The 106,229-nt window shown below is 61.4% G+C and carries 91 protein-coding genes and 1 pseudogene (1 of these 92 running past the window's edge); 52 read left to right on the forward strand and 40 right to left on the reverse strand.

Annotated features, from left to right (window positions below; all coding sequences use genetic code 11):
• From HMPREF3158_RS07400 to HMPREF3158_RS13185, 3 genes are all read right to left on the reverse strand, one after another.
• Positions 1-1,661 carry the 5' portion of an ABC transporter ATP-binding protein gene (locus tag HMPREF3158_RS07400; protein WP_070455366.1) on the reverse strand. 307 nt of this gene lie to the left of the window's left edge, so only the first 1,661 of its 1,968 coding nucleotides appear in the window; the start codon lies at positions 1,659-1,661; its stop codon lies beyond the left edge, outside the window.
• Positions 1,661-3,352: an ABC transporter ATP-binding protein gene (locus HMPREF3158_RS07405; protein WP_246816195.1), complete on the reverse strand. Its 1,692-nt coding sequence runs from the start codon at positions 3,350-3,352 to the stop codon at positions 1,661-1,663. The genes HMPREF3158_RS07400 and HMPREF3158_RS07405 overlap by 1 nt, the downstream gene beginning before the upstream one ends.
• Before the next feature lie 147 nt (positions 3,353-3,499).
• Positions 3,500-3,679, reverse strand: coding sequence for a hypothetical protein (locus HMPREF3158_RS13185; protein ID WP_061924958.1), 180 nt, complete (start codon positions 3,677-3,679; stop codon positions 3,500-3,502).
• 172 nt (positions 3,680-3,851) lie between these two features.
• Between HMPREF3158_RS13185 and HMPREF3158_RS07415 the strand changes: the two genes are divergently transcribed.
• The 4 genes from HMPREF3158_RS07415 to HMPREF3158_RS07430 are packed head-to-tail and all read left to right on the forward strand — an operon-like array spanning position 3,852 to position 7,461.
• A complete protein-coding gene (locus HMPREF3158_RS07415) occupies positions 3,852-4,637 on the forward strand; it encodes a phosphoadenylyl-sulfate reductase (protein ID WP_061924955.1) in 786 nt (261 codons plus the stop codon).
• Positions 4,634-5,542 carry a sulfate adenylyltransferase subunit CysD gene (cysD, locus tag HMPREF3158_RS07420; protein WP_061924952.1) on the forward strand — a complete coding sequence of 303 codons (909 nt, stop codon included), beginning with the start codon at positions 4,634-4,636 and terminating at the stop codon, positions 5,540-5,542. Before HMPREF3158_RS07415 ends, cysD begins: the two co-directional genes overlap by 4 nt.
• Positions 5,542-6,831 (forward strand): sulfate adenylyltransferase subunit 1, encoded by a 1,290-nt coding sequence (locus tag HMPREF3158_RS07425; protein ID WP_070455369.1) that lies wholly within the window; start codon positions 5,542-5,544, stop codon positions 6,829-6,831. The genes cysD and HMPREF3158_RS07425 overlap by 1 nt, the downstream gene beginning before the upstream one ends.
• A gap of 33 nt (positions 6,832-6,864) precedes the next feature.
• A complete protein-coding gene (locus tag HMPREF3158_RS07430) occupies positions 6,865-7,461 on the forward strand; it encodes a nucleosidase (RefSeq protein ID WP_070455371.1) in 597 nt (198 codons plus the stop codon).
• Positions 7,462-7,642: 181 nt separating this feature from the next.
• Here HMPREF3158_RS07430 and HMPREF3158_RS07435 read toward each other — a convergent pair whose 3' ends face one another.
• Complete coding sequence (locus HMPREF3158_RS07435; RefSeq protein ID WP_246816196.1) at positions 7,643-9,076, reverse strand: AI-2E family transporter; 1,434 nt, start codon at positions 9,074-9,076, stop codon at positions 7,643-7,645.
• 107 nt (positions 9,077-9,183) lie between these two features.
• A complete protein-coding gene (locus HMPREF3158_RS07440) occupies positions 9,184-12,666 on the reverse strand; it encodes a proline dehydrogenase family protein (RefSeq protein ID WP_070497922.1) in 3,483 nt (1,160 codons plus the stop codon).
• Between the two features lie 745 nt (positions 12,667-13,411).
• On the opposite strand from HMPREF3158_RS07440, the gene dnaK reads away from it, so the two are divergent.
• The 4 genes from dnaK to HMPREF3158_RS07465 all read left to right on the forward strand — a co-directional run bounded on the left by dnaK (position 13,412) and on the right by HMPREF3158_RS07465 (position 17,819).
• Complete coding sequence (dnaK, locus tag HMPREF3158_RS07450; protein WP_062036964.1) at positions 13,412-15,256, forward strand: molecular chaperone DnaK; 1,845 nt, start codon at positions 13,412-13,414, stop codon at positions 15,254-15,256.
• Entirely contained in the window at positions 15,256-16,002 is a 747-nt protein-coding gene (grpE, locus tag HMPREF3158_RS07455) for a nucleotide exchange factor GrpE (protein ID WP_062036966.1), read from the forward strand. Before dnaK ends, grpE begins: the two co-directional genes overlap by 1 nt.
• 143 nt (positions 16,003-16,145) lie before the next feature.
• Positions 16,146-17,375, forward strand: coding sequence for a molecular chaperone DnaJ (gene dnaJ, locus HMPREF3158_RS07460; RefSeq protein ID WP_061924930.1), 1,230 nt, complete (start codon positions 16,146-16,148; stop codon positions 17,373-17,375).
• 15 nt (positions 17,376-17,390) lie between these two features.
• Entirely contained in the window at positions 17,391-17,819 is a 429-nt protein-coding gene (locus HMPREF3158_RS07465) for a heat shock protein transcriptional repressor HspR (protein WP_062036969.1), read from the forward strand.
• Here HMPREF3158_RS07465 and HMPREF3158_RS07470 read toward each other — a convergent pair.
• Positions 17,816-18,943 (reverse strand): alpha/beta hydrolase, encoded by a 1,128-nt coding sequence (locus HMPREF3158_RS07470; RefSeq protein WP_062036972.1) that lies wholly within the window; start codon positions 18,941-18,943, stop codon positions 17,816-17,818. The two genes, HMPREF3158_RS07465 and HMPREF3158_RS07470, sit on opposite strands and share 4 nt — an antisense overlap.
• Before the next feature lie 35 nt (positions 18,944-18,978).
• Complete coding sequence (locus tag HMPREF3158_RS07475) at positions 18,979-19,239, reverse strand: hypothetical protein (RefSeq protein WP_062036975.1); 261 nt, start codon at positions 19,237-19,239, stop codon at positions 18,979-18,981.
• Positions 19,240-19,341: 102 nt separating this feature from the next.
• On the opposite strand from HMPREF3158_RS07475, the gene HMPREF3158_RS07480 reads away from it, so the two are divergent.
• Positions 19,342-20,151, forward strand: coding sequence for a carbon-nitrogen hydrolase family protein (locus tag HMPREF3158_RS07480; RefSeq protein WP_062036978.1), 810 nt, complete (start codon positions 19,342-19,344; stop codon positions 20,149-20,151).
• Here HMPREF3158_RS07480 and HMPREF3158_RS07485 read toward each other — a convergent pair.
• Entirely contained in the window at positions 20,148-21,395 is a 1,248-nt protein-coding gene (locus HMPREF3158_RS07485; RefSeq protein WP_062036982.1) for an FAD-binding oxidoreductase, read from the reverse strand. The genes HMPREF3158_RS07480 and HMPREF3158_RS07485 overlap by 4 nt on opposite strands.
• Positions 21,396-21,479: 84 nt before the next feature.
• Between HMPREF3158_RS07485 and HMPREF3158_RS07490 the strand changes: the two genes are divergently transcribed.
• The 9 genes from HMPREF3158_RS07490 to HMPREF3158_RS07530 all read left to right on the forward strand — a co-directional run bounded on the left by HMPREF3158_RS07490 (position 21,480) and on the right by HMPREF3158_RS07530 (position 32,691).
• A complete protein-coding gene (locus HMPREF3158_RS07490) occupies positions 21,480-22,304 on the forward strand; it encodes an aminoglycoside adenylyltransferase domain-containing protein (protein WP_061925143.1) in 825 nt (274 codons plus the stop codon).
• Between the two features lie 303 nt (positions 22,305-22,607).
• Positions 22,608-25,169, forward strand: a complete 2,562-nt coding sequence (gene clpB, locus HMPREF3158_RS07495; RefSeq protein ID WP_070497924.1) for an ATP-dependent chaperone ClpB — start codon at positions 22,608-22,610, stop codon at positions 25,167-25,169.
• A 47-nt stretch (positions 25,170-25,216) separates the two neighbouring features.
• Positions 25,217-26,065, forward strand: a complete 849-nt coding sequence (locus tag HMPREF3158_RS07500) for a sulfurtransferase (RefSeq protein ID WP_070497926.1) — start codon at positions 25,217-25,219, stop codon at positions 26,063-26,065.
• Positions 26,066-26,163: 98 nt separating this feature from the next.
• Positions 26,164-27,348: a type III secretion system chaperone family protein gene (locus HMPREF3158_RS07505; protein WP_070497927.1), complete on the forward strand. Its 1,185-nt coding sequence runs from the start codon at positions 26,164-26,166 to the stop codon at positions 27,346-27,348.
• A gap of 67 nt (positions 27,349-27,415) precedes the next feature.
• Positions 27,416-27,961: an orotate phosphoribosyltransferase gene (pyrE, locus tag HMPREF3158_RS07510; RefSeq protein WP_062036999.1), complete on the forward strand. Its 546-nt coding sequence runs from the start codon at positions 27,416-27,418 to the stop codon at positions 27,959-27,961.
• Complete coding sequence (locus tag HMPREF3158_RS07515) at positions 27,948-28,631, forward strand: TrmH family RNA methyltransferase (RefSeq protein ID WP_070497929.1); 684 nt, start codon at positions 27,948-27,950, stop codon at positions 28,629-28,631. Before pyrE ends, HMPREF3158_RS07515 begins: the two co-directional genes overlap by 14 nt.
• A 62-nt stretch (positions 28,632-28,693) precedes the next feature.
• The gene (locus tag HMPREF3158_RS07520; RefSeq protein WP_070497931.1) at positions 28,694-29,890 is read left to right on the forward strand and encodes a glycoside hydrolase family 76 protein; all 1,197 of its coding nucleotides are present in this window, start codon (positions 28,694-28,696) and stop codon (positions 29,888-29,890) included.
• A gap of 173 nt (positions 29,891-30,063) precedes the next feature.
• The gene (gene fbaA / locus HMPREF3158_RS07525; protein ID WP_061924895.1) at positions 30,064-31,098 is read left to right on the forward strand and encodes a class II fructose-bisphosphate aldolase; all 1,035 of its coding nucleotides are present in this window, start codon (positions 30,064-30,066) and stop codon (positions 31,096-31,098) included.
• Between the two features lie 384 nt (positions 31,099-31,482).
• Positions 31,483-32,691, forward strand: a complete 1,209-nt coding sequence (locus HMPREF3158_RS07530) for an FUSC family protein (protein WP_070497932.1) — start codon at positions 31,483-31,485, stop codon at positions 32,689-32,691.
• A gap of 24 nt (positions 32,692-32,715) precedes the next feature.
• Here the strand turns inward: HMPREF3158_RS07530 and HMPREF3158_RS07535 are convergent, their stop codons facing one another.
• On the reverse strand, positions 32,716-33,612 hold the full coding sequence (locus tag HMPREF3158_RS07535; RefSeq protein ID WP_070432289.1) for a hypothetical protein: 897 nt from the start codon (positions 33,610-33,612) through the stop codon (positions 32,716-32,718).
• A 220-nt stretch (positions 33,613-33,832) separates the two neighbouring features.
• Between HMPREF3158_RS07535 and gltS the strand changes: the two genes are divergently transcribed.
• The 3 genes from gltS to purT all read left to right on the forward strand — a co-directional run bounded on the left by gltS (position 33,833) and on the right by purT (position 38,069).
• Entirely contained in the window at positions 33,833-35,053 is a 1,221-nt protein-coding gene (gltS, locus tag HMPREF3158_RS07540) for a sodium/glutamate symporter (protein WP_210385623.1), read from the forward strand.
• Positions 35,054-35,170: 117 nt separating this feature from the next.
• On the forward strand, positions 35,171-36,463 hold the full coding sequence (locus HMPREF3158_RS07545; RefSeq protein ID WP_070497933.1) for an adenylosuccinate synthase: 1,293 nt from the start codon (positions 35,171-35,173) through the stop codon (positions 36,461-36,463).
• A gap of 256 nt (positions 36,464-36,719) precedes the next feature.
• Positions 36,720-38,069 carry a formate-dependent phosphoribosylglycinamide formyltransferase gene (gene purT, locus HMPREF3158_RS07550; RefSeq protein ID WP_070497935.1) on the forward strand — a complete coding sequence of 450 codons (1,350 nt, stop codon included), beginning with the start codon at positions 36,720-36,722 and terminating at the stop codon, positions 38,067-38,069.
• On the opposite strand, the gene HMPREF3158_RS07555 is transcribed toward purT, so the two are convergent.
• From HMPREF3158_RS07555 to HMPREF3158_RS07565, 3 genes are all read right to left on the reverse strand, one after another.
• A complete protein-coding gene (locus HMPREF3158_RS07555; RefSeq protein WP_061924843.1) occupies positions 38,066-38,536 on the reverse strand; it encodes a GNAT family N-acetyltransferase in 471 nt (156 codons plus the stop codon). The genes purT and HMPREF3158_RS07555 overlap by 4 nt on opposite strands.
• A gap of 22 nt (positions 38,537-38,558) precedes the next feature.
• On the reverse strand, positions 38,559-39,416 hold the full coding sequence (locus HMPREF3158_RS07560; protein ID WP_061924839.1) for a PRD domain-containing protein: 858 nt from the start codon (positions 39,414-39,416) through the stop codon (positions 38,559-38,561).
• A 68-nt stretch (positions 39,417-39,484) separates the two neighbouring features.
• Positions 39,485-41,491 carry a glucose PTS transporter subunit IIA gene (locus tag HMPREF3158_RS07565; RefSeq protein ID WP_070497937.1) on the reverse strand — a complete coding sequence of 669 codons (2,007 nt, stop codon included), beginning with the start codon at positions 41,489-41,491 and terminating at the stop codon, positions 39,485-39,487.
• Positions 41,492-41,903: 412 nt separating this feature from the next.
• Here HMPREF3158_RS07565 and pta point away from each other — a divergent pair, with 412 nt between their 5' ends.
• The 3 genes from pta to HMPREF3158_RS07580 all read left to right on the forward strand — a co-directional run bounded on the left by pta (position 41,904) and on the right by HMPREF3158_RS07580 (position 45,464).
• On the forward strand, positions 41,904-43,262 hold the full coding sequence (pta, locus tag HMPREF3158_RS07570; protein WP_061924832.1) for a phosphate acetyltransferase: 1,359 nt from the start codon (positions 41,904-41,906) through the stop codon (positions 43,260-43,262).
• Entirely contained in the window at positions 43,263-44,483 is a 1,221-nt protein-coding gene (locus HMPREF3158_RS07575; protein ID WP_061924828.1) for an acetate kinase, read from the forward strand.
• Positions 44,484-44,705: 222 nt separating this feature from the next.
• Positions 44,706-45,464, forward strand: coding sequence for a hypothetical protein (locus HMPREF3158_RS07580; RefSeq protein ID WP_070455292.1), 759 nt, complete (start codon positions 44,706-44,708; stop codon positions 45,462-45,464).
• A gap of 318 nt (positions 45,465-45,782) precedes the next feature.
• Here HMPREF3158_RS07580 and HMPREF3158_RS07585 read toward each other — a convergent pair whose 3' ends face one another.
• The 3 genes from HMPREF3158_RS07585 to HMPREF3158_RS07595 form a co-directional block, all read right to left on the reverse strand.
• Entirely contained in the window at positions 45,783-48,155 is a 2,373-nt protein-coding gene (locus HMPREF3158_RS07585) for a serine/threonine protein kinase (RefSeq protein ID WP_371326202.1), read from the reverse strand.
• A 114-nt stretch (positions 48,156-48,269) separates the two neighbouring features.
• Positions 48,270-49,277 (reverse strand): glutamate ABC transporter substrate-binding protein, encoded by a 1,008-nt coding sequence (locus tag HMPREF3158_RS07590; RefSeq protein ID WP_070497942.1) that lies wholly within the window; start codon positions 49,275-49,277, stop codon positions 48,270-48,272.
• Positions 49,277-50,737 carry a hypothetical protein gene (locus HMPREF3158_RS07595; protein ID WP_210386635.1) on the reverse strand — a complete coding sequence of 487 codons (1,461 nt, stop codon included), beginning with the start codon at positions 50,735-50,737 and terminating at the stop codon, positions 49,277-49,279. The genes HMPREF3158_RS07590 and HMPREF3158_RS07595 overlap by 1 nt, the downstream gene beginning before the upstream one ends.
• Positions 50,738-50,834: 97 nt before the next feature.
• Between HMPREF3158_RS07595 and HMPREF3158_RS07600 the strand changes: the two genes are divergently transcribed.
• The 3 genes from HMPREF3158_RS07600 to HMPREF3158_RS07610 are packed head-to-tail and all read left to right on the forward strand — an operon-like array spanning position 50,835 to position 53,116.
• Entirely contained in the window at positions 50,835-51,344 is a 510-nt protein-coding gene (locus HMPREF3158_RS07600; RefSeq protein WP_062044452.1) for an NUDIX domain-containing protein, read from the forward strand.
• A 30-nt stretch (positions 51,345-51,374) separates the two neighbouring features.
• On the forward strand, positions 51,375-52,334 hold the full coding sequence (locus tag HMPREF3158_RS07605; RefSeq protein WP_061924817.1) for an ABC transporter ATP-binding protein: 960 nt from the start codon (positions 51,375-51,377) through the stop codon (positions 52,332-52,334).
• A 5-nt stretch (positions 52,335-52,339) separates the two neighbouring features.
• On the forward strand, positions 52,340-53,116 hold the full coding sequence (locus HMPREF3158_RS07610) for an ABC transporter permease (RefSeq protein WP_235597018.1): 777 nt from the start codon (positions 52,340-52,342) through the stop codon (positions 53,114-53,116).
• 282 nt (positions 53,117-53,398) lie between these two features.
• Here HMPREF3158_RS07610 and cls read toward each other — a convergent pair whose 3' ends face one another.
• From cls to HMPREF3158_RS07630, 4 genes are read right to left on the reverse strand one after another with little or no spacing between them, the layout of a single operon-like run.
• Complete coding sequence (cls, locus tag HMPREF3158_RS07615; RefSeq protein WP_070432324.1) at positions 53,399-54,868, reverse strand: cardiolipin synthase; 1,470 nt, start codon at positions 54,866-54,868, stop codon at positions 53,399-53,401.
• Positions 54,869-54,884: 16 nt separating this feature from the next.
• Complete coding sequence (locus tag HMPREF3158_RS07620; RefSeq protein ID WP_070455288.1) at positions 54,885-55,694, reverse strand: exodeoxyribonuclease III; 810 nt, start codon at positions 55,692-55,694, stop codon at positions 54,885-54,887.
• Positions 55,695-55,697: 3 nt separating this feature from the next.
• Positions 55,698-56,507 (reverse strand): GNAT family N-acetyltransferase, cg3035/Rv0428c family, encoded by an 810-nt coding sequence (locus HMPREF3158_RS07625; protein WP_070497944.1) that lies wholly within the window; start codon positions 56,505-56,507, stop codon positions 55,698-55,700.
• A gap of 42 nt (positions 56,508-56,549) precedes the next feature.
• The gene (locus tag HMPREF3158_RS07630) at positions 56,550-57,176 is read right to left on the reverse strand and encodes a peptide deformylase (protein WP_070497946.1); all 627 of its coding nucleotides are present in this window, start codon (positions 57,174-57,176) and stop codon (positions 56,550-56,552) included.
• A gap of 16 nt (positions 57,177-57,192) precedes the next feature.
• Here HMPREF3158_RS07630 and HMPREF3158_RS07635 point away from each other — a divergent pair, with 16 nt between their 5' ends.
• The 3 genes from HMPREF3158_RS07635 to HMPREF3158_RS07645 all read left to right on the forward strand — a co-directional run bounded on the left by HMPREF3158_RS07635 (position 57,193) and on the right by HMPREF3158_RS07645 (position 59,494).
• Positions 57,193-57,456: a DUF3263 domain-containing protein gene (locus HMPREF3158_RS07635; protein ID WP_062039327.1), complete on the forward strand. Its 264-nt coding sequence runs from the start codon at positions 57,193-57,195 to the stop codon at positions 57,454-57,456.
• 17 nt (positions 57,457-57,473) lie between these two features.
• Positions 57,474-58,250 carry a LytR C-terminal domain-containing protein gene (locus HMPREF3158_RS07640; protein WP_070455284.1) on the forward strand — a complete coding sequence of 259 codons (777 nt, stop codon included), beginning with the start codon at positions 57,474-57,476 and terminating at the stop codon, positions 58,248-58,250.
• A 107-nt stretch (positions 58,251-58,357) separates the two neighbouring features.
• Positions 58,358-59,494: a glutamate--cysteine ligase gene (locus HMPREF3158_RS07645; protein ID WP_061924795.1), complete on the forward strand. Its 1,137-nt coding sequence runs from the start codon at positions 58,358-58,360 to the stop codon at positions 59,492-59,494.
• Positions 59,495-59,511: 17 nt separating this feature from the next.
• Here HMPREF3158_RS07645 and HMPREF3158_RS07650 read toward each other — a convergent pair whose 3' ends face one another.
• The 8 genes from HMPREF3158_RS07650 to HMPREF3158_RS07685 form a co-directional block, all read right to left on the reverse strand.
• Entirely contained in the window at positions 59,512-60,798 is a 1,287-nt protein-coding gene (locus tag HMPREF3158_RS07650) for a glycosyltransferase 87 family protein (protein WP_083291056.1), read from the reverse strand.
• Between the two features lie 19 nt (positions 60,799-60,817).
• The gene (locus HMPREF3158_RS07655) at positions 60,818-61,198 is read right to left on the reverse strand and encodes a monovalent cation/H(+) antiporter subunit G (RefSeq protein ID WP_070497948.1); all 381 of its coding nucleotides are present in this window, start codon (positions 61,196-61,198) and stop codon (positions 60,818-60,820) included.
• Positions 61,198-61,470, reverse strand: coding sequence for a monovalent cation/H+ antiporter complex subunit F (locus HMPREF3158_RS07660; RefSeq protein WP_061924789.1), 273 nt, complete (start codon positions 61,468-61,470; stop codon positions 61,198-61,200). The genes HMPREF3158_RS07655 and HMPREF3158_RS07660 overlap by 1 nt, the downstream gene beginning before the upstream one ends.
• On the reverse strand, positions 61,470-61,988 hold the full coding sequence (locus HMPREF3158_RS07665; protein ID WP_070455280.1) for a Na+/H+ antiporter subunit E: 519 nt from the start codon (positions 61,986-61,988) through the stop codon (positions 61,470-61,472). The genes HMPREF3158_RS07660 and HMPREF3158_RS07665 overlap by 1 nt, the downstream gene beginning before the upstream one ends.
• Complete coding sequence (locus tag HMPREF3158_RS07670) at positions 61,988-63,760, reverse strand: Na+/H+ antiporter subunit D (RefSeq protein WP_070497950.1); 1,773 nt, start codon at positions 63,758-63,760, stop codon at positions 61,988-61,990. Before HMPREF3158_RS07670 ends, HMPREF3158_RS07665 begins: the two co-directional genes overlap by 1 nt.
• Entirely contained in the window at positions 63,753-64,253 is a 501-nt protein-coding gene (locus HMPREF3158_RS07675) for a Na(+)/H(+) antiporter subunit C (RefSeq protein ID WP_070432320.1), read from the reverse strand. The genes HMPREF3158_RS07670 and HMPREF3158_RS07675 overlap by 8 nt, the downstream gene beginning before the upstream one ends.
• Before the next feature lie 2 nt (positions 64,254-64,255).
• Complete coding sequence (locus HMPREF3158_RS07680) at positions 64,256-67,201, reverse strand: Na+/H+ antiporter subunit A (protein ID WP_070497952.1); 2,946 nt, start codon at positions 67,199-67,201, stop codon at positions 64,256-64,258.
• A gap of 377 nt (positions 67,202-67,578) precedes the next feature.
• Entirely contained in the window at positions 67,579-68,961 is a 1,383-nt protein-coding gene (locus HMPREF3158_RS07685) for a dipeptidase (RefSeq protein ID WP_062039330.1), read from the reverse strand.
• A gap of 184 nt (positions 68,962-69,145) precedes the next feature.
• Here HMPREF3158_RS07685 and HMPREF3158_RS07690 point away from each other — a divergent pair, with 184 nt between their 5' ends.
• From HMPREF3158_RS07690 to ppk2, 5 genes are all read left to right on the forward strand, one after another.
• On the forward strand, positions 69,146-71,167 hold the full coding sequence (locus HMPREF3158_RS07690) for an OPT family oligopeptide transporter (RefSeq protein ID WP_082787660.1): 2,022 nt from the start codon (positions 69,146-69,148) through the stop codon (positions 71,165-71,167).
• Positions 71,168-71,459: 292 nt separating this feature from the next.
• Entirely contained in the window at positions 71,460-73,106 is a 1,647-nt protein-coding gene (groL, locus tag HMPREF3158_RS07695; protein WP_061924773.1) for a chaperonin GroEL, read from the forward strand.
• Between the two features lie 669 nt (positions 73,107-73,775).
• Positions 73,776-73,964 (forward strand): hypothetical protein, encoded by a 189-nt coding sequence (locus HMPREF3158_RS07700; protein ID WP_061924768.1) that lies wholly within the window; start codon positions 73,776-73,778, stop codon positions 73,962-73,964.
• 72 nt (positions 73,965-74,036) lie between these two features.
• Positions 74,037-74,168: a hypothetical protein gene (locus HMPREF3158_RS13270; protein ID WP_256366445.1), complete on the forward strand. Its 132-nt coding sequence runs from the start codon at positions 74,037-74,039 to the stop codon at positions 74,166-74,168.
• Between the two features lie 151 nt (positions 74,169-74,319).
• Positions 74,320-75,219 carry a polyphosphate kinase 2 gene (gene ppk2, locus HMPREF3158_RS07705; RefSeq protein WP_062037083.1) on the forward strand — a complete coding sequence of 300 codons (900 nt, stop codon included), beginning with the start codon at positions 74,320-74,322 and terminating at the stop codon, positions 75,217-75,219.
• A gap of 217 nt (positions 75,220-75,436) precedes the next feature.
• Here ppk2 and HMPREF3158_RS07710 read toward each other — a convergent pair whose 3' ends face one another.
• From HMPREF3158_RS07710 to HMPREF3158_RS07740, 7 genes are all read right to left on the reverse strand, one after another.
• Complete coding sequence (locus HMPREF3158_RS07710) at positions 75,437-79,387, reverse strand: Pls/PosA family non-ribosomal peptide synthetase (RefSeq protein ID WP_070497953.1); 3,951 nt, start codon at positions 79,385-79,387, stop codon at positions 75,437-75,439.
• Positions 79,388-79,846, reverse strand: coding sequence for a MarR family winged helix-turn-helix transcriptional regulator (locus HMPREF3158_RS07715; RefSeq protein ID WP_062037089.1), 459 nt, complete (start codon positions 79,844-79,846; stop codon positions 79,388-79,390). It abuts the gene before it with no gap.
• A 61-nt stretch (positions 79,847-79,907) separates the two neighbouring features.
• Positions 79,908-80,237, reverse strand: coding sequence for a type II toxin-antitoxin system HicB family antitoxin (locus HMPREF3158_RS07720; protein ID WP_062037092.1), 330 nt, complete (start codon positions 80,235-80,237; stop codon positions 79,908-79,910).
• A gap of 135 nt (positions 80,238-80,372) precedes the next feature.
• The gene (locus HMPREF3158_RS07725; RefSeq protein WP_070497955.1) at positions 80,373-80,675 is read right to left on the reverse strand and encodes a rhodanese-like domain-containing protein; all 303 of its coding nucleotides are present in this window, start codon (positions 80,673-80,675) and stop codon (positions 80,373-80,375) included.
• A 36-nt stretch (positions 80,676-80,711) separates the two neighbouring features.
• The gene (locus tag HMPREF3158_RS07730) at positions 80,712-82,718 is read right to left on the reverse strand and encodes a hypothetical protein (protein ID WP_070497957.1); all 2,007 of its coding nucleotides are present in this window, start codon (positions 82,716-82,718) and stop codon (positions 80,712-80,714) included.
• A gap of 132 nt (positions 82,719-82,850) precedes the next feature.
• Positions 82,851-83,507 carry a LuxR C-terminal-related transcriptional regulator gene (locus HMPREF3158_RS07735; protein ID WP_062037101.1) on the reverse strand — a complete coding sequence of 219 codons (657 nt, stop codon included), beginning with the start codon at positions 83,505-83,507 and terminating at the stop codon, positions 82,851-82,853.
• Positions 83,504-84,202 carry a sensor histidine kinase gene (locus tag HMPREF3158_RS07740; protein WP_070497959.1) on the reverse strand — a complete coding sequence of 233 codons (699 nt, stop codon included), beginning with the start codon at positions 84,200-84,202 and terminating at the stop codon, positions 83,504-83,506. The genes HMPREF3158_RS07735 and HMPREF3158_RS07740 overlap by 4 nt, the downstream gene beginning before the upstream one ends.
• A gap of 110 nt (positions 84,203-84,312) precedes the next feature.
• On the opposite strand from HMPREF3158_RS07740, the gene HMPREF3158_RS07745 reads away from it, so the two are divergent.
• From HMPREF3158_RS07745 to HMPREF3158_RS07755, 3 genes are read left to right on the forward strand one after another with little or no spacing between them, the layout of a single operon-like run.
• Positions 84,313-84,999, forward strand: a complete 687-nt coding sequence (locus HMPREF3158_RS07745; protein WP_062037107.1) for an ABC transporter ATP-binding protein — start codon at positions 84,313-84,315, stop codon at positions 84,997-84,999.
• Positions 84,996-86,396 (forward strand): FtsX-like permease family protein, encoded by a 1,401-nt coding sequence (locus HMPREF3158_RS07750; RefSeq protein WP_062037110.1) that lies wholly within the window; start codon positions 84,996-84,998, stop codon positions 86,394-86,396. The genes HMPREF3158_RS07745 and HMPREF3158_RS07750 overlap by 4 nt, the downstream gene beginning before the upstream one ends.
• A gap of 49 nt (positions 86,397-86,445) precedes the next feature.
• Positions 86,446-87,324 carry a S41 family peptidase gene (locus HMPREF3158_RS07755; protein WP_246816197.1) on the forward strand — a complete coding sequence of 293 codons (879 nt, stop codon included), beginning with the start codon at positions 86,446-86,448 and terminating at the stop codon, positions 87,322-87,324.
• A gap of 15 nt (positions 87,325-87,339) precedes the next feature.
• On the opposite strand, the gene HMPREF3158_RS07760 is transcribed toward HMPREF3158_RS07755, so the two are convergent.
• Both HMPREF3158_RS07760 and HMPREF3158_RS07765 read right to left on the reverse strand, forming a co-directional pair.
• The gene (locus HMPREF3158_RS07760) at positions 87,340-88,173 is read right to left on the reverse strand and encodes an endonuclease domain-containing protein (protein ID WP_070455266.1); all 834 of its coding nucleotides are present in this window, start codon (positions 88,171-88,173) and stop codon (positions 87,340-87,342) included.
• A 194-nt stretch (positions 88,174-88,367) separates the two neighbouring features.
• The gene (locus tag HMPREF3158_RS07765) at positions 88,368-88,841 is read right to left on the reverse strand and encodes an inorganic diphosphatase (RefSeq protein ID WP_062037114.1); all 474 of its coding nucleotides are present in this window, start codon (positions 88,839-88,841) and stop codon (positions 88,368-88,370) included.
• 116 nt (positions 88,842-88,957) lie between these two features.
• Between HMPREF3158_RS07765 and dacB the strand changes: the two genes are divergently transcribed.
• From dacB to HMPREF3158_RS07830, 13 genes are read left to right on the forward strand one after another with little or no spacing between them, the layout of a single operon-like run.
• The gene (dacB, locus tag HMPREF3158_RS07770; RefSeq protein WP_070497965.1) at positions 88,958-90,232 is read left to right on the forward strand and encodes a D-alanyl-D-alanine carboxypeptidase/D-alanyl-D-alanine endopeptidase; all 1,275 of its coding nucleotides are present in this window, start codon (positions 88,958-88,960) and stop codon (positions 90,230-90,232) included.
• Positions 90,222-91,229: a tRNA lysidine(34) synthetase TilS gene (gene tilS / locus HMPREF3158_RS07775; RefSeq protein WP_062037121.1), complete on the forward strand. Its 1,008-nt coding sequence runs from the start codon at positions 90,222-90,224 to the stop codon at positions 91,227-91,229. The genes dacB and tilS overlap by 11 nt, the downstream gene beginning before the upstream one ends.
• Before the next feature lie 12 nt (positions 91,230-91,241).
• Entirely contained in the window at positions 91,242-91,829 is a 588-nt protein-coding gene (hpt, locus tag HMPREF3158_RS07780; RefSeq protein WP_061924728.1) for a hypoxanthine phosphoribosyltransferase, read from the forward strand.
• 26 nt (positions 91,830-91,855) lie between these two features.
• Entirely contained in the window at positions 91,856-94,198 is a 2,343-nt protein-coding gene (gene ftsH, locus HMPREF3158_RS07785) for an ATP-dependent zinc metalloprotease FtsH (RefSeq protein ID WP_070497967.1), read from the forward strand.
• Positions 94,188-94,778, forward strand: coding sequence for a GTP cyclohydrolase I FolE (gene folE / locus HMPREF3158_RS07790; RefSeq protein WP_070497969.1), 591 nt, complete (start codon positions 94,188-94,190; stop codon positions 94,776-94,778). The genes ftsH and folE overlap by 11 nt, the downstream gene beginning before the upstream one ends.
• A 2-nt stretch (positions 94,779-94,780) precedes the next feature.
• Positions 94,781-95,692 (forward strand): dihydropteroate synthase, encoded by a 912-nt coding sequence (gene folP, locus HMPREF3158_RS07795; RefSeq protein ID WP_070497971.1) that lies wholly within the window; start codon positions 94,781-94,783, stop codon positions 95,690-95,692.
• Positions 95,692-96,066 carry a dihydroneopterin aldolase gene (folB, locus tag HMPREF3158_RS07800; RefSeq protein ID WP_061924717.1) on the forward strand — a complete coding sequence of 125 codons (375 nt, stop codon included), beginning with the start codon at positions 95,692-95,694 and terminating at the stop codon, positions 96,064-96,066. Before folP ends, folB begins: the two co-directional genes overlap by 1 nt.
• 2 nt (positions 96,067-96,068) lie before the next feature.
• A complete protein-coding gene (gene folK / locus HMPREF3158_RS07805; RefSeq protein WP_070497972.1) occupies positions 96,069-96,536 on the forward strand; it encodes a 2-amino-4-hydroxy-6-hydroxymethyldihydropteridine diphosphokinase in 468 nt (155 codons plus the stop codon).
• Complete coding sequence (locus HMPREF3158_RS07810; protein WP_061924713.1) at positions 96,533-96,997, forward strand: DUF3180 domain-containing protein; 465 nt, start codon at positions 96,533-96,535, stop codon at positions 96,995-96,997. The genes folK and HMPREF3158_RS07810 overlap by 4 nt, the downstream gene beginning before the upstream one ends.
• Positions 96,998-97,034: 37 nt before the next feature.
• Entirely contained in the window at positions 97,035-98,066 is a 1,032-nt protein-coding gene (locus HMPREF3158_RS07815) for a DUF6779 domain-containing protein (protein WP_062037137.1), read from the forward strand.
• A complete protein-coding gene (locus HMPREF3158_RS07820) occupies positions 98,067-98,738 on the forward strand; it encodes a 6PGD fold domain-containing protein (RefSeq protein WP_210386636.1) in 672 nt (223 codons plus the stop codon).
• Positions 98,735-99,502 (forward strand): pantoate--beta-alanine ligase, encoded by a 768-nt coding sequence (locus HMPREF3158_RS07825; RefSeq protein WP_070497974.1) that lies wholly within the window; start codon positions 98,735-98,737, stop codon positions 99,500-99,502. The genes HMPREF3158_RS07820 and HMPREF3158_RS07825 overlap by 4 nt, the downstream gene beginning before the upstream one ends.
• Positions 99,503-99,512: 10 nt before the next feature.
• On the forward strand, positions 99,513-100,427 hold the full coding sequence (locus tag HMPREF3158_RS07830; RefSeq protein ID WP_070497976.1) for a 2-dehydropantoate 2-reductase: 915 nt from the start codon (positions 99,513-99,515) through the stop codon (positions 100,425-100,427).
• A 351-nt stretch (positions 100,428-100,778) separates the two neighbouring features.
• Here HMPREF3158_RS07830 and HMPREF3158_RS07835 read toward each other — a convergent pair whose 3' ends face one another.
• Positions 100,779-102,869 carry a PhoX family protein gene (locus tag HMPREF3158_RS07835; protein WP_070497977.1) on the reverse strand — a complete coding sequence of 697 codons (2,091 nt, stop codon included), beginning with the start codon at positions 102,867-102,869 and terminating at the stop codon, positions 100,779-100,781.
• A gap of 165 nt (positions 102,870-103,034) precedes the next feature.
• On the opposite strand from HMPREF3158_RS07835, the gene lysS reads away from it, so the two are divergent.
• On the forward strand, positions 103,035-104,612 hold the full coding sequence (gene lysS / locus HMPREF3158_RS07840) for a lysine--tRNA ligase (protein WP_062043275.1): 1,578 nt from the start codon (positions 103,035-103,037) through the stop codon (positions 104,610-104,612).
• 6 nt (positions 104,613-104,618) lie between these two features.
• Here the strand turns inward: lysS and HMPREF3158_RS07845 are convergent, their stop codons facing one another.
• The 3 genes and pseudogenes from HMPREF3158_RS07845 to HMPREF3158_RS13040 all read right to left on the reverse strand — a co-directional run.
• On the reverse strand, positions 104,619-105,632 hold the full coding sequence (locus HMPREF3158_RS07845) for a serine/threonine-protein kinase (RefSeq protein WP_070497979.1): 1,014 nt from the start codon (positions 105,630-105,632) through the stop codon (positions 104,619-104,621).
• Positions 105,593-105,892, reverse strand: coding sequence for a hypothetical protein (locus HMPREF3158_RS12785; protein ID WP_168161757.1), 300 nt, complete (start codon positions 105,890-105,892; stop codon positions 105,593-105,595). The genes HMPREF3158_RS07845 and HMPREF3158_RS12785 overlap by 40 nt, the downstream gene beginning before the upstream one ends.
• Positions 105,882-106,229, reverse strand: a pseudogene (locus HMPREF3158_RS13040) (hypothetical protein); the annotation flags it as partial. The pseudogene HMPREF3158_RS13040 and the gene HMPREF3158_RS12785, both read right to left, overlap by 11 nt.

Below are 106,229 nucleotides of genomic sequence, written 5' to 3' on the forward strand. Positions count from 1 at the left end.
GCAGAGATAGCGCCGGCGTCTTGGTCGATGAGTGTGTCGTAGCCATCGGGCAAAGCGCGCACGAAGCGGTCCACGTAGGTGGCCTTTGCTGCTTCGATGACCTCCTCGTCGGTGGCATCTAGGCGGCCGTAGCGGATGTTTTCCATGATGGTGCCCTCAAAGAGCACAGCGTCCTGGAGCACCATGCCCACCTGCGAGCGCAGTTCGGTGCGCGACATTTCGGCGGTGTCATTGCCATCGATAGTGATGGTGCCGGAATTCAGCTCGTAGAAGCGCATGATGAGGTTGACCAGCGTGGTCTTGCCCGCGCCGGTAGGCCCGACGATGGCGGCGGTCTGGCCCGGCTCAACGCGCAGGTTGAGATCCTCGATGAGCGGCTTGTCTTCCGAGTAGGAGAAGTCCACGCCGCGGAACTCCACCAAGCCCCGCGCGCGGCCTTCGAAGTGCGAGGTCGCGGTGTCCGGGCGCTGTTCCTCAGCGTCGAGGAATTCGAAGACGCGCTCGGCGGAAGCAACACCGGATTGGATTTGCTGCATCATGCCGCCCAGCTGGCCCAGCGGCTGGTTGAACTCGCGGGAGTACTGAATGAAGGCTTGTGCGCCACCCAAGGTGAGCTGGCCGTGGGCCACGCGCAGCGCGCCCATCACGGCGATGACCACGTAGGACAGATAAGAGATGAACTGCATGACCGGCATCATCATGCCGGAGAGGAACTGCGCTTGCGATGCAGATTTATAAAGCTCCTCATTGCGCTCATCGAATTCTTCGGTCATGGCGTCCATGCGGCCATAGACCAAGGCGAGGTCGTGCCCGGAGAAGGCCTCTTCCACCTGGCCGTTGAGTTGGCCGGTGGCACGCCACTGGGTGGCGAATTGCTTCTGCGAGCGCGCGCCGATGACACCAATGACGATGCCGGTCAGCGGCAGCGAAAGCAGGGCCACCAGTGCGAGCTGCCAAGACACGGAGAACATCATGACGGTAATGCCCACCACCATGAGCAGGTCGTAGAAGACCTGCGAGACCGCTTGCTGGAGCGCGGTCTGGATATTGTCGGCGTCGTTTGTCGTGCGCGAGAGCAGGTCGCCGCGGGAGTTGGTGTCGAAGTAGTTCAGCGGCAGCGCGTTGACCTTGGCCTGGATGCGTTGGCGCAGGTCATAGACCGCGCGCATCACCAATGAGTTGAGAATATGACCCTGCCACCACTGGAAGAGCGCGGAGACCAAGTACATCGCGATGACGATGGTGATGATGCGGCCCAATTGCGTGAAGTCGATGCCCAGGCCTGGGCGCAGGTCCATGGCGGAAGCCATGTCCGCGAAGGTGTCCTTGCCTTCCGCCCGCAGGCCCTCGATGACCTGCTCCTCGCTGGTGCCCGCCGGCAGCTGCTTGGAAAGCACGCCGGCGAAGATGACGTCGGTTGCCTTGCCCATCACCTTCGGTGCGTAGACCGCGAGGAATACGCAGACGATGTTCATCAATGCGATGATGATAAGCCGCGATTTGAAGGGCATGAGCAGCCCGAACAAGCGCTTCGCGGAAGGCCAGAATGCCTTAGCCTTGCGTGGGGCGTTGCCGGACCAATCGTCCCCGGCGGTCTTGGCTTCGAGTTCGTGGAGCTCTTCTTCGGTCATGCCGTGCGCATCTTGTGCAGTGCTTGCCATTACTGCTCACCTTCTACTGGTGTGGCTTGAGAATCGACGATTTCCTTATAAGTTTCAGAGCCTTCGACCAGCTCGGCGTGGGTGCCACGGGCAACGATGCGGCCGGCTTCCATGACCAGGATTTGGTCGGCGTCCATGATGGAGGACACGCGCTGGGCGACGACCATCATCGTGGCGTCGGCAAGCAGCGGGCTCTCGTGCAGGGCCTGACGTACGTTCGCGTCGGTGACCACGTCGAGGGCAGAGAAGGAGTCGTCGAAGAGCAGCACCTTCGGTCGCGCAACGAGCATGCGCGCGATGGATAGGCGCTGGCGCTGGCCGCCGGAGACGTTCGTTCCGCCTTGGGAAATGGGCATGTCCAGGCCCTTTTCGTCCCTTTCCACGAAGTTTGCTTGGGCGATGCGCAGCGCTTCCCACAGCTCCTCGTCGGTGGCTTCAGGGCGGCCGAGGCGCAGGTTAGAAGCCACGCTTCCGCTAAACAGGTAGGGCTTTTGCGGCACGAGGGACACGCGCTTGACGATGTCCTGGCGGTTCATGCGGGAGACATCCGCGCCGTCGAGAAGCACCTGGCCCTCGGTGGGCAGATACAAACGCGGAATCAGGTGCAGCAAGGTCGACTTGCCGGAGCCGGTGGAGCCGATGATGGCGGTGGTCTGGCCGGGCCGGGCAGTGAAGGAGATGTCGTGGAGGACCGGGGCGTCGGCGCCGGCGTAGGTGAATGTGACGTCACGGAACTCGACGACGCCGTCGTTGCGCTCCGGCGTCACGTTCTTCGCAGGCTCGGCGATGGAAGGCTCGTGCTCCAGTACCTCGGTGATGCGCTTAGCGCAGATAACGGCGCGGGGCAGCATCATGGCCATGAACGTGCCCATCATGACGGCGGCGAGGATTTGCAGCAGGTATTGCAAGAACGCGGTCAGCGCGCCGACTTCCACAAGGCCCTCATCCACGCGGTGGCCACCGAACCACAGCACGGCGCCGGTAGCGACGTTGAGGATGACAGTGATGATGGGGAACATCAGGACGAAAATCTGGCCGATCTTCAAGGAAAGCTGCGTGAGATCGTGGTTGGCCTTGGTGAAGCGCTCGGTCTCGTGGGCCTCGCGGACGAAGGCGCGCACGACACGAATGCCCACGATTTGTTCGCGGAGGGTGCCGTTTAGGGAATCGAGTTTGTCCTGCATGCTGTGGAAAAGCGGCATGAGCTTGGCGATGAGCGCGGAAATCACGCCGAGGAGAACCGCCACGGCGACCCAGACCAACCAGGACAATCCGGCATCCTCGCGCACCGCCATGACGATGCCGCCGATGGACATGATGGGTGCGGCCACCATGAAGTCCAACATCATCAGGTAAACCATCTGCACCTGCTGGACGTCGTTCGTGCCGCGCGTGATGAGGGTGGGCGTGCCGTAGTGGCCCATGTCCTCGGCGGAGAAACGAGCGACGCGGCGAAAGACCTCGCTGCGCAGGTCGCGGCCGACGCCCATGGCGGTGCGGGCTCCAAACCACACGGCGGCGACGGCGGTAATGACTTGGGCGAAAGCTACGGCGAGCATGATGCCGCCGGTGTGCCAGATGTAGTCGATGTCCACCTTGACCACGCCGTTGTCGATGATGTCAGCGTTGAGCGAGGGCAGATACAAGGTGGCGGCGGTGGATAGTGCTTGGAGCACAATGACTGCAAGCACGAAGCCACCATAGGGTTTTGATCGAGAGACCAGAATGCGAACTAGCTCTACTAGACCGACCTTTACTTAAGAATTGAAATTAACTCGGTCGAGTCTAATGCGAATGTGAAGAATGTGACTAGCCGCGTGCAGGTGGTATCGGCTGAATCACGTTTGAGCGTTAAAGGCAGACTGGCGCAAGTTGCGCGCGGCGGGTGACGGTGGCCCAGTCTTCGGGCTGCTCGGTGGGCTGGCGCAGACGAGGTCCACACACATGCCGGCGCCGATGAGCCTTTCAGCTGTGGATAGCGCCGCCGGGCCATCGCCGACGATTGCGACACGCTGCATGGAAACCTCCTTGGTTTATTGTTTATAGACCGTTTTGTCTAATAATCTAGTCTGACCTGTTCAGTTATGGCAATTTTTATTCTTGCATTGCCCCAAGCTCATCGGACTATTCGCGTGTTCAGCGCGCAATGTCTCCTGCACGAATGCGCCGCCTTGCCTAAAGTGAGTCGGCATGACCCAATCGTTAAACCTGCTGGACGGCGACAAGCCCTACCGCGACCCCAGCATTAGCCCGGAAGGCACGCGCGATACCGCGCCGCTCAACCAAGATATTGCCGCGAAAAACGAGCGCCTTGTCGATGAATGGGCGGACAAGCTCTATGCAGAATCCGCCGAAAACATCATGGCGTGGGCTGCAGAGCACGCGCCGGGCCGGCTGGCAGTGACGATGTCGATGGAAAACACGGTTCTGGCGGAGCTCGCGCACCGCGCACAGCTGGACGCAGACCTGCTCTTCATCGACACTGGCTGGCACTTCCCGGAGACGTTGGCTGTGGCCAACGAGGTTGAGGAGCGCTATGCGGACCTCCCCCTAGTCCGCGTGAAACCGCTGCTGAGCCCGGAGGAACAGGACGAAATCTATGGTCCGAGGTTATATGCACGTGATACCAGCGCATATAACCGTATGCGCAAAGTGGAACCGCTGAACATGGCGATGGACCCATACGTTGGTTGGGTGACCGGTCTGCGCCGCGCGGATTCTGAACACCGCGCCACGGCCCCAGCGCTGAGCCTGGACCAGCACGGAAGGTTAAAGATTTCGCCGATGATTACCTGGGATTTGGCAGATACGGATTGCTATATCGCGGACAATGATCTGATTATCCATCCCTTGACGCTGAAAGGCTATCGCTCTATCGGCTGTGCGCCTTTGACCTTCCCGGTGGGTAAGGGCGAGGACGCTCGTTCCGGCAGGATTTTTGGAGACGGCAAGACAGAATGCGGGTTGCACGAATGACACAGAAGAACACACTTTCGCCCCACTTAAAGGACTTGGAAAATGAGTCCATCCACATCCTGCGCGAGGTAGCGGGCCAGTTCGATAAGGTCGGCCTGCTTTTCTCCGGCGGCAAGGATTCCGTGGTGGTCTTCGAATTGGCGCGCCGTGCCTTTGCACCAGCGGTGGTGCCTTTCGAGCTTGTGCACGTTGATACCGGGCATAACTTCCCGGAGGTCATCGAATTCCGTGACCGCTTGGTTGCTGAGACCGGTGCGCGCCTGCACGTGGCTAAGGTGCAAGATTGGATTGACCGCGGCGAGCTGCAGGAACGCCCTGATGGTACACGCAATCCGCTGCAGTCGGTGCCGCTGGTTGAAACCATCGCGCAGCGCCAGTACGACGCCGTGCTGGGCGGCGCCCGCCGCGACGAGGAGCGGGCGCGTGCGAAGGAACGCATCTTCTCCATCCGCGATTCCTTTGGCGGCTGGGATCCGCGCCGCCAGCGCCCAGAGCTGTGGGATCTCTACAACGGCGGCAAGATGGCCGGTGAGAACGTGCGCGTTTTCCCAATCTCCAACTGGACCGAGTCTGATATCTGGGAGTACATCGGCGCGCGCGAGCTGCAGCTTCCTTCCATCTATTACTCCCACGAACGCGAGCTGTTCAATCGCAATGGCATGTGGCTGTGCCCGGGCGAGTGGGGTGGCCCGCGCGAGGGCGAGGAGCTTAAAAAGAAGACCGTGCGCTATCGCACCGTGGGCGATATGTCCTGCACTGGCGCCGTTGAATCCACGGCCTCGACCCCGGAGGAAATCCTGGCGGAGATTTCCGTTTCCACCCTGTCCGAGCGCGGCGCGACCCGCGCGGATGACAAACTTTCTGAATCCGCCATGGAAGACCGCAAGAAGGAAGGCTACTTCTGATGACTAATTCTTCACTCGTCGAACGCCTCACCACCCGCGAGACGCTGCGCCTGTGCACTGCAGGTTCTGTGGACGACGGTAAGTCCACCTTCGTTGGCCGCCTTCTTTATGACACCAAGTCTGTGCTGGCGGACCAGGTAGAATCCATGGAACGCTCCTCGGCGGACCGCGGTTTCGACGGCATGGATTTGAGCTTGCTTGTCGACGGCCTGCGTGCCGAGCGCGAGCAGGGCATCACGATCGATGTGGCCTACCGCTACTTTGCGACGGACAAGCGCACCTTCATCTTGGCGGATACCCCGGGCCATGTGCAGTACACGCGCAACACGGTCACCGGCATGTCCACCTCCCAGGCGGTGGTGCTGCTTATCGATGCCCGACACGGCGTCGTCGAGCAGACGCGTCGCCACCTGAACGTGGCTGCGCTGCTGGGCGTGCGCCACGTGATTTTTGCAGTCAACAAGATTGACCTGGTGGATTATGATGAAGCGACGTTCCGCGCGATTGAGGCGGAGTTTGGTGAGATTGCACGTCGCCTGGGAATTACAGATTCCACGGTCATCCCGATTTCCGCGCTGAAGGGCGATAACGTCGTGGAGAAATCCGCGTCGATGCAGTGGTACACCGGCCCGACGGTGCTGGAAACCCTTGAGACCATCCCGGTGGCCGGTGGCCGCGCGGAGGAGCTGGATTTCCGTTTCCCCATTCAGCACGTGATTCGCGAGCATGCCTCGGACTACCGCGGCTACGCGGGACGCATCAAGGCGGGCACGGTTGCGGTCGGTGACGAGGTGACCGCGCCGCATGGTCGGACGACAACGGTCACACACATCGACACCACCGACGGCGAACTTGGCCCCGACGAGCGCGCGACTGCTGGTGATTCGGTGGTGCTGCGTTTGGCCGATGAAATTGACCTAACTCGTGGTGACCTGCTGGCGGGCAGCGCCCGCCCGGCCGATGTCCGTGAGTTTGCTGCGACTGCGGTGGTGCTCACAGAAAAGGACATCACGCCGGGGCAGATGCTCAAGCTGCGCTATGGAACCTCGCTGGTCAAGGCCCGCGTGGCATCGGTAGACCGCATCCTGGACTTGGATGGTGTGGCTGACGATGAGGCGCCGGAGAAGGCGAGCCTCAACGATATCGCGTACATCACCGTGCAAACGCAGGCTGAGCTGCCTGTTGAGGACTACGCGGCGCGCGGCGCGGTGGGTAACTTCTTGCTCATCGACCAGGCCAATGGCAACACTCTGGCCGCGGGCTTCGTGGGCAAGCGCCTGCGCGGCTAAGGCTTCACCGGTGTAACGGTAGAATTCTTTAATGTGATTGATTACAGCGCCCGCATTCTGTTTGTTGCTGCCGTCGATAAAGAAGCAGCCGCTCTTCCGGAAGGCACGCCTTTACTCGTTACGGGAATTGGTACTCTGCCTGCGGCAATTTCGCTTACTGAGTACCTCACCGTCGCGCGTGAGGAGGGTACTTTGCCGGAGCGCGTGGTCAACATCGGCACAGTGGGCGCGCTGCGCGATGGGCTGGATGGGGTCTATGAGGTTGACCGCGTGGTCAAACACGACTTCCAGCTCAAAGTGTTAAGCGATATCTCCCGTTACCTGCTGCCTGCGGTAATTGAGCTTCCCACGAGCGGCAAGTTCCCGGTTCAGGGCCTGGCCACTGGTGACACGTTTGTTTCCGACACCGCTACTCGTGACCGCTTGGCTGTCGACTCTGGACTTTGTGACATGGAGGGCTACGCCATCGCCGCAGTGTGTCAGCGTTTTGGCGTACCAGTCACCCTGTTGAAGCAAGTATCTGACCCAGCCAACGAGTCCTCCGTTGGCGCCTGGGATGATGCGCTTCCCCGAGCTGCACATGAGTTAGCTGATGCTGTGCGGGAATTGGGCTTTCTACCGCGCTCCTAGCTCGGCGGAATTGGGGCCGGTGCAATTTGGTCCGGCCTTAGATGGTCCGGCCTTAGATGGTCCGGCCCCAAATGGTGAGGAACAAATGGTGAGGTCACGCAACATGCGCCCCAGCAGGTAACTGTAGCCGCAGGAGTTGTGGGGCGACCTCACCATTTGGAGAGCGGGGCCGCGAAGAGGACTAAGCGGAAGCCTTCGGCGCAATCATGTTGTAGAGCTCGCGGACCTTGGCGCGTGGGGAATCCGGGTCGAGTTTCTCCACGGATCGGGCGGCGTCGAGCTCTGGGCTGCTGCCGGAAGCATCGATGTGGGCTTCGGAGTCTTCCTTCTGCTTCTGCAGGCGGGCCTTGCGCTTCGGCTTCGGGGCACCGGTGACAATCTCCGCCTCGTTCGGGTCAACTTCACCAGCGCGAATGGCGGTAACCAGCGCCTGGTAACGGAAGGTGACGCCAATGGTCGCCGCCACCGGCACCGCGAGGAATGCGCCGATAATGCCAGCCAGCGCAGAGCCCACCGTGACAGACAGAAGGATGACCGCAGCGTGCAGGCCCATAGCCTTGGACTGCAGGATCGGCTGTAGGACATTGCCCTCAATCTGCTGGACTGCAACGACCACGAGCAGGGCAAGCAGTGCGGTTGTCAGGCCGTGGGAAACCAGGGCCACGATAACGGCGAGGGCACCGGCGGTAATCGCACCGACCAGCGGAATGAAGCTCGCGAAGAAAGTCACGACACCGATGACGAATGCCAGCGGTACCTGCAGGACCATGAGGCCGAGGCCGATGAGAACGGCATCGACAAGCGCGACGGTGGCCTGGGCCTGGATGTAGCCCGAGAGAGTCTTCCAAATGCGGTTGCACAGCTCAGTCAAGTGCCAACCGGCTGGGAATCCGGTGTACTTGCGCATCCACGGTAGGAACTTCTCGCCTTCCTTAATAAAGAAGAAGGTCAAGAAGAGCATGATGACGATGGTCACCACGATGGAGCTGACCGTGGAGAAGCCGCTCATGACGCCGGTGGCGATGTGGGAGGCCTGGCCCTTAACCGCGTTGGTTACATCATCGATGAGTTGCTGAACCTTGGTCTCATCAATATCGACAGGGAGCTTCTCGCCGAGCTTGATGAGCTCATCGATGCCGCCTTGGGCCTGGTGGATTAAGTCCTGGCTCTGGTTTTTCACGGTCGGCGCCATTGCGGCGAAGATGCCGGTGACGATGGCGAAGAAGCCCAGCAGAGTCGTGGCAGCGGCCAGCGCGCCGGGGAAGCGCAGCTTCGTGCGCATCCATGCGGTCACAGGGTAGAGGACCGTGGCGACCAAGATGGCCAGGATGACTGGCAGGAGGCCGGTCCATAGGAACTTCAGCAGGTAACCAGCAATGGCCGCAGCCGCGATGATGAGGATAAATCGACCAGAGGCCTTTGCCAGCGTGCGGAAATCTTTTGCTAAGACCTCCGTCTTCAGATCCTCACGAATCGGCTTCGGCGCATCGGAGCCCACGCTCTCGGCGTCATTGCTGACGAGTGGCTGCGGTAGCCGGTGCTCGGCATTCTCGGCGCCCTGTGGGACTGCCACGGAGTCTTTGGCAGATGAGGCAGATGTATCTTTGGAATTCACCTGACCTATCTTGCCATATGAATACATCTGCCCGTCTCCTAAAAGTGCAGGAGACGGGCGATTGCTACGCAGCCACGGTTGGCTGCTGGTAGCGGCTGGGCGCCGGGTTAGCGCTCGATGCCGGCGACGGAGCGGATGATGCCGAAGCGGTGCATGGTCACCGATACGGCCTGTTCCAGCAGGTAAGGCAGCAGCTCACGACGGCCGTCGGCCAGAACTGGCTGGTCAAGAATGACGGAGTTGGACTCCACGGCTGCCTCGCGAGCGGTGTCCGCGACGGCGCCGAGCGTGCGTACACGGGCAGACTCGGCGCGGGAGAGCTCGGATGCGAAGGCGGCATCGGAAAGCTGGCGCACCTCGATGCCCAGCACCGCGAGCTGCTCTGCGACGGCCGGGGTAGCGGAGAACTCCACCTTGGTTCCGGTGACTGCGGCGGCGAGTGCCTGGCGGATGACGTCGCGCAGTGCGAAGCCTTCGCCGATGCGCACGCGCAGCTTGTCTAGCAGCGGCACGTAGCGGAAGATGTTCGCCTCCGAAATCAGGCCGGTGCGGTCATGGTCGCGGCCGAATTCTTCCATCCAGGCCAGCTGGTCGAGCTCGGCGGCGCGCCAGAGCCATTCGACGTCGGCGTCGGAAAGCGCGGCGCGGCTTGCCAGGTTACGCAGCTCGTTGGCCACCGCCGTTGGGACGTCGACCTCGCGTGGGCGCAGCTCGCCGTCTGCCCAGGAGCCCATCTGCGGCACGTAGTTCGGGCCGCCTGCCTTGGCGCCTGGGCCCATGACGGACTTCTTCCAGCCTCCGAAGGACTGACGCTGGACAATGGCGCCGGTGATGCCGCGGTTGACGTAGGCGTTGCCGACCTCGACGTTGTCGATCCAGTACTGGATCTCATCGTCGTCGAGGGAGTGGATGCCGCCGGTCAGACCGTAGCCGGTGGAGTTCTGCCACTCGATGGCTTGCTCGAGGGTTTCGGCGTGCATGATGCCGAGCACTGGGCCGAAGCACTCGTTGAGGTGGAACCAGGAGCCCGGCTTCACACCATCGCGGATGCCTGGGGACCACAGGGTGCCTTCCTCATTGAGCTTTTCCGGCTTGAGCAGCCAGCTCTCGCCTGGCTCCAGCTGGGTAAGGCCGCGCAGCAGCTTCTCGCTTGGTGCCTCGGCCAGGCCGTTCATGGTGGTGGTGATGTCATAGCCTGGGCCTACCTTGAGGGTGCGCACGGCGTCGAGAAGCTGGTCGCGCAGGCGCTCGGAAGTGCCGGCGGCGCCGACGAAGATGACCAGGGAGGAAGCAGAGCACTTCTGACCAGAGTGGCCGAATGCGGAGAGATAAAGATCCGCAATAGCCAGGTCAGGGTCCGCAGCCGGGGTGATGATGAGCGCGTTTTTGCCGGAGGTCTCCGCCATCAGGTTCATCTCTGGACGCCAGGAGCGGAAGAGCTTGCCGGTATCGGATGCGCCGGTCAGGATGACAGCATCGACATCCGCGTGGGAGATGAGAGCCTTGCCTGCTTCGCCCTCATCGGTGAGCACGAGCTGGACGAGGTCGCGGTCGAGGCCGTGCTCCTCCAACGCGGCGTGTACGCACTCGACTGCCACCTTGGCACAGTGGACAACCTGTGGCGCCGGCTTGATGATGACGGCGGAACCCGCAGCTAGGGCGGAGAGCATGCCGCCTACCGGAATAGCGATAGGGAAGTTCCACGGTGGGGTGACCACGGTGACGCGGTTCGGGGTGAACTTAGAGCGTGCCTCATCGAGCAGGCGAGCAGAGTGTGCGTAGTAGACGGCGAAGTCGATGGCCTCAGAGATTTCTGGGTCGGTCTGCGTGATGGTCTTGTTGGCCTCGTAGGCTGCGACGTTGATGAGACGGGAGCGGGTAGCCGCCAGCTTGTCTGCCACGGTCTCGAGGACGGCAGCGCGCTCTGCGCCGGGCTTGGCGCCCCACGCGTCGGCAAGCGAAGAGGCGGTGGCAACTGCCGCGTTCACGGCCTCCGGATCGGTGACCTCGTCGATGCCGTGGTGGCCTGGGTCCTGGCTCAGCAGCTTATGCGCCCACTCGCGGTTGGCTTCCAGGGCTGGGTCGGTGTCCGGCTCGTTGGTGAAGCGGCCACCGCGTGGGGCCTGGCGGCCTTCACCCGCAGCCTCTTCTTCGATGCGGTTCTGGGTGCGCTCTGGGCCGGCGAAGGTCTCCCAGCGGTTTTCTACTGCCGCGCGGAAGTGAGCTTCCTGCTGCTCAATCGGGGTGCCGGCACGCTTGTTGCCACGGGAATCGCGCTCCGGTTCATCCGGCGCGAACAGCGCGTAGAGGAAGTTCTGGCTGGCGGAGTTCTCCTCCAAGCGGCGGACTAGGTAAGACACGGCAACGTCGAAGTCCTCCGCGTGGACGACCGGGGTGTAGAGGATCTGGCGGCCCTCGTAGACCTCGCGGACTGCAGCCTGTTGTGCCGGGGACATGCCCTGCAGCATCTCGGAGTCGAGCATGTGCAGCACGCCGCGGGCGTTGCCGAGCTCGTAGCCCAAAGCGGCGGTGAACAGGTTGTGGGTAGCAACGCCGATACGCACGGAGTCGGCGAACTCCGGGCGCACGATGTAATCCAGCAGGCGGTAGTAGTTCGCATCCACGTCTGCCTTGTCGGTGTAGGTAGCAACCGGCCAGCCATGGACCTCACCCTGGACGTGCTCCATGGACAGGTTCGCGCCCTTCACGATGCGGACCTTGACCTTGGCGCCGCCGGTTGCCACGCGCTCCTTGGCAAACTCCGCTACTTCCTGCAGGGCCTCGAAGGTATCTGGCAGGTAAGCCTGCAAGACGATGCCAGCTTCTAGGTTCTTGAATTCCGGCTCGGAGAGCAGCTCCTTGAACAGGCGGATGGTCAGGTGAAGGTCGTGGTACTCCTCCATATCCAGGTTGATGAATACGTTAGGAGAGCGCTTGACGGCCTCTTCATACAGTGGGCGCAAGCGCTCCTTCAGGCGCTCGACGGAACCATCGATGTCCCATGGGTTGAGCTGGGCCACCATGGAAGAAGCCTTGACGGAAACGTAGGTGACCTTTGGGTTCTTGATCAGGTCGAGCGTGCGCTTTGCACGGGAGCGGGCCTCGTCCTCGCCCAGAACTGCCTCGCCCAGCAGGTTGAGGTTGAGGTGCTCACCGGATTCGGCTGCCTTATCCAGCATCTTGTCCAAGGACTCGGACTCAGCGTCCAAAACGAGGTGGCCTACCATCTGGCGCATGCGCAGGCGTGCCAGCGGCATGACCAGGTTCGGCAAAATGGGGCCAAAGAAACCACCCATGCCAACCAGGGTGCCGTTGATAAGGCCTAGGAAGGCTGGGTCGAATCGCTGGGTGATCTTCTTCAGTGCGTTGGCTGCGACCTTATCGTCTTCCGGGCGCATGACTCGGTCGACGAAGTCCATGGTGAATGCGACGCCTTCAGAGTCGCGGAGCAGCTGGGCCAGCTGCTCGGTTCCCTTATCCTGTTCGCCTTCGCTGGCACGCAGCCAGGAATGGGCGCGGGTAACGGCCGCGTCGACGCAGGCCTCGACGTCGCCGGATTCAGGAAGGCGGGTGTGTGCAGAAGTTGTCATAAGCAGTGTGTACCTCAGGTGAATACCTGGCGCTTCCACGCGCTTTTAAATAGATGGGTGCCTTTTAAAGACAGGTATGCAAAAGCTATCTGCGCGCGGAAAGCGTCCAGAGCCGGTTTGATTACTTAATTTCAAGAAGTTGAAAGTGCGGTCTCTAGCGCAGCGTCTGCGCGCAATGCACCGGTGGGCGGTCACCCTGGCGACGGGTACGAGAATGATTCGAATTCATCGCAACCGTCCTTTCCAAATGTTTCCGCACCAATTGCCCTTCCGCTCCGCCAGCGCCTGCCAGCGCCTTTAAAATCCCCGCCGGTAACTGCGAAAATTTGCGCATTCGGGCAGGCGAGAACTTAAGAGGAAAGGGAGTGTGAAGGAGTCAGCTTAGTGAGCTGGATTAAATAAAGTGCGAACCTGTGATCGGTATCGCTAATCGAAAATTAGCGGTCGAAAGGCAGGTTGGTCAAGAGGAGGGGAGTAAGGGGGTAGAGAAATCTTTTCCACCTATAGTCCAAATAGATTTTGGGCCGTTCAACTGGGGGAATATAGAAAATTTCAAAAAAGTTGAGCGAAGTGGGAACAACTTTGGGTTAAGCGCGGTTGAAGAGGTTGAGTGGATCGCGCTCAGGTTCTTGTAGCAAACACCGAAACTTCTGTTAGAGTGGCGCAAGAGCCAACGAGAAGTTGAGCCACCTGAAATCAACTTAAAGCTAAAAACAGTCTTCTAAGACAAGCAAGGAGAAAATTCATGGGACGCGCAGTAGGCATTGACCTCGGTACCACCAACTCGGTTGTTTCCGTTCTGGAAGGTGGCGAGGCTACCGTCATCGCTAACTCTGAGGGTGCACGTACCACCCCATCCGTCGTTGCTTTTGCAAAGAACGGCGAAATCCTGGTCGGCCAGTCCGCCAAGAACCAGGCTGTCACCAACGTTGACCGCACTATCCGCTCCGTCAAGCGCCACATTGGTACTGACTGGACCATCGACATCGATGACAAGAAGTACACCCCGCAGGAGATCTCCGCTCGTACCTTGATGAAGCTCAAGCGCGACGCAGAGGCATACCTCGGCGAGGATGTCACCGACGCAGTTATTACTGTCCCGGCATACTTCGAGGACTCCCAGCGTCAGGCCACCAAGGAAGCCGGTCAGATTGCAGGCCTGAACGTCCTGCGTATCGTCAACGAGCCAACTGCGGCTGCATTGGCATACGGCCTGGAAAAGGGCGAGCAGGAGCAGACCATCCTGGTCTTCGACCTGGGCGGCGGCACCTTCGACGTTTCCCTGTTGGAAATCGGCGACGGCGTCGTTGAGGTTATGGCAACCGCTGGTGACAACCAGCTCGGTGGCGATGACTGGGATCAGCGCATCGTTGACTGGCTCGTTGAGAAGTTCAAGTCCGCTAACGGCATCGACCTGACCAAGGACAAGATGGCCCTGCAGCGTCTGCGCGAGGCCGCTGAGAAGGCAAAGATTGAGCTGTCTTCCTCCCAGTCCGCAAACATCAACCTGCCGTACATCACCGTTGACTCCGAGAAGAACCCGCTCTTCCTGGATGAGACCCTGTCCCGTACCGAGTTCCAGAAGATCACCCAGGATCTGCTGGACCGCACCAAGGCTCCGTTCAACCAGGTCATCAAGGATGCAGGCCTGTCCCTGTCCGAGGTTGACCACGTCGTTCTCGTCGGCGGTTCCACCCGTATGCCGGCTGTTTCCGAGCTGGTCAAGGAACTGACCGGCCGCGAGCCAAACAAGGGCGTTAACCCGGACGAGGTCGTTGCAGTGGGCGCTGCTCTGCAGGCAGGCGTTCTGCGCGGCGAGGTCAAGGACGTGCTGCTTCTCGACGTCACCCCACTGTCCCTCGGCATCGAGACCAAGGGCGGCGTGATGACCAAGCTCATCGAGCGCAACACCACTATTCCGACCAAGAAGTCCGAGACCTTCACCACCGCGGAAGACAACCAGCCTTCCGTTCAGATCCAGGTCTTCCAGGGTGAGCGCGAGATGGCTTCCGCTAACAAGCTGCTCGGCTCCTTCGAGCTCGGTGGCATCGCTCCGGCACCGCGTGGCGTCCCACAGATCGAGGTCACCTTCGACATCGACGCCAACGGCATCGTCTCCGTTTCCGCTAAGGACAAGGGCACCGGCAAGGAAAACACCATCAAGATTCAGGATGGTTCCGGCCTGTCCCAGGAAGAGATCGACCGCATGGTCAAGGACGCTGAGGCACACGCCGAAGAGGATAAGAAGCGCCGCGAGGAGCAGGAGCTGCGTAACCAGGCAGAGTCCACCTCCTACCAGACCCGCAAGTTCCTGGATGAGAACTCCGACAAGGTTTCCGAGGACGTTAAGACCCAGGTCACCGAGGCTGCCGACGCCGTCGATGAGGCTCTGAAGGGCGATGACATCGAGGCCATCAAGTCCGCAGTTGAGAAGCTGGGCACCGTCTCCCAGGAGATGGGCAAGCAGATCTACGAGGCACAGGCCGCTGAGGCCGGTGCTGAGGGCGCCGCAGCTGGTGCCGAGTCCGACCCAAACGTTGTTGACGCAGAGGTAGTCGACGAAGACGAGACCAAGGATGGCGACAAGTAATGACTCAGAACAGCGGAATGCCGCAAAACCCAGGCGACCCGGACAACACTGATCCAGAGGTAACCTCGGCGGACCGCGCTGAGGCAGCTGCCGCGGAAGCACAAGAGGCTCAGGCTGCACAGGACGCGCAGGCTGACTCCGCCGAAGAGGCAGAACTTGATCCAACTTTGGATGCGGATATGGAAGCCGCGCTTGCCGACGTCTCCGCAGAAGACGCAGCCGACCAGGCTGAGGCAGCAGCCGACGCTGCCGCTGACCAGGGCAACTCCCTAGAGGCGCAGCTGGCTGAGCGCACCGAGGATCTGCAGCGTCTGAATGCGGAGTACACCAACTACCGCCGCCGCACCGAGCGCGAGCGCCAGGCTGTCATCGAGGCTTCCAAGGCCAAAGTCCTGGCAGAATTCCTGCCTATCCTTGATGACCTAGAGCTCGCACGTCAGCACGGCGACCTCGAGGAGGGCCCACTGAAGGCTATCTCCGACAAGCTCTCCGGCGTGCTGGAGAAGAACCAGCTGCAGCCATTCGGCGAAGAAGGCGACGCCTTCGACCCGGAAATCCATGAGGCTGTGCAGGATCTCTCTAGTGGTGGCGAGCAGGCAGTCGGTACCGTTCTACGCCGTGGCTACAAGGTAGGCGAGAAGCTGGTGCGCACCGCGATGGTAATCATCGCGGATGCACCGGACGCCTCCACGGAGGCCGGCGAGGGCAGTGCTGAATCTGCCGGTTCGGAATCTGCTTCCGAATAGTGCGAGGTGGCGTCAGGGCTTAAACAAACAAATGCCTTGGCGCCATTTCACTGTTTAGTGAACTTAGAACAAATCTTATTTAGTTATATTTTGTCCCCAATAGCCGCCAAAGCTGGCGGTTTCAAGGAAGGAGGGGATGCCCAGTGAGCGCCAAACCCGAATGGGCAGACAAGGATTATTATGCGGATCTGGGGGTCTCCTCGTCCGCTACGCCAGAAGAAATCAAGCGCAGCTACCGCAAGCTAGCGCGCGAAAACCACCCCGATACCAACCCGGATAACCCCGCGGCAGCCGATAAGTTTAAGCGCGCTGCCGAAGCCTATGATGTGCTTTCCGACGCCACGATGCGTAAGGAATACGACCAGTTCAAGGCCATGCTGCGCAACGGCGGTGGGTTTGGACGGATGGGAGGCGCCGGGTTCCCCGGCGGGTTTCGATCTTCGCACATGGGCCAAGGATCTGCGGAAGAATTCGACCTCTCCGACCTCTTCGGAGGAAGAACGCCTGGAGGAGCGGCTCAAGGCGGCGGTTTTGGGGATATCTTCGGTAGCGTTTTCAACCGCGGCGGTAGTGCTGGCCACACAGCTCGGCCGTCGCGGGGGGCCGACGTCGAAACGGAAATAACCCTCGAATTCCGGGAGGCTGCCACCGGCACCACTATCCCGCTGCAGCTAACTGGCGACGCCCCCTGCACCACGTGCCATGGCTCCGGTTCCAAGTCAGGTAAGACGAGCTCCTGCAAGAACTGTAAAGGCACTGGCTTTACCTCTGAGAACCGCGGAACCTTCGGCTTCTCCGCGCCGTGCACTGAGTGTGGCGGCACCGGTCAGAAGATTGAGGATCCATGCGCGGACTGCAATGGTTCCGGCACCGTGCACCGCACGCGCTCTATCACCGTGCGTATTCCGGCAGGCGTCATCGACGGCCAGAAAGTGCGCTTGGCCGGTCAGGGCGAGGCAGGCCCCAATGGCACGCCAGCGGGCGATCTCTTCGTCGCGGTGAAGGTAAAGCCGGACAAGATTTTCACCCGTGAGGGCGACGATTTGCATGTTACGGTGCCGGTTTCCTTCGCGGAATTGGCGTTGGGTGACACCATTACTGTGCCAACCCTGGATTCGCCGGTTCGCGTGAAAGTGCCGGCGGGCACCCCCGATGGCCGTACGCTGCGCGTGCGCAATCGCGGCATCGAGAAGCGCGGCGGCAAGGCCGGCGACCTTCTGGTTACCGTCCAGGTCACCGTCCCGACCCACCTTGATGGCGCCGCCACGAGTGCGCTGCGCACCTACGCGCAGGCGGAGCGCGACTCCGGTTTCGACCCGCGCGCGGGCTGGGAAGGCAACGTCGCCCATGGAAGCGCCGCAGGTAGCGCATAAAAGGAAGGTGCAACGATGAGCAAGGAAAATCAGGCAGGGGCCAACGCGGTCTATGTCATCTCCGTTGCCGCTGAGCTGTCCGGAATGCACGCGCAGACCCTGCGCACCTACGATCGCATCGGCTTGGTCTCGCCCGCCCGTACTCAGGGCGGCGGGCGCCGCTACTCCGACCGTGACATCGAGTTGCTGCGCAAGATCCAGACTTTGTCGCACGACGAGGGCGTTAACCTCGCTGGAATCAAGTCCATCATTGAGCTGACCGAGGAGCGCGACCAGCTAGAGGCCGAGCGCGATGCATTGCTCGCTGAGGTTCAGCAGCTGCGCGAACGGGTTGGTGAACGCCAGCCGCGCGGCGAGCTCGTGCACGTGCCGCGCTCGACGTCAGTGGTCATGTGGACCCCACGCCGCAGCCGCCGGCGCGTCGAAGCCGGCCACGAAGGCTAGCTTTTAGCCTCCACAATCTTTCCGAGACCCCGCAGAAATGCGGGGTCTTTGAAGTATGAGATGTGGTCTCCTGGCAGGCGGTTTGCGCCTGGTAGTGGGGAAGCCCCAAAGTTGGGAGTGCTCGGATCCGGGCCGTGAATGCCACCGCGCGGGCCGGTAACCACGCCGATGGGATCGTGCGCATTCGTTGCGGCCCAGCTGCGTGCCTGAATGTCATCGGCGCTTTCGGCGGTGGTGCCAGGGCTGCCCACGAAGACCACGTCTTCGGCCACGCCGGGCGCCTTCGCGGCTTTTCCTGCCACGACGGAACCATAGGAATAACCCACCACTATCCGCTGTGAGCGGGAAAAGCGTTTGCCTAATGAGCGTTGAAAGCGGCGTAGGTCCTGCGCGCCACGTGCCGCCGGGGAATCGTGGCCTGCCTGTGCGAGGCTGTCTGGTGCGCGGTAGCCAATCCAGGCCACCGCGGGACCGCCCGTTGCACGCGCTACTGCCCGCGCGCGATCGATACTGCTTTGCCAGCCGGACGGATCCGAAGAATGCACCCCGGAGACCACCGTGGAAACGCTCGCCGCGGAAGTGCCCAGCTGGCCGGGATCGACCAGTGCTGCAACGCGACCGGGCCCGGCTTCAAGCAGCTGCACGTCCGGATTGCTCTCCGCTAGCGCGACGGCCTCTGGCGGGGCGGTGCTCATAAGCATCTGGTGGATGGCCTCGATGGGTAGCTCCTCGTAATCCTCCAGATAGCCGCCGCCGGTGGGCAGCTCTGGCGTGCACAGCGCATCTATTTCTCGGGCGCATGCCCAATCCAGGCCGTCGCCCAAAGCATCGAGCGCATTCAGCATCGCGCCTATCTGGCTGCTCCACGGTTCTATCTCATCCATCCGTGCTAGCAGGCGGGTGGCCTCGGCGCGCAATTGTTCGACCCGAGCCAGGATGGGCGCATAGGCGCGAAGAGTCTCTGCCGCAGCCTCCATGCTCTGAGCGGGTAGTTCGAGTTGTTCCGTGGTGTTTGTCAGCTGGGCGCGCGCGGCGTCGGCAAAAGCGCCAATTATTTCTAGGTCATGCCAACTATTGTGTAGTCCTTGTTTGAAAACGTGCAGGTTAGCAGCGCCAGACTGCATTTCTTGAGAGGCTAAATAAAGGCTTAGCGCGCGTCTCACGGCAGCCCTCCGTCCAGCTTGTTGGCTAGGGAGGCATCGATTTTTCTGCTGTGCCTGATGAACTCATCGAGGTCTTGGAGCATGGCGTCGTGTTGCTTAGCGTTAGCGGCAAGCTGACCGTCCCAGTGTTTTGCCACGCGCGCTAGGGCGCTGGCCGTGCGCGGATACTCGGGCGGCGGCGGGGTAGTGAAGCGGTGCCTTTGGCCCATGTGGGAGCGGATGGTGTTGCGTGCGTTGTCAGCGATGTAGAAATCCATACCTCAAGCTTTGTGGGCCAAGTTCAGTAATTTCTAGACCCAATTTCTGATTAGGGCGAAATCTGTGGATAACTCATCGCGACTCGGCTAGTTTGGGGTGTCATGTTGGTAGCAGCAGTGCAAATTTTGACCGGCGGTAACCTCGAGGAGAACCTTGAGCTGGCCGTGGAGAAGATCCGTGAGGCCGCTGAGAATGGTGCGCAACTGATCGTGTTGCCTGAGGCCACGTCCCAGGCCTTCGGGGCTGGCCGCTTAGACGAGCAGGCCCAGGGCCTTGATGGTTCCTTCGTCACCACCATCCGTGCGGTAGCGCAGCAGCTGGGGGTCACCGTCGTGCTTGGCATGTTCAGCCCAGCGGACACCGTTGAGCGTGATGGCAAGACCATCAACCGCGTGAGCAACACCGCGCTCATCGCGGGCCCGGACGTTCTTGGCGGTTACGACAAAATCCACACTTATGACGCCTTCAATTACAAGGAATCCGATACCGTGCGCGCGGGTGAGGCGCTCGTGGCTTTCGACGTCGCGGGCATTACCGTTGGCGTGGCCACCTGTTATGACATCCGCTTCCCAGAGCAGTTCAAGGAGCTGGCTCGCCAGGGCGCGCAGGTAATCGTCGTTCCTACTAGCTGGGCTGACGGTCCCGGCAAGCTGGAGCAGTGGCGTCTGCTCACCGCGGCGCGTGCTCTAGACTCCACCTCTTATATCGTGGCTGCGGGCCAAGCCCGTCCAGGCGGCGCGGAGATGGCTGGCCAAGACTCTGGTCCCACCGGCATTGGCCATTCAGTAGTTGTAGCCCCCGATGGCACCCGCGTAGTCGAGGCCGGCTACGAGCCGGAGATCATCTACGCCGAGATCGACTCCGACCTCGTTGCCCTGACCCGCAAAGCGCTGCCGGTCCTCGAGGCTTAAGTTTGCGTCCACTCCGACTTCTTCCAGGCCGCCCACGCATCCCAGTCCTCCCAGCCGTCTAGGTCTGCGGCGGATGCGGCCCACTCGTGGCCGCGCTGCCAGGATTGGGCGTGGATATTGCCAGCTGGGATGCCGGCTGCTAGGAGGGATTCGCGTGCCACCTCGACTCGGTCGGCGGGGCCTACCAAGATGAAGCGCTTGTCCTTGGCTCCGTCCTTCTCGTGGTCCTTCTCGTGGCGTAGCACCACGGCGATTGGGTCTTGGGACTCGCCGGCGGTTTCGGATGCGAAGCCCTCTGCCTGCGGCTGCGCGCCGAGCAGCCAGGGATCCTGCTCGCTGCGGGAAATGCTATGAAACGAAAGCTCAGGCAAGAGGGCCTGGAGATTAGCCTGGAAGTGGGTGTCGTAGTGTTCGCCAGGGGAAGAAGCCACGCTGTAGACGCTGAGGTTCTTCGGCACTTCGCCGGCAGCCAAGCAATCTAGGAGAGCGGCGCGGGCGCCCGCCCATCCCGTGCCGAAGCTTATGAGCGCGGTGGCCTTGCCGTCGTGCAAGTTCGGAAAGTTTCCGGCAGGGTTACCCAGGGTCCACCAATCGCCGGGCTTTGCCTTGGCCAGCATAGAGGAGGCGTCGCCAGCCAGCGCAATGTGGAAGAGCAGCTGGCCCGTAGTGTCCGCCGGATGCGCCGGGGTCAGCATGCGCCAGGTGCCGGGCAGCAGCTGCGAGGTGATGGGAAAATGCTGGCCCGCCTCGTATTCGATGGGCGCACCGGATTCCAGCCGCACCACCGCAGTATTGCGGTTGGGGTGTTCTACGGCGACTACCTGCGCGCTGTGGGCCGGGGCGATGCCGGCGATGTCGGCAGCATGCGCCGCCTGTGCCATCGTGGTGCACACAGTGTGGACGGCGCGCTTTGCCACCACTAGCTGGTGCTGAGTCAGTCCCAACGCGATAAACCCCTCGTTCAGGGAGGCCTCGAACTTGGGATAAATCTCTGTGGGGAAGCCGTGGCGGCGGTGCTCCTTGCCTAGCTCGCGGACGCGCTCGATGGTCTCTTCTGGGAGGAAGCCGGCATCGTCAGCCGCATCCAATATCCACGCCACTGCAGGCGCCAGTGCCGGGTGGGTATCACGCATGGATAGAGCGAAGATTTGGCGCGACTCCGCGACGGTGGCAAAGAAGTGCTGATGCACCGCATCGCGGTAATCGTCAGCGTGCCTGCGGATGTGTTCGCCCAATTCCTTCATGCTGGCCCATCCTACTTGCCCGCGGCCGCGGGCGATCTGGTTTAGGGAAGCCGCTTCGAGGTGGCTTCTCCGTATGATGAGCGCATGGAGGTCGCACTACCGCACGAAGTTCGTCGAGCGGGCCGTTCGTATCTGGACGCCGCCGATCGGCTGCTGCCTGGAGCGATCACGGGTGTCGTGGTGGGCGGTTCTGTTGCGCTGGGTGCGTATCGCCCGAAGGCCAGCGACATCGACCTGATCGCCACGCTTGATGACGCCTGGCGGGAGCGCTCCGACCTGATCCCACGCCTGCGCGCTCTGCACCTCTCCCAGCTCCCGCGGCTGCTCGGGCGAGCTGTTCGAGGAATGGGCATCAGCGCGTGCTGCAACACCTCGTTCGTGTGGGACTCGGAGATCACGCGCCCTGTGACACAGATCGAGCCGATCGCTTCCCACGTGGGCGAGATCTTCAACCCCAGGGGCGCGTTCGATGTGAATCCCGTGATCTGGCACGAGCTCGAGCACGGCGGCATCGCGCTACGGGGAGGGGACGTCTCGACCTGGGGCCTAGACCCGCAGCCCGACGAGCTCCGGCCATGGACCCTGAACAACCTGCTGGGGTACTGGAAGCCGCTGATGCTGCGCACCGAGAGAGGGCGTGGAGCCCTCGGAGCCGGGAGGGTTCAATGGCGGCTCCTCGGACCTGCGCGGATGCACGCGACGCTCACGACGGGTGAGGTCATCAGCAAGCAGGAGGCCGGAGCGCGTGCTCTCGGATTGTTCCCTCATCACGCACCGATCCTCGGCGTAGCACTTGCTCATCTCAGCGGAGAGAATGCTCCAAGCGCTCCACCGAAAAGCGAATGGCGACGGCTGACTGCCGTCTGCATGCGCGAGATCATCTCCAGGTCGGAGCAGCTTCCGCGCTGAACTTGACGCCACCTTCGGCCTGCTTTTGGCGCTAACTCGCGACGGGTTGGTGGAGCTGGGGATTGAGCCGGAAGGCCAGGTGGCCTACGTCTGGAACTTTGCACGATTGTGCGGTTTCCCTTTTCTATGCGGTGCCTAAGTGCTCAGCGAAGCGATTAAACGGCAAGGAAAACTTGAGTCTGCTACGCTCAGGCAGGGAAGAAAAGAAAATTTGAAGTTGAGTGGAACAAACTCAACTTTGGATGCGTTGTTGTAAATATCAGGCAATAAACCTTCTAATAAACAACTTCCAAGGAGGAAGCAATGAGTGCTTTCAACCCCACCACCAAGACCCAAGAGGCCTTACAGCAGGCGCTGCAGACCGCCTCTTCCAACGGCAATCCGGACATTCGCCCGGCGCACCTACTAGCGGCCATCCTTAGCCAAGAAGACGGCATCGCCGCACCGGTCCTCAAGGCCACCGGCGTCGATCCGGAAACCGTCCTCAAGGAGGCGCGCGCTCTTGTGGATTCCTATCCCAAGGCTGAGGGCTCTGGGATGGCGAACCCGAACTTTAACCGCGACGGTCTCAACGTCTTGACCCGCGCGCAGGAGCTGGCGGGCGAATTGGGCGATGAGTACGTCTCCACCGAGGTTCTTCTCGCTGCTATCGCCGGCTCTAAGACTGACGCCGCCGAGCTGCTTACCGGCCGCGGCGCTACCTTTGATGCGCTGAAGGGCGCTTTCCCTTCGGTGCGCGGGGCCGCGAAGGTCACCTCTGAGAATCCAGAGGAGCAGTTCCAGGCGCTGGAGAAGTACGCCACCGACCTAACCGCCCGCGCGCGGGAGGGCAAGATCGACCCGGTTATCGGCCGCGACCAGGAAATCCGCCGCGTCGTGCAGGTGCTGTCCCGCCGCACGAAGAACAACCCAGTCCTTATCGGTGAGCCGGGCGTGGGCAAGACCGCCATCGTGGAGGGTCTGGCCCGCCGCATCGTGGCAGGCGATGTCCCGGAGTCCCTCAAGGGCAAGACCCTGCTGAGCCTGGATCTGGGCTCCATGGTCGCCGGCGCGAAGTACCGCGGCGAGTTCGAGGAGCGCTTGAAGGCAGTGCTGGATGAGATCAAGGCCTCGGAAGGCCAGATCATCACCTTCATCGACGAGCTACATACCATCGTCGGCGCGGGCGCCACGGGCGAGGGTTCCATGGACGCCGGCAACATGATTAAGCCGATGCTGGCCCGCGGTGAGCTGCGCCTGGTGGGCGCTACCACCTTGGACGAGTACCGCAAGTACATCGAGAAGGACGCCGCTTTGGAGCGCCGCTTCCAGCAGGTCTATGCGGCTGAGCCCTCTGTTGAAGACACTGTTGGCATCCTGCGTGGCCTGAAGGAGCGCTACGAGGTCCACCACGGTGTGCGCATCATGGACTCCGCGCTGGTTTCTGCAGCTGAGCTGTCTAATCGCTACATCACTAACCGCTTCTTGCCGGACAAGGCAATCGACTTGGTTGACGAGGCCGGTTCTCGCCTGCGCATGGAGATTGACTCCTCCCCGCAGGAGATTGACGAGCTGGAGCGCGTCGTGCGCCGCATGGAGATCGAGGAGCTGGCGCTGAAGAAGGAAAAGGACGCCGCCAGCCAGGACCGTCTGAGCAAGCTGCAGCAGGAGCTTGCCGACGAACGCGAAAAGCTCGGGGAGCTCAAGGCTCGTTGGGCCAACGAGAAGAAGGCTATCGATGAAGTCCAGCACGCCAAGGAGGAGTTGGAGGATCTGAAGCGCCAGGCCGAGATTGCCGAGCGCGACGGTGACTACGAGTTGACCTCCGAGCTGCGTTATGGTCGCATTCCCGAGTTGGAGAAGCAGCTTGCCGACGCCGAGGTGCGCGCCAACGCGCAGTCCAACACCATGCTGGTAGAGGAGGTCACCCCAGACACCATCGCTGAGGTGGTTTCCGCGTGGACCGGCATTCCGGCCGGCAAGATGCTGCAGGGTGAGACCCAGAAGCTGCTCAACATGGAGGCCGAGCTAGGCCGCCGCGTGGTGGGTCAGAAAGAAGCGGTCAAGGCCGTCTCCGATGCCGTGCGTCGCGCCCGTGCGGGCGTTGCGGACCCGGATCGTCCGACCGGCTCCTTCCTCTTCCTTGGGCCTACGGGCGTGGGTAAGACGGAGCTGGCCAAGGCTCTGGCGGACTTCCTCTTCGACGATGAGTCCGCGATGGTGCGCATCGACATGTCTGAGTACGGGGAGAAGCACTCCGTGGCTCGCCTCGTCGGTGCCCCTCCGGGATACGTTGGCTACGATGCCGGCGGCCAGCTCACGGAGGCCGTGCGTCGCCGCCCGTACACGCTCGTGCTTTTCGACGAAGTGGAAAAGGCGCACCAGGACGTCTTCGACGTTCTGCTGCAGGTCCTCGATGAGGGCCGCCTGACCGACGGCCAGGGCCGCACCGTGGACTTCCGCAATACGGTCATCATCTTGACCTCGAACCTCGGTGCTGGTGGCACCAAGGAGGAGGTCATGGAGGCCGTCAAGCGCAACTTCAAGCCGGAGTTCATTAACCGTCTCGATGACGTCGTGATGTTCGAGTCCCTGTCCTCTGAGCTGCTGGCCGGCATCGTCGACATCCAGCTCGATGCTCTGGCATCGAGGTTGCAAGGGCGCCGCCTGAACCTGCAGGTTTCCGACGCCGCGAAGCTCTGGCTCGCCGAGCGCGGCTATGACCCTGCTTACGGCGCCCGCCCGCTCCGCCGCTTGGTGCAGCAGGCTATCGGCGACCAACTCGCCCGCCAGCTGCTGGCAGGCGAGGTCATGGACGGCGACACCGTCCAAGTCGACGTCGCTGACGGCGGCGAGCACCTGGAACTCAATAGCAAGCGCAGCTAGCTTGCGTAAGAAGCGCCGAAGTGCTCATGGCCCTAGAATCTAGAGCCATGAGCAATTTGGTTTCTCCAAGCGAACTCCAGCAATCCATTTACCGCGGCGAGCGCGTCGCACTTCTTGCATCTTTGTGGGCACCAGGTGAGGGTGAGGCATACAACCAGTTCGCCTCCCTGCACATTCCTACCGCGCAGTTCGCCGACGCTGCGCACTCCTTCGTCGGCCTTCCTGGCTCCAAGGTGGGCCGTAACCCGCTTGTTAACCCGGAGCGCTTGAAGGAGAGCTGCGAGGCATGGGGACTGCGTCCCGATTGGGAGATCGTGGTCTACGACGAAGGCCGTGGCCTCTTCGCTGCACGCGCTTGGTGGACCCTGCGCTGGGCGGGCTTTAAGAACGTACGCATGCTCGATGGTGGCTTGGCTAATTGGCGCCGCCAGGGCTTTGCCACCCTTACGGGCCCAGGCAACCTTGGTCTTGCCACCGAGGTCGAAATCACGCCGGGCTCTATGCCGACTGCCACTATTGAGGACGTTAAGGCCCACGATGGCCTGTTCATCGATACTCGTACGGCAAACCGCTTCGCGGGCCGTCGTGAGCACCTCGATTTGAAGGCCGGCCACATCCCGGGCGCAGTGAACCTGCCGGAGCGCCAGTTCCACAACGAAGACAAGACCATCAAGTCCGACGAGGAAATCCTAGAGATCCTCGACAATGCTGGCATCACCAAGGAAAACGTCAAGGACGCCATCGTCTACTCCGGTTCCGGCAACCACTCCGCGCTGACCATCGGCATCCTTGAGGGCCTTGGATTCACCGGCCTGCGCCACTTCGTCGGTGGCTGGTCCCAGTGGTCCGCAGACCCATCCAATCCAGTCGAGCGCGGCGACCGCACGACTGTATAAATAACCTGCGTAAATTAACCAGCGCGCCAGCCTACTCACCCCAAGACTTCCTCCTAAAGCCTACTCACCCCAAGACTTCCTACTAAAGTCTTGGGGTGATGCCTATTCTGATCCTTGCCCTAGTCCTCGCCGCGGCCGGCGTCGCGCTTCTCCTCCTCGACAAGCGCCAGCGCACCAACCAGCTTGACGGCACTACCCCTGTCGAGAGCCTCGAATCGCCAGAGCGCCCCACCGCTGACGAGTCACAGGAAGCCGAAACGTTTGAACAGCACGAGGAAGGACTTGCGTCTGCAGAGAACGCAGTGGAGCAAGAGCCTGCCTCAGTAGAGAAGGACCAGGTGGCCACTGAAGCAGCCATAGCCGAGCAGCAGCAGGAGGCGCCGGAGCGCAAGAACGAGCACCTGCTGCGTGCGCGTGACTTGGTGCCCGGGTCGCTGCGCCGTGAGCGCAAGGCATGGGGCGAGCATCACCAGTTCGAGTACACCAAGCAGGATGACTACCTGGCTGATGAATGGATGCGTGGCGCAGCGGCCCTGGGGGCGGCACCGAAGGATATCGTGGCAGGGTTCGTGCATGGTCACGAGATGCTGCTGATGGACTTGGGCGGCATCAACGTCATGGCAATGCGCACCGGTGCGGCATCAGACATCGTGGTGGATTTCCGCCGCATCGGCCTCGCAGAAGAACACTTTTCGGAAGACCTGATCAAGGTCGACGACGTTGAAGGATTCGAGATGTTCGCAACCGACGCGGGCGTCGGCAAGCGGCTCATCGATGAGCGCCTGGAAGTGGCCCTCGAGCAGATGCCCGAGGAGGTCACCGCGGCGTGGATGGAATCCGAATGGGTGCTTGCTCAAACCACCAAGCACGCGCGCGGCGTGCAGTGGGATGCCATGCTGGCCCCGCTTGCAAAACTTGCCGATTGCGCCCGTGTTCTGCCGCCGCGTTCGGCCGCGATGCAGGTGCTGCGCGTGGCTGAGCTGGACCCGAGCCGCGAGATCCCCGAGCCGCCGCAGCCTGAGCCGACTGGGCCCACCCTTGTGCCGGACCACGAGGAAATCCAGCGCCCGCACATCCAGCGCCCGGAAGAGCCGGTAGAGCTGCCGAGCCGCACCCGCAGTGAGTCCCTCGGCGAGGTTGACCACAGCGCGCTGGGTGCGGACGAAGTCGACGCCATTGCCGACGGCCGCGAGCGCCCCCTGCTCGATAAGGCGCAAGCGCGCATGCGCCGTGATCTCAACGGCCGCTCGACCATCTTCGGCGACGAAGAAGCAAACGAGTAGTCTTAAAGCGATAATCCCGCAAAACATGGCGGGACAAGAAGCGGCATAAGAAACAAAAAGGAGAGCCATGAGCTTGGATGCACAGAAAAAGGCCCGTCTGGCAGAGCTGGTCAAGGAACTGGCTGTTGTACACGGCAAGGTCACCTTGTCCTCCGGCAAGGAGGCTGATTACTACGTTGACCTGCGCCGCGCCACCCTTCAGCACGAGGCTTCTCGCCTCATCGGCTCCTTGCTGCGCGAGCTGACCGCGGACTGGGACTACGTGGCAGTTGGCGGCCTGACCCTGGGCGCTGACCCCGTCGCTACCTCCATCATGCATGCCGACGGCCGCGATATCGACGCCTTCGTGGTGCGCAAGGAAGCCAAGAAGCACGGCATGCAGCGCCGCATTGAGGGCTTCGACGTCACCGGCGCTAAGGTCCTCGTGGTTGAGGACACCACCACCACCGGCAACTCTCCGCTGACCGCCGTCGAGGCGCTGCGCGAGGCAGGCGCCGAGGTCGTCGGTGTGGCCACCGTTGTGGATCGCGCAACTGGCGCCGGCGAAGTTATCGCCGCTGAAGGCCTGGAGTACCGCTACCTGCTGAGCTTGGAAGACCTTGACCTCGCCTAATAACTCATCTGCGCAAGAGCCTGTAGAGACAGGCAAGGGCCCTACCGAGTGGAACGAAGGCCGCCACGGCGTCGGGCCGTGGGAGGGCCCCTGGCCAGACGGTGCGCAGTATGACCCAGAGCTGCTGCGCGAGGGTGATCGCCGCAACGTGGTTGACGCCTACCGTTACTGGAGCAGGGAAGCGATCACCGCGGACATCGATAAGCGCCGGCATGCCCTGCATATCGCCATCGAGAACTTCGAGAACGATTCCAACATCGGAACCGTGGTGCGCACTGCGAATGCCTTCGCCGTCGACACCGTGCATATCGTGGGTCGCCGCCGCTGGAATCGCCGCGGGGCCATGGTCACTGACCGCTACCAGCACCTGCAGCACCATGCCACGGTGGAGGAGCTTTTGCAGTGGACCAACGCCGAAGGGCTAACTGTTGTCGCCATCGATAACACCCCCGGATGCGTCCCCCTTGAAACGGCAGAGCTGCCGGAGCGCTGCCTGCTTTTGTTTGGACAAGAAGGCCCCGGCGTTACCCAAGCAGCCCAAGATGCAGCGTTAATGACCTGTTCCATTGCCCAATTTGGCTCGACTCGTTCGATCAACGCGGGCGTCGCCGCGGGCATTGCCATGCATGCGTGGATTCGTCAGCATGCTGACTTAGAAAAAGCGTGGTAAATCGTTGTCTCAAGTAGATAAGATGGAGTAACGAAACCATAATCGAGAGTGATAGACCTACAGTGGAAGAGACATGGGCACACCGCGCGGACCTCGCGGAAACCGCCATCAATGAACGCCATGCGCAAAACGTATGGTCAATTCCGCGTACCAATCTTGCGGTCGTCAGCTGGCCGCCGACTGGTAAGGAGAAACTCTTCGTCCACTGGCACTACTGGTGGCAAGCTCATTACCTCGATTGCCTGGTAGACGCCGCGCTGCGTAACAACACCAAGGCGCGCCGCGCCCGCATCGTGGACACCATGCGCGGCATCCGCATTCGTAACATGAGCCAGCTTACGAAGAATCGTTATTACGACGACAAGGCGTGGCTGGCCCTGGCTATGGATCGTGCCGAGCAGCTCAAGCGCATCAAGCCGCATAAGCGCCTGGGCTCCTTGCAACACAACATCCTGGAAGGCACCGACCCCCAAATCGGTGTGCTGCCGTGGCGCGAGGGCGAGACCTTCCTGAACGTTCCATCCAACGGCCCCGGCGCCATCATGCTTGCCCGCATGGGGCGCATCGACGAGGCCCGCCACATCGTGGACTGGATCTATGACCATCTGGTTGATGATGACGGCTTCATCATGGACGGCGTGCGCATGCGTATGGACGGCCCGGAAATCGTGAAGGCTATCCACCCGTATTGCCAGGGCGTGGTTCTGGGCGCCTGCCTGGAAATTGCATTGGCACTGCGCGAGAAGGCTGGGCTGACCTCACTGGAGAGCATCGACACCATTCAGGAAGCCGAGCTGGCAGCGGATACGATGCACTACATCACCAACATCCGTGGCCTAGTGCAGGCGGTGGCAACCGGAATGGCTACTCCGTCCGGCGTTATCAACTGGATGACGGGCGACGGCGATGGTGGCCTGTTCAAAGGCATCCTCGTGCGCTACCTTGCGGACGTTGCTGTGCGATTGCCGGGCGATTCCCCGGCTAACCGCGCCACCAAGAAGCTTGCGGCTCGCATGGTCGTGGCCTCTGCTGAATCCGTGTGGGAACACCGCTTGGAGGTAGATGGTCTACCTATCTTCGGCTCCGACTGGACCACCGATGCTCGCCTGCCACATAACTATGGCTTCGGGCCGAATACCGTCGGCGAAAAGGTAGGCATCATCCGTGTTGCAGAGCGCGATCTTTCGGTCCAATTGTCGGGCTGGATGCTGCTCGAGGCCTGCGCACGAGTCATGAAACACCAGTCCCAAGAAAAATAAAATCGCATTACAACCGTACTATTTTGTGGTTTCACCTGCGTATCGGCAACCGCCCACCAGGCGCCTGCCTGCATTAAGGAAGTTCACAAAAATTCTGGCGGCGAAACCGGGCAAAAACAGGCATACTTGGGATTTGGAACGTGATTGCCCCAACACACTAAGGATGGAACTTCATGCCAATCGCAACTCCTGAGGTCTATAACCAGATGCTGGATACCGCCAAGCAGGGCGGTTTTGCATTCCCGGCCATCAACTGCACCTCTTCTGAGACCATCAACGCGGCTCTGCGCGGTTTCGCAGAAGCTGAGTCTGACGGCATTATCCAGTTCTCCACTGGCGGCGCTGAGTTCGGCTCTGGCCTTTCTGTGAAGAACAAGGTGGCAGGTGCTCAGGCTCTGGCAGCTTTCGCTCACGAGGCGGCAAAGCACTACGGCATCAACGTTGCGCTGCACACCGACCACTGCCAGAAGGAAGTTCTGGACGAGTACGTCCGCCCCCTCATCGCCATCTCCCAGGAGCGCGTTGACCGCGGCGAGCTGCCTTTGTTCCAGTCCCACATGTGGGATGGCTCCGCAATCCCAATCGACGAGAACCTCGTCATCGCCCAGGAGCTGCTGGAGAAGGCACGCAAGGCAAACATCATCCTCGAGGCTGAGATCGGCGTCGTTGGCGGCGAAGAGGACGGCGTCCAAGCTAAGGCCGGCGCAAACCTCTACACCTCCGTTGAGGATTTTGAAAAGACCATCGATGCACTCGGTACCGGCGAGAAGGGCCGCTACTTGCTGGCCGCTACCTTCGGCAACGTCCACGGCGTTTACAAGCCGGGCAACGTGAAGCTGCGCCCAGAGGTTCTCGACGAAGGCCAGAAGGCCGCCGTCAAGAAGCTCGGCCTGGAAGAGGGCTCCAAGCCATTCGACTTCGTGTTCCACGGCGGCTCCGGCTCCGAGAAGGAAAAGATCGAGCAGGCTCTGTCCTACGGCGTTGTGAAGATGAACGTTGACACCGATACTCAGTACGCGTTCACCAATCCGGTTGCCCGCCACATGTTCGCTAACTACGACGGCGTCTTCAAGATCGACGGCGAGGTTGGCAACAAGAAGGTCTACGACCCACGCTCCTACATGAAGAAGGCAGAGCAGTCCATGGCTGAGCGCGTGGTTGAGGCCTGCACCGACCTGCACTCCGTGGGCAAGTCCATCTCCAAGTAAGACTGACCACTAAACCCACACCACACAGAGCCGTTCCCCCACACCCCGCAGCCGCAGGGAACCCCGCAGCCGCTGGGAGGGAGGAGCGGCTTTGCTGTGTTTAGCGTCAAAGAATGCGCCGGCAAAGTCCCCGACCAACATCCTCGCCCGAGTCAAACCGGAATCAAAACCCAAATGGTGAGGTCACCGCACAACAAAAGGGACTAGTGTAAACCAATGGGGCAAATGAGGCCCGCAAGTGGTGAGGTGACCTCACCATCTAGAGTGAACCCAGCCACGACCCAGGCCGAACCCAGCCACGACCCAGGCCGAATCCAGCCACGACCCAGGCCGACCTCAACCAGAGCCAAGCAATCCACACGGGCGAACTAAGATAAGGAAACCATGGCGGAAGCAAAGGATAAGAGCACTAAGGAACGGGCCAAGCTGACCACGCGCCAACAGCTGCGCAGCTTTGACCGCTCGGTTAAATCCCGTTTTGCGCGCGTGAAGTCCCGCTTCCTCTACATCGTCCAGTCCACCCTCGGCGCCGGCCTGGCTTTCTTCGTCGCGCACGTCGTCTTCGGCCACGCTCAGCCGTTCTTCGCGCCGATGTCCGTCATCATCATCTTGGGCCTGTCCGGCGGGGACCGCCTTAAACGCGCGGTGGATCTCTCCATCGGCGGCATCGTCGGCGTTATCGTGGGCACCCTCCTGGTTGACGGCCTGGGCACCGGCCCTATCCACATGACCATAATCATCGGTTGCTCGCTGCTCATCGCGTCCTTCGTGACCGAGTCGCAGCTCATCAGCAACCAAGTGGCCATCGGCGCCATCCTGATCGCCACCATCATGCCCCCGGAGGAGATGGGCGGACTCTCCCGCGCCATCGATGCCATCATCGGCGCCTTCATCGGCATCTGCATGGTCGCCCTCATCCCGACCTCCCCATTGCGCGCCGTGCGTAAGGAAGTATCCAAGGTTCTGCGGGTGGCTTCTGCAGTGCTTTCCGACGTTGCCGGCGGCCTCCGCGACGGCGATGAGAAGGCGATCCTGGAAGCTCGCGACGCCGTCCGCGGTACGCAGAGCGATATCAATGACATGCTCCAGGCGGCCAAGGGCAGCGCCGAGACCGTCAAGGTTTCCCCATTCCTGTGGAGCTGGCAGCGTAACATCCGCTCCCTGGAGCGCATCCTCACCCCGGTGGACAACGCCATCCGCGGTGTGCGCGTGCTTTCCCGCCGGGCCTTGGTGCTTTCGGAGGACGGCGACCACGTCACCGAAGCCCAGCTTGATCTCATCGACGAGCTTTCCGACGTCACGTATGAGCTCGCCGAGCTCTACGGCCGGGCCAGCAGCAAGGAATCACGCGCCAACGAGGCCGTGGTCATCCCGGAAATCGTGCGCCGCCTACGTGTCCTTGGTGCGAACGCCACCATGGACGTGCTTGGCGAGGACGGCGTTCTTTCCGCCTACTCACTCCTCGCGCAGACCCGGTCCATCATCGTTGACCTGCTGATGGTCTGCGGCATGTCCCGCGAATCAGCCGTGGCGCAGCTTGCCCCCACCTCTGATCATCCGGCCTACCCACCGGAAGTTCTCGACACCGACTAAACGCACGGAGTAAAGCCGCGATAATTAAGGCCGTACAACCTGCAGATCACGCAGGTGCCGGTAGAAGGTCACGCGCTTGACGGCTCGCTTCGCGCTGACGCCATCGACGATTACGCGCAGCTCCGGGCCGCCCGCTTGCACCGCGCGGCCGGTACAGATGCTGGATTCATCGAGCTGGCCGGAGGCGATGGGGGAGGAGAACTTCGATCGCAGCCATCCGCCGAAGCCGGACTTTGCGGCTTCAGCAAGCCCTAGGTCTGCGGATTTAGCAACGGGGGAGACAGCCTTCGCTGCCAAGATCCCCGGCGCATCAATCATCGGTACCAACCGGGCACCATACGTACCGATGCCGGCCTTGCCGGTACCTTCGTGGCGGACGACAACATGATCATCCACGATGATCTCGCCGGTGATGTCCGTGTTATTCCATTCGGAAATCGAAGCCGAGCCCGCCACGGCAAGACCTGCATCATTGCGGATCAGCGGTACTGGGTGCACCGGTGCTGAAAGCGCAACGCTGAGCGCAGATTGCAGATCAGTAGGCAGGCCCCAGTTGCGGGCAGCGGGCGAAGAAGAATCCGTGGGCACATAGGCGATCTCGGCCCAGAGGTAGTCGCCGCGCATCATGCGGCTAAGAACTGCGCTCAAGGCGGCGTCGTCTCCTACCACGACGATGCGTAGTGGCTCCACCAAGTGGGGCCCTTGCGGCGCGAAGGCGGGGGTACTCAAATGCCGGACGTCGGGTTGGGCGGCAATCTCATCGAGGGAAGGGGTGGGATCTTCCGGCAGTGCGGTCTTCGCGGCTGCGTCTAGCGGACGAAGCTCGGAGCGGGTTGGAACCGCGCTGACGTCGAGAACCTCTGCGTGTGGGGGCAAATCCAGGCTGAGTCTGCTTCCGCAACGAACAACGATTAGGGCCACCGTGAGTTACCTTGCCTTTCCCAGCGAATCACCCCGCGAATTGGGGCATAACTTCTACACCCTACAGCGCAAATTACCCCCATTGATAACCGCCAATTGGGGTGGAGGGGGTCACATGGGGATATATTTTTAGTCCACACTACTTTCAACTTCACATTTTATTTATCTTCGTGCCGTGGCACACAGGTAACTATCCCGACAACTTCACGGAGGCTTCATCTTGGCAATTGAATTCACCATGATCCAGTCCATCGGCATCGCTGTCGTGTTGCTCTTGCTGGGTATTTGGCTCAAGCAGCGGATTTATTTCTTTGAGCGCTTTGCTATTCCGGCCCCGGTTATCGGTGGCTTCCTCTTTGCTTTGATCAACCTGGTGCTGCACCAGACTGGTATCGCTGAGATTACGTTCGATACCACGCTGCAGAGCTTCTTCATGGTTATCTTCTTCACCACGGTGGGCTACGGCGCATCGTTGAAGGTGCTGCGCGCCGCCGGCCCGAAGGTAATGGTCTTCCTCGTTGTGGCGATTGTTCTGACCATTCTGCAGAACGTAGTTGCCGTGGGCCTGGCTCCAATCGTTGGTGTCGATGCCAAGCTGGCCTTGATGACGGGCTCTGTTTCCATGACCGGTGGCCACGGTGTTTCGGGCGGTATCGCGCCTCTCGTCGAGCAGTCTGGTGTTAGCGGTGCAGAAACCGTGGCTTACACCGCAGCTACCTTTGGCCTCATCATGGGCTCGCTCATGGGCGGCCCGCTGGCTAACCGCCTGATTACCAAGGGCAATCTGATGGATCAGAAGGCAGCAAAGGTCGATATCGATGAGTCGCTGATTGCTCACGTCGCCCGCAAGCTGCGCGGCGACGCCATGCTGCACGCCTTCGTGATGATTCTGGTTTCGATGCTCATCGGTAGCTTCGTGACCGATGCGATGAACCACTTCGTGGGCATGCTCACCGATAAGGCGGCCTTCCCGCTTTACTTCGGCTCCATGATTGTGGCGATTATCCTGCGCTTTATTAATGACTCTCGTGAGCAGAAGGAATACAAGGAACTGGTCCCAACCCAAGAGGTTGAGATTCTCGGCGTCATTGGCCTGAACTTCTTCCTGGCGATGGCTCTTATGAACATCAAGCTCTGGGAGCTCGCTGAGCTGGCTGTCCCTATGCTCATTCTGCTGGTGGGTCAGACGGCACTCATGTGGCTGTTTGCTAACTTTGTCACCTTCCGCGTCATGGGCCGCGACTACGACGCCGCGGTTCTTACCGCTGGCCACTGCGGCTTCGGTATGGGCGCTACCCCGAACGGCATGGCAAACATGGACTCCGTGGTCACCAAGTTCAAGGAATCCAAGCTGGCTTTCTTCATCCTGCCGATCATTGGCGGCATGTTCATCGACTTCGCGAACATCGTCAACATCTTGGTATTCCTGAACATCGCGTAAACGCGGCGAAGCAGCCGTGTCTAAAAATGAGAGCTGTCAATTAATACCCGTCTGCACACTTCTAGGGGTAAAGTGGTTGCGTATTTGGCTTCAATCATTAGGAAGTGACACCCAGACATGGCAGCAATCGTCATCGTTGGCGCTCAATGGGGCGACGAAGGTAAAGGTAAGGCCACCGATATTCTCGGTGGCAAGGTTGACTACGTAGTCAAGCCGAATGGCGGCAATAACGCTGGCCATACTGTTGTAGTTGGCGGCGAGAAGTATGAGCTCAAGCTCCTTCCCGCCGGCATTCTCTCTGAGAACGCAACTCCGGTATTGGGCAACGGCGTTGTTATTAATCTTGAAGCTCTCTTTGATGAGATCGACGGCCTTGAGGCACGCGGCGCGAATGCCTCGCGCCTGCGAATCTCCGCGAACGCTCACCTGGTAGCGCCATACCACCAGACCCTGGACCGCGTGCAGGAGCGTTTCTTGGGCAAGCGCGCCATTGGCACCACGGGCCGCGGTATTGGCCCGGCTTACTCCGATAAGGTCGCTCGCATCGGTATCCGCGTGCAGGACATCTTTGATGAATCCATCCTGCGGCAGAAGGTTGAGTCTGCGCTGGACATCAAGAACCAGATGCTGGTGAAGATGTACAACCGCAAGGCGATTGACCCTGACCAGATCGTGGATTACTTCTTGAGCTACCGCGAGCGCCTGGCGCCGATGGTTATCGATGCAGAGCTAGAGCTAAACAAGGCCTTGGAGCAGGGCAAGCACATCCTGATGGAGGGCGGCCAGGCCACCATGCTGGATGTGGACCACGGCACTTACCCGTTCGTTACGTCCTCGAACCCGTCTGCCGGCGGTGCCTCCGTGGGCTCCGGCATCGGCCCGACCCGCATCAAGACCTCACTAGGCATTATCAAGGCCTACACCACTCGCGTGGGCGCCGGCCCGTTCCCCACCGAGCTCTTTGACAAGTGGGGCGAGTACCTACAGACCACCGGTGGTGAGATCGGCGTTAACACCGGCCGTAAGCGCCGTTGTGGTTGGTATGACTCTGTGGTGGCCCGCTACGCCACCCGCGTCAACGGTTTCACCGATTACTTCCTGACCAAGTTGGACGTGCTCACCGGCATTGGCGAGATTCCGATCTGCGTGGCTTACGACGTCGATGGCAAGCGCTACGACGAGATGCCACTGACCCAGTCTGAGTTCCATCACGCCACGCCAATCTTTGAGACCATGCCGGCATGGGATGAGGACATCACGGGCTGCAAGACTTTTGAGGAACTCCCACAGAAGGCTCAGGACTACGTCCTCCGCCTTGAGGAACTCTCAGGTTGCCGCATGTCCTACATCGGCGTGGGCCCCGGCCGCGACCAAACCATCGTCCGCCATGACGTCATGACCGACCACTAGATGTACGTTGCTTAAGTTCGACAAATGCGAGATATCCAATCCGATATCTCGCATTTCTATTGCTGTATCCGTGTTTTTCGGATCACAGTGAGCAGGTTTTGGCGGCGTGGCACTGGTTGCTACAGGGGCATTGGTAATTAGTCTCCTGGCTTAGCTAGATGCATCCGGATATGCCTGCGGAGCTTGATAAGCCTGCGAAAGGCCAGCCTGGCTTTTCGTTAATAAGTCTGTGGGGTTGGTATGCAATAATTCAAGGATGGATATTTCAGGCGACATCGCAGGTCATATAGGTACCCCCCTTACCGGTAACGCCACCAAAGTGCTGCTGCTTGGTGCAGGCGAGCTGGGCAAGCAACTAGTCATTGCCTTCCAGAACTTGGGCCTTGAGGTACACGCCGTCGACCGCTACGCCGGCGCCCCTGCACAACAGCTCGCGCACTTTAGCTACATTGCGGACATCACCGATGAAGCCAAAGTCCTTGAAATCGCCCAGCGCATCCGGCCAGACTATATCGTTCCCGAAGTTGAGGTTGTGGCCGTCGAGGCGCTGTCGCGGCTTGAGTCGGAGACCCCCGCCGTCGTCGTCCCTAGCGCCCGGGCGTGCGAACTGACCCAGTCCCGCCAGACCATCCGTGAGGCGGCCGAAAACATTGGCCTGCCCGTAACCGCATACCGTTTTGCCAGCTCCGCGGAGGAGCTTGCCGAAGCCGTCCATGAGCTCGGCATGCCGTGCATCGTAAAGCCTGACGTGGCAACCTCCGGCAAGGGCCACATGCTGGTCAAGGATGAGGATGATCTCAAAGACGCCTGGAACCTAGTGCGCCGTGTGTCCTCCGATGAAAAGCGCGTCATCGCCGAGCGCTTCGTGGACTTTGACTACGAGGTCACCCTCCTCGCCGTTCGCTCCATCGACCCTGCAACGGGCAAGCTCTGCACCTGGTTCAGTGAGCCCATCGGCCACCGTCACGAGCGCGGCGACCTCATCGAATCCTGGCAGCCGCTGGCCATGAGCGAGACCGCACTTGAGAACGCACGGTCCGTTGCCGCGCGCATCTCCAACGAGCTAGGCGGACGCGGCGTCTACGGCGTCGAGCTCTTCGTCGCCGGCGAGGATGTGTATTTCTCTTCCGTCTCCCCGCGCCCTTCCGATACCGCCATGCTCACCGGTTACACGCAGCGCTTCTCCGAGTTCGAGCTGCACGCCCGCGCCATCCTGGGCTACCCAATCGACGTCACCCTAACCTCGCCCGGCGCCAGCGTCGTGCTGCATGCCGACGCCGCGACTGACGACGTCGCTTATAGCGGCGTTGCAGAGGCCATGGCCTTCGAAGAGACCGACGTCCGTCTCTTTGGCAAGCCCGGTGCCTACGTCGGTCGCCGCATGGGCATGGTGGCAACCACCGCAGAAGACGTCGAGACTGCGCGCGACCGTGCCGCGCTTGCTGCCGCCAAGATCAGCATCAGCCAGACCCCGAACGCGCACGTTGTCGCCAACGCACAGGCCGTGGACCCAGTAGCTAACGATGCCGCCGACATCGATTTCGTTGAGGTCGCTGAGCCCGTCGTAGAGGTCGACCCAGTTCTTAACCGTTCCGCAGACGATTAGCCCTCGCGGCGCAGAATCATCGGCTGGTGGGGGATGCCCTCGTCGTCGAAAAGCGCGCCGCACACCTCAAAACCATAGGTGCCGTAGTAATCCACCAGCGGTGCCTGTGCCTCCAAGTAGACCGGCTGGCCGCTCATTGCCACCGCGGCATACTGCAACGCCGCTTCCATGACCTGCTTGCCTAGCCCCGTGCCGCGAGCTTGTTTATCCAGAGCAAAGCGGCCAAACTGGGCCACCTCCTCGCCATCTAGCGTGGAGGGGAAGACGCGCGCGGTGCCAGCCAGCTGCTGGGTCTCATCATCAATCGCCAGGATATGCACCGTGCTGTCGCGTGCATCCGTATCGTCGATTTCTGCATATGGGCACTGTTGCTCGTGCACGAAGACGTCCACTCGCAACTTATACAGCTCGTGCACCTGCAGCGGGCTGAGGTGGGACAAGTTCGCAGCGGAAATCGTGTAAGTCATGGCACACGATTGTACGTGAGCGTTAGCCCTGTTCGATGTCTTGCGTGGACGCTTTCTGCAGGCGCGCAATGTGCAGCGTCAGGTAGCTGACCTCATCCGCGGTAAGTTCCGTGTCCATGCGCAGCTCGATGAGCTCTGCGATAGTGCGTGAACAGTCTGCTGCCTGCGGGTACTGGGCGTTGATTGCTTCGCCGATTGCGGTGCCCTGCGAGTCCAATTGCGTGTGCTCTGCCATGCGGACGAAGAGATAGCGCAAGTGTGTAATGAAACGCGCGACGGAGATTTCCTCGCTGTTTAGCTTCACTCCGGCATGCTGGCCGATGATGTCGAGCAGCTGCTGGATTAGACCCGTCATGCGGTAGGTGCCAGACAAGTCGCCCACCAAGAACCCCGCATTGACCAAGTGCAAAGTGATGGCAATGGCCTCTGACTCCGCTAGCGGCGTGTGCAGCTGCTCGTTAATTACGCGCAAGAGGCGCTTCGCTAGTTCGAAATCCTCCTGATAGAGGTGGCGCACCTCCGCTTCGAGCGGATAGTTGATGGTGGCGCCGCGTTGGACTGCGGAGTGGACGTGGTCCGCCAATGCGACGACGAGGGTTAGCTTGTTGCGGTAGCTCTCCGGCACCGCGGCCTGATCCATGGCCTCTAGCACCAGCTGGATGAACTCGCCCGGCACGGATGCGAGCATGAGAGCCGAGTGGTCGGGGTCGCGGCCGGAGGCTGGCACGAAAACCTTGACCACCTTGGCAGGGTCCACCTCGTCGCCGGAGCGGGCCTTGAAACCGATCCCGCGCCCGGTAACGATCACTTCCTCTGCTGCGGCACCAGTGCCGCGGCGAGCGAGGATGACGTTGTTATTGAAAACGCGCAGGATCTGCATGAGGCCCGATGATAATAGAACTCATCGGGCCTCATGGAATAGCGCGCCGCATACGCGCCGAAGCGGTTTTAGCGGGTAGCGGTGATGATGGTATCGCCAGCCGTAGCCTTCTTAATTCCGGCCGGAGTTACCTCGGCCAGGGACTTGGTGTTGGTGACTGCTACGACGATGGTGGTGTCGAAACCGGCGGCGCGGACTGCGTCGAAGTCCACGGTGGCTAGCAGATCGCCAGCCCCCACGGTATCGCCCTTCTTAACGGCAGGAGCAAATCCCTCGCCCTTCATCTTCACGGTGTTGATGCCGATGTGGACGAGGACCTCGACGCCGGACTCGGTCTTGATGCCATAAGCGTGGCCGGTCTTCATCGCGCTGACGATGGTGCCCGCAACAGGGGAGTAGACCTTGTCTTCAGCAGGGATGACTCCCACGCCATCGCCCAGCGTGCCGGCAGAAAAGACTGGGTCATCGATCTCGGCCATAGGGACAATCTCGCCCTCTGCAGGGGAGGAGATGTCGGTGACGGTGCCGGCAGCGGCAGCGGCGGCTGCGGCTGCGGGCTCGGCCGGGGCGTCGGCAAGCGGTGCGTTCTTCTCCTCTGCGGCTGCGGCCTTGAGCGCTGCGCGCTCTTCCGGGGAGCGGTAGTCAGTGATGTAGACCGCCAGGAAGGCCACGACGAATGCCACAGCAATGGCGATGGCGTACTTGGCCATCGGGGTAAACACAGAGATGGTGAGCAGGGAGGTGAAGACGAAGGCATCCGTGGTGATGCCGTTGGAGCCCAGGGTCAAAAGTGCCACGGTCAGGCCACCGGCAAAGCAGCCCACCAGCATGCGCGGGTAGATGCGCTTGTAACGCAGGTGAATGCCGTAGAGAGAAGGCTCGGAGACGCCGCCCAGCAGGCCCGCAACCAATGCGGAGCCGGCGGTCTGACGCATCACGGTGTCTTTGTCGCGGATGGACAGTGCCAGCACGGCGGCGGTGGCGCCGAAGCAGGCGAAGTTCCAAGCACCCATTGGGCCCTGGATGAAGTCATAGCCCAAGGTCTGGATGTTTACCAGCATCAAGGCGTTCAGTGGCCAGTGCAGACCCAGCGGAACCAGGAACGGGTAGATCATCGGGATAGCCAGGGCGAAGACGAATGGAACGTTGTCATTCATCCAGGACAGGCCGGCGCCGATGCCGTTACCGGCCCATACGCCGAACGGGCCGATGAGAAATGCCGTGAGAGGGATGACGATGAGCATGGTGAAGAACGGGACGAACACCATGTGCAGAGCAGAAGGAATGATCTTCTGGAAGAAGCGGTAGACCAGCGCTGCCACAAAAGCCATCATCAACGGCACGAAGACATTGCCGCCGTACCCCGGAAGCTGCATGGTCATGCCGAAGATAGGAATGGAGCACTGCTCGCTGCCCAACGTATCGTTGACCACGCACTGGACGGCAGGGTTCTCAGAAAGGCCCAAGAACTCCGGAGTCAGCAGGGCGGCCATGATGGCGCCCGGGACCCATGGGTCGATGCGCAGCTTCTTGCCGGCGTTGTAGGCCACCATCAGCGGCAGGAAGTAGAAGACGGAGCGCCACATGGCGTCGACGAAGAACCACGAGGCGGGCTTGTCCTCGGCGCGGAAGTCGACGATTCCGAATGCGTCGAGGATCGACGCGAAGGCGATAATCAGCGAGGCGCCAAGCAACACACCCAGAATTGGTCGGAAAGAATCGGACAAGTACTCGAAGAACTCGTCCATAAAAGGAACCTTGCCCTTCGCCTTCGAGCGGGCCGCGGCTTTGATGTCCGCATCCGAAGCGCCGCCGCCTTTCATCTCCGGCAAAGCGTTGATCTCGTCGTAGACGGTAGCGACGTCGCCACCGATAACTACCTGGTAATTTGAGCCGCCTTGCGGCACGGCGCCGAGCACCTTGGGGATGGCGTCGAGCGCTTCCTTGTCGGCTTTCGAGGCGTCGTTAAGCTGGAAGCGCAGGCGGGTGGCGCAGTGCGTGAAAGAGGCAATGTTTTGCGCGCCGCCGATGCCATCCAGGATGGCCTCAGCTGTAGAGCGCGTTTGCGTCGACATGAGATTTCCTTTCGAACTTCTTACCGGGCGCAATGCAGTTCGCGACGTCCCTGGGGCCTACCCAGGAGGCTAAAAACTACAAAAGACCCAGGAAGCTGGGTCTTTGAATTTCACAGTTCAGTGGAATGCGCAGCGCGCACAGCATCCTAGGTCTTGCCCGAAGTAACAATCCTTATAAATTCAACCTACTCTGCGGCTCTCACTCTGAGCAATTTATGTGACTCACCACACTACTTTTCCGGGCGGCTGGGCGATTGGAGGTTCCTAAATGTGTTTTAGATTGCACTAAGCCTTTTTAAAACGGCTAAATTCGGACATCTCCAGTATGGTGAAGAGGTCACTGTATGTTGTGCCTCGTGACGCGCAACACACAACATCGTCTACTCTTTGGAAAGAGAAAGGCTAGCAGTAAATGTCTTCACAGAACTCCGCACTCGTGAGCGTCATTGGCCGTGGTTTTGACGGCCTCGATATCGCCTCCCTGGCAACCGACCTCGGCGCGACCTTCGCGCAGCTCGATGACCTGGGCACCACCCTGGACCAGATTCTGGTCACCGTTCCAGAAGGCGACGTCGTGTTGCAGGGCACGGGTGTGATGGACTTTGATGCCAAGGCCGCAGCGGCCCTGGGCATCCCGTTCGTTCTGATTTCCAACGCTCCGCAGCGAACCTCCGACCTGGCCCTTGCACATGCCCGTTCCCTGGGCGCTGAGGTAGTAGGCGCGTTTACCGACGTCGCGTCTGTCCCCGGTGCGCTCGCGGCCATCGAGTCCGTCGCGCCGGTCATGAGCGCGGAGGTCTTCCAGAAGCAGCTGCTCGACCAGGCCCGTGCCGCCGGTGCACACATCGTTCTGCCGGAAGGCGAGGATGACCGCATTATCGAGGCAGCCGGAGCGCTTATGGCGGGCAAGGTGGCGAAGCTGACCATCCTGGGTGATGAGGCGGACGTCGCCAAGCGTGCGGAGCTCCTCGGCGTGGATCTCACCGGCGTAGACGTCATTGACCACCTGAACTCCCCGCTGGCAGAGGAGTTCGCGGCCGACTTCGCGGAGCTGCGCAAGAAGAAGGGCGTTACCCTCGAGCAGGCGCGCGAGACCATGAAGGATGTTTCCTACTTTGCCACCATGATGGTGCACAAGGGCCTGGCAGACGGCATGGTTTCCGGCGCTGCGCACACCACCGCGCACACGATTAAGCCTTCCTTCCAGATCATCAAGACCGCGCCTGGTGCATCCGTTGTTTCCTCCATCTTTTTGATGGTGATGCGCGGACGCCTGTGGGCTTTCGGTGACTGCGCGGTCAACCCGAACCCGACCGCCGAGCAGCTGGGTGAAATCGCCGTGGTTTCTGCGAAGACCGCAGCGCAGTTCGGCATCGACCCACGCGTGGCCATGCTGTCTTACTCCACCGGCACCTCTGGCTCCGGCCCGGACGTCGACCGTGCAGTTGCTGCTGTTGAGGCTGCCCGCGGTATCGATTCCTCCGTCAAGGTGGATGGCCCGCTGCAGTTCGACGCCGCTTGTGACCCAGGCGTTGCTGCCAAGAAGGCACCGGAGTCCGAGGTGGCTGGACAGGCAAACGTCTTCATCTTCCCGGACCTGGAGGCGGGCAACATCGGCTACAAGACCGCCCAGCGTACCGGCGGCGCACTGGCAGTCGGCCCGATTCTGCAGGGCCTGAACAAGCCGGTCAACGACCTTTCCCGCGGCGCTACCGTTCCGGACATCATCAACACCGTCGCAATCACGGCTATCCAGGCAGGAGTCAAGTAAATGGCCTACGTACTCGTTCTTAACTCAGGATCTTCCTCAGTCAAGTTCCAGCTGGTTGACCCAGCAGGCAAGGCTACCGACGCCCCGCTGGTCTCCGGCCTTGTGGAGCAGGTCGGCGAGCCGATGGGTGCCGTCACCGTCAAGACTGGTGGCGAGGAATACAAGGAAGAGCTGGAGATTCCTACCCACTCTTTCGGCCTGGAGCGCGCGTTCGACATTATGCATCAGCACAATGTCGGCCCGATGGACGTTGAGGTCATCGCCGTGGGCCACCGCGTTGTGCACGGCGGCCGCCTCTTCTCCGATCCACAGCTGATTACGGACCAGATTGAGTCCATGATTGAGGACCTCATCCCGCTGGCTCCGCTGCACAACCCGGCCAACCTGGACGGCATTCGCGTGGCTCGCAAGATGCTGCCGAACATTCCGCACGTGGCCGTGTTCGATACCGCGTTCTTCAACACCCTGCCGCCGGCTGCTGCGCTTTACGCCATCAACAACGAGGTGGCCTCCAAGTACGACATCCGTCGCTATGGCTTCCACGGCACCTCCCACGAGTTCGTCTCCCAGCAGGTTCCGCGCCTTCTGGATAAGGACCCGAAGCGCGTCAACCAGATCACGCTGCATCTGGGCAACGGTGCTTCGGCAGCAGCAATCCGCCATGGCCGCCCGATTGACACCTCGATGGGCCTTACCCCGCTGGCTGGTCTGGCAATGGGTACCCGTTCTGGTGACATTGACCCGGGCATCATCTTCCACCTCTCCCGCCAGGCGGGCATGTCTATCGATGAGATTGACAACCTGCTCAACAAGCAATCCGGTGTGAAGGGCATTTCTGGCGTCAACGACTTCCGTGTGCTGCGTGAGCGCATCGAAGCCGAGGACCAGGATGCATGGCTGGCATACAACATCTACATCCACCAGCTGCGCCGCTTCATCGGCTCGTACATGATTGCGCTAGGCCGCCTGGATGCGATCACCTTCACCGCGGGTGTGGGCGAAAATGACACTGAGGTGCGTCAGGATTCGCTGTTCAACCTGGGAATGTATGGCATCCACTTTGATAAGGAAGCAAACCTTGTGCGCTCGAAGGAGCCGCGCATGATTTCCACGCCGGACTCGCCGGTCAAGGTCTTCGTGGTGCCGACCAACGAGGAGCTGGCTATCGCACAGAAGTCCGCTGAAATCGCCGATATGGCGCGTGAGGCGGGGCTGTACTAGTCCGCGTTTGGAAGGGGCCAACCTGGTGGTTGGCCCCTTCGTCGCGATGAGTTATCCACAGATTTGACCTGTTGCGCCAATTCCCTCTTGCGCTAGTACTGGCCCGGCTAGTGGACTAGCCCTATGGAACAATTCGGGGGAGTAGTAGAAGGGCAGTCGCTTCCTTGGCATGAAGAGCAGCTGGCGCGGTGTTTGCGGGCGGGCCATTGTGCTAGGCGGGCTGTGCTCGTGGGAGTTTCGGCGGCGCGGGTGCATGGGTTGTGGGTCCTTCCGCCGCGGTGCGGCGAGGAGCCGGTGACGCTCGCTCTGCGCTCTGGCGTTATGCCGCCGCGGAGAGACTGGGGCCACGGCCGAAGTTACAAGAAGATGCGTCTGCCAGATTCTATGGTCGAGAAGGCGCAGGGCGTTCGCGTGACGTCTGCTTTGCGCGCCGCGTTGGATGTCGCGCGCTTCGAAGGCTGGATTCGCGGCTTCGTGGCACTCGAATCATGGTTCCGGATGCATCCTGAACTCGATGTCGAGGCTGCTAAGGCTATGGCTATGGATTGCCTCGAAACTATGGGGCGGGTCAAAGATATCGCTGAAGCACGTCGAGCTATATCGCTTCTCTCTGGTCAATGCGAGTCGCCCTACGAGGCATTATGTATCGCGTTATTGGCACACGCAAAGATGGGTCATTCCATCCAACAGCAAGTCTGGGTGATTCCCAGTGTTCGAGTTGATGTTCTGATTGATGGTTGGCTGGTATTGGAAATTGATGGAGCCGTGAAGTATGACGGCGAAACCTATGGCTCGGATACCCGGCGGGTAATCGTGGAAGAGCGTCGCCGCGAGGTGCGATTGCAGAATGCCGGCTACACGGTATTCCGTGTGACTTCGACTGAGCTGTTTCATCAGCCGCAGAAGTTCCTCGCAGATTTGCGGGCAACTTGGGTGTCTGGCCGTGAGCGGGGACTGCAGCAAGTGGTGCGCCAGGCGTAGGCGCTTCCTCTCACCAGGGTCCTCACCATTTGCAGGTGGTTGGCCTAGATGGTGAGGTCGAGCTGTAACTACTGTGACTGGCGCTGTCTGCTGGGGCTGGTGATCACTCACCTCACCATGTGGTCCTCACCATTTGGGCTGAGGCACGACGCGAATAGTCAAATGGTGAGGTCGCGATGTGGCTAGTGGAGTCAGTGTTCATGGTTGGGGCTAGTGATGGCTATTGAGGTGACGTTCGGGACGGTTGACCTCACCATTTGGAAGGGCAGACATGGCGGAAGGCAGAGCCATCGAGGGGAGCCGCGGAGGCGGACCAGGCTAAAAGTTGGTCACCGGCCGCACCTGGTTCGCCAGGTCCACCAGCGCGTAGCGGTGCCGCGCGAAGGGCGCCTGCCGAGCCAGGGCGCGCAGAGTATCGGCCAAGCCATAGCGTAAGCCGCGCTGCGTGAAGGCGAACTCGAAGAGGTCATTCGGAGAGGCCGCCGCATCGAGGTCACAGTCGCGGAGGAAGTTCAGGCCCGCGGAGATGACTGCCGCCTTGACCTGCAAGAATCGCGGCTCATTTTGCGGGATCTCCTCCAGACGGCGGGCAGCGCGGCGGATACGAGATTCGGAAAGATCGTGCAGTACCAGTTGCAAAATGGTGGTCAGCCGGGCCATGCGGTAGTGGCGCGAGGCGTTGGGCACGCGATCTAGCGTCGTCACGGCCAGCTCCACCTGCTGCTCCGAGCGCAGCTGGCGGGCCAGGCCGAAAGCGGATGAGACCGTGGTCGGGTAGGTGGCCCACACGATTCCGTACAGACGCATCGAGTTAAAACGCAGGTGAGCCGGGTCATCGGTGACGTGATCCCAGATTCCTCGATCGTCGGTAAACAGTTCGTTCGGCAGCTCGTCCAGGCTGGTAGTGAGGTTCGCACAAGCCCGCGCGATGGCAGGATCGATGAGCGAGACTTCGTTGTAGCCCAGCTGCTGCAAGATGAGCTCGTTAATCGCCGCGATAGCCAGCTTCGGCGCCGGCTCGCCCGGCAGTAGGTTGAGGACGTTCGCGAAGTGCACTTGGGCGGCGCGATAGTCGTCGAGAAGCAGCACGGCGACGCCGGAGTACCACTGGAAGCGCCAATCGTTTCCGAGCTTGTCCTCAATCGAGGCGAGCCATTCGCGGGCCTGGCCGGTATAACCCAGGTCGATCATGGAACGCACCACGCCGAGCGGGATTTCTGCGGATTCCTCGTACTCCGGGGCCTGCATGGCCTGACGCAGCGTTTCGAGGGCTTCCTGCGGCTCCGTGTAGGAAGCACCCTGCAGGAGCGCGGCGCCCACGTCGGAGCGGTCCACCAGGGGCGCCGGCAGCGCCGAGACCACCTCGGAGGCGGTGATGCGCACGGTGCGGTCGATGCCGTCAATCAGCTGGTCCGTGCGAAAGACCAGGTGCTTGGTGCCGAAGGTCGTACGCTGTGGGGAAAACAGCGAGTGCTGCGAGGGATGCTGAACGCCATCGCGCAGGGCGATGACCTCGCGGAGCACACCAAAGAGCTGGTCCCGCAGCTGCGATACGCTCTGAAAGCGCTTGGCCGGATCTGGGTCCGTGGCGCGCAGCAGCAGCCGGTAGAAGGAGAGGTAGCGGCGCAGCAGCGGCTCCTCGGCAGGGGAGGGCAGTCCGGGTAAGTAGACGCCGTCTTCCTGCGGCAGATGGAAGGTCAGGCAGGCCAGCGTGCGGCCGATGGTGTAGATATCGGAGGCTACCGAGGGGCCATCCTTGGCAATCTCCGGGGCTTGGAAGCCCTTCGTGCCGTAGATGTGCCCGAAGGCGCCGATGCCGGAGACCGCGCCAAGGTCAATCAGCTTGACCTGGTCCTCGGTGATGATGATGTTCGAAGGCTTTAAGTCGTTGTAGACCACCCCGCGCGCATGGAGATAGTCCAGCGCCGGCAGCAGCTCCAAGATGTAGGCAATCGCGGTATCGACCGGGAACAGGCGGTCTGCCTGGTCGTTGCGCCGCTGTTTGAGCGAGGGGCCGCCCACGTACTCCATTACGATGAAGCCGCCGTCCACGCGGGGGTCATCGATGAAGTTGAAAATCTTCACGATTCCCGGGTGCGTAATATCCGCCAGGAACTCGCGCTCGACCTCTGCGGTGGCGGTCTCGTCTGATGACTTTTCCGCCTGCATGCCCTTGAGCACCACGATGCGCCCGGAGACGAAGTGGTCATTAGCCAGGTAAATCCAGCCCAGACCGCCGTGGGCAATAACGCCCAGAATTTCGTACTGACCTGCCACGATATCGCCGGGAGAAAGCTGCGGCGGGGCAACCTTCTCCTTTGCGGGGTCGATGAGCGCCGCCGTAGGGTTGCGCGGCACGATGAAAGGCAAGCGCGCCATGCCGTCGGCCACCTCGCGGTCGGTGCGCTTGGCCGCACGCCGCTGGCGGAAGGTATCGATGGCCGCGCGCCGCGAGCGCTGCGAGGCATCCTCCTGCTTGCGGCGGTCACGCAGCTGCCCCAGCTCCGCAATCAGGGCGCCGATATTATCCGGGTCGTTGAAGTCGCTGTCCGCATCCGCGCCGTCCTCGTCCGCGAAGGGGTCGAAGGCCACGGCCGAGGTACCCTCCTCATCTGCAAACGGGTCGAAGGGCACTGCTTGGGTGGCATCATGCGCCGCGCTAGCCGACGCCGCACTGGACGCCGTGTGCATCGCCGCCGCCGTCGCTTGATCGTCCGCGTGCTCGCTGGGCTCTTCCAGCTTCTCCGGCTCCAAGTGGTCGAGCTCGTCCTCGCTGAAGCTATGGCCTTGAGTAGGGCTCAACGCTTATGCCTCCTCATCGTCTAGGTAGTCAGGGCTGCCCAAAGCCGGCTTGGCCAGGTAGTCACCGAGCCAGCGATCAAAAAGCTTGTCCCAGGTGCCGTCGCTGTGGATGCGCTCCAGGGTGGAATTGACCTGGCGCAGCAGCGGCCGCGAATCATGGGTGGAATCGGGCTTGCGCACGGCCACGCCGTAGTCCTCCGTGGTCAGCGGCTCGCCGACGATCGAGGTATAGGAATCTTGGGCCACCATGCCCGAGAGGAGGGCGTCGTCAGCCACCACGCCGTCGACCTGGTTGAGCTGCAGCGCCATGAGGCAGTCTCCCCAGGCACGGGTCTGCAGGATATTCGCGGTGGAGGCCTCACGGCGGATGGTGTCCACGATGGTGGAGCCCTGGACCGCGCACAGCGTCTTGCCGGCGGTGTCATCGATGGAGCGGATGCCGGAGCTAGTCAGCACCAAAAGACGGGTCTTGGTGGTCATATACGGCGCGGAGAACGCAACCTCACGCTGACGCTCGGCGCTAATGGACATCGTGCGAATGACAATATCCACGCTTTCATCGTTGAGCGCTCTCGTGCGCTCTGAGGACTCGACGAAGCGGAAGTCCACCTTGTCTGGGTCGCCGAAGATATCGCGGGCAATCTCGCGTGCGATATCCACCTCAAAACCACGTACCTCGCCCGTGGCGGTGTCGCGGTAGCTCATCAGGTTATTGGAGCGGTCCACGCCGACGATGATGCGCCCGCGCTTATAAATGGCAGGAATTCTTTCCTTCGCGCTCTTGCCGTCCGGTTTGTAGGTGCCCTTCAGCGGCGCGTCCAATACCGGCCGGGGCTCGGCGCTGCCGGCGGGCTCGAAAATGGAGTTATCGGGAAGGGGAGGGCCCGCCTCCGCGTCTAAGGAAGCGCGCGGAATCCTCTCTTCCTCGCTGCCTAAGTCGGGGACACCGCAGGAGGCGGCACACAGGGCGGCCGCAGATAAGACGGCTAGAAGGCGAGTGGAATGAGCCATTAGAGGTACTCCTGGAGTCGCGGACGAATACCCAACCAGACGGCGATGATAGCGCCCATGGTCAGCAAGAATACGGCCGTGGCCACCATGGTCATCGCGTTGAGGCCTTCTTCCAGATAGGAGCGCATGGCCACGCGCGCCTCGCCGATGAGCTCCGCCAGCGCGGAATCCACGTCGTTGAAGGAGCTCGCGGTGGTCGGAGCGCCATCCGGGGTAATCGCCGTGGCTTCGTGGATAGCGTCGTCATAGTGGCCGTCGGCAAGCGCGTTCATGAAGACCTCGTGCGAGGCCTCCCATTCTTTGGTGGCGCTTTGTGCGGCTGGCAGGAGGGCGGGATCGGTGACGGGAATGTCGTTGTCGGCAAGCGCGGCTTCGTAGTCCTCGAGGGCCTGGTTGATGGAATAGACCGTCGAGCCAAAGCGCACCGTCATGTCGGACTCGGAGGAGCGCAGGACCAGCGCCAGGGTCTCCGAGGTGCGGGTCTGCTGGGCCTCAATCCGGGAGGCGGTGAGCGAGTCCCACGGACGGGAGACCGTCTCGAAGCTGTGATAGCCGGAGCTCCAGGTGGCGAAGTTCGCCATCGCGGCCCAGGAAAGCGCCAGGAAGAGCAGCACGCTGGCGGCCAAGAAGCCACGGTTGAAGCGGCGGCGCGTCAGGCGCCACAGCCACCACTGCGCGACAAAGAGGAAGAAAAGCGCCGCCACTAAGCCGGAAAGCGGGACCCACTGGGGGCTGGTCAGGCGCTGCTGTTGCTCCTTGACCTTGGCCGTGGTGAGTGAGAAAAGCTCGGCGGCCGCGGGCAGGATCTTGTCACTCATCAGCGAAGAGGCGTTGGACATATACGAGTTCGCCACCGCATTGCCCGCGCGGTGGTTGGTTCGCGCCTTTTCCACCAGGGCGGTATAGACGGGCAGCTCGCGCTGGATAAAGGTGACCAGCTCGCGAATGCGGGCGTCGTTAGTGTTGGTGCCCAAAACGGACTCGGTGGCCGCCACGGAGGCAGCGTCGATGGCCTTGTTATAGCGCTTGCGGTTGATCTCGGAGTCCACGCCCGCCTGGACGAAGCCCGTGGTGGCGACGGTATCCGCCAGCGAAAGGTTGGTGTAGAGGTGGTGCGCCGCGTTAGACATCGGCTCGGTGGAATTGAGCAGCTCGTCCAAGGCCTCGTGGCGGCTGGCGGAAGTATTCGACATCGACAAGCCGGCGGCGGCGAGCGCCACCGTCAGAATCACAGTGACGGTAAAAAGCTTGCCTGGGGTAGTGGCCGCGAAGTGGTAGAGACGGCGGGCCAACCGCGCCGGGCCAGCGAAGGAGTTCATGGCCAGCTGCGTGGCGTTGTTGAAGGCCGGGGTAGCGGGCTCGGTGACTTCGTCGAGCCAGTGATCGCCTGGATGCGCTTCGTGCGCGGCCGGATGCTCGCTGGGACGTGCGGCAGCATCCTCCAACCCTGTGCCAGTCATTCCCATAGAATAGCGCAGTTCCGCGCCGCTTTGGTGATGCACGCCACCGCTGTGCGCTGTCGCTGCACGCTGTCGCATGCAGCGAGAGGATCGTAGGATGGGCGCCATGAAGCAAGGAGAGCACATAAGTGGCGATGGCTGGGCAGCCGGCCCGGGCGGGATAAAGCTATGGGGCAAGTTTGGCGCGGCCGGGCTTTTCCTCCTTGCCGGCGAGCGCGTGCTGCTCCAGCACCGTGCGGAGTGGACCAACCACGGCGGCACCTGGGGCATTCCCGGCGGCGCGCGGGATTTCCACGAAAGCGCCGTTGCGGCTGCACTGCGAGAAACGCAGGAGGAATGCGCCATCGCGCCTGCCGACGTCCTGGTGCTCGGCGAGCGCGTCACCGCCGGGCCCTATCCCGCAGTGGGCGAGCTGCCCGGCAACTGGACCTATACCACCGTCATCGCACGCACCCGTGGCGATGAGCCGTTGGACGTTATTGCCAACGAGGAGTCCAACGAGCTGCGCTGGGTGCACCTCGACGAGGTGGAAAATTTACCTCTGTTGGGGGCATTTCGTGAGGCCATCCCCTCCTTGCGGGCCTTTATTGCGGGCCAACCTCGGTGAGGAGGCTGAAACTATGGCACCCTTGACAGCATGATTGAAGTTGAGGGACTGACGAAACAATATAAGTCTGTCCGCGCAGTAGACGACCTCACCTTTAAGGTGGAGCCAGGCATCGTGACCGGCTTTCTAGGTCCGAACGGTGCGGGCAAGTCGACGACCATGCGCATGATTCTGGGCCTGGATACCCCCACGGCGGGTCAGGCCCGTATTAACGGCAAGGCCTACCGCGAGTTGAAGAGCCCGCTGCGGGAGGTCGGCGCGCTGCTCGACGCCAAGGCCGTGCACCCGAACCGCACCGCGGCCAACCACCTGAAGTGGATGGCGCAGTCCAACGGCATTCCTACTTCCCGCGTGGACGAGGTGCTGGGGCTGGTTGGGCTTTCCGACGTCGCCGGTAAGAAGGCCGGCGGCTTCTCCCTCGGCATGGGCCAGCGCCTCGGCCTGGCCGGCGCCCTGCTGGGTGACCCGGGAATCCTCATCCTGGACGAGCCGGTCAACGGCCTCGACCCAGAAGGTATTCGCTGGGTTCGCTCCTTGGTCCGCGCGCTCGCGGCAGAGGGCCGTACCGTCTTGATTTCCTCCCACCTGTTGTCGGAGATGTCCATGACCGCAGACCACCTCGTGGTCATCGGCCGTGGCCGCCTAGTGGCTAGCCAGTCCACCTATGACTTTGTAAAGCAGCACTCGGATTCCTCAGTCATCGTGCGCTCCGATCACCTCGAAGAGTTCGGCGGCGCGCTGCGTGAGGCCAACGTGGCTTATACAGACGGCAGCGACGAGGAAGGTCGCAAGACCCTCATCATCAATGACGTCAGCACCGATTTCATCGGCCAGCTGGCATATTCCACAGGCGTTCCGCTCAACGAGCTTAGCCTGAAGCGCGCTTCGCTGGAGGATGCGTTCATGCGCATGACCGGCGAGGACGTGCAGTACCACGCCAGCACCCCAGGTGCTGGGCAGCCGAACCAGCCTAACCAGCCTGCCGCATAGGAGGAATGCTAAAAGTGATTATCAATACCCTCCGCGCCGAGTGGACCAAGCTGCGCACCACCAAGTCCTTCTACTGGACCACCGGCCTGATTTTTCTCCTGTCCTTCCTGTGGGCGCTGTTCAACGGTCTCAACGCTGAGATGGACCCAGCGATGCCGATTAGCCCGCTTACTGCCGAGGGCATGAACTCCATCCTGCTGATGCTGGGCATCCCGATCATCATGATCCAGGCCATCATGATCGTGACCACCGAATACCGCTTCGGACTGCAGTCCACGGTCTTCATGGCGAACCCGAATCGCTCCATCGTCGCGCTGGTCAAGCTCCTGATGTACGCGGTTATTGCGGCGGTCATCCTGTTTCTGGCGCTGGTGCTGATTTACTTTGTCTCGGACCTTTCCGCATCCAAGGAAATCGCGGACATCTACAAGCCTTTCGAAGAAGACGGCGGCAAGCGCGCACTGTGGCTCTTACCTCTGCTGGGCTTTATGGTCGTGATCTTTGTGCAGGGCTTGGGCTGGCTGCTGCGCCAGACCGCTGGCACCGTGGCACTGTCCCTGATTCTCTACCTGGGCATTGAGAACGTCGTGCGCCTGCTGCCGAAGGTCGGCGACGACCTCATCCCCTACATGCCATTTTCCGCCTTCGGCAACTGGGCTTCGGACACTGTGCCGGAAAACGTCCCATGGGACTCCTCGGCGGGAAGCGCCATCGTCTTCATCGTTTGGGCGGTAGCGCTGTGGATCCTCGGCGTCTTCGTGCTTGAAAAGCGAGACGCATGATCTCTTGGCCACTCCTGGCTACATTGGCGCTGTTGTCTTCAACAGCGCCTTTTGTCACTCGTCGCCATTTGCAGCGTGCTTCCTCACCATTTGGCTATCTACCCAGGGCTGAAAACCCAGACCTCCTGTTCGTGGATCGCTGCGCTTGCCGACGCCCCTCATTCCAGCAGAGAGCTGCATTTCCAGGTCTGGGTATTTAGTGGGGAAGGGGCCAAACGCGACGGGAGCGCAGGCAGTGTGCGGGGGAGGGCGGCCCAGGCGGCGCTGACGGTGCCGGTGGCGCTATTGCAGCGCCGAGGTCAGGCGCATCACGTTGTCCATGTAACGGCGCACGAAGCCGCGCTCGTTCCATTCCTCCAAGGTCAGCTCATGGCACACCGCGCGGTAGTTGCTAGCAAGCTGGTTAAACTCCGCCAATAAGTTGCCCTTGGCCACCAGCATCGTGGATTCGTAGTTCAAACCGAAAGAACGCATGTCCATATTCGAGGAGCCGAACATGCACAGCGGGTGGCGGCCCGGCTCGTCTGGGTCCGTCATGATGAACTTCGAATGCAGCACGAAAGGCTCTGGGAATTGGAAGATCCGCACCCCTGCCTCCAAAAGTGCCTGGTAGTAGGAGGACTGCGCGTGGTTGACCATGAACTGGTCCGCCTTGGCCGAGACATAAAGCTCCACGTCCACGCCGCGATAGCAGGCAGTGGTGACCGCCTCCATCAAAGATTCATCGGGCACGAAATAAGGCGAAACCATTACCAGGCGGTCTTTGGCGTGGTGCACCAGTGAGTTGAACATGCGCAGGTTCGGCTCCGTGGTGTAACCCGGGCCGGACGGGATGAGCTGGAGGAAGTTGGAGTCCTCGGTATCCGCGTCGTCGTAAGGCAGCGGCTCCAAAGAAAGTGCTTCTTCTGATTCCAGGTACCAGTCCACCGCAAAGACCGCCGACATGGAGGTGACCACCGGGCCGGTGAGCTCTACCATGTAGTCCACCCAGTAGCGGTCCTTGGTGCGGTAGCTGCGCTTAATCATGTTCATCGAGCCCAGAAAGCCCGTTTGGCCGTCGATGATGACCAATTTGCGGTGGTTGCGCAGGTCAGGACGGCGGAAACGAAGCTTGTGCAGCTGCAGCGGCAGCATCAAGCGCCAGTCGACGCCGATCGCGCTAAGGCGCCGGCCGAATTTCCAATAGCCGTGGTACTTCAGGCTGCCAATCTGGTCTAAAAGCAGCTTGACTTCCACGCCCCGCGAGCGGGCGCGTTTGAGAGCCTGGTAGAAGACATCGGTGGCCTCGTCCCAGGATTGGATATAAATCTCGATGTAGACGTACTTCTCGGCGCGGTCGACGGCGCTGGAAATCGCGCGTATTGCCTCGTCGTAGTCGGCGTAAATGCCACGATTGTGGCCCACGAGCGCCGGGAAACCCGTCAGATTGCGATTGAGCGCAATGACGGATTCCACCTCCGGAGAAAGCCTGCCCAGCGGATGATTCGGCGTACTCGCCGTGACGTCTTCCATCAGGTCATGGGCCTCCTGCTGGATGCGGTGGCGGCGGCGATTGATATATGGCGAGCCCATCAGCAAAAACAGCGGCAGGCCCACGATGGGCAGCAGCAAAATAGCCAGCAGCCAGGCCGTGGAGCTCGAGGGTCGGCGGCCTTCGGGCACAAATCCGATGGCCAAGATTTTGATGCCGTAGTCCAAGATGAGGAAAAACAGCTGCCAGAAAGAAAGATCGATGTTTAGTGAGAAGTCCATGCCCCGGTAGGTGCTCCTAACGCACCGAATCGAAGTCAGGCAGATCGAAATCTGCCAGCAGCGGGCAGTGGTCAGAGGTCTTGTCGCCGGCGCGTTCTACCATGTCTACCTGCGCAGATTCCACCGTCGCGGCCAAGGACTTCGAAGCCAGCTGGAAATCGATGCGCATGCCCTCGTTCTTCTGAAAGCGCATCGACTTGTAGTCAAAGTAGGTCCAGCGCTGCTCTTCCGTAAAACGCCGCGTAACCTCCTCAAGGTCTGCCTCCTCCAGCATCTGGAAGGCCGCACGCTCTGGCTCCGTAACGTGGGTCTTGCCGCGGAAGGCCTCGATATCCCAGACGTCCTCATCGCGCGGGGCAATGTTGAAATCGCCGGTGAGCAGCAGCTTCGACTGCGCGCGGCTCTCACTGTAGTGCGCCAGCGCGTAGAGGAAGCGCAGCTTGTAGTCGTAGTGGCGGTCGGTGATTTCGCGGCCATTGGGTACATAGAGCGACCAGATCTCTACGCCGCGAATCCGCGCGCCCACCGCACGGGCTTCCAAATCCTGCGGCTTTTCTGGGTCCTTGGCAAAGCCTGGCTGGCCGGGGAAGGAGTAGAAGACTTCCTCCGGCTCCGCCTTGGAGACGATGGCCACGCCGTTCCACTGGTTCAGCCCGTGATGGGTGACGTGGTAGCCGGCGGCTTCGAATTCCATGACAGGGAACTTATCGTCGGCAACCTTGGTCTCCTGCAGGCACAACACGTCGATGTCGTGTTTGGACAGCAGGTCTACCGCCCGCTGCACGCGGGTGCGGACCGAGTTGATGTTCCATGTGGCTATGCGCATGGACTACAGGGTACCGCCTTTGCGCACGGCATACCCACGGCGATGGTGTTCTAAAAACCCGACTTCACTAAGCAGGGCCAACGCTGCGCTTTCCGACGCCTCCACCTCCACGAATGCATTCTCCGCACCGTTTGCTTTGCCCCAGGCCAAAAGCGCCTCCAGCTGTGAGGGGGTGGCGTTTCCAAGCAGCGAGATTCCCAGCCACACGCGCTCGTCGCCGGATTGGCTGAGCGTGGCGTCGAAAAGCGCGGAGTCAAGGTGCGGCTCGGCGCTCGCAGTGTCTAGGGAGCGGGTAAACACGAGGACCTCGGGCTCGAGCTGCCATGCCGCGGGCTCGTTATCGAGTACGCGCAATGCCGCCTTGCCGATGCGCTCCGGGATGGCCAGGCGGGTGGGCAGGTTGTGCGCGGCGTAGAAGGCGTCGATTTCTTCCATGGGCGCGGGCATGAAACCTGCGGAGGGGCCCAGAGGAATGGCGGAATCGGTGCCTTCGCCGAAGCGCATGAGCCATTGGCCATCATTGGTCCAGACTTTCGTCCCGCCGCGCGCTGCCGCGGCTGCCACCTCGACGGCGCGGATTTCGGAGTTGCGCACCGTGCGCGGCGAGAGCTTCTTGATGATCTTCAGCTGCTCGGCGGGGATTTCCACCGCCTCCAAGTCGGAAGGGTAGCCACCCACCGCCTGCGGCCGGATGACAAGCGGTGAGGTGCTCAGCACATGGCCGATGACATCGGAGTGGGTGCCGCCGAATTCGCGCCGGGCAACCACGCGGTCGCCGACGCTGACGGCATCAGAACGGAAGATATAGCTCATGTCGATTAAGGGCGATTAGGGGCGATTAGGGGTGCAGTCTATTTACGCGCCGTGGCCGAAGGGATCCTCGTCCTCGCCTGGCATCCAGGTCCAGCCGGCCTCGGTCCAACCGTTGCGCTTGATGGTCTTCTTGGCCTGGCGCTTGAAGCGGCCGGTGAGCACGTCGGTGTAGACGTAGCCGTCCAGGTGGCCGGTCTCGTGCTGGAGCATGCGCGCGAAGAATCCATATCCTTCGATGGAAATGTCGTTGCCGTGCTCGTCCTTGCCTGTAACGCGGGCCCAGTCGGCGCGGCCGGTGGGGAAGCCCTCACCGGGCACGGAGAGGCAGCCTTCGTCCTCGGAGCCGTCGTCGGCAGGCATGCCCTCGGGAATCTCGGAGGTCTCCAGCACCGGGTTGATGACGCAGCCCTTGCGCATGCCGCTTTCTCCAGCACCAAGCTGCTTGGCGCTACCGTTTGGGCCGTCGGTGTCAGGGCAGTGGTAGACAAACAGGCGCTTGTTCACTCCTACCTGGTTGGCGGCAAGGCCGACGCCATGGGCGACGTCCATGGTCTCGTACATGTCGGCGATGAGCTGCTGCAGCTCTGGGGAGTCGATGGGCTCAGTGACCGGCTCGGGGGGGTTGTGCAGAACCGGGTCGCCGTGGATAACGATGGGGCGAATAGTCATGCCCTACAGTTTAGGCATGCAATCCTTGTCAGACCTAGACGCGGCCATTTTGGAGTTCGAATCGCATGCCCCGCGCGGTATCGGGCCTAAGGAAGAGGCCATTCGCGCGGAGCTGGATATCTCGCCGGTGCGTTATCACCAGCGCTTGAACGTGCTTCTCGACGCCCCCGCTGCCGCCGAGGCCTATCCGGTGCTGGTTGCGCGCTTGCGGCGCGTGCGGGACGGCCGTCAGGAGGTGCGGCGCGCCGCGCGGGAGGATGCACCAGATTTCCCTAATTAGAGACTAGGGTTGCTGCTGTGACTAATGTGAATTCAGATAAAGCAGCAGAATCCACCTCCACGCCGAGCAAACAGGCGGGTGCGCACCGCAGCTCGTCTAGCGGCCTGCCGCTGCGCGGCTTCGCAATGGTGCTCATTGCCGTTGCTGTCATGCTCGGCATGTGGGGCCTTTACACGCTGACCTCCAAAGACTCCACCGATACTGCCCAGACCGGCAGCACCGGCGTCGCCACGCTGCCGGCTCCCGCCGAGGGCGAGCCCGGCGCACAGGGCGGCCCATCTGCGCAGCCGGGTGCTGCCGGCAGTGCCGCGCGGGGCACGCAGGATGCCAAGGCTGGCCAAGACGCAGCCGGACAGCCTGCCAAGGAAGGCCAGGATGTAGCCGGCCGCGAGGCAGCCAACAAGGACGGTGCCGCTGCCGGCGCTGCTGGCGCTGTAGGTGCAGAAAGCGCTGCGGGTGCCGAGCGCGCCGCCAAGGACATCCCGGTCAACGTCTTTAATAACTCCGGCCGCGCGAACTTCGCTGCGGAGCAGGCAGACAAGCTGAAGGAGAAGGGCTTCAAGATCGGCGAGGTGGGCAACCTAGCTGGTGATATCCTCACCGTTCCGCAGACCACCGTCTACTTCCCGGCAGGCGATAAGGACGCAGAGAGCCTCGCACGCGAGACCGCAGCGCAGTTCTACGGCGCGCAGTCCATCCCGGAGGGTGCCATCGCCGAGTACCCGGCAGAGCTCAAGGCTGAATTCACCAAGGGCAACGCAGTCGTTGCAGTTCTGGCCATCCCGCAGGCCTAAAAGATTCGCAAGATAGATGCACGGTGGAATCGAAGACAAAATCCACCGTGCATTTAATGTATAAGAAAATGCTCTAGCTGGGCCTTGCTGCGGATAGACTCACAAGGGTGAACATCCCGGAAGAATCCTTCACCCGTTCGGCCGGGCCCACCTTGGGCGTTGAATGGGAAGTAGCCCTCGTCGATCCGCACTCTTGGGATCTGGTCCCGCGCGGCGCCGAGCTGATTGAACGCGTGCAGGCGGCCACGCCCGAAATCCAGCTGGAGAAGGAATTCCTCCAAAACACCGTGGAACTGGTCACCGGAATTTGCCACACGGTGCCGGAAGCAATCGCGGATTTGTCGCACAAGCTAGAGCATGTGCGTGCCGCTGCTCAAGGAATGGGCGTGGCCCTGTGGGCCTCCGGCGGGCACCCTTTCACGGACTACCGCGAGAACCCTGTCTCGGAGAAGGCAAGCTACTCCGAAATCATCAACCGCACCCAGTACTGGGGCAAGCAGATGCTGCTGTGGGGAACCCACGTGCACGTGGGTATCCGCCACGAAGACCGCGTGTGGCCCATCATCAATGCGCTGATGACCAAGTATCCGCACCTGCTTGCAATCTCTGCCTGCTCGCCAGGCTGGGAGGGCATGGATACTGGTTATGCTTCCAACCGCACCATGCTCTATCAGCAGCTGCCCACCGCCGGCATGCCTTATCAGTTTGCGGATTGGCGCGAGTGGCAGGACTATATGCGGGATCAAGCCATCTCCGGCGTTATCAACCACACCGGCTCGATGCACTTCGATATTCGCCCGGCGGCAAAGTGGGGCACCATCGAGGTGCGTATCTCGGATGCCTCTTCTAATCTCCGCGAGCTTTCGGCCATCGTCGCGCTCACGCATTGCTTGGTGGTCCACTATGACCGCATGCTTGATACAGATCAGGAGCTGCCCACGCTGCAGCCGTGGCACGTGGCTGAGAATAAGTGGCGCGCCGCCCGCTATGGCATGGACGCCTTGGTGATTACCTCTCGCGCCACGGATGAACGCTGGGTCAAAGACGAGTTGGTTGACTTGGTCGAGGAGCTAACTCCTCTGGCTCGCGAGCTGGGCTGCGAGGCCGAGCTGCAGCTCATCCATGAAATCATCGAGCGCGGGGCCGGCTATGAACGCCAGCGCCGCCTCTACGAGGAGACCGGCAGCTGGCAGAAGGTCGTGGAGGCCACGAGTAAGGAGATGGATAGCCTCCGTCCGCTCTAGGCCCCTCAAGGCTCGGCCTACTTGCGCACTACCGGAATGCGCACGTCGGTGGGGTAGTCCGCCACGTTACTCTGGCGTGCGGCATGCTTGCCGGATGGCTTGCCGTGCGGGAAGCACCCCCAAATGCCATAAACCGCGATGTAGAGGAAGCAAGCAAAAGGCCACAGTAGCCATGCCCACGGATGCAGGTTCTCCATGGCTTCTAGGCCATGGGAGGACATCAAGCGCCACACCGGTGGGGAGACGAAGGGCAGCTCCACGAGCAGCAACGCCACGAAGGATGCCAGGCCCGCCAGCTGCGCACCCCAGAAGGAGGGCAGACGCTTGCCGACGGCCTCATTGACCGCGAGCATCACCCATACGCCGAGCGGTACTACCCAGACGAAGTGGTGGTACCAGGAAAAAGGCGAGACCAAGCAGGTGGCCAAGCCCGCCAGCGCCAGCGCGGCGGAGGAATTCTTATTGATCCAGGCGGTGCGCAGCGCCAGCATGGTCACCATCACCACGATGACCACGGCCAGGACCCACAGCGCGGTGTTCTCTTCGCCGTTGAGACGCGCGATGATCGAGCGCAATGACTTCGCGCCGGGGTGGTCCAGGTTGCCCACGCGATCAGAATTGAACATCTTATCCGTCCAGAAATCCCAGGCATCGGGGATCGTCCGCACTCCCACGTAGACGGTAAAGAAGAAGGTAAACACGCAAGCGAAGGCGGACCACCAGCGCTTCTGGAATAACAAAACCAGGCCCATGAAAGCAGGCGTTAGCTTCATGCCAGCGGCAAGGCCGATGCCGATGCCAGGCAGGCGCAACTTACGCGGTAGCAGGTCGAGGGAGACCAGGAACATCAAAAGGATGTTGATCTGGCCATAGAAGAAGGTGCCGTTTACCGGATCAGTAGCCAAGCTGCTTATAAGCAGCGCGAGGCCTACGAACCAAGAGGCTGGGCCCATCTTGTAGCCACGCTCGCGGATGACCAGCATGATAACGGCGAAAAGAGCGATGCCCGTGATCCACTGCCAAGTCACCATCAGGCCATGGTCGGAAAAACCAGCCATCCACTCGAAGAACCAGCCTGCAAACGGCGGGTAGGTGAAAGGAAAGTTGTGGATATACGGGGCGTCGTAAAGATCGCCGCTCGCCTTCACGTCGGCGCCGGCGAGCTGGTAGATCTTCAGGTCGAAAGGAATCCTGCCAAAGAAGGCGCGCCCGCGCTCATCCGAGACGTTGAAGCGGTAAATCACGAAGGCGGCGAAGGCCGTCAGGACAGTAGCCAACGTGGGCAAGCCGTAGAGCTTTTTCACCTGCTGTTCCCTTCAAAGGTTATTTTTTACGCAAAGCACGGGTTGCTGGTTTGTCGTTTCGGGACATCAGTTCCGGCGACCCGTAGAGGCCCTCACGGCGCGCGATTCGGGAAGTGCGCTGCGCCGTAACGGGACTCGTAATCATGGCAAACAGTACCAGCAACAACAGGATTCCCAGATCACCACGCTCTGCCGGGCCGAAGGAATCTGCGCCGGTGACGCGGAAGAATGCACCCAGGATGCTCAAGATGAGACCTGTCGTTTGCGGCTTAGAAATGGCATGCACGCGCGACATGGTGTCGGGAAAGCGCGCGACGCCGATTGCGGCTGCCAGCACCAAAAGCGCACCGGTGAGGATCAAGATGATCGAGATGATGTCGGCGAAAAGGTGATAGCTCACTAGGCATCCCTCTTTCGGAATCTGGTGACAGACACGGTGGAGATAAATCCCAAAAGGGCCACGACCAGCATCGCGGAGACCACCGAGGTGTTCAGCGTCCAACAAATATAGGCGGCCATCGCGCATTGGAACATGGCCACGAACCCGTCCATGCCCACTAGGCGGTCCAGCGAATTCGGGCCGGTGATAATCCGCCAGGTGGTAATCAGGAAGGCCACGACCAAGATGCCGGCGGCAACGCCCAGAAGAATGTCATAAAGCTGGGGATCCATTAGGGGTGGCTCCTTTCAAAAATCTCAATCATGCTTGCTTCGAGCCCCGCGACGTTCGCGATTTCGCGCTCTAAAGCGGTTTCCGACGCCGCGTCCAGGACGTGGATGGTCAGCATGCGGTTGGCGATGTCGATGTCGGTTACCGTGCCGCCTGGCTGCAGGTTGTACAGGCTAACCGCCAGAGACAAGATAAACTCGCTGTCCAGGCGCATCGGCAGCTCGAGGATGGCCGTCTTCGGTGGATCTTGCGGGCGCACCGCCAGCCAGGCCACCTTGAACGAGGCGTGGAATAAGTCGATGGTCCAGCCCACCATGAATAAGGCTAGCTTGCCCCAGGAGACCTTCAGCTCGGCAATCGGCATGGCAGGCAGTGGCAGCGCAAGCACCACGAACAGGCCCACCAGTAGTCCGCCAACTAGGTTGGCTACGGTGACCTCGCCCATGAGTAGGCACCACATGGCGGTGATCCACGCGATGAACCAGGGGCGGAAGCGGTGGCGGAGTCCAGCAAATTTCATTACTTCGCCTCGCTTTCGGTGGGTTGTGATTTGGGCTGTTCCTGAGGCGCAGTTTCTACCGCCGGAGCTGGGTCCTTGATGGGCCCACGGCGTACTTCAAAAGAATCCTGCTCGTTGGTGTAGCGATCCTTCTGGTTCTTGTGCCGGGTGGGGTTATCTGCGTTATCGCCCAGGACCGCGTAGCGGTAGATGGAATCATCCTGCGCAGACTCGGCGGCGCGGCTGGTCACGCCGGAGATCGGGCCGGCCAGGAAGGTGATGGACACCGAGGCCAGCACCAGCAGGCAGGTGGAAGCCAGCATGCCAAAGGGCACGCGGCCGACGTCTTGGCGCTCGTCGAATTCGACGACATCCGTGACGTCGGAAAGCGGCGATGGATGCGCCATCACGATGTTGCCTTCCGGGGCGTCGGCGCGGTCACGCAGGAAGCCCTTGGACCAGACCAAAACCATGACGTAGAGGGTAAGCAGGGAGGTCACTACGGCACCGCCGATGACCACCCAGGCCTGCCAGGAACCCTCGTTGGCGCCGGCCTGCAGGAGGATGACCTTGCCTAGGAATCCGGAAAATGGCGGGATGCCGCCCAGGTTCATTGCCGGAATGAAATACAAGATGGCGATGAGCGGAGCGGTATAAATCAGCGAGCCCAGGCGCCGCAGGGAAGAGGTGCCGGCCTGGCGCTCGATGAGGCCGACCACCAGGAACAGTGCGGTCTGGACCAGAATGTGGTGCACGGCGTAGAAGATGGCGCCGGACAGGCCCTCGGCAGTGCCCAGCGAGACGCCGAAAATCATGTAGCCGATGTGGCTGACCAAGGTAAATGACAAAAGACGCTTGATGTCGGACTGCGCGATGGCGCCCAAGATACCCACCAGCATCGTGGCGAGGGCAACCCACATGAGCAGCTGGTCCAGCCCGCCAGCGGTGAAGATAGAGGTGCGGGCGCGGATAATCGCGTAGACGCCGACCTTGGTGAGCAAGCCCGCGAAGACTGCCGTCACCAGCGAAGGTGCGGTGGGGTAGGAGTCCGGCAGCCACGCCTCCAGCGGGAAGACGGCGGCTTTGATGCCGAAGGCGATGAGCAGCACCGAGAAAATAGCGGTGCGGGTACCGGCCGGGATTTCCTCCATGCGCATGCCGATCTGCGCCATGTTCATGGTGCCGACCGCGGCGTAGATATAGCCCAGCGTCAGCACGAAGATCAGCGAGGAAGCCATCGAGACCATCACGTAGCCCACGCCCGCGCGCACACGCGCCGGGGAAGCGCCCAGCGTCAGCAGCACGTAGGAAGCCACGAGGAAGATCTCAAAGCCGACGTAGAGGTTGAAGAGATCGCCTGCCAAGAAGGACACGTTCACGCCCATGGTTAGCAGCATGTACGTGGGCAGGAAGACCGCCACCGGCTCGTCCTTGGAACCGTCGCGAATACCCTGCGAGATGGCGTACCACATCACCGAAAACAGCACTACGGACGAGGTAAACAGCATCACGGCGGAAAGGCGGTCAGCCACCAGCGTGATGCCCACCGGCGCGTCCCAGCCGCCCACCTGGAGCGTTTGAATTCCGGCCGTATCGGCGATGAAGATCAGCAGTGCGTTCGCGGCGGCGAGCAACAGCAGCGAGAAGAATGCGATCTGGCGCTGCACGCCGGTAAAGCGTGCGCACAGCATGGTCAGGGCCGCAGCCAGTGCCGGGATTATCACCGGCATGGGGATGAGGAAGCCGGTATAGGGCAGCAGGAAGTTAACCAGCGGAAGCAGCGTCTCAGTCATCGTTTGCCTCCTTTACTGGCTCTTCGAAAAAGTTGGGGCCAAAGGCGTCGCCCTGCTTGGTGGCGCGGCCGGTGGTTGGGTCATTGGAAGCATCGTGGTCCGGTGCCGCCGCGGCGTTGCCAGGGCGGGTGGCCATCGCTGCAATCGCGGTATCTTCCGCGTCATCCTCAATGACGTCGGCGGTGCGGTAGCGGTACTGGCGGTAGGCCAGGGTCAGGATGAAGCCGGTCAGTGCCATGGAAATGACGATGGCCGTCAGAATCATGCCTTGGGCCAAGGGATCGGCGATTTGATCGCCATACTGGGCGGTCTCGCGGCCGTCGATAGGCGGCGAACCCGCCTTGCCGCCGGCCTGCAGCATGAGCAGGTTAGCGCCGTTACCGAGCAGCAAAATGCCCAGCAGCATCTTGGTCATCACGCGGTCCAGCATGAGGTAGACGCCGGTACCGCACAGCACGCCCGCGGCGAGGAGAAGGAACAGGTTTGCTTCCATGTTTATTTCTCCTTTCCGGAGGTCATTGTTCGGCTTGCGGATTGCGCCGTGGCGCGGTTGCGCTGGCGGCGCGCGAGGGAGCGGGCGCGGTCGCGGGCGCGCTGCTTACGCATGTCCTCTTCCTCGTCGAGCTTGGCGCCCAGCGAGTTCAGGATGTAGAGCGTGAGCCCCACGACGATGAGGTAGACGCCGGCGTCGAAGACCAAGGCCGAAGGTAGTGAGACATCGCCCACCAGCGGCACCGGCAGCTTGGTGTAGCCGGTGGTCAGCGGCGGATGGCCGAAGGCAAAGGGGACTACCACCGAGGCGATCGAAATCAGCAGACCGGTGCCCATGGTGCGCCCGCCGTCGATTGGCAGTGCTTCATCGAGCTCCGCGCGGCCGCCGGCGAGGTAGCGCAGGATGAGCGCGAGCGCGGCCACCAAGCCACCGGCGAAGCCGCCGCCCGGCGCATTGTGTCCGGAGAAGTAGAAGTAGAGCGAAAGCGCAATCATCGAGGGGAAGAGCAGGCGAGTGGTGACGTCCACCATGAGCGAGCGGTTCAGCGCCTGCTCGGATTCCGCACCGGCCGCCAGCCAGCGACGCCCGGTCACGCGCAGCGTAGGACGCCGCGAGGAGCGGGTAAAGGACTGGGTGCGGTAGATCAGCGAGGCGATGCCGGTGGCCGCGATGACCAGGACGGTGATCTCGCCGAAGGTATCCCACGCACGCAGGTCCACCAGCAGCACGTTGACGGTGTTTGCGCCGTGGCCGATTTCCTTGGCCAGCTCCGGCATGAAGGTGGAGATGGACTCGCTGCGGCGGGCATTGATGGAGAACATGCCCACCAAGGTCACGCTAAGGCCAACGCCAACGGCAAGCCAGGCGCGCAGGCGCGAGACCTTGGGGTCTTGCTTCCACTCGGTGTTTGCCGGCATGCGGCGCAGCACCAGCATGAACAGCACCATGATGATGGTCTCCACGAGCAGCTGGGTTAGTGCTAGGTCCGGTGCGCCGTGCAGGGCGAAGATGAAGGACAGGCCATAGCCGGTCACGCCGACGATGATGACGCCGGAGAGACGGTTATCGGTCACCGTGGCGGCGATTGCCGCGACCATGATGATGACGGCCGCGACGACCTGCCATGGGTTTTCCGCGACTTCCATGTGCACGTTGGTCAGATCGCCGCGGATCAGCATGATGACCGGCAGGATCATGAGCGTGCCGAAGATGATGGACAGGTTCATCTGCAGCGAACCGCGCTGGGTGGAGGCGGTGGTGCGCAGCGAGAGGGTGCGCAGCGCCTGGAGCACGGAATCGTAGGCGGCGTCGGCTGAGCCCAGCGCCGGGTACTGGAACTGCCACTTGGCCACCACATTGCGCTGCCAGTGCACGATGATGCCCACCACAACGATGAGCAGCGACAGGCCCAGTGGGATGGTGATGCCATGCCAGAGCGCCAGATGGGTGTGCTCGTTGTGGCCGAAGAGATTGTCCAGATGCTGGTTGATGCCGAAGGAAAGCGGGCTCGGCTGCAAGCCCAGAAAGATGGTCAGCGCGATCAAGATCGCTGGCGGAATCCACAGCAGCGGGGCGAGCGCGTGCATGTTCTCCACGGCCTCGGAGGTGCCCAGGCGCACACCGTCTTTGTCCTTCTTTACGGCGAAGGCGCCCCACAGGAAGCACAGTGCATAAGCCATGGTGAGCATGGAGCCCACCACGACGCCGACGAGCAGTATGTTGCGCGGCATTCCCACCAACAGGGATTCGTGGAGGATGGCCTCCAGGGTGGCTTCCTTGGCCACGAATCCCAGCAGCGGCGGGATGCCAGCCATGGAAAGCGCTGGGATGATGGCCAGCAGATACAGGCCTGGTTTAGCGCGGCCCAGGCCGGAAAGCTTGGCGATGTCGCGCGTGCCCGAGGCATGGTCGATGGCGCCGACAATCATGAATAAGGCGGCCTTGAACAGCGAGTGCGCGAAGGTCAGGGCCAGGCCTGCTTGCAGCGCCTCCCGGGAGCCGATGGCCACGATGGAGGTGATAAAACCGAGCTGGGAGACGGTGCCATAGGCCAGAATCAGCTTGAGATCGCGCTGCTTTAGGGCCATCCAGCCGCCCAGCAGCATGGTGAAAAGGCCCAAAGGAATGATCACCAGGTGCCAGGTGGCTACCTCGTGCAGATCAGGGGCGAGGCGGGTGACCAGGTAGATGCCTGCCTTAACCATTGCGGCGGAGTGCAGGTAGGCAGAGACCGGCGTCGGCGCTGCCATGGCGCCGGGCAGCCAGAAGTGGGCGGGGGCGATGGCGGACTTGCTGAGCGCACCGGCCAGGATCAGGACGATAGCGATCGTGATATACGGAGTCTGCGTGATGTGCTCGAAATCTGCGAGTGCGCTGAAGGTCCACTGGCCGGTCTGGCGGCCGAGCAAGATGATGCCCATGAGCATGGCCAAACCGCCCAGGGTGGTGATCATCAGCGCCTGCTGGGCCGCACGCCTCGAGGAAGCACGTTCTCCGTAGTAGCTGACGAGGAGGAAGGAAAGCAGGGAAGTGATTTCCCAAAAGACGTACATCATCAGGATGTTGTCTGAGACCACCAAGCCAAACATGGCGGTGGCAAAGGCAGTCATCTGCGCGCCAAACATCGCAAGGCGCCGCCGGGTTTGGTCGAAGTAGCCCCAGCAGTACAAAAGCACGAGCGCGCCTATGCCTAAGATGATGAGGCTAAATAGCGCTGAGAGCGCGTCCATCCGCAGGGTGATGCTGAGGTTGGCGTCTGGCATCCACTCCAGGTTGTAGCGCAGCGCGTTGCCGTCATGGAACGTGGAGTTTGTCAGCTGGCTGAGTACCCAGAAAAAGCCAGCGCCTGGGGCGATGGCAAGAATGCCGAAGGCAGGTCTGCCCAAGTAATAGATTAAAAATGGCGCGAGGACTGTGGCCAGAATTAGAGTACTCAGAACTGTTAGCACAGTTAAGCCGGATCTCCTTTGCAAGATGGAGACGCGCGAGCATTTTTAGGCGCACGTGCGACGTTATATGTACACGAAATCGAGCATGCGCCGATGAAGACATCTAGGCCACCGAAAAGGCCTGGTTGATGAACCACTGTGAAAAGGAAACCCCACTAGAGGGGTGCCGCTGGCAGCGTCAACGCCCTGCCTCAAAAGAAAGTAGGGGGCGTGTCACATTTGGCGCAGCCAATACGGCCACTATACCGGCATAACCGGCAAAAGTCACAGATTTTTAATTAGACAGTATTATATGGGGCTATTTTGGCTGAATACAGCCTCAATAGCCCCATGAGCTCAAGGCAGTCACAGCGCCTGCTGTGCGGTCTGCCGCGCGATTAGGCGAAGCGCTGGAGGAAATAAGCCTCGGCGGTGGCGATCTTTTCGATCTCGTTTGGATCGACGGACTCGTTTGCCGAGTGGATGGTGGCCTGCGGATCCTCCACTCCGAAAAGTGCGATCTCCGCGTTCGGGTGCTTTTCCTGCAGCTCTACGGTCAGCGGGATGGAACCACCCATGCCCTGGGAGATGGTCGCAGTGCCGTATGCCTCAGCTAGGCACTCGCCGAGCAGCGCTGCGGCTGGCTTTGTAGGATCGGTCTCGAAACCGCGGTTGGCCTCCAGAATGTCGACCTTGATGTGAGCGCCCCACGGAACGTGGTTCTTCAGGTGCTCGGCAATGGCCTCGGCAGTGGCGCGCGGATCCATGGTGGCCGGGGTGCGTAGGTTCAGGTTTGCAGCGGCGGTAGCCGGAACGGCATTGACGGCCTCGGCAACCGGGGTAGAGGTAAAGCCGGTGACTGTCACTGCCGGGCGGGCCCAGATCATGTCGCCGATTTCGGTGGCGCCGGCTGGATCTTGTGAGCCCATGATTTGGGTGCCCTCAAGCATCTGCGCGTCGGTGCGGAAATCTTCCGGCTTATAAGCGGTGGTCTGGCCCTCAGCCAGCGGCCAGGTGCCGGCGCAATCGACGCCGTCGATAGTCGTGCGGCCGTGCTCGTCGCTCAGGGAATCGAGTGCGCGCATCAGCGCCTTAACGGCATCTGGAGCGGCGCCGCCAAACTGGCCGGAGTGTACGCCGGCTTCGAGGGTGTCTACCTGGACATAGATCTGCGCGCCGCCGCGCAGGGAGGTGGTCAGCGTGGGCTGGCCAGCTTTGGCGTTGCCGGCATCGGCGATGAGGATGGCGTCGGCAGTGAAAAGCTCTGGGCGCTCCTCGATGAGTGCGGACAGGCCTTCGCCGCCGCGTTCCTCAGAACCCTCGATGAGGAAGGTCAGGTTGAGGTCGGTGCCACCGTTTGCGTCGATAGCGCGCAGGGCGGCCAGGTGCATGGCGATGTTGCCCTTGCAGTCTGCCGCGCCGCGGCCATACCAGCGGGTATCGCCGGAAGGTGCAGTGCGCTCGGTCAGGGTCAGCGGGTCAGATTCCCATGGCTCGCGTGGGCCGACCGGGACTACGTCGTAATGGGAGTAAAGCAGGACGGTCTTGGCACCCTCTTTGCCGGCGCGCTTGCCGACGAGTGCGGTAGAACCGTCCGCAGTCTTCACCGCCTCGACCTTGACGCCGGCGTCAGTAAGGGTCTTTTCAACCCACTGCGCTGCCTTCTGGGCATCTTCCTCGAGGCCCGGCTCGTTGTGTACGGAGTTGAAAGAAACGAGTTCTTTGAGCTGCGCGAAGATATTCGCGCGATCATTTGCGATGTAGTCAGAAATAGCAGTCATGTTGTCCAACATACTCGCAGGTTTGGACACGCACGCCAGGTGCCGTTCGGGAAACCTGTCCGAAAATTAGTATTGACTGATCGTTTGAGATCGTGCCCGGGTGAACTAGAGTTCTAAGAATATTTAATTCCCATAATTAGATACTCATACCTTCACATCGGTTTCTCGTTAGAAAGGTCTCGGCATGGCACATGACGCCGTCCAGGCTTCCCCCGCATCTTCGTCCCACTTACCAGGGGCAACCGGCAATGATGCAAGTTCTTTGCACGAGCTGACGCTGCGCGGCATCCTAATCGGTGGACTCATCACGTTGGTCTTTACCGCAGCCAACGTCTATCTCGGCCTCAAGGTCGGCCTGACCTTCGCCACCTCGATTCCGGCAGCCGTTATTTCTATGGCTGTGCTGCGTCGCTTTGCCGGGCACAATGTCAAAGAAAACAACATTGTGCAGACCATCGCTTCTGCGGCCGGCACTCTTTCTGCCATCATCTTCGTCCTGCCGGGCCTGGTCATGGTGGGCTACTGGAAGGGATTTAGCTTCTGGGAGACCGCAGCTGTCTGCGCCATCGGTGGCGTGCTCGGCGTGATGTACTCGATCCCGCTGCGCCGCGCGCTGATTACCGGCTCTGACCTGCCCTACCCGGAGGGCGTTGCCGCCGCTGAGGTTCTCAAGGTAGGCGATAGTAACGGTGCGTCGGAAGCCGCTGCGGAAGAAAACGCCCAGGGCTTGCGCGTCATCTTGGTTGGCGGCGTTATCTCCGCGGTGATGGCGCTGTTGGCTGCGATGAAGGCAGCAGCCTCCTCAGTCTCGACCTACTTCAGGCTGGGTTCTGGTGCCACCACCTTGGGTACCTCGCTGTCGCTGGCACTCATCGGTGTGGGCCACCTCGTTGGCCCGGCCGTCGGCTTTGCCATGCTCATCGGCGTCACCATTTCCTACTTCTTCCTGCTGCCGATGCACACTGCGGGCGATGCCTCTGGCCTGGACGCCACTGCGCTGGCTGATACCGTCGATTCCGTTTTCTCCGGCGAGATCCGCTTCATCGGTGTCGGTGCCATGGCCATCGCCGCGATCTGGACGCTGATCAAGATCACCGGCCCGATCATCAAGGGCATTTCTGAGTCTCTGGCTTCCTCCCGCGAGCGCAGGGAAGGTCACACCGTCGATGTCTCCGAGCGCGACATCCCGTTCCCGTACGTGCTTGGCACCATCGTCATCTTGATGGTTCCGATTGCGCTACTACTGTGGGACTTCGTACGCGGCACGGATATCCACGAGCACATGGTCGTGCTGATTACAGTCTCGGTGCTGTTTACCTTGCTGGTTGGCCTCATCGTCGCTTCCGTGTGCGGCTACATGGCCGGCCTGATTGGTGCGTCTAACTCGCCGATTTCTTCCGTTGGCATCATCGCCGTGCTGGCTACCTCACTGCTGATTGCCGCGGTAACTCGCGGCAGCAGCGCGGACCCGCTTTCGCTGGTGGCTTATACTCTCTTCACCGCGGCCATCGTCTTCGGCATCGCCACGATTTCGAATGACAACCTGCAGGACCTGAAGACCGGTCAGCTCGTTGGCGCGACGCCGTGGAAGCAGCAGGTTGCGCTGATTATTGGCGTCCTCTTCGGCTCCGTTGTCATTCCACCGATTCTGCAGATCATGCTCAACGGCTTCGGCTTCCAAGGCATGGAAGGCGCGGGCGAGGACGCTCTCGCTGCTCCGCAAGCTGCGCTGATGTCTTCGGTGGCATCGGGCATCTTCGATAACTCCCTAGACTGGAACCTCATCTTCACCGGTGCCGTCATCGGCGCGGTTCTCATTGTTATTGATGAAGTTCTGCGTAAGACCACCAAGAAGTTCTCCCTTTCCCCACTGGCCGTGGGTATGGGCATGTATCTTCCGGCCGCGCTGACCATCATCATCCCGATTGGCGCAATCCTGGGTTACTTCTACGACAAGTGGGCGGCAAGGCAGGCTAATCCGGACTTCTCCAAGCGTATGGGTACCTTGCTGGCAACCGGCCTCATCGTTGGTGAGTCGCTGTTCGGCGTGGTCAATGCCGCCATCATCGCGGCAGCCGGCGGCGAGTCCCCGCTGGAGATCTTCGAAGGTGGCACCTCCGCCAACGTCTTCGGCCTCATCCTGTTCATCACAGTACTGGGCTTTATGTACCGTTGGACCGCCAAGAAGGTGAAGAAGGCCGAGTAGAACCGCGAAAATGCGAAGAACCCAGTAGGCTCCGCAAACTCCGCAACTTAATTTCTGACACGAACACCCTCCGGAACGCTCACAGCGAACGTACTGGAGGGTGTTCGTGTCTTTCCTTGCACTCGTAGTAGTCGAGTGCCAGAATGGTCGCTAGCACTCCCACCGGGTAAGTGCCAGAAAATCTCATCTATGTGGTTGAGGCTGGTTAACACTCACCAGCCGTGCCGTCGCGGGCGTCCGTATAGATACAGACGTGAGTGTCGTCCTAAACAAATCAAGGAGCACAAACACAATGGCAAAGCTTATTGCTTTCGATGAAGAGGCACGTCGCGGCCTTGAGCGTGGTCTGAACACGCTGGCCGACGCAGTAAAGGTCACCCTCGGCCCGAAGGGCCGTAACGTCGTCCTGGAGAAGTCCTGGGGCGCTCCGACCATCACCAACGATGGCGTCTCCATCGCTCGCGAGATCGAGCTGGAAGATCCTTATGAGAAGATCGGCGCTGAGCTGGTTAAGGAAGTAGCAAAGAAGACTGACGATGTTGCCGGTGACGGCACCACCACCGCTACTGTTCTGGCACAGGCGCTCGTACGCGAGGGTCTGCGCAACGTTGCAGCAGGCTCCAACCCGATGGGCATCAAGCGCGGCATCGAGACCGCTACCAAGGCAGTCGTTGACTCCCTGCTTTCTTCCGCTAAGGAGATTGAGACCCAGGAAGAGATCGCTACCACCGCTGGTATCTCCGCCGCTGACCCGGCAATCGGCGCCAAGATCGCTGAGGCTATGTACACCGTGGGTAACGGCTCCGTGAACAAGGACTCCGTTATCACCGTTGAAGAGTCCAACACCTTCGGCGTGGACCTCGAGGTAACCGAGGGCATGCGCTTCGACAAGGGCTACATCTCCGGCTACTTTGCAACCGACATGGAGCGTCAGGAGGCAGTCCTCGAGGATCCGTACATCCTGCTGGTTTCTTCCAAGATCTCTAACATCAAGGACCTCGTTCCGCTGCTGGAGAAGGTCATGCAGACCGGCAAGCCGCTGCTGATCATCGCCGAGGACGTTGAGGGTGAAGCACTGTCCACCCTCGTCGTGAACAAGATCCGTGGCACCTTCAAGTCCGTTGCTGTTAAGGCTCCGGGCTTCGGCGACCGCCGCAAGGCTACCCTGCAGGATATGGCCATCCTGACCGGCGGCCAGGTCATCTCCGAAGAGGTTGGCCTTTCCCTCGAGACCGCGGAGATTGAGTACCTCGGCCAGGCACGCAAGGTTGTTGTCACCAAGGATGACACCACCATCGTCCAGGGTGCTGGCAACCAGGAGCAGATCGACGGCCGCATCAAGCAGATCCGCGCTGAGATTGAGAACTCCGATTCTGATTACGACCGTGAGAAGCTGCAGGAGCGCCTGGCCAAGCTGGCTGGCGGCGTTGCTGTCCTGAAGGTCGGCGCTGCAACTGAGGTGGAGCTCAAGGAGCGCAAGCACCGCATTGAGGACGCAGTCCGTAACGCAAAGGCTGCCGTTGAAGAGGGCATCGTTGCCGGCGGTGGCGTAGCCCTCCTGCAGGCTGCTTCCGCTTTGGATGCGCTGAATGACCTGACCGGTGACGAAGCAACCGGCGTCAAGATCGTTCGTGAGGCACTGTCTGCACCGCTGAAGCAGATTGCTCACAACGCTGGCCTGGAGCCGGGCGTTGTTGCTGACAAGGTTGCATCCCTGCCAGCAGGCGAGGGCCTGAACGCAGCTACCGGCGAGTACGTTGACCTGATGTCCGCTGGCATCAATGACCCGGTCAAGGTCACCCGCTCCGCACTGCAGAACGCTGCTTCCATCGCAGCGCTCTTCCTGACCACTGAGGCTGTCGTTGCTGACAAGCCGCAGCCTGCTGGTGCAGGCGCTGGCATGCCTGACGCTGACGCTATGGGCGGCATGGGCTTCTAATAGCGCCAAACCTCGAAAGGCGTCCATGTAGCTCCGTGCGAGCTAGATGTTGTCGATTTAAGGCGCCCTACGTGAGATAAAGAACGTCTCTCGTAGGGCGCTTTCGCGTGTCGCTACACGGAAAGATGAAAAGTGTGATTCCAAACCTCAACTTTCACACTAGACAACAATTTTCACAGCTAGCGGCCCATTTTTGAGGCTGAATGGCGGTTGATTGGTTGCGCCTTCGCCTCTATTTGACTGCCTGGAACTCCGGGCGAAAGCGAAAACGGCCAATCTGGGGTCTTTGGTGCACCCCCGCATTGGGGCAATTTTGGAACCGATTTTCCGCTGAATTTCTGAATTTTGGACCGTGTTCATCGGAGCGTTCCTGATGTTTGTTACGCACGTTTGCCAAAGAATTTGATCAATTCTGTCCAGCGTCAGAAAACCCGCTGGTAATAGGCATATCGATTAACTTTTGGGCAAGAAATGACTTAGAGTATGCTGTGTATAAAGTGACGGTTGGGAACTGTGGGGAGCTTTCCCGAGATTTAAAAACTCGAGAGTTTCGGATTGATCTTTGAGCGCTGTGTGACAAAATAGTTACTTGTGACGCCCACAGAGGGTGTCTGCAAATCCGCAATACCCTCGGGTGTAAATACCCGAAACCTATCCAAGGAGTTCATTATGGACCTCTCCATGATTCAGACCCACCTCGACAACTTCGTTGACACCTGGGAAGGCTGGGGCAAGATCCTGGGCAACGTTGGTTCCTTCTTCCAGAACACCATCAAAGTCTTCGACTTCCTGTCCTCCGAGCCTGAGGCATCTGACTTCTTCCCAGGCACCTCTTCCCTGATTGCTGAGAACAAGTAATTCATTTACTTCTCATCGGGGCCTTTTAGGTTCTGATCTTCAATCTTCAAATACTAGTCCTAAGGAGATAAAATGGACGGCTTCATTAACTTCGCAATCGGTTCTTCCGAGTTCGCAAACGACCTGAACATCTACGCAACCCTGATCGATCCGCTCGTTCAGATTGCTAAGGGCGCTTCCCAGCTGATCGGCATGTTCGTCTAAGAACATCCATCGCGTAAGCGATTCTAAGAGCCTCACCTTTTGGTGGGGCTCTTTTGCTATGTCTGGGTGGGGGAGGGCTTAGGGGTAAATCGGTGGAGTTGCGGTGTAATTTAACGCGCCGAATAGTTGGGTGACCGGTAAACTTTTGAGTATGGCTGACATTAAAGACGACGAACTTCCCGAGATCGACCTTGCTAAGACCGACGGCTACGTCGTCGATGATTCTGATGAGGATGACCCGGCGCTGATCATGCCGGATGGTTCCCCCATCGATACCTGGCGAGAGAACTACCCTTACGAAGAGCGCATGTCGCGTGATGAGTATGAGGCCACCAAGCGCGCGCTGCAGATTGAGCTTCTAAAGTGGCAGAACTGGACCAAAGAAACCGGCCAGCGCCACATTATCCTTTTTGAAGGTCGAGATGCAGCCGGCAAGGGTGGCACCATCAAGCGCTTCAACGAGCACCTGAACCCGCGTGGTGCGCGCACCGTCGCACTGGAAAAGCCCTCCCCGCGTGAGTCCACCTCCTGGTACTTCCAGCGCTACATTCAGCACTTCCCAGCAGGCGGCGAAATCGTATTCTTCGACCGCTCCTGGTACAACCGCTCCGGCGTCGAGCGCGTCATGGGCTTTTGCACCGAGTCCCAGCACGCGGAGTTCCTGCGCGAGGTGCCAATGCTCGAGAATATGATTCTTGGTTCCGGTATCTCCCTAACCAAGCTGTGGTTCTCCGTTACTCGTAAGGAGCAGCGCACCCGCTTCGCTATTCGTCAGATTGACCCAGTGCGTCAGTGGAAGCTTTCCCCGATGGACCTGGCTTCCCTCGACAAGTGGGACGACTACACCAGCGCGAAAGAGGAGCAGTTCCGCTACACGGATACTGAAGAGTCGCCGTGGATCACCATCAAGTCCAACGACAAGAAGCGCGCCCGCATCAACGCTATGCGCTACGTGCTCTCCAAGTTTGAGTACACCAACAAGGACCATGAACTGGTCGGCGAGCCGGATCCGCTCATCGTTATGCGCGGCCGTGACCAGATTGGTGACTAGCGTTAGTTTCGCCGTGGGGATCTAAGCGGCTGAGAACGTCGAAAGGCTGGATGCACGATGCAATCCAGCCTTTTGCTTTGCGTCCTATCGCCCTAAGTGCCAAATCGTGGGCCCACGATGGCTAAATCTTCCCACGATTTGGCATCTAGGCAGGCACGCCGGCGAGAAAATGCCGCTGCAGCCAATTCCTCAGAGGAAAATCGGCGGCAGGCCGGGCTTAGTCCCACGGTTCAATTGGATTGCCCTGCCATACGGAGTTGGCGGGCACGCGGTCGCCGCGCATGACGAGCGAGCCGGGGCCGACGGTGCCGGCGTCGCCAAGCAGCGATGCTGGCAGTGCAACCGAGTGGGCAGCAAGGGTCGCACCGTCTTCGATGGTGACGGTATCCAAGCTCATCACGCGGTCCTGGAAGAGGTGGGTCTGCACCACGGTGCCGGGGCCCACGGAAGCGCCCTTGCCCACGTAACAGAGGTCCGTCTCCGGGAACCAGTAGGAATCGATCCAGGCGCCCGCGCCGATTTTTACGCCCAGCGCGCGCAGGCCGAGGTTGATCTCCCCAGTGCCCAGCGTGTGCTGGAAGAACCACGGCGCGGCGACGGCCTCAACGAAGGTGTCCTGCAGCTCGTTGAGCCACACGAACGCGGACCACAGTGGGTGGTCGGCCGCGCGGTGCTTGCCCACGCAGATCCACTTCACGGCCACGGTGATGGCCATGCTGACCGCGCCAATTGCCATAAGCAGCAGTCCAGAGACAGCCCAGGCAAGGCCCACACCGTAGTTATCCACGAGCACGTACATGGTGGCTAACGTTGCTGCCAGCAGCATCGCCGAGGTCATCGGCGCGAGCAGGCGCATGGTCTCAACGAGACCGCGGGCCGCCTTCACTCCGAAGCCAGGGTTATAGGTCAGGGACTCGCCCTGCACGCCCTCAACGCTGGCCTCCACGCGGCGCATGCGCTCCGGCGGCGAACCCCACCAGTTCGAGCCCGACTTGGACTTCTTCGGCGTCGAGGAGAGCACCGCAACCAGCGAGTTCTTACCCAGCTTGCGGCCCGGGCCCGTGATGCCGGAGTTGCCCACGAAGGAGCGCTTGCCCACCTTGGTCTCGCCCGTGAGCATCCAGCCGCCGCCCAGCTCGTAGCCGCCGATCATCGTGTCGTCGGCTAGGAAGGCGCCGTCCTTGATGTCCGTCAGCTTCGGAATCATCACTGCTGTGGAAATCTCCACGTCTTTGCCGATCTTCGCGCCCAGCGAGCGCAGCCACGTCGGGGTTAGCTGCGAGGCGTAGAGCGGGAAGAGCGTCGTGCGGGCTTCGTCCATGAGACGCTCAACGGACCACAGGCGCCAGCCGGCAGCAGACCGTACCGGAGCCACGCCAGGCTTGAGGCCGATGGACAGAATCCGCACGCCCAGCCAGGTCTGCGCCATGAAGCAGGCGAATGCCGCCAGTGCGCCTAGCGGCGCGAAGAAGATCGAGCCGATGAAGTCGTTGCCCGCGGTCATGCTAAGGCCTGCGACAACGACGGCCGCGCCCACAGCGAGAGCTACCACCGGCTGGATGGCCAGCAGGATCGACGTTGCGCCGTAGAACGCAACCCACCACGGGCGGCGCTTCGGCGGCTCGGCGGGGAAGCGGTGCTTGGAGCGGCCTACCTTCTTGGCAGGCGAACCGGACCAGCGCTGACCGTCCTTGATCTTCTTTCGAGCCGTGACCGTGGAGCCGGCCTCCACGTGGGCGTACTTGCCCACATTGGTGCCAGGCAGCAGGGTAGATCGCGCGCCAACGCGCGCGCCTTCGCCAACGTTGATGGCGCCAACGTGCAGTACGTCGCCGTCGAGCCAGTAGCCAGAAAGATCCACTTCCGGCTCGATAGCCGCGTGGTCACCCAACTTGAGTAGGCCCGTCACCGGAGGTAGAGAGTGCAGGTCCACGCCGCGGCCAATCTTTACGCCGAGTAGGCGCGCGTAGTTGTTCACCCACGTTGCGCCCGCAATCGAGCGTGAGCCCGAGGCATCAGCCCAGCGCTCCGCGGCCCAAATACGCAGGTGCGCCGAGCCTCCGCGCGGGTAGTCGCCCGGCTTGATTCCCGCAGTGATAAGGCGCGCGCCGATGCCGCCTATCGGGATGCGGCCAATCGGAGTCGCAAAGAGCACCACCATGACGGCAACCAGCCACCACGGGGTAGTCAGCGCCCAATCCACACCGAGCGCGTGCGCCACATTCGAGCCAAGTAGCAGCCAGGTCAGCCACGAAGTCGCAGCCAAGGTCATCACTGGAATCTGGATGAGCGTCTGCGCCACGCGCGTGCCCATGCCAACCTTGTGCACCGTGCGTTTGGGCGCAGCCGAAGGCCGCTCCTCGACACCGCCGATGTGCTCGGCCAACGAGCCCAGGCGCGGGTGGTCGTAGAGGTCACGCACCGCCACGGTGGGGTAGCGCTCACGGATGCGGCCTACCAACGTCGCCGCGGCCAGCGAGGTGCCGCCCAGGGAGAAGAAGTCCGCGTTCTCATCCGAGACAGAAACGCCCAGCGTCTCCACCCACAGCTGTGCCAGCCACTGCTCGGTCTGGGTAAGGCCCGCGGCCTCCACACCAACGCCTGGAAGTGGCCACGGCAGGGCCTTCTTATCCACCTTGCCCGAGGTGCGCACCGGCAGCTCTTCCATCACGCAGATGCGCGGGACGAGTGCAGCCGGCATGGTCTCGGCCAGACGCTCGTGCGCGGCTTTTTCGTCAAAGCCCTTCGCCTCATCCTCCAAGGAAACGTAGCCCACCAGCACGGACTCGCCGCCCGGCGTCTTCTGCACTGCCACCGCGGAGTTATAGACGTTCGGCAGGGCCGCCACGTTGGCTTCAACCTCGCCGAGCTCGATGCGCCGGCCGCCAATCTTGACCTGGTCATCGATACGACCTACGAAGTACAGGCCGTCTTCCTCCAGACGGACGTGGTCGCCCGTGCGGTACGCGCGCTCCCACGCCATCGAGTCCAGCGGCGCGTACTTTTCCGCATCCTTTGCCGGATCCAGGTAGCGCGCCAAGCCGACGCCGCCGATAACCAGCTCGCCGACCTCGCCCACGCTCACCGGGGAGCCTTGCTTATCCACGACCACCAAGTCCCAGCCGTTCAAAGGCAAGCCGATGGAAACCGGCTGACCCGGCACCATGCGCTGGGCACAAGCGACGACCGTCGCCTCCGTCGGGCCGTACGTATTCCACATCTCACGCTCGTCTGTTGCCAGGCGGTCTACCAGCTCCTGCGAGCAGGCCTCGCCGCCGACGATGAGCAGGCGGATATTGTCCAGCGCCTCCGCCGGCCACAGGCCCGCCAAGGTCGGCACCGTGGAAACAACCGTGATGTCGCGGCGGATGAGCCACGGGCCTAGGTCCATGCCGGAGCGCACCAAAGAGCGCGGCGCCGGCACCAGGCAGGCACCGTGGCCCCAGGCCAGCCACATCTCCTCACAAGAAGCGTCGAATGCCACCGACAGCCCGGCTAGCACACGGTCGTCGGGGCCGAGCGGGCCTTGTGGGTGATCGACCAAAAACAGCGCCGCCTCGGCATCCACGAAAGCAGCCGCGGAGCGGTGGGTGACGGCCACGCCCTTCGGCTTGCCCGTGGAACCGGAGGTAAAGATGATCCACGCGGTATCATCCGGCGTCGGTGCACCCTGGTGGGCGTCCTTTCCTACGCGCTCAGCTGAACGCAGCGAGCGGAAACCCTCATCCGTAAACAGGCCATCGATGTCGGCCTCGCCAAAGACCATCTCGGCGCGCTCGTCGGGATCGTCTGCGTCGACCGGCACATAGGCCGCGCCCGCAGCCAAGGTAGCCAGAATCGCGAGATAGAGCTCTCGCTTGCCGGAGGTCATGCGGATGCCGATGCGGTCGCCGCGGCAGACGCCGTTGGCCTGCAGCTCGGCGGCCCATGCCTGGACATCGGTGATGAGCTCTGAGTAGGTGAGCACCTCGCCGTCGTCAAGCGCGGCGGCGTCCGGGTTTAGCTCTGCAGTGGTTTGCACGATGTCCCACAGTGTGCGCTCGCGCGGCGCGCGATCCCGCAACAGGTATTGCTCCGGAACATGCACGAAGCCCGCGCCGGGCTGCCGGGAATCTAAAAGGTCTTCGGGCAGCGCGTGGCGCCCGGTACTAGCGTCCTCTTCCGCCATTTAAGCATCACCCTCGCTTGAAGACATGATGGCGCGGGCCAGCTTGCGCAGGTGCTTGAGCTGCTTGGAGGTGGACTCGTCGAGGGCTTCGTCCTCGGCTGCGGCGACGAGCTCCGCGAGCTCCTTGTGGGCCTTCACGCCTTTCTTGGTGGAAGCCACGATCTGACGGCGGCGATCCTTCGGGTCGCGCTCGCGCTTGGCCCAGTTGCGCTCCTCCAGGGAATCGATGAGGCGCACCATGTCGGAGGCGTCGATCGCGAGGGTCTCGGAGAGCGCGGACTGGGAAGCAACGTCACCATCGACGAGGCAGGTAAGTACCCAGTACTCGCGGATGGTGGTCTGCCGGGTGCTGAGCGCTTGCTCGACGCCGTCGCGGGTGCGGCGGCGGAGGCGCTCCAGCTGGAAGGAAGGAGACTCTAGGAGCGCGGTAGGGATGGAAATAGAATTCAATGAAGGCATGCCGATGATTCTAACGCGCCTACGGCGGAACACCTAAATTATGGGTTATGGCCCATTATTTTTACGCCGAGGCTAGCTTCTGAACAATGAGGGTGTTAAGGGATACGCCCTCTCGCTCCGCTTCAATGGTGAGGCTCCGGTGGAGCGATTGAGGGATGCGAAGGTTGAACTTTCCGGAAAAGCTGCGTTGGCCAAAAGGTTCTGGGGCTTGCTCATTGTTGCGTTGCATATCTTCTAGAGTTTCTTCGACGATGCTGCGCAGCTCGGACTCAGCGGTAGCTGCAGTGGAGTCGAGCCATGACAAGGAGGGGAACTCTAGGACTGTGGCAACGAATTCTCCATCCTCTTCGGACCACGCGGTTTGGTAGGTGTATTTGTCTGCGAGGTTCATGGTCTGCTCCTAGAAATAGAAGTCGCACTCAAGTTGCAGCTCAGAGAAGCGAACATTATTCCGAGAAGTCCGCATCTTGATGAGGATCTTTTCTATCTTTGAAACCACACTTTAGTGGTACCGTAAATGGTACCACTACTGTGTGGGGTAAACCATGGGACAACCTTGGGCCTTCCAACCATCCGTTCCGCCCTCGACGTTGATGACGTCCCAGCCCTTGGTGTGCTCCAAGTACTGGCATACCTGCATGCTGCGCCCGCCAAGGTGGCAGATGACGTAGACATCGCGGTCCGAGTCAATCTCGTCGAGGCGCTCGACAAGTTCGCCCATCGGAATGTGCGTGGCGCCTTGAGCATGCTCGGTGTTCCACTCGTGGTCCTCGCGGACGTCGATAAGCTGGGCGTTCTCAGGTACTTCCTGTGGCGTTACGTTTCTCATGCCCCATACCCTAGTCACGCGGAGGGCCTAGTGTTGCTACTCCACTCGTCGCGTCCATGGAAGAGCTTCAAACTCTGCGCGGTCTCCGTTCACAAACCGCTCAAGGAGGGACAAGGCTTCGTCGATGTCCTCAAGGAGCATCTGGAAGCTTTCCTCCTCACCGTTGTTGTGGCCCCATTCGACGAGGTAGCGCGCTGCTCCTGTTTCTGAGGGTTCCACGCGGTCGACCTGGCAGTAATCGCCCGGAACTATTCGGTCAAAGGCCGCTACCCACGCTCCCACTTCGGGGAAGCCGTCCTGGCGAACTGCTTCGAGAAGGTCATCGTTGAAAAGACATGCGGCCGAGCCGAAGACCGTGGCATTGACCATGAAGCGCTCTTCCTCAGGGATATCTGAGGACGACTTCTGATCTTGCCAATTCACTTTGTCCACCAATTGCGCTGGGGAGTAGGTGAATTCAACCATCACATCCAGAGCAAGGGGCAGTGGGGTAGAAGGGATTTCGTGTAGTTTCCCGTCGGGGGTGACAAGGTCAAGCGAAACGTTGTCGCCCGTGTAGGTGGTTGCCAAGGTATAACGCTCCTGGAAGTCCACCTGACTCCCGGATCGAACCTCAAGCTTCCATCCTGTGAAGAAGCGAAGCCCAGCTTCGAGTACGGAGGAGGATGTAGCCACCTCCCAAGTGTTCACATACAACTTATCCGCGAGTAGCTTCAACTGGCAGCTCTCAGCCCCTGGAAGCGGTTTGCCCGACGGGTTATACAGCGCCAGGGAATCATCGACAACAAGCGAAATGCCATAGTCCTGTGCCAGATGAGTTAGTCTCTCGATCGTGACCGTCCTGACGTCAGCAGGGATGAGCAGCCGAGTAAGTGCTTGGGCCTCTACCTGTTCCTCAGCGAGGAGGATTTCGCTTCCGAGCTTTGTGTTAATCCTCTCAATGTATTTCTGCATCCGAGGGCTGGGCTCGCCATTATGGTCAGCGCGGATGCGGTGCATCATGCATACTGATGCTTCAGTCCACTGTTCCTCGCGCTCTGGTAGCTCCATTGCTGTGACCGTGGTGTACGGCGCGGGATCCGAAGATGAAGAGTCCGGGAAGACCGTGGAAATCATCTCGCCGTTGCCGTCTAAATAGTGCTCCGCCACTGCGATGACTTCGTCTGCAATATCGAAGGTCTGCACATTGTCGGTGCCGAGGTTATCGTAAACCTTTGCGGTCCACTGTCCCTGTGCATTGCGGCCGTAGGCCAGGGAAAATGTTGGCCATTTGTGCAGGTGGACCATCACGCCTTCGGGGAGCTCCTTCACCGCGTCCAGCCGGCGCCAGGGTGTTTCGTGGCGGACTGAAGGATCCAGGATAGGTTTTGATGCGCGCTGAGAAAGCGGCTCCCATGCGAATTCTTCGATCAACGGGTTGCGATCACTGAAGGAAAGCAGAATTTCTCGTGCTTCTTCGTAAGTATCGACAGTGAGTGTGCGGAATACCGGTTCAGTGGCCTCTGGAGGGAGGCTGGACCATATCAGTTCGAACTGGCCGCTTGCGCGCACGTGCATGGACATTTCGAGGCCGTAGCTTCGTTCTTCCGAGCCATAGTTGATTACCTGAATCCACGTCTGTTCGGACACCGGCAGGCGGAGTGCGTCTTCAAAGGCGCGATCAAGCATAGGTCTGCTGACCTGTCGCCACATAGTTCCCATGCAGTTCCTGATGGAGGAAAGGCCATTGCTGCTCGTGGGGATTCCAGTCGCATTAAAGAGGATGTCTGTGGTTCCAATGAAGACCACCAAGCCGTGGTAATACGCCAACAAAGCTAGCTTTTCTTGGAGCTCTAAATTGCTGGAATCCATCGTGACCGTGACGGCCGAATGCGCGGGCACATCCTGACCGAAGAGCTTGGAGAGTGCCGCCGATGCCTCTTCCATTTCTGGATCCGGCTTACGAAAGGAATCCAGCCCTTCCGTCTGTATTAACTCCAGAAAATAGTCATGGTCGGCAATCAATGCTTTCGTAAAGCGCACGATGTTGAGCTGCACGTCCATTAAGCGGGGTCCTTCCGGGGTGAGTTGGGCAAGGGCACGAACAAGCTTATGCGTCTTGAGTCACAGTTTTCTTGGGATCCTCTGGACGGTCTCTGTCAGGGCGCTCTTGTCGACGGTGGGCGGGCGCGGGCTTTAGCGGTGCGCTGAGAGGTACTCCAAGATTGCCTTGACGCGGCGGTTGTCTTCGCTGGGATCTAAACGCAGCTTGGTGAAGATATTGGAGACGTGCTTGGCCACCGCGGCGGAAGAAAGGACGAGCTCGGCGGCGATGTCCTTGTTGGACTTGCCGCGGGACATGAGTTCGAGCACCTCGCGCTCGCGCGGGGTGAGCTCACCCAAGCCGCTGCGCCCGGAGCTCATTAAAGCCTGAGCTACGGTGGGGTCGATGACGGTGCCGCCCTGGGCCACCACGTCCAGGCTGGAGAGGAAGTCCCGCACTTCGGAGACGCGGTCTTTCAGAAGGTAGCCGGTGCCGGCATCGGGGGAGTCGAAGAGCTCCACCGCGTATGCGGGGGCCACATATTGGGAGAGCACCATGACGGGCAGGCCCGGGTATGCGTTTCTTAAGTTCACGGCGGCTTTCAAGCCGTCGTCGCCCATGCCCGGCGGCATGCGCACGTCCGTGATGACGATGTCCGGAAGCTCATCGCGCAGCTTGTCCACCACCGCCTCAAGCGCCGGGGCGGAGTCCGCCTGGCCCACAATTAAATGCCCGCGGCGCTCCAACAGGCCGGCGAGGCCCTCGCGCAGAATGGCGGAGTCATCCGCCACGACGATTCTCAAACTCATTGGTGAACTCCTGACTGTCCGCGATCGAGAAGAAGGGGAATCGAGCACGCCAGCCTCGTCGGCCCGCCCGGGGGAGAGCTCAGCGTCATCTCTCCGCCGAAAGCGGCGAGGCGCTCGGCCATTCCCGCCAGGCCGTGCCCGGGGACGACCTGTGCGCCGCCGTGGCCCTCATCCACCACGGTGATGCGCAGCGAATCGTCCGAGGTCACCAGCACCGAGACTGGCGCGCCCGGCGCATGCTTGGCCGCATTCGTCAAAGCTTCCGTGCCGAAGAAATAGCCGCAGGCCAGCACGGAGGCGGAGAGCTCAGGCAGAGGATGCGGGGCGAAGACGCTGACGTGGGGGCCGTGGGAGGAGGCGGCGTCGGCAAGCGCGGCGACCAGGCCGTGATCCTGCAGCACCTGTGGGTGAATACCGTGCACCGTGGCGCGCAGAGAACTCAGGCCGCGGTCCACGTCCTGCTTAGCAGCGGTGAGGAGCTCGGTGAGGTCAGCGGGGGCGTCGAGAAGAGCCTCGCCCAATTTCATGCTCGCGGCCACGAGGTATTGCTGCGCGCCGTCGTGCAGGTCGCGCTCGATGCGGGCGCGCTCGACCTCGTAAGCGTCCGCGATGGCGCGGCGCGAGGCCGTGAGCTGCGCAATCTGCTGCGCCTGCTGCTGCTCGTGCGTGGTGGGTTGGGGCTTTTTACGGAACACGGTTCACAGCATAACGGGCGCCCCGAACTGCAGGGGTAGTGCTGGCACTACCTTAAAGAGCAACGCTAGGGCTGTTCTTTCCGCGGGCCCGGCACGGTGGAATGAGAGACATGGCAAAGACACTTTCCCTGACAGACATCACCAAGGATTTCGGCGGCGGCCCGGTGCTCGCTGGAATCTCCCTCGACATTGAACCGGGCGAGCTCGTGGCCGTCATGGGGCCGTCCGGCTCCGGCAAATCCACGCTGCTGCACTGCATGTCCGGCGTGCTGACGCCTACGCACGGCAGCGTGCGCTACGGCGACGAGGAGCTCTCCGCGCTTGGCGACGGCCCCCGCTCCCGCACCCGCCTGCGCAACTTCGGCTTCGTCTTCCAAGACGGCCAGCTGCTGCCGGAGCTGAGCAACGTGGACAACGTGGCGCTGCCCGCCATGCTCAACGGAGTATCGCGTGGGGCTGCCCGCAAGCGCGCGATGGAGCTTCTTGGTCAGCTTGGCCTTGGCGGTTTGGCGGATCGTCGCCCGGCGCAGGTCTCCGGTGGCCAGGCGCAGCGCGTGACCATCGCGCGTGCACTGGTGGCAAATCCGGGCATCGTCTTCGCCGACGAGCCCACCGGTGCGCTGGACCAGTCCACCGGCCACGAGGTGATGCAGATGCTCACGACCATCGTGCGCCAGTCGGGTGCCAGCCTGGTCATGGTCACGCATGACCCGAAGGTGGCCGATTGGATGCAGCGCCGCGTGGAGATTCGCGATGGCATCATTCACGACGACCGCCGCCTTGGGGTGATTCGATGAACACCGCGACCCTAGTTATGGACCTGCAGCGCGAATCTATTCGCGCGCGCTCAGGCACGGGAATCGTCTCGATGCTGGCGATTGTGAGCTTGACCATTGGCTCCGCCATCGCCTTCCTCGTTGCGGGTGGTACCTGGATGTTCTGGCAGCGCGCCCAGCACGTCGAGGATGCCGCCCCGGCACTCAAGGAGGCCTTCGGCAACGATATTACGGCCTGTTTTTATATCTGGTTCGCCCTAGCCCTTTTTGCCTGCGCGTTCATTCTTCCGGCGCTGTTTAACCTCACAGCCCAAGCAGCCGTCCTCGGTGCGTCCGGCAGGGAGCAGCGCCTGGCCACCCTGCGCCTGTTGGGGCTGAGCTCCCGGCAGGTGGAGCGCATGGCCATTGTGGAGACCGGCCTCCAGGCGGTGATCGGCATCGTGCTCGGTGGGCTGATCAGCCTGCTCGTCGCGCCGGTCTTCACCCAGCTGGATTTCCAGATGCGCCCCATCGCTCTGTCCGAGCTTCTCCTCCCGTGGTGGGGCTACCTCGCCGTGGCGGGTGTGCTTTTCCTGCTGGCCATCGGCGCCGCATTCGTCGGCATGCAGCGCGTGCGTGTGAGCCCGCTGGGCGTGGCCAAGCGTCAGATGCCCGCGGCTTACCGCTGGTGGCGCGCCATCGTCTTCCTCATCATCGTGGCGGCCGGTGGGGTTTTCCTCTTCGGCAAGGCGGGCCCGCCGACCGCCATGGTCATCGTGGTCATGTTCGGCATGCTGATGAGCATCAACCTCATCGCTCCCTTCATCCTGCAGCTCGGCGCGCACATCTTGTCCCTCTTCCCAGGCACCGCGCACTTCGTGGCCTGCCAGCGCGTGGCGGGCAATGCGCGCCCCGCCTGGCGGCGGAGTGCTGCCATCGGCTTCTTCGGTTACTTGGCGGGATTCCTCGTTGCCGCGCCCCTGGGCGCAGACGCTTTGGCCCTATCTCTGAAGGAAGACCCGGGGACGAACGTGGTGTTCAAGGACATCTCCACCGGTGTCTTGTTAACCCTCATCTTCGGCTTCACGCTGACCACCATGTCCATCATCCTGGGACAGGTCTCCGGCATTTTTGAGGACAAGGAGCTCATCCGCTCCCTGGATCTCATGGGCGTGCCGCGCGGCTTCCAGTTCCGCTCCGGTGCCTGGACCGTCATGGGCCCGGTCGTGGGCTTGAGCTTCTTCGGCTTCCTCTTCGGCGGTGGCATCGCCTCGCTGATGTTCTTCTCCGGCCTCGATTCAAGCGACGTCGACGTGAGCGCTCGCCTGCTTATGGCCTTCGGCTTCCTGGCGGTGGGCTGGGTGGTCACGCTTCTTGCCATTGTCCTTGTTGAACCGTTGCGCGGCTACGTGCTGCGCACAGGAGGTCGAAAAGAATGAAAACTGTACTGAAAATTTTGGCGGACTCTTAGTCGTTGCCTTTATCGCGGTGCTCGCCGCCGTGTACTTCCTCGGCCCCTCCTATGGCGGGGCGCTCCTGGGCAAGCCCTATATTCTTTTCAACACCAGCGAAAAACGTATCAACACCGCGATGGTGGATACCGCAGCGTATACCGGAATCTATGGCGAGAGCGAAGAATTTCAGCGCGCCCGCGAGGCCTTCAAAGAGGACCCGACCAACGCGGAGCTCCTCGTTGCCGCCATCGATGCCGCCGGCGGCAAGCACTCCAAGGTCTTTAACACCGAGAAGGAAAAGGCCATCGACAACGCCGAGCCCTCGGTTTCCTTCGAGGACGGCATCCTGCGCGCCACCGTCCCGTCTATCGGCCGCCACGATGATGGCCAGGCCTATGCCGATACCTTGGCTCAAGGCCTGACTGCCCACCCGGAGGCCTGTGCCGCCGTGGTGGATCTGCGTGGCAACGACGGCGGCGATATGGGCCCGATGTACGCGGGCTTAAGCCCCCTGCTGCCGGATGGCACCGCGCTCTCCTTCGTCAGCCGCATGGGCACATCTGACGTGGTCATCGACGGCAATTCCGTCACCGGCGGCGGCACGCCCACCACCACGTCGGGCGGCAAACTTGAGGTTCCCGTCGCCGTGATTACCGACGACGAAACCGCCTCCTCCGCCGAAGCCACCCTCCTGGCCTTCCGCGGGCTGGACAACGTGCGCACCTTCGGCGAGCCGACCGCCGGCTACGCCTCCGCGAACGTGGTTCTGGATTACCCGGACGGCCGCTCGCTCATGCTCACCACGGCCAAAGACAAGGCGCGCACCGGCGAGGAATTCGCCGAGGACCCCATCGCCCCCGATGCCCCGGAATCCGAGCTCGATTCTTGGCTCGCTTCCCGCTGTGGCTCCTAAGCACGTTGCGGCTTCCTAGCCGCAACGCTCGCCTTCCCACCGCCAGTAGTGGTGCCACTTCCACGGCGGAGGAACGAACTCGCCCCGCCGTTTGATGACCGCGAGGACCTGGTGCACAGCGACGTCAAGGTGGTGCTCAATCGTGGCGGCGGTGAAGTGGAGGGGCAGGTAGCCGCGCTGAATGGCGTCGTTAAGCTTCTGGCGGTCGATTTCGAAGCGCTGCCGGTTCTCGCCTTTGTGATACGCATAGCCGTCCACCTCGATGGCAACCTTGTGTTCCTCTAGCACCAAGTCCCAGCGGTAGGGCCCAACCCGCACGTTGTTGCGGACTTTGACGTGGGGTTCAAGGCCCCGGGTGAGGTCGCGCTCCGGCTTGCTATCCGCCCCGACGATGGCCTTCTCCAACACCTCACGCGTGTGCTTGGGCAGGCGGCGAAAGTCCAGCTGCTCGGTCTCGATGCGCGAGCGCCCGTGTGGCCCAGCGAAGAAGGCCTCGATGAAGGCCACGCCATCCTCCTGCGCCATGGCCTCAATGCATTGCAGTGGGCTGCACACGTTTACCCCGTTCATACTGCCCAGCGCCTTGGGCCGTGCCCGCCGGCTGCGGAAATACGTGCTTGATGCCATCGTTCCTGCACGCAGGAAGTGAAGCGGAAAAGTCAGTTCTTGGCCAAGATACTGCTGAGCGGCGGAATAGCCGTCTAAAGCTGAGTCCGGCCAGCGCCGCGAGACGACTTCAGCGAGCTCGCGCGGCGTTGGCACCGCAGATAAATACAGACCGCGGCAAATCTTGATTGCCTGCCCCTTAGCAGCGCGGCGAGTCCCCGCGCGTCCCTCGAAAATTTCCATGTGCCCCGACGAGTACGTTTCTAACAAATAAGCCCCCAGAAACCGCTGTTTTCGGCCCCCTATTTGATCGAATCGTACGTCACGAACGAGGAGTTGTCGCGGTGACAAAGAAAAAGGACGTTTCGATCAACTAAGGCCTCTCAAACCCTCGGATTTTGAGCCCTATTTGATCGAAACGTCCCTAGAAACGTGAATTACTTGAAGCGAGCGATAGCCTCTTCGAGGATCTTCTCCGCCTCAGCCTTGTCGCCCCAGCCAGAGCCGGTAACTTCCTTGTTCGGCTCCAAGTCCTTGTAGTGGACGAAGAAGTGCTCGATCTCGTCCTTGATGGAATCCTCAACATCGTTGATGTCCTGGTAGCGCTCCCAGCGAGGATCATCGATGACGCAAAGCAGCTTGTCGTCGCCGCCGGCCTCGTCGGTCATCTTGAAGACGCCGAGGACGCGAGCCTCAACAACAACGCCCGGGAAAACTGGCTCCGGCAGGATAACGAGAGCGTCGAGCGGGTCACCGTCCTCACCCAGGGTGTGGTCGATGAAACCGTAATCAGCCGGGTATGCCATTGGGGTGAACAGGTAGCGGTCGAGGTGAACCTTGCCGGTCTCGTGGTCAACCTCGTACTTGTTGCGGGAGCCCTTTGGGATCTCGATGGTTACTTCAACGCTCACTGCGTATTCCTCCATACAAATTGTGGGTACTGGGGGATTGCGGCCGAGAATATTCGGCATCATCAATCGCTGCCAATAGTCTACCGTGCCCCATTATCGCGCTAGGGTGAAAGGCGATGAAAGCGAAGCATATGTGGTGGACGGGCACGGCCGTGGTGATGGCCGCTGCCATTGCAGGCACGGCTGCACTCGGGGTAAACATCCAGAGCGCCTACAACAATTTGGACCACGGGACCCCGTATTCTCAGCCCACGCCGGCGACACCTTTGCAGGTTGCCCAGCCCGGTGAGGTGGATTTAGAAGCGCTGAAGGCCCGCCTTGATTCCCAGGCTAAGGACCCCGCGTTGGCGACGTTCGGCGCGCAGGTCATCGACACCACCAGCGATGAGGTGGTGTGGGAGCGCGACGCCCAGCGCCCGCTGACGCCGGCATCTTCCACCAAGGTGTTAACCCTTGCCGCAGCCACGTTGGCACTCGGCGAGGACGAACGGATCACCACGCAGGTCCTGCAGGGCGAGGAGGAAGGCACGGTTGTGCTGCGCGCGGCTGGCGACGTCTGGATGACCTCCGCACAGCTCGATGACCTTGCCGCCCAGGTGGGAAACGCTAAGCGCGTGGTGCTGGATACTTCCGCATGGGCAGGCCCGCAACAGGCGCCGGGTTGGGACCCCGAGAATGTCGACGAGGGCTTCGTGGCGCCTATGCAGCCCGCGATGCTTTACGGCGGCCGCGTCGGCGCCACGACTGGCGACGTCCCACGTAGCCACACCCCGGCCACGGATCTTGCGCATGCACTGGCAAAACGCTTAGGCACCGACAAAGTCGAGGAAGGCGATGCCCCGCAGGCCGGCGTCGTGCTCGGTGAGGTGCACTCCGCGCCGCTGGCCGAACGCGCGCAGGAAGCCGCGAAGCATTCCGACAACGTCATGACCGAGGCCATTGCCCGCGAGCTGGCCACGGCCCGTGGAAAGGAAGCTAGCTTCCAAGGCGCTACCGAGGCCACCCGCGAGGTGCTCGAAGAAAACGACATCGACTTAAACGGCGTGAATATTAAGGACAACTCCGGGCTGTCCACCGAGAACCGCATCCCGGCGGCAGTGCTGACGCGCATCGTGGACATCGCCGCGACGAACGACGCCCTGCGCCCCCTGCTGGGTTATCTTCCGCTGGCCGGCGGCGAGGGAACCTTGTACGAGCGCTACGGCGATTCGCCTGCCCGCGGCTATGTTCGCGCCAAGACTGGCACGCTGACCGGCGTCTCTGCGCTGGCTGGTACCGCACAGGGCCAGTCCGGCCGCGTCTATGCCTTCGCCTTTTTGGTCAACGACGGTGACATCTTGGCCGCCCGCAAGGCCCAAGACGCGCTGGCCAGCGTGCTACATGAGTTCTAAATACGCGGCAAAGCCCTTCTGGCCGCGAGTTTCGCCAAACTTTCTGGCCTGCCGCCGCGCGGTGGTGGAGTGGGCGCAGGAGGCAAAGCCACAAGAGAGCATAGCCGTGGGGCTCTCTGGCGGCGCCGATTCTTTGGCACTGACCGCGGCCTTGGTGGCCGAGGGCTTCGAGGTACAAGCCCTGTGCGTCGATCATGGCCTGCAGCCGGGTTCTGCCGAGCAAGCCGGGAAGGCCGCCGGCCAAGCAGAAAGCTTGGGCGCGCGGGCAGAAGTACTGAAGGTGGAGGTTGCAGATCGAGGCTCCCTGGAGGCCGCCGCGAGACTAGCGCGCTACCAGGCTTTCGCCGGTGCGACGCGGCTGCCCGTGGCCGTGGCGCATACCGCTGACGACCAAGCCGAGACCCTGCTGCTTGGCGCGCTGCGCGGCAAGGTCGCCGGCATGCTGCCTGCCGCCGAGATTGAGGGCGTGCGCGTGGTGCGCCCCCTGCTGCAGGTCCGCCGCGCGCAGACGCTTGCCGCCTGCGAAGAGCTGGGTCTTGCGGTTTGGCATGACCCGCAAAACCGCGATACCTCCTTCCGCCGCGTGGCGCTGCGCCGCGAGATCATCCCGCAGCTTTCCCAGCTGATCGGGGGAGACGCCGTGCCCGCACTCGCCCAGGCGGCGGGGGATGCCGCGCTTGACGACGCCGCGTTAAGTAACGCGGCGTTGAGTAAGGCGGCGTTAAGCAACGCGGCACCGGGAAGCGAAGGCCTCGACGCTGCGGAGTTGGCAGCTCTTAGCGAACCGGTGCGACGGCGTATCCTGGCTGCGTGGCTGCATGAGCAGGGGGCGGAAGTAACCCGTGAGGTGCTGCGCGGCGTCGGCAAGCTGTGCACCAACTGGCACGGACAGGGAGGCGTGGCCGTGGCGCCGAGCCTGAAAGAGCAAAAAATCATGGGGCAGAGGTTGGAAGTAAGAAGGGTTGGTGGCAAACTGGCACTATTGCCCGGTCACTAAAGGAGCGCAAGCGTGCACGACAAAAAAGATTTCAACGTCCCAGCAAATGCTTACGGCAAAGACGTCGAAGCCGTCCTCATTGGCGAGGAAGAGCTGCAAGCACGAATCCAGGAAATGGCGGATAACGTAGCCGCTAAATATAAGGACGCAGAGGAAGAACTCATCCTCGTTTGCGTGCTCAAGGGAGCCGTTTTCTTCATGACGGACTTCGCGCGCAAGCTGTCTATTCCTTCCCAGATGGAGTTCATGGCGGTTTCTTCCTACGGCAACGCCACCTCCTCTTCCGGCGTGGTCCGCATCTTGAAGGACCTTGACCGCGACATCGAAGGCCGCGACGTTCTCATCGTTGAGGACATCATCGACTCTGGCCTCACCCTGTCCTGGCTGATCCGCAACCTCAAGGGCCGCAACCCGCGCTCCCTCGAGGTGGTCACCTTGCTGCGTAAGCCGGAGGTCATTCGTGCCGAGATCGATCTGTTCGATGTTGGATTCGATATTCCGAACGAGTTCGTCATCGGCTACGGTCTCGACTACGCGGAGCGTTACCGCGACCTGCCTTACGTCGGCACCTTGCATCCAGACGTCTACACCAACAAATAGGGATTACTAGGTACAAATAGGTACTAATGAAAAACAAGAAACTCCTTCGCTACGGCGGAATCGCAGCGCTTGTACTCGTAGCGCTTTATGCATTCACCTTCTTTACCAACGATGCACGCAACTACGTCCAGGTGGAGACATCCGTAGCGGTCAAGCAGCTGACGGACAAAAACGTCGCTGAGGCGCAAATCGACGACCGCGAACAGCAGCTGCGCCTCAAGCTCAAAAAGCCAGTGACGGTGGAAGAGCGCGAGGGCGTCGAAGAAATCATCGCCAAGTACCCGGCCCGCGCCGGCGAACAGATCTTTAACTCTGTTAAGGACTCCGGCGCGGAGAAGTACCAGACCAAGGTCACCCAGGAATCTTTCCTGGGCTCGATGGTCAGCTTCCTGTTGCCGATGATCATCCTGTTCGCGTTCCTGTTCTGGTTCATGTCCCGCATGCAGCAAAACGGCGGCGGGATGTTCGGTATCGGCGGCTCCAAGGCCAAGGAGCTGACCAAGGACATGCCCACCAACACGTTCGAGGACGTGGCTGGTGCCGATGAAGCAGTGGACGAGCTGCAGGAAATCAAGGATTTCTTGGACGAGCCCGAGCGCTACCATGCCCTCGGCGCGAAGATTCCGCGCGGCGTGTTGCTCTACGGCCCTCCCGGCACAGGTAAGACGCTGCTGGCCCGCGCCGTTGCGGGCGAGGCGGGAGTTCCTTTCTTCTCCATCTCCGGCTCGGACTTCGTGGAGATGTTCGTCGGCGTGGGTGCTTCCCGCGTGCGCGACCTGTTTAAGCAGGCGAAGGAAAACAGCCCGTGCATCATCTTCGTCGACGAGATTGACGCCGTGGGCCGCCAGCGTGGCTCCGGCACCGGCGGCGGACATGACGAGCGCGAGCAGACCCTGAACCAGCTGCTGGTGGAAATGGACGGCTTCGGCGACCGCGAGGGCGTCATCCTCATCGCGGCCACCAACCGCCCAGACATCCTGGACCCGGCGCTGCTGCGCCCGGGCCGCTTCGACCGCCAGATTCCGGTTACTAACCCAGACCTGGCTGGCCGCGAGGAGATTCTGCGCGTCCACGCTAAGGACAAGCCTTTGGCCAAGGAAGTCGACGTCGCCCAGCTGGCCAAGCGCACCGCCGGTATGTCCGGCGCGGACCTGGCTAACGTCCTGAACGAGGCTGCACTTTTGACCGCCCGCATTGGCGGCAATGTGATTACTTATGACGCTCTCGAGGAGGCCACCGACCGCGTCGTCGGCGGTCCGCGCCGCCAAGGCAAGATCATCTCCGAGCACGAGAAGAAGGTCACCGCGTACCACGAGGGCGGCCACACCTTGGCCGCTTGGGCGCTCAAGGACATTGAGCGCGTTTACAAGGTCACCATCTTGGCCCGTGGCCGCACCGGTGGCCACGCGATGACCTCGCAGGAAGACGACAAGGGCATGTACACCCGCGACGAGCTCTTCTCCCGCTTGGTCTTTGCCATGGGCGGCCGTGCTGCCGAGGAGCTCGTGTTCGGCGCGCCGACAACCGGCGCCTCCTCTGATATTGAAAACGCCACCAAGATCGCTCGTTCCATGCTGACCGAGTACGGCTTCTCCCCGGACCTTGGCACCGTGAAATACGGCAAGGAGCAGGGCGACCCATTCGGCTACGGCATGGGCGGCGGTTCCATCGAGTACTCCGAAGACGTGGCTACCCGCATCGACGAGCAGATGCGCTACTTGTTGGATCGCGCGCATCAGCAGGCCTACGACATCTTGGCGGAGCACCGCGACTACCTGGATAAGCTCGCGGAGATGCTGCTGGACAAGGAGACCCTCCGTCGCCCCGACCTGGAGGGCATCTTTGAGGGCATCGAGCCACGCGCGGCTTTCGACGTCTTCCCGAACGAGGACGATCGCTTCCCGCGCCAGGCTGGCCGCGAGCCAGTCAAGACTCCGGCCGAGTTGGCCAAGGAACGCGGCGAGGAGCTGCCACCGCGCATGACTTTGGTTGAGGCTTCCCGTGCGGCACGCGAGCGTCGCCTAGCAGGCCAGGACCCACAGCCCACCGGCGAGATTGGCTTCAACTTTGGCCAGCACGCGGGCGACAAGGTCGATAGCGAGAAAAACACTTTCTTCGCACCAGAAGAAAAACAAGCCGAAAAGCCGGCACAGCCTGCTCCGGCTCCCGAAACTCCCGCTGGCCAGGCCCCGAGCGACCGCCCGACCACCGAAATTCCCCGCGTCGGCAGCCGCCACGCCAAGCCGCAGCCTGACCGCGACCAGTGGTCCAGCTTCGGCGAGAACCAGCGTGCCAATAACCCGTACAACTCTCCTCGCTCTGGCAACCAGGGCCAGGCCAGCCCCTACAAGGATTCAGATGAGCAATAACATCCCCGCCAAGGGCGAATTTGATCAGGCCCGCGCGGAGGCAGCGATCCGCGAGTTGCTCATCGCAGTAGGGGAGGACCCCGACCGCGAGGGCCTGCAGGAGACGCCAGCCCGCGTCGCGCGCGCTTACAAGGAAGTCTTCGCCGGCCTGCACGCGGACCCAACCGAAGTCCTGCACAAGACCTTCGCTGAGGAGCACCAAGAACTGGTCTTGGTGCGCGATATCCCGATTTACTCCACCTGCGAGCACCACCTGGTGCCTTTCTACGGCGTGGCGCACATCGGCTACATCCCGGGCCCAGACGGCCAGGTCACCGGCCTGTCCAAGCTAGCCCGCCTGGCCGATATGTACGCCAAGCGTCCGCAAGTTCAGGAGCGTCTGACCTCCCAGATTGCCGATGCCCTGGTGGAGGTCCTCCACGCGCAATCTGTCATCGTGGTCATCGAATGCGAGCACCTGTGCATGGCCATGCGCGGCATCCGCAAGCCTGGCGCTACCACCACGACCTCGGCCGTCCGCGGCGGTTTCAAGTCCAATGCCGCTTCCCGCGCTGAGGTAATGAGCCTTATTAGGAGCTAGAAATGACTGTCAGTGACTTGACCGTCCCGGGCCGCACGCTGGTCATGGGAATCGTGAACGTCACCGAGGATTCTTTTTCTGACGGCGGGCGGTGGCTCAACATCGACGCCGCGATTGAGCACGCCCGCGAATTGGTCGCGGCGGGTGCAGACATCATCGATGTTGGCGGCGAATCCACCCGCCCCGGCGCAGTCCGCGTGGACGCGAAGGACGAGGAAAACCGCGTGGTTCCGGTCATCCGCGCGCTGCACGAGGAGGGCATCAAAACCTCCGTGGATACGATGCGTGCGTCGGTGGCGGCGGCGTCGGCAAGCGCGGGCGTGGACCTCATCAACGATGTCTCCGGCGGGCTTGCGGACCCTGACATGCTGGCCGCGATGGCCGATAGCGCGCTGCCCGTGTGTCTGATGCATTGGCGTACCGTACAGTTCGGCTCCGCCGCCGGCAGTGCGGACCATGGCGGCGATGTCGTGCGCGACGTGCACGAACGCCTAGCGCAGCTGAGCGACGCCGCCCTTGCAGCAGGCGTGCGCGCTGACAACATCGTCCTGGATCCGGGCCTGGGCTTTGCCAAGACTCCGCAGGATAACTGGGCGTTATTGAAGGCACTGCCGAGCTTCCTTGAGGGCGAGTTTCCGATTCTCGTGGGCGCTTCCCGCAAGCGCTTCCTCGCCGCCATCCGTGAGGACCGCGGCGCGGAAGCCTCGCCCGTGCTCGCCGATCCCGCCACCGCCGCTGTCACCGCAATCTCCGCGCAAATGGGCGCGTGGGGCGTGCGCGTGCACGAGGTCGGCGTCTCCCGCGATGCCGTCGACGTCGCCGCCGCGTGGAACGCTGGCTTGGCCTATTCTGGCGGCGTAAACGCCACCCGCAGCTACACCAACGGCGCTGCGTCTAAGGAAGGAAACCGCTAATGGCAGACCGCATCGAACTGACCGGCCTGGAGTGTTTTGGTTACCACGGTGTCTTCGAGGAAGAAAAGCGCGAGGGTCAGCCCTTCCTGGTGGACATCACCTGCTGGACTGAGTTCCCAACCACAGATGACCTTGCGAACACCGTAAGCTACGCCGAGCTTGCCGATGTCGCGGCGGACATCGTCGAGGGCCCGTCGCGCGATCTCATCGAGACCGTGGCCAACGAGGTGGCCGATACCGTGATGCAGCGTTATGACCTGCTGCATGCGGTCGAGGTGACCATTCATAAACCGAAGGCGCCGATTCCGCGCACCTTCGCCGACGTCGCCGTCGTGGCGCGTCGCTCGCGAAAGAGCATGCGAGGAGGCAAGTGACGATGCGCGCGGTACTTTCGATTGGCTCCAACATGGATGACCGCCGCGCATTGCTGCAGACGGTCTTCGACGAGTTCGCCGCGGAAACCGTGGCGGCCTCGCCCATTTATTCCACCCCGCCGTGGGGTGTTACGGACCAGGACGAGTTCCTTAACGCGGTGCTCATTGTGGACGTAGAGGAGAGCCCAGTGGAGTTGCTGCGCCGCGGTCAGGCCCTTGAGCAGGCCGCCGAGCGCGTCCGCGTGCGCCATTGGGGTCCGCGCACCCTAGATGTGGACATCGTGCAGGTAGAAGGCGTGACCTCTAGCGATCCGGAACTGACGCTTCCGCATCCTTATGCCCACCAGCGTGCCTTCGTGCTGGTGCCGTGGCTGGCTGCGGACCCAGATGCGCGGCTTGGCGATACCCCGGTTGCAGACCTCATCGCTGCGCTCGACCCGGCCGAGGTAGAGCAGGTGAAGCTGGCATGAAGCGGACGTCGATAGGCTGGCTTGTCGGAGTAGGGCTCTTCGTTGCCGCTGCGGCTGCGATTTTGACCTCCCGCTTTTATGGCTCCATGCTGGCCATCCCGGCGACTGTCTCCATTTCCCTGTGGGCCGTGACGGCCGTGTGTGTCTTTTTGACGTGGAAGGTGCGCCAAGCCAAGAGCAAAGAACACGGTATTGGTCTAGATAACTCGCAGCTCAATCCCATGACCATCGCGCAGTTTCTGCTCGTGGGCAAAGCCTCGGCGTGGACCGGCGCCATCGTCGGCGGCGGCTACTTGGGCATGTTGGTCTATGTGCTTCCTCATGCGAATGAGCTGGTGGCCGCCGCTAGTGACCTTACGGGCGTGCTGACTTCCGCTCTCGGCGGCATCGCCATGGCAGTGGCTGGCGTGGTCTTGGAACGCCACTGCGAGGTGCCGCCCGACGCGCTGGGGCAGACTTAGTGGGCTAATTAAAGGATCGGACTGTAAATTGGTTTCCATGACTGCTCCGACCCCTGAACCACAGCAATCCGCCCCCAAGAAAGCAGACGCCGGCTCGATTGGCCTTATTGCACTGGTGATTTTGGCCGTCATCGCCAGCTTGGTCATGCTCATTTCGGGCTCTGCTAGTGCTTTGAAACTGGCGCTCATCGCCGCATTGTGGGCGGCTGTCCTGGGCTTTTTCATGGTGGTGCGCTACCGCCGCGAGGCCGCGGAATCGGCCGCGCTGCTGGAATCTGAGCGCGCCCGCAAGGTCGAGCCAACCCAGGGCGATTCCGACATTATGGAGGAAATTCGGCGGGAGCTGGCCTCCATCCGCGCCCAGATTGAGGAGCTGTCTGGCCGCGAGTTCACCTATGAGCCAGCCGCGCTGCACGCAGAGGCACGTCGCATCATGGAGCTTGAGGAAAAGACCCGCGAGCCAGAGGTCAACTTCACCCAGGCTTCCAAGGGTGCGCCAACTGCCGACGCCGTCGCCGGCCGCCTCGGCTCCCAGCCCAGCGCCCGCACCCCGCAGCACAACCCGCTGGATGACATCATCTCCCAAAAGGTCCAGCAGCGCGTTCAGCAGCCGGCGCAGGCGCAGACCCAGCAGTCCCAGCAGGCGCAGCAGGCGCAGCACCAGGCCCAGGAGCGCGCCCGCCAGAACTTCGGCCGTCCGACCTTCCCAGCGCAGGGGCAGGCACAGCAGGCACAGCAGGCACAACAGCCGCAACGCCAGCAAGCGGTCTCCCAGCCGCAAGCTAAGCCGGCCTCCGCAAAGCCGAGCCAGCACTTCCCAGGCGGCCAGCCGCAGAAGTCCCCGGAGTCTACTTTCGACACCGCTTCTTTCCAGACCGTGCGCTGGGATGGCCAGCAGGGCCAGCAGGCACAGCCGCAGCCGCAGCAGGCAAGGGCGGCGCAGCACGCTAGCCATAAGCACCGCGCGCCGGAGCAGGAAGGATCCCGCGGCCGTCGCCGTAGCGACGAGGCACGCGAGGGCTCTGTCTCAGTGGCCGAGCTCATGGCCGCAATGAAAAAGAAGAAGTAAATGCGCGCACCGCGGATGCGCGTCGCGCTCTTCGGAAACTCGCAAGCCGGCCAGCTTCTCGCTGAGGAGATGCGCGTGGTCGGCCACACCGTGGAGTCGCTCACAGAACTAACCGAGCTACAGGACTATCAAGCACTCATCATCGCGCTTGGCGATGCCCGCTTGGAGCAGGCCGTCGACATGCTCGAAACCTACGTGCACGACGGCCTCATCGTCTTTCACACTTGCCTTTCCCGCGGAGTGCAGGTGCTCGATCCCCTAGAGACTCGCGGCTGCGTCGTCGCCGCCATCGCGCCGTGTCATGCGCGCCGCTGGGCCACCACGACTATCGACGAGCTTGGCCAAACCATCGCCGAGCTGGTGTTGGGGGAGTTCCAAGCCAGCGGGGCGTCGCTAAGCGATAGCGAAAGGCCCGCGTTTGCCGCCCGCGTGTACTATGCCCAGATGATGACCGAGCTGGCCGTGCGCGCGAACGAGGATGTATTCAGCGAGACTCTGGTCAAAAGCGCCGAGGCCCTCGAAGCGGTCGAAAGCGCCGAAATCATCGCGGCGTATCGAGGCATCACCGAGCCCGGAATGCGCCGCGCCTTCGTCGAAGCGGCCCGTCGATTCGGCGAGGTCTTTCGCCGCGAAGAACTAGAAATGTGGGCGCTACAGGAGGAGAACCGATGAACATCGTCGAGGACATCGAACGCATTCGCATGGTGGGCAGCGCCTACCGCAAGACCGGCCGCCGCGTGGTTCTGGTTCCCCTTGGTCGCGGCGTGCACGCGGGGCACCTGGCGCTGGTGCAGGCCGCCCGCCGGATTCGCGGCGCGGTGGTCGTCGTGGCGCTCACCGACCTGCAGGATGCACAGCTGCTTGGCGAAGTCGACGTCGTCTGGCATGCGCCCCAAGCCCCCGAACGCACGCGGATCGTGCCGCAGTGGCATGGCATGGAGGACATTAGCGCTGAGCTAACGCGCATCATTGGTCTGATTGGTGCGCTTGCGCCAAGCGACGTCGTCATGGGCGAGAAGGATTACGAGCTGCTCGTCGCGACCCAGCAGGCGTGCACCGACCTGCACCTGGGCGTGCGTGTCCAGGGCGTGCCGGCGGTACGCATGGCTGATGGCGTGGTGATGAGCCTGCGCAATGCGGACGTGGCGCCGGAGGCTCGCGAGCAAGCTAGTGCGTTGTCGGCGGCGCTGACCGCGGGTGCCTATGCGGCCGAATCTGGTGCTGAGAAGGTACTTGAGGTAACGCGCGAGGTGCTGGCTGCTGCAGGTGTGGAACCGGAGTACTTGGAACTGCGCGGCCGTGACTTGGGCGAGCCGCCGGCTGAGGGCGACGCGCGCCTCTTTGTCGCGGCCACACTCGGCGGGGTGCGGCTGATCGATAGCGTCGGCTTGCCATTGGGTATCGGTTTCCGCAATTTGGAGAACCAAGATAGCTAGTCTGGGATCCATGAAGATTGGATTTCTGGGCGCAGGCGCCATTGGCGGTTACTTTGGCGGCACTCTCTCGCAGGCAGGCCACGAGGTGGGCTACGTAGCCCGCGGCAAGACCCTGGAAGCCCTGCGCTCGGGGCTCACGCTTATCGACGCCTCTGATAACGAAACCTTCATCCCCTCCCCACCGGCGGCGGAAACGTTTGCCGAGCTAATTGAAGAATTGGGCGGATTCGACGTGGCCATTATCGCCACGAAAGCGCTGCCGGGGAATGACACTTTCGGCCCAGATCCGGAATCGCTCACGGGTATTCCCGTGGTGACCACCCATAATTCGGTGGAGATTCCGTACTTGGCTGCAGCGCATTTCGGTGAGGAAAATGTGCTGGCTGGTGTTGCTCGCGTCTTCGCGACCCGCCTGGGGTCGGCGAAGATTAAGCGCAACCCCGGTCCGTTGAGCTTGGCATTCGGCCCGATGGCGGGCTCGATTCCGGTGGGGCAGCAGTTGGCCGCTGCCTTGAACGAAGCCGGCGCGCGGGGCAAATATCATGCGGAACCATTGGTCGATGTGTGGGCCAAGGCCATGTTCGTAACCACCACGGGCACTTTGGGCGCATTGGTTGATCGGTCGATTGGTTACCTCGTCGACGAAATCCCGGGGCAGTTGGAGGCCTTCATGCGCGAGGTCGAGACTGTCGCTCGAGCGTTGGACGTCGCGCTGCCGAATAACGTGGTGGAGCAGACGATGGGTTTCGCCCGCGAACAGTATCCGCAGGCCACGACATCAATGCAGCGTGATATCAAGGACCGTTTGCCCAACGAGCTCGATGCCCAGGTCGGCGCCATTCGCCGGATGGGCCAGCGCGCTGGAGTTGCGACCCCGCTCTTCGACTTTGCTCAGGACGTGTTGGAGGCCCAGCTCCGCAACTAGCGCGACCACCCTCACTGAGTAAACACCCAGGCCTGGAACTGCACCCCTGGAAACCCAGACCTCCTGTTCGCGGTGCGCTGTTACTTTTCGCGCCCGGACCGCGACCTTGAGGTCTTGGTATCCAGGACTGGGTAAATGGAAAGTGGTGGAGCAGCGGCGAGGTAGTGCGCGCCACAAATACAAATGGTGAGGTCACCCCGTAACCACTGAGGCCTGTGTTGACCAGAGTGATTATTGTTGGGTGACCTCACCATTTGGTCCTCACCATTTAGTTAGGCAGCAGCCAAATGGTGAGGTGGTGGCCAAATGACTAGGCAGCGGCCAAAGGCGAGCGGCGAAAAGGAGAGCGAGCTAGTTAACGCCAATCTTGCCGTCTTTCCATACCACAACCACGGCCGGGCGCGGGGTGGTCTTGCCACCGTCAGGCCAGTGGGAGGTCGCGGCGTCGAAGGTGGCGTCGTCAGCCTCGCCCGGGTGCTGGACGTTGACCATGACGCGGTCGTCGTCAACGATTGGGCCACAGGTCTCTGCGCCGGCCGGAACCGTGAGGAAGCACTTCAGCTCGCCGCGGGTATCGCCGCTGGTGGTGACCGCATATAGGCCGTCGTTGCTGTCCAGTGCGTTGCCGTCGGTGGTAATCCACAGGTTGCCGTGGTTGTCGAAGGCCAGGTTGTCCGGGCAGGAAATCGGGGAGACCTTGGACTTATCGAAACCGCCGAAGTAGGTGTTGGCTTCATTCGGGTCGCCGCAGACCAGGAAGAGGTTCCAGGTGAAGGACTCGCCGGCGTGGTCATCATCAATTTCCATGACCATGCCGTTCTTGTTCTCCTTGACTGGAGCCCATTCCTTGGCATCTTCCTTGTTCTTCTTGGCGTTCTCGCCGGTAGCGCCGCGGTAGGAGTTATTGGTCAGCGCCACGTAGACCTTGTGGGAATCCGGGTGAACCTGGATGTCCTCAGGGCGGTCCATCTTGGTAGCCCCCGCCTTGTCAGCAGCCTCACGGGTAAAGATCGCAACCTCTTCCGCGCTGAAGCCATCAACGTGAGATTCAAACTTGTTGTTCTCCGTGTCAGAGGTCAGCAGCTTGACCCACTTGCCCTTGCCGTCGAAGGCGCCGTCCTCAGGCAGAACGCCCGAGCCGTCGATTTCGTCCTCAGGGGAGTTGCCCTCCATCACGGCGACGTACAGGGTTCCGTGGTCCAGGATGGAGAGGTTGTGCTCGATGTTGCCCTCTTCGTACTTCTTGGTGGAGATGAACTTGTAGATGTATTCGAAGCGGGAGTCATCGCCGGAGTAGCAGACCACGGTGCCGTCATCAGCGATGTGGATGTTGCCTGCCTCGTGCTTGAAGCGGCCCAGCGCGGTGTGCTTGACCGGAGTAGAGGTTGGGTCCAGCGGGTTAATCTCAACGATCCAGCCGAAGCGGTTTGGCTCGTTTGGCTCCTTGGAGCAGTCGAAGCGGTCGTCGAAGCGCTCCCACTTGCGGGCGGTTTCCTTGTCCTCAATACCGAAGCGCTCCAGCGACTTCTTTGCCTTCTCGTCCTTGATATCGCCAGCAGCGAAGTACTGGTCAAAGTTCTCCTCGCCAGACAGCATGGTGTTCCATGGGGTCACGCCGCCGGAGCAGTTGTTCAGTGTGCCGCTTACGGTCTCACCCTTTGGATCGGCCTTGGTCTTGACCAGGTCGCTGCCCTTAGCAGGGCCAACCAGCTGGAACGGGGTAGTTGCAGTAATGCGGCGGTTTAGCGGGCCGAACTCGCGCTTGAGCTCGCCGGTATCGCCAACCTTGGAGACCTCCAGGATGGTGTGGCCGTGGCCAGCCCAGCCGATCTTGACCTGCTCTTCGGTGGGGTTCTCCGGGTCATAATCCGGGAACATCATCGGCTCGGTGGTGTACTCGTGGGAGCACATGTAGACCAGACGCTCCGGGTTATCCGGGTGCTCGATGAGGCCCGCGAAGTCATTGTTGAAGCCGAACTGCTTTTCCGCAGCTTCCGCAGTTTGCTTATCGACGTCGAATTCCGGTGCCCCCTCAATCACCGGGTCACCCCAGGCGATGAGCACTGACTGCTCGTAGCCCTTCGGTACAACGACCTCGTCCTTGGTGTTTGGCTGGACCGCATCGAACTGCATGCCCTCTGCAGAGGTGAGCTCGACCTTGGCATCGGTAGTCTTGCCGGCACCTGCGGTGCCCTCGGAGTCACCCGGGCCAGCGCCGTCGCCAGAGCAGGCAGCCAGGGCTGCCGAACCGCCTACTGCAACCACGCTGAGGCCGCCCGCGCGCAGTGCGGTACGGCGAGAAAGCGGGGTGGTGAAACGGTCACCGAAGTAGGAGTTGTTGGAAGGGTTATCGCATTCGCCCAAGCAGGCGTTGCCGCACTTGTAGGTGCAGGTCAGCGAGGAACGCGAGGAAGTAAAAAGGTTAAGGCCCTTGAGTGCCATTATGTGATGCTCCTGATTTCATGTTTTAAGTCATGAGGTTTGCCGGAGCTTATATAAGCACATCTGCATTTACAGCCTGTGTAATCGGAATGTCATTTGAATGAACACTCGTTAAACGGGTACGAGATCGCACTGTCTCAAGGGGATCGACTACCCTAGACAATCGTGAGCGAGCAGAAGAATACCCCCGAAGTAAACGACGTCCCTGAGCAGCTGCGCATTCGCCGCGAAAAGCGCGAGCGCCTGCTGGCTGAAGGCACCGAGGCATACCCGGTCACCGTTGACCGCACCATTGCCATGAAGGACCTTCGCCACAAGTTCCAGGTCCTGGCAGAAGATCAAGAGCCGGGCCAGGAAGCCGACGTAACCTACCTGCACGCAGGCGACGAGACCGAGGTCGAGCACGCCATCGCCGGCCGCCTTATCTTCATGCGCAACACCGGCAAACTTTGCTTTGCCACCCTGCAGGACGGTGACGGCACCCAGGTACAGGCCATGCTTTCTTTGGCCGAGGTCGGCGAAGAGCAGCTGGCTGCCTGGAAGTCCGACGTTGACTTGGGGGACTTCGTCTCCGTGCGCGGCCGCGTCATCGCTTCGCGCCGCGGCGAGCTTTCCATCATGGCCACCAAGTGGACCATGGCGGCGAAGTCCCTGCGCCCGCTGCCCGTTTCCTTCGCGGACATGAATGAAGAGACCCGCGTGCGCCAGCGCTACAACGATCTCATCGTGCGCGAGGAGGCTCGCAAGAACGCGATGACCCGCGTGAAGGTCATGCGCGCGCTGCGTAACTACATGGAGGATCAGGGCTTCGTCGAGATCGAGACCCCGATGCTGCAGACCTTGCACGGTGGCGCGGCAGCTCGCCCGTTCGTGACCCACTCCAACGCTCTCGACATCGACCTTTACCTGCGCATTGCGCCGGAGTTGTACTTGAAGCGCGCCGTCGTTGGCGGCATCGACCGCGTCTTCGAGATCAATCGCAACTTCCGTAACGAGGGCGTCGACCGCTCCCACTCTCCGGAGTTCGCCATGCTAGAGACCTACGCGGCCTGGGGCGATTACAACGATTGTGCTCGCACCACCCGCGAGTCCATCCAGGCTGTGGCCGAGGCCGTTTTCGGCTCCCACAAGGTTACCCTGGCTGATGGCACCGAGTATGACTTCGGCGGCGAGGAATGGCCGGAGATCGAGATGTACCCATCCCTGAACGAGGCGCTTGCCCGCAAGTTCCCGGGCCAGCCGGAGGTCACCATCGACTCCACCGTGGAAGAGCTCAAGGAGATTGCCAAGGTCATCGGCCTGGACGTTCCAAAGAACGGCGGTTGGGGCCACGGCAAGCTGGTCGAGGAGATTTGGGAAGTCCTGTGCGAGGACCAGCTCGAGGGCCCAATCTTTGTCAAGAACTTCCCGGTTGAGACCTCCCCGCTGACTCGTCAGCACCGCTCCATCCCGGGCGTTACCGAGAAGTGGGATCTCTACGTCCGCGGCTTCGAGTTGGCCACCGGCTATTCCGAGCTGGTGGACCCGGTTATCCAGCGCGAGCGTTTCGAGGATCAGGCCCGCCTGGCCGCCGGCGGCGACGATGAAGCCATGGTTCTCGACGAGGACTTCCTGGCCGCCATGGAGCAGGGTATGCCTCCAACAGCCGGTACCGGCATGGGCATGGACCGCCTGCTCATGGCACTTACCGGCCTGGGCATCCGCGAGACGGTTCTCTTCCCAATCGTGAAACCGGAAAAGTAGACGGCCTTAGCAGGCTGGAATCTCGGCTGCGGATTCCAGCTCGCCCCGATAGAAAATCACAAAATTCGAGTGTTTTCCGTCGGGGTAGAATCCGGTGAGGTCGTCTGCATAAGCCACGACCTCTAAGCTGCAGCGATCGCCTTCCTTGCGCGCACTACCCCGCCCAGGGGAGGCTTTTTTGAAATCGCTGCGCGCGTCGGAGGAGGCAAATTCCAGCACGCTTATCTGCTGGCGCGGGCTGGAGCAGCTTATCGACGCCTCCATCGGCGCCTCCGCTGCCACCTCCTGCGGGTCGCATTTCAGGCCTTCCCAGCCGGTGCCGCCTTCCTTCTCGCCCACAATCTGGGGATATTCTGCTGCGATGTTCTTTTGCGGTCCGCTCCAGTCGTCTTTGGCTAGGTAACTCCATGCACCGGCCACGCCGATGCCGCAGAGGCCGAGAATCATCGCGGCTGAAAGCCATTTGCGCGCTGTACTCTTGCGCCGCGGGGTAGCGGAGGGCGCCTTCGCGCTAAGCGACGTCGGATAGAGCTCCGGTGCCAAATAGGCATCCGTGCCCACGCGCATGCCCTCGGAGGTGATGCGATTATCCTCTTCGTAGAGCGCAATACCAAAGTCTGTCAGGACCGTCGCCGAGGGGCGCGGATCCTCTGGGACCAGGATATTTGCGGGTTTCACATCGCGGTGGACAACCGGCGTGGGAAGGCTGGCCAGGTAGTCTAATGCCTGCGCGATAGGTTCGAGATAGATAGCAACCTCGGCTAAGTCGAAGTGGCGCCCTGCGGCCTTGCGGGCCTTCAGGACGTCGTAAAGCGTGCCGCCCTCTACGTAGCGCATGACAAAATAGGGCAAACCTTCTGTCGTGCCGCCGGTGTAAACCGGAACGATGGCGGAGTGGCTGAGGTGGCTCATGCGCCGCATTTCCGCGCGGAAACGCTCGCGTGCATCGGGGCTGGCGGTGGCCTTGATGACCTTGATGGCTACGTCGCGTTCCAAGTCCTTTTGGCGTGCGTAGTACACGTGCCCCATGCCGCCCTCAGCGATGAGGCGGATGTCGGTGTAGCGCTCGTCGATTCCTCGGCCAATTCCTTGGTAGAAGGAATCACCACGCGCGGCACGGCGCTGAGATCCTTGAGAAGCGGGCGCGCGAGAGCTTCGAGCACGCGGCGCTGTTCGTAGTTTGGCTCGAAAGTATTCTGGGTAAACTCTGCGTTTGGCAGGCTATCTACCTCGGGTTCTGTGACAGGAGTACCTTGCACGAGCTCTAATTCATAGCGCATCGTCTTGGTGGAAAAACGCAAAAGCGAGGCGCCAAGCGGAATGATGGCGGTGTACGGCTAAATCATCTTCACCGATGGGAAAGTCTGCGGTGCGACCGGCTATTAGTTGTTGTCCAGGTGAAAAAATCACCTGCTGGCCCACGAGGTTGTCGATGAGCAGCTGCCCCTTCTTCAACATCCGTGGTCTCCTTCCAGGGTTTACATGGGAACTTAATATTTTTAGAACACCGTTCACTTTTTCAACTACATTGCCGCACTCGGGAGAACTCCCCAGATCGCCTTTGAAGTGTCTTTTCTCACAAATGCCGTTTCGGCGTAGTTGGTAGGGGCAATCCGC

The organism is Corynebacterium sp. HMSC06G04 (assembly GCF_001807365.1).
GTDB classification, from domain to species: Bacteria; Actinomycetota; Actinomycetes; order Mycobacteriales; family Mycobacteriaceae; genus Corynebacterium; species Corynebacterium simulans.

Excerpts from the sequence above, each read along its gene's own strand:
- HMPREF3158_RS13185 (WP_061924958.1), bottom strand. The coding sequence starts at position 3,679 with ATGCAGCGTGTCGCAATCGTCGGCGATGGCCCGGCGGCGCTATCCACA.
- HMPREF3158_RS07415 (WP_061924955.1), top strand. The coding sequence starts at position 3,852 with ATGACCCAATCGTTAAACCTGCTGGACGGCGACAAGCCCTACCGCGAC.
- cysD (WP_061924952.1), top strand. The coding sequence starts at position 4,634 with ATGACACAGAAGAACACACTTTCGCCCCACTTAAAGGACTTGGAAAAT.
- HMPREF3158_RS07425 (WP_070455369.1), top strand. The coding sequence starts at position 5,542 with ATGACTAATTCTTCACTCGTCGAACGCCTCACCACCCGCGAGACGCTG.
- HMPREF3158_RS07440 (WP_070497922.1), bottom strand. The coding sequence starts at position 12,666 with ATGACAACTTCTGCACACACCCGCCTTCCTGAATCCGGCGACGTCGAG.
- dnaK (WP_062036964.1), top strand. The coding sequence starts at position 13,412 with ATGGGACGCGCAGTAGGCATTGACCTCGGTACCACCAACTCGGTTGTT.
- grpE (WP_062036966.1), top strand. The coding sequence starts at position 15,256 with ATGACTCAGAACAGCGGAATGCCGCAAAACCCAGGCGACCCGGACAAC.
- HMPREF3158_RS07465 (WP_062036969.1), top strand. The coding sequence starts at position 17,391 with ATGAGCAAGGAAAATCAGGCAGGGGCCAACGCGGTCTATGTCATCTCC.
- HMPREF3158_RS07470 (WP_062036972.1), bottom strand. The coding sequence starts at position 18,943 with ATGCAGTCTGGCGCTGCTAACCTGCACGTTTTCAAACAAGGACTACAC.
- HMPREF3158_RS07475 (WP_062036975.1), bottom strand. The coding sequence starts at position 19,239 with ATGGATTTCTACATCGCTGACAACGCACGCAACACCATCCGCTCCCAC.
- HMPREF3158_RS07480 (WP_062036978.1), top strand. The coding sequence starts at position 19,342 with ATGTTGGTAGCAGCAGTGCAAATTTTGACCGGCGGTAACCTCGAGGAG.
- HMPREF3158_RS07485 (WP_062036982.1), bottom strand. The coding sequence starts at position 21,395 with ATGAAGGAATTGGGCGAACACATCCGCAGGCACGCTGACGATTACCGC.
- HMPREF3158_RS07490 (WP_061925143.1), top strand. The coding sequence starts at position 21,480 with ATGGAGGTCGCACTACCGCACGAAGTTCGTCGAGCGGGCCGTTCGTAT.
- clpB (WP_070497924.1), top strand. The coding sequence starts at position 22,608 with ATGAGTGCTTTCAACCCCACCACCAAGACCCAAGAGGCCTTACAGCAG.
- HMPREF3158_RS07500 (WP_070497926.1), top strand. The coding sequence starts at position 25,217 with ATGAGCAATTTGGTTTCTCCAAGCGAACTCCAGCAATCCATTTACCGC.
- HMPREF3158_RS07505 (WP_070497927.1), top strand. The coding sequence starts at position 26,164 with ATGCCTATTCTGATCCTTGCCCTAGTCCTCGCCGCGGCCGGCGTCGCG.
- pyrE (WP_062036999.1), top strand. The coding sequence starts at position 27,416 with ATGAGCTTGGATGCACAGAAAAAGGCCCGTCTGGCAGAGCTGGTCAAG.
- fbaA (WP_061924895.1), top strand. The coding sequence starts at position 30,064 with ATGCCAATCGCAACTCCTGAGGTCTATAACCAGATGCTGGATACCGCC.
- HMPREF3158_RS07530 (WP_070497932.1), top strand. The coding sequence starts at position 31,483 with ATGGCGGAAGCAAAGGATAAGAGCACTAAGGAACGGGCCAAGCTGACC.
- HMPREF3158_RS07545 (WP_070497933.1), top strand. The coding sequence starts at position 35,171 with ATGGCAGCAATCGTCATCGTTGGCGCTCAATGGGGCGACGAAGGTAAA.
- purT (WP_070497935.1), top strand. The coding sequence starts at position 36,720 with ATGGATATTTCAGGCGACATCGCAGGTCATATAGGTACCCCCCTTACC.
- HMPREF3158_RS07555 (WP_061924843.1), bottom strand. The coding sequence starts at position 38,536 with ATGACTTACACGATTTCCGCTGCGAACTTGTCCCACCTCAGCCCGCTG.
- HMPREF3158_RS07560 (WP_061924839.1), bottom strand. The coding sequence starts at position 39,416 with ATGCAGATCCTGCGCGTTTTCAATAACAACGTCATCCTCGCTCGCCGC.
- HMPREF3158_RS07565 (WP_070497937.1), bottom strand. The coding sequence starts at position 41,491 with ATGTCGACGCAAACGCGCTCTACAGCTGAGGCCATCCTGGATGGCATC.
- pta (WP_061924832.1), top strand. The coding sequence starts at position 41,904 with ATGTCTTCACAGAACTCCGCACTCGTGAGCGTCATTGGCCGTGGTTTT.
- HMPREF3158_RS07575 (WP_061924828.1), top strand. The coding sequence starts at position 43,263 with ATGGCCTACGTACTCGTTCTTAACTCAGGATCTTCCTCAGTCAAGTTC.
- HMPREF3158_RS07585 (WP_371326202.1), bottom strand. The coding sequence starts at position 48,155 with ATGCACACGGCGTCCAGTGCGGCGTCGGCTAGCGCGGCGCATGATGCC.
- HMPREF3158_RS07590 (WP_070497942.1), bottom strand. The coding sequence starts at position 49,277 with ATGGCTCATTCCACTCGCCTTCTAGCCGTCTTATCTGCGGCCGCCCTG.
- HMPREF3158_RS07595 (WP_210386635.1), bottom strand. The coding sequence starts at position 50,737 with ATGACTGGCACAGGGTTGGAGGATGCTGCCGCACGTCCCAGCGAGCAT.
- HMPREF3158_RS07600 (WP_062044452.1), top strand. The coding sequence starts at position 50,835 with ATGGGCGCCATGAAGCAAGGAGAGCACATAAGTGGCGATGGCTGGGCA.
- HMPREF3158_RS07605 (WP_061924817.1), top strand. The coding sequence starts at position 51,375 with ATGATTGAAGTTGAGGGACTGACGAAACAATATAAGTCTGTCCGCGCA.
- HMPREF3158_RS07610 (WP_235597018.1), top strand. The coding sequence starts at position 52,340 with ATGCTAAAAGTGATTATCAATACCCTCCGCGCCGAGTGGACCAAGCTG.
- cls (WP_070432324.1), bottom strand. The coding sequence starts at position 54,868 with ATGGACTTCTCACTAAACATCGATCTTTCTTTCTGGCAGCTGTTTTTC.
- HMPREF3158_RS07620 (WP_070455288.1), bottom strand. The coding sequence starts at position 55,694 with ATGCGCATAGCCACATGGAACATCAACTCGGTCCGCACCCGCGTGCAG.
- HMPREF3158_RS07625 (WP_070497944.1), bottom strand. The coding sequence starts at position 56,507 with ATGAGCTATATCTTCCGTTCTGATGCCGTCAGCGTCGGCGACCGCGTG.
- HMPREF3158_RS07630 (WP_070497946.1), bottom strand. The coding sequence starts at position 57,176 with ATGACTATTCGCCCCATCGTTATCCACGGCGACCCGGTTCTGCACAAC.
- HMPREF3158_RS07635 (WP_062039327.1), top strand. The coding sequence starts at position 57,193 with ATGCAATCCTTGTCAGACCTAGACGCGGCCATTTTGGAGTTCGAATCG.
- HMPREF3158_RS07660 (WP_061924789.1), bottom strand. The coding sequence starts at position 61,470 with ATGGATCCCCAGCTTTATGACATTCTTCTGGGCGTTGCCGCCGGCATC.
- HMPREF3158_RS07665 (WP_070455280.1), bottom strand. The coding sequence starts at position 61,988 with ATGAAATTTGCTGGACTCCGCCACCGCTTCCGCCCCTGGTTCATCGCG.
- HMPREF3158_RS07670 (WP_070497950.1), bottom strand. The coding sequence starts at position 63,760 with ATGACTGAGACGCTGCTTCCGCTGGTTAACTTCCTGCTGCCCTATACC.
- HMPREF3158_RS07675 (WP_070432320.1), bottom strand. The coding sequence starts at position 64,253 with ATGGAAGCAAACCTGTTCCTTCTCCTCGCCGCGGGCGTGCTGTGCGGT.
- HMPREF3158_RS07685 (WP_062039330.1), bottom strand. The coding sequence starts at position 68,961 with ATGACTGCTATTTCTGACTACATCGCAAATGATCGCGCGAATATCTTC.
- HMPREF3158_RS07690 (WP_082787660.1), top strand. The coding sequence starts at position 69,146 with ATGGCACATGACGCCGTCCAGGCTTCCCCCGCATCTTCGTCCCACTTA.
- groL (WP_061924773.1), top strand. The coding sequence starts at position 71,460 with ATGGCAAAGCTTATTGCTTTCGATGAAGAGGCACGTCGCGGCCTTGAG.
- HMPREF3158_RS07700 (WP_061924768.1), top strand. The coding sequence starts at position 73,776 with ATGGACCTCTCCATGATTCAGACCCACCTCGACAACTTCGTTGACACC.
- HMPREF3158_RS13270 (WP_256366445.1), top strand. The coding sequence starts at position 74,037 with ATGGACGGCTTCATTAACTTCGCAATCGGTTCTTCCGAGTTCGCAAAC.
- ppk2 (WP_062037083.1), top strand. The coding sequence starts at position 74,320 with ATGGCTGACATTAAAGACGACGAACTTCCCGAGATCGACCTTGCTAAG.
- HMPREF3158_RS07710 (WP_070497953.1), bottom strand. The coding sequence starts at position 79,387 with ATGGCGGAAGAGGACGCTAGTACCGGGCGCCACGCGCTGCCCGAAGAC.
- HMPREF3158_RS07715 (WP_062037089.1), bottom strand. The coding sequence starts at position 79,846 with ATGCCTTCATTGAATTCTATTTCCATCCCTACCGCGCTCCTAGAGTCT.
- HMPREF3158_RS07720 (WP_062037092.1), bottom strand. The coding sequence starts at position 80,237 with ATGAACCTCGCAGACAAATACACCTACCAAACCGCGTGGTCCGAAGAG.
- HMPREF3158_RS07725 (WP_070497955.1), bottom strand. The coding sequence starts at position 80,675 with ATGAGAAACGTAACGCCACAGGAAGTACCTGAGAACGCCCAGCTTATC.
- HMPREF3158_RS07730 (WP_070497957.1), bottom strand. The coding sequence starts at position 82,718 with ATGGACGTGCAGCTCAACATCGTGCGCTTTACGAAAGCATTGATTGCC.
- HMPREF3158_RS07735 (WP_062037101.1), bottom strand. The coding sequence starts at position 83,507 with ATGAGTTTGAGAATCGTCGTGGCGGATGACTCCGCCATTCTGCGCGAG.
- HMPREF3158_RS07745 (WP_062037107.1), top strand. The coding sequence starts at position 84,313 with ATGGCAAAGACACTTTCCCTGACAGACATCACCAAGGATTTCGGCGGC.
- HMPREF3158_RS07750 (WP_062037110.1), top strand. The coding sequence starts at position 84,996 with ATGAACACCGCGACCCTAGTTATGGACCTGCAGCGCGAATCTATTCGC.
- HMPREF3158_RS07760 (WP_070455266.1), bottom strand. The coding sequence starts at position 88,173 with ATGGAAATTTTCGAGGGACGCGCGGGGACTCGCCGCGCTGCTAAGGGG.
- dacB (WP_070497965.1), top strand. The coding sequence starts at position 88,958 with ATGAAAGCGAAGCATATGTGGTGGACGGGCACGGCCGTGGTGATGGCC.
- tilS (WP_062037121.1), top strand. The coding sequence starts at position 90,222 with ATGAGTTCTAAATACGCGGCAAAGCCCTTCTGGCCGCGAGTTTCGCCA.
- ftsH (WP_070497967.1), top strand. The coding sequence starts at position 91,856 with ATGAAAAACAAGAAACTCCTTCGCTACGGCGGAATCGCAGCGCTTGTA.
- folE (WP_070497969.1), top strand. The coding sequence starts at position 94,188 with ATGAGCAATAACATCCCCGCCAAGGGCGAATTTGATCAGGCCCGCGCG.
- folP (WP_070497971.1), top strand. The coding sequence starts at position 94,781 with ATGACTGTCAGTGACTTGACCGTCCCGGGCCGCACGCTGGTCATGGGA.
- folB (WP_061924717.1), top strand. The coding sequence starts at position 95,692 with ATGGCAGACCGCATCGAACTGACCGGCCTGGAGTGTTTTGGTTACCAC.
- folK (WP_070497972.1), top strand. The coding sequence starts at position 96,069 with ATGCGCGCGGTACTTTCGATTGGCTCCAACATGGATGACCGCCGCGCA.
- HMPREF3158_RS07810 (WP_061924713.1), top strand. The coding sequence starts at position 96,533 with ATGAAGCGGACGTCGATAGGCTGGCTTGTCGGAGTAGGGCTCTTCGTT.
- HMPREF3158_RS07815 (WP_062037137.1), top strand. The coding sequence starts at position 97,035 with ATGACTGCTCCGACCCCTGAACCACAGCAATCCGCCCCCAAGAAAGCA.
- HMPREF3158_RS07820 (WP_210386636.1), top strand. The coding sequence starts at position 98,067 with ATGCGCGCACCGCGGATGCGCGTCGCGCTCTTCGGAAACTCGCAAGCC.
- HMPREF3158_RS07825 (WP_070497974.1), top strand. The coding sequence starts at position 98,735 with ATGAACATCGTCGAGGACATCGAACGCATTCGCATGGTGGGCAGCGCC.
- HMPREF3158_RS07830 (WP_070497976.1), top strand. The coding sequence starts at position 99,513 with ATGAAGATTGGATTTCTGGGCGCAGGCGCCATTGGCGGTTACTTTGGC.
- HMPREF3158_RS07835 (WP_070497977.1), bottom strand. The coding sequence starts at position 102,869 with ATGGCACTCAAGGGCCTTAACCTTTTTACTTCCTCGCGTTCCTCGCTG.
- HMPREF3158_RS12785 (WP_168161757.1), bottom strand. The coding sequence starts at position 105,892 with ATGCGCTATGAATTAGAGCTCGTGCAAGGTACTCCTGTCACAGAACCC.